The sequence below is a fragment of the Bordetella genomosp. 4 genome (assembly GCF_002261185.1).
In the GTDB taxonomy this organism is placed as follows: Bacteria; Pseudomonadota; Gammaproteobacteria; order Burkholderiales; family Burkholderiaceae_B; genus Bordetella_A.
In genome coordinates this window covers 974195-1085187 of sequence record NZ_NEVQ01000013.1, presented here as the reverse complement: position 1 = coordinate 1085187, position 110993 = coordinate 974195, and the positions used below count along the sequence as shown (strand labels likewise).

The 110993-nt window shown below is 58.8% G+C and carries 122 protein-coding genes and 1 pseudogene (2 of these 123 running past the window's edge); 79 read left to right on the top strand and 44 right to left on the bottom strand.

The window, feature by feature from the left end:
• Together CAL20_RS15305 and CAL20_RS25640 are read right to left on the bottom strand one after the other, a co-directional pair.
• Positions 1–682, bottom strand: partial view of an XRE family transcriptional regulator gene (locus CAL20_RS15305; protein WP_094838275.1) — the 5' portion only. The gene continues 2 nt to the left of window position 1, outside the view; only the first 682 of its 684 coding nucleotides appear in the window; its start codon is at positions 680–682; only part of the stop codon is in view: it crosses the left edge, with 1 base visible at position 1.
• 297 nt (positions 683–979) lie between these two features.
• A complete protein-coding gene (locus CAL20_RS25640; protein WP_179266678.1) occupies positions 980–1144 on the bottom strand; it encodes a hypothetical protein in 165 nt (54 codons plus the stop codon).
• 29 nt (positions 1145–1173) lie between these two features.
• On the opposite strand from CAL20_RS25640, the gene CAL20_RS15295 reads away from it, so the two are divergent.
• From CAL20_RS15295 to CAL20_RS15130, 33 genes are all read left to right on the top strand, one after another.
• Positions 1174–1488: a CII family transcriptional regulator gene (locus CAL20_RS15295; protein ID WP_094838273.1), complete on the top strand. Its 315-nt coding sequence runs from the start codon at positions 1174–1176 to the stop codon at positions 1486–1488.
• Positions 1470–1898: a recombination protein NinB gene (locus CAL20_RS15290; protein ID WP_256981519.1), complete on the top strand. Its 429-nt coding sequence runs from the start codon at positions 1470–1472 to the stop codon at positions 1896–1898. The genes CAL20_RS15295 and CAL20_RS15290 overlap by 19 nt, the downstream gene beginning before the upstream one ends.
• Positions 1898–2380: a hypothetical protein gene (locus CAL20_RS15285; protein WP_094838271.1), complete on the top strand. Its 483-nt coding sequence runs from the start codon at positions 1898–1900 to the stop codon at positions 2378–2380. Before CAL20_RS15290 ends, CAL20_RS15285 begins: the two co-directional genes overlap by 1 nt.
• Positions 2377–2517, top strand: a complete 141-nt coding sequence (locus CAL20_RS25635; RefSeq protein ID WP_179266677.1) for a hypothetical protein — start codon at positions 2377–2379, stop codon at positions 2515–2517. The genes CAL20_RS15285 and CAL20_RS25635 overlap by 4 nt, the downstream gene beginning before the upstream one ends.
• Positions 2517–3311 (top strand): hypothetical protein, encoded by a 795-nt coding sequence (locus tag CAL20_RS15280; RefSeq protein ID WP_094838270.1) that lies wholly within the window; start codon positions 2517–2519, stop codon positions 3309–3311. The genes CAL20_RS25635 and CAL20_RS15280 overlap by 1 nt, the downstream gene beginning before the upstream one ends.
• Entirely contained in the window at positions 3308–4693 is a 1386-nt protein-coding gene (gene dnaB, locus CAL20_RS15275) for a replicative DNA helicase (RefSeq protein WP_094838269.1), read from the top strand. The genes CAL20_RS15280 and dnaB overlap by 4 nt, the downstream gene beginning before the upstream one ends.
• 2 nt (positions 4694–4695) lie before the next feature.
• The gene (locus CAL20_RS15270; RefSeq protein ID WP_094838268.1) at positions 4696–5073 is read left to right on the top strand and encodes a RusA family crossover junction endodeoxyribonuclease; all 378 of its coding nucleotides are present in this window, start codon (positions 4696–4698) and stop codon (positions 5071–5073) included.
• Entirely contained in the window at positions 5070–5276 is a 207-nt protein-coding gene (locus tag CAL20_RS15265; protein ID WP_094838267.1) for a hypothetical protein, read from the top strand. The genes CAL20_RS15270 and CAL20_RS15265 overlap by 4 nt, the downstream gene beginning before the upstream one ends.
• Entirely contained in the window at positions 5273–5671 is a 399-nt protein-coding gene (locus CAL20_RS15260) for a hypothetical protein (protein ID WP_094838266.1), read from the top strand. The genes CAL20_RS15265 and CAL20_RS15260 overlap by 4 nt, the downstream gene beginning before the upstream one ends.
• A 201-nt stretch (positions 5672–5872) precedes the next feature.
• Positions 5873–6274 carry an HNH endonuclease gene (locus tag CAL20_RS15255; RefSeq protein WP_179266676.1) on the top strand — a complete coding sequence of 134 codons (402 nt, stop codon included), beginning with the start codon at positions 5873–5875 and terminating at the stop codon, positions 6272–6274.
• A 48-nt stretch (positions 6275–6322) separates the two neighbouring features.
• On the top strand, positions 6323–6739 hold the full coding sequence (locus CAL20_RS15250; RefSeq protein WP_256981517.1) for a hypothetical protein: 417 nt from the start codon (positions 6323–6325) through the stop codon (positions 6737–6739).
• Positions 6736–8244, top strand: coding sequence for a terminase large subunit (locus CAL20_RS15245; RefSeq protein ID WP_256981516.1), 1509 nt, complete (start codon positions 6736–6738; stop codon positions 8242–8244). The genes CAL20_RS15250 and CAL20_RS15245 overlap by 4 nt, the downstream gene beginning before the upstream one ends.
• Positions 8241–9473, top strand: coding sequence for a phage portal protein (locus CAL20_RS15240; RefSeq protein ID WP_094838262.1), 1233 nt, complete (start codon positions 8241–8243; stop codon positions 9471–9473). The genes CAL20_RS15245 and CAL20_RS15240 overlap by 4 nt, the downstream gene beginning before the upstream one ends.
• 4 nt (positions 9474–9477) lie before the next feature.
• Positions 9478–10347, top strand: a complete 870-nt coding sequence (locus tag CAL20_RS15235) for a head maturation protease, ClpP-related (RefSeq protein WP_094838261.1) — start codon at positions 9478–9480, stop codon at positions 10345–10347.
• A gap of 11 nt (positions 10348–10358) precedes the next feature.
• Positions 10359–11564 carry a phage major capsid protein gene (locus tag CAL20_RS15230; RefSeq protein ID WP_094838260.1) on the top strand — a complete coding sequence of 402 codons (1206 nt, stop codon included), beginning with the start codon at positions 10359–10361 and terminating at the stop codon, positions 11562–11564.
• Between the two features lie 1567 nt (positions 11565–13131).
• Positions 13132–13785 (top strand): class I SAM-dependent methyltransferase, encoded by a 654-nt coding sequence (locus tag CAL20_RS15210; protein ID WP_256981515.1) that lies wholly within the window; start codon positions 13132–13134, stop codon positions 13783–13785.
• Positions 13785–14129, top strand: coding sequence for a head-tail connector protein (locus CAL20_RS15205; protein WP_094838257.1), 345 nt, complete (start codon positions 13785–13787; stop codon positions 14127–14129). Before CAL20_RS15210 ends, CAL20_RS15205 begins: the two co-directional genes overlap by 1 nt.
• Positions 14129–14452: a phage head closure protein gene (locus CAL20_RS15200; RefSeq protein WP_094838256.1), complete on the top strand. Its 324-nt coding sequence runs from the start codon at positions 14129–14131 to the stop codon at positions 14450–14452. The genes CAL20_RS15205 and CAL20_RS15200 overlap by 1 nt, the downstream gene beginning before the upstream one ends.
• Positions 14452–14880, top strand: coding sequence for a hypothetical protein (locus CAL20_RS15195; protein WP_094838255.1), 429 nt, complete (start codon positions 14452–14454; stop codon positions 14878–14880). The genes CAL20_RS15200 and CAL20_RS15195 overlap by 1 nt, the downstream gene beginning before the upstream one ends.
• On the top strand, positions 14877–15293 hold the full coding sequence (locus CAL20_RS15190; protein ID WP_094838254.1) for a DUF3168 domain-containing protein: 417 nt from the start codon (positions 14877–14879) through the stop codon (positions 15291–15293). The genes CAL20_RS15195 and CAL20_RS15190 overlap by 4 nt, the downstream gene beginning before the upstream one ends.
• Positions 15294–15307: 14 nt before the next feature.
• Positions 15308–15727, top strand: coding sequence for a phage tail tube protein (locus tag CAL20_RS15185; protein ID WP_094838253.1), 420 nt, complete (start codon positions 15308–15310; stop codon positions 15725–15727).
• Positions 15727–16077 (top strand): GTA-gp10 family protein, encoded by a 351-nt coding sequence (locus CAL20_RS15180; RefSeq protein WP_094838252.1) that lies wholly within the window; start codon positions 15727–15729, stop codon positions 16075–16077. Before CAL20_RS15185 ends, CAL20_RS15180 begins: the two co-directional genes overlap by 1 nt.
• Positions 16074–16292: a phage tail assembly chaperone gene (locus CAL20_RS25885; RefSeq protein ID WP_143277076.1), complete on the top strand. Its 219-nt coding sequence runs from the start codon at positions 16074–16076 to the stop codon at positions 16290–16292. The genes CAL20_RS15180 and CAL20_RS25885 overlap by 4 nt, the downstream gene beginning before the upstream one ends.
• Positions 16270–19071 (top strand): tape measure protein, encoded by a 2802-nt coding sequence (locus tag CAL20_RS15175; RefSeq protein ID WP_094838251.1) that lies wholly within the window; start codon positions 16270–16272, stop codon positions 19069–19071. Before CAL20_RS25885 ends, CAL20_RS15175 begins: the two co-directional genes overlap by 23 nt.
• Positions 19068–19880, top strand: a complete 813-nt coding sequence (locus CAL20_RS15170; RefSeq protein ID WP_094838250.1) for a discoidin domain-containing protein — start codon at positions 19068–19070, stop codon at positions 19878–19880. Before CAL20_RS15175 ends, CAL20_RS15170 begins: the two co-directional genes overlap by 4 nt.
• Positions 19877–21640, top strand: coding sequence for a hypothetical protein (locus CAL20_RS15165; RefSeq protein WP_094838249.1), 1764 nt, complete (start codon positions 19877–19879; stop codon positions 21638–21640). The genes CAL20_RS15170 and CAL20_RS15165 overlap by 4 nt, the downstream gene beginning before the upstream one ends.
• A 3-nt stretch (positions 21641–21643) precedes the next feature.
• Positions 21644–22153 (top strand): hypothetical protein, encoded by a 510-nt coding sequence (locus tag CAL20_RS15160; protein WP_094838248.1) that lies wholly within the window; start codon positions 21644–21646, stop codon positions 22151–22153.
• 66 nt (positions 22154–22219) lie between these two features.
• The gene (locus tag CAL20_RS15155; RefSeq protein ID WP_094838247.1) at positions 22220–24070 is read left to right on the top strand and encodes an SGNH/GDSL hydrolase family protein; all 1851 of its coding nucleotides are present in this window, start codon (positions 22220–22222) and stop codon (positions 24068–24070) included.
• A gap of 3 nt (positions 24071–24073) precedes the next feature.
• Positions 24074–24841, top strand: a complete 768-nt coding sequence (locus CAL20_RS15150; protein ID WP_094838246.1) for a hypothetical protein — start codon at positions 24074–24076, stop codon at positions 24839–24841.
• Between the two features lie 76 nt (positions 24842–24917).
• The gene (locus CAL20_RS15145; RefSeq protein WP_179266674.1) at positions 24918–25433 is read left to right on the top strand and encodes a glycoside hydrolase family 19 protein; all 516 of its coding nucleotides are present in this window, start codon (positions 24918–24920) and stop codon (positions 25431–25433) included.
• Positions 25433–25882, top strand: coding sequence for a hypothetical protein (locus CAL20_RS15140; protein ID WP_094838244.1), 450 nt, complete (start codon positions 25433–25435; stop codon positions 25880–25882). Before CAL20_RS15145 ends, CAL20_RS15140 begins: the two co-directional genes overlap by 1 nt.
• Before the next feature lie 145 nt (positions 25883–26027).
• On the top strand, positions 26028–26309 hold the full coding sequence (locus CAL20_RS15135; protein WP_143277070.1) for a hypothetical protein: 282 nt from the start codon (positions 26028–26030) through the stop codon (positions 26307–26309).
• Positions 26306–26830, top strand: a complete 525-nt coding sequence (locus CAL20_RS15130) for a DUF2514 domain-containing protein (RefSeq protein WP_094838242.1) — start codon at positions 26306–26308, stop codon at positions 26828–26830. The genes CAL20_RS15135 and CAL20_RS15130 overlap by 4 nt, the downstream gene beginning before the upstream one ends.
• 46 nt (positions 26831–26876) lie before the next feature.
• Here the strand turns inward: CAL20_RS15130 and CAL20_RS15125 are convergent, their stop codons facing one another.
• The 5 genes from CAL20_RS15125 to CAL20_RS15105 all read right to left on the bottom strand — a co-directional run bounded on the left by CAL20_RS15125 (position 26877) and on the right by CAL20_RS15105 (position 29591).
• A complete protein-coding gene (locus CAL20_RS15125) occupies positions 26877–27212 on the bottom strand; it encodes a hypothetical protein (protein WP_094838241.1) in 336 nt (111 codons plus the stop codon).
• Positions 27213–27315: 103 nt separating this feature from the next.
• The gene (locus CAL20_RS15120; protein ID WP_094838240.1) at positions 27316–27627 is read right to left on the bottom strand and encodes a hypothetical protein; all 312 of its coding nucleotides are present in this window, start codon (positions 27625–27627) and stop codon (positions 27316–27318) included.
• Positions 27628–27658: 31 nt separating this feature from the next.
• On the bottom strand, positions 27659–28018 hold the full coding sequence (locus CAL20_RS15115; protein ID WP_094838239.1) for a hypothetical protein: 360 nt from the start codon (positions 28016–28018) through the stop codon (positions 27659–27661).
• A gap of 5 nt (positions 28019–28023) precedes the next feature.
• Positions 28024–28713 (bottom strand): SOS response-associated peptidase, encoded by a 690-nt coding sequence (locus CAL20_RS15110; RefSeq protein WP_094838238.1) that lies wholly within the window; start codon positions 28711–28713, stop codon positions 28024–28026.
• A gap of 326 nt (positions 28714–29039) precedes the next feature.
• Entirely contained in the window at positions 29040–29591 is a 552-nt protein-coding gene (locus CAL20_RS15105; protein ID WP_094821948.1) for a TIGR00645 family protein, read from the bottom strand.
• A 171-nt stretch (positions 29592–29762) separates the two neighbouring features.
• Here CAL20_RS15105 and CAL20_RS15100 point away from each other — a divergent pair, with 171 nt between their 5' ends.
• Both CAL20_RS15100 and CAL20_RS15095 read left to right on the top strand, forming a co-directional pair.
• Entirely contained in the window at positions 29763–30296 is a 534-nt protein-coding gene (locus CAL20_RS15100) for a PaaI family thioesterase (protein WP_094838237.1), read from the top strand.
• 91 nt (positions 30297–30387) lie between these two features.
• A complete protein-coding gene (locus CAL20_RS15095; protein WP_254924114.1) occupies positions 30388–30723 on the top strand; it encodes a hypothetical protein in 336 nt (111 codons plus the stop codon).
• A gap of 83 nt (positions 30724–30806) precedes the next feature.
• Here the strand turns inward: CAL20_RS15095 and CAL20_RS15090 are convergent, their stop codons facing one another.
• Positions 30807–31124: a DUF2513 domain-containing protein gene (locus tag CAL20_RS15090; protein ID WP_094821946.1), complete on the bottom strand. Its 318-nt coding sequence runs from the start codon at positions 31122–31124 to the stop codon at positions 30807–30809.
• A 213-nt stretch (positions 31125–31337) separates the two neighbouring features.
• Here CAL20_RS15090 and CAL20_RS15085 point away from each other — a divergent pair, with 213 nt between their 5' ends.
• The 7 genes from CAL20_RS15085 (at position 31338) to lon (ending at position 38874) form a co-directional block, all read left to right on the top strand.
• Positions 31338–31655, top strand: coding sequence for a hypothetical protein (locus CAL20_RS15085; protein ID WP_094838236.1), 318 nt, complete (start codon positions 31338–31340; stop codon positions 31653–31655).
• Between the two features lie 268 nt (positions 31656–31923).
• The gene (locus CAL20_RS15080) at positions 31924–32127 is read left to right on the top strand and encodes a cold-shock protein (protein ID WP_012249703.1); all 204 of its coding nucleotides are present in this window, start codon (positions 31924–31926) and stop codon (positions 32125–32127) included.
• Positions 32128–32416: 289 nt separating this feature from the next.
• Positions 32417–32623 (top strand): cold-shock protein, encoded by a 207-nt coding sequence (locus CAL20_RS15075; protein WP_094821944.1) that lies wholly within the window; start codon positions 32417–32419, stop codon positions 32621–32623.
• A 226-nt stretch (positions 32624–32849) separates the two neighbouring features.
• Positions 32850–34160 carry a trigger factor gene (gene tig / locus CAL20_RS15070; RefSeq protein WP_094821943.1) on the top strand — a complete coding sequence of 437 codons (1311 nt, stop codon included), beginning with the start codon at positions 32850–32852 and terminating at the stop codon, positions 34158–34160.
• Positions 34161–34162: 2 nt separating this feature from the next.
• A complete protein-coding gene (gene clpP, locus CAL20_RS15065; RefSeq protein ID WP_094821942.1) occupies positions 34163–34816 on the top strand; it encodes an ATP-dependent Clp endopeptidase proteolytic subunit ClpP in 654 nt (217 codons plus the stop codon).
• 103 nt (positions 34817–34919) lie between these two features.
• Entirely contained in the window at positions 34920–36218 is a 1299-nt protein-coding gene (gene clpX, locus CAL20_RS15060; RefSeq protein ID WP_094821941.1) for an ATP-dependent Clp protease ATP-binding subunit ClpX, read from the top strand.
• A gap of 199 nt (positions 36219–36417) precedes the next feature.
• Positions 36418–38874 carry an endopeptidase La gene (gene lon, locus CAL20_RS15055; RefSeq protein WP_094838235.1) on the top strand — a complete coding sequence of 819 codons (2457 nt, stop codon included), beginning with the start codon at positions 36418–36420 and terminating at the stop codon, positions 38872–38874.
• A 113-nt stretch (positions 38875–38987) separates the two neighbouring features.
• Here lon and lexA read toward each other — a convergent pair whose 3' ends face one another.
• Complete coding sequence (lexA, locus tag CAL20_RS15050) at positions 38988–39689, bottom strand: transcriptional repressor LexA (RefSeq protein WP_094821939.1); 702 nt, start codon at positions 39687–39689, stop codon at positions 38988–38990.
• A 186-nt stretch (positions 39690–39875) separates the two neighbouring features.
• Positions 39876–41078, bottom strand: coding sequence for an amino acid aminotransferase (locus CAL20_RS15045; protein ID WP_094821938.1), 1203 nt, complete (start codon positions 41076–41078; stop codon positions 39876–39878).
• 76 nt (positions 41079–41154) lie between these two features.
• Here CAL20_RS15045 and uvrB point away from each other — a divergent pair, with 76 nt between their 5' ends.
• The 10 genes from uvrB to iscX all read left to right on the top strand — a co-directional run bounded on the left by uvrB (position 41155) and on the right by iscX (position 49876).
• Positions 41155–43182: an excinuclease ABC subunit UvrB gene (gene uvrB, locus CAL20_RS15040; RefSeq protein ID WP_094821937.1), complete on the top strand. Its 2028-nt coding sequence runs from the start codon at positions 41155–41157 to the stop codon at positions 43180–43182.
• Between the two features lie 328 nt (positions 43183–43510).
• Complete coding sequence (locus CAL20_RS15035; protein WP_094821936.1) at positions 43511–44002, top strand: low molecular weight protein-tyrosine-phosphatase; 492 nt, start codon at positions 43511–43513, stop codon at positions 44000–44002.
• Between the two features lie 290 nt (positions 44003–44292).
• Positions 44293–44829, top strand: a complete 537-nt coding sequence (iscR, locus tag CAL20_RS15030) for a Fe-S cluster assembly transcriptional regulator IscR (RefSeq protein WP_094821935.1) — start codon at positions 44293–44295, stop codon at positions 44827–44829.
• A gap of 16 nt (positions 44830–44845) precedes the next feature.
• Positions 44846–46057, top strand: a complete 1212-nt coding sequence (locus tag CAL20_RS15025; RefSeq protein ID WP_094821934.1) for an IscS subfamily cysteine desulfurase — start codon at positions 44846–44848, stop codon at positions 46055–46057.
• 31 nt (positions 46058–46088) lie between these two features.
• Positions 46089–46514: a Fe-S cluster assembly scaffold IscU gene (gene iscU, locus CAL20_RS15020; protein WP_094821933.1), complete on the top strand. Its 426-nt coding sequence runs from the start codon at positions 46089–46091 to the stop codon at positions 46512–46514.
• Between the two features lie 3 nt (positions 46515–46517).
• On the top strand, positions 46518–46841 hold the full coding sequence (gene iscA, locus CAL20_RS15015) for an iron-sulfur cluster assembly protein IscA (RefSeq protein WP_094838234.1): 324 nt from the start codon (positions 46518–46520) through the stop codon (positions 46839–46841).
• 2 nt (positions 46842–46843) lie between these two features.
• On the top strand, positions 46844–47356 hold the full coding sequence (gene hscB / locus CAL20_RS15010) for a Fe-S protein assembly co-chaperone HscB (RefSeq protein ID WP_094838233.1): 513 nt from the start codon (positions 46844–46846) through the stop codon (positions 47354–47356).
• Between the two features lie 64 nt (positions 47357–47420).
• Complete coding sequence (hscA, locus tag CAL20_RS15005) at positions 47421–49337, top strand: Fe-S protein assembly chaperone HscA (protein ID WP_094838232.1); 1917 nt, start codon at positions 47421–47423, stop codon at positions 49335–49337.
• Positions 49338–49340: 3 nt separating this feature from the next.
• On the top strand, positions 49341–49682 hold the full coding sequence (fdx, locus tag CAL20_RS15000) for an ISC system 2Fe-2S type ferredoxin (protein ID WP_094821929.1): 342 nt from the start codon (positions 49341–49343) through the stop codon (positions 49680–49682).
• Complete coding sequence (iscX, locus tag CAL20_RS14995) at positions 49682–49876, top strand: Fe-S cluster assembly protein IscX (RefSeq protein ID WP_094821928.1); 195 nt, start codon at positions 49682–49684, stop codon at positions 49874–49876. The genes fdx and iscX overlap by 1 nt, the downstream gene beginning before the upstream one ends.
• Before the next feature lie 295 nt (positions 49877–50171).
• Here iscX and gudD read toward each other — a convergent pair whose 3' ends face one another.
• Both gudD and CAL20_RS14985 read right to left on the bottom strand, forming a co-directional pair.
• Positions 50172–51521: a glucarate dehydratase gene (gene gudD, locus CAL20_RS14990; protein ID WP_094838401.1), complete on the bottom strand. Its 1350-nt coding sequence runs from the start codon at positions 51519–51521 to the stop codon at positions 50172–50174.
• Between the two features lie 239 nt (positions 51522–51760).
• The gene (locus CAL20_RS14985) at positions 51761–52732 is read right to left on the bottom strand and encodes a Bug family tripartite tricarboxylate transporter substrate binding protein (protein ID WP_094821926.1); all 972 of its coding nucleotides are present in this window, start codon (positions 52730–52732) and stop codon (positions 51761–51763) included.
• Between the two features lie 208 nt (positions 52733–52940).
• On the opposite strand from CAL20_RS14985, the gene CAL20_RS14980 reads away from it, so the two are divergent.
• Complete coding sequence (locus CAL20_RS14980) at positions 52941–53969, top strand: LacI family DNA-binding transcriptional regulator (protein ID WP_094838231.1); 1029 nt, start codon at positions 52941–52943, stop codon at positions 53967–53969.
• 45 nt (positions 53970–54014) lie between these two features.
• Complete coding sequence (locus tag CAL20_RS14975; RefSeq protein ID WP_094821924.1) at positions 54015–54902, top strand: methylglyoxal synthase; 888 nt, start codon at positions 54015–54017, stop codon at positions 54900–54902.
• Positions 54903–54987: 85 nt separating this feature from the next.
• Here the strand turns inward: CAL20_RS14975 and CAL20_RS14970 are convergent, their stop codons facing one another.
• The 7 genes from CAL20_RS14970 to CAL20_RS14940 all read right to left on the bottom strand — a co-directional run bounded on the left by CAL20_RS14970 (position 54988) and on the right by CAL20_RS14940 (position 62525).
• On the bottom strand, positions 54988–55965 hold the full coding sequence (locus tag CAL20_RS14970) for a tripartite tricarboxylate transporter substrate binding protein (RefSeq protein WP_094821923.1): 978 nt from the start codon (positions 55963–55965) through the stop codon (positions 54988–54990).
• A 70-nt stretch (positions 55966–56035) separates the two neighbouring features.
• Positions 56036–56353 carry a hypothetical protein gene (locus tag CAL20_RS14965; protein ID WP_094838230.1) on the bottom strand — a complete coding sequence of 106 codons (318 nt, stop codon included), beginning with the start codon at positions 56351–56353 and terminating at the stop codon, positions 56036–56038.
• A gap of 15 nt (positions 56354–56368) precedes the next feature.
• Positions 56369–57892, bottom strand: coding sequence for a lysine--tRNA ligase (gene lysS, locus CAL20_RS14960; RefSeq protein WP_094821921.1), 1524 nt, complete (start codon positions 57890–57892; stop codon positions 56369–56371).
• Between the two features lie 5 nt (positions 57893–57897).
• Complete coding sequence (locus tag CAL20_RS14955) at positions 57898–58653, bottom strand: SDR family oxidoreductase (RefSeq protein WP_094838229.1); 756 nt, start codon at positions 58651–58653, stop codon at positions 57898–57900.
• Between the two features lie 57 nt (positions 58654–58710).
• Positions 58711–59815 (bottom strand): peptide chain release factor 2 gene (gene prfB / locus CAL20_RS14950; RefSeq protein WP_141217689.1). Its coding sequence is split into 2 segments (ribosomal slippage): positions 58711–59733 and positions 59735–59815, totalling 1104 coding nucleotides; the frame shifts between segments, so codons are not numbered across the junction.
• Positions 59816–59862: 47 nt separating this feature from the next.
• Positions 59863–61563 carry a single-stranded-DNA-specific exonuclease RecJ gene (gene recJ, locus CAL20_RS14945; RefSeq protein WP_094838228.1) on the bottom strand — a complete coding sequence of 567 codons (1701 nt, stop codon included), beginning with the start codon at positions 61561–61563 and terminating at the stop codon, positions 59863–59865.
• Positions 61545–62525, bottom strand: coding sequence for a hypothetical protein (locus CAL20_RS14940; RefSeq protein WP_094838227.1), 981 nt, complete (start codon positions 62523–62525; stop codon positions 61545–61547). The genes recJ and CAL20_RS14940 overlap by 19 nt, the downstream gene beginning before the upstream one ends.
• 195 nt (positions 62526–62720) lie before the next feature.
• Here CAL20_RS14940 and CAL20_RS14935 point away from each other — a divergent pair, with 195 nt between their 5' ends.
• The 5 genes from CAL20_RS14935 (at position 62721) to CAL20_RS14915 (ending at position 67375) form a co-directional block, all read left to right on the top strand.
• On the top strand, positions 62721–63953 hold the full coding sequence (locus CAL20_RS14935) for a lipoprotein-releasing ABC transporter permease subunit (protein ID WP_256981558.1): 1233 nt from the start codon (positions 62721–62723) through the stop codon (positions 63951–63953).
• Positions 63946–64653, top strand: coding sequence for an ABC transporter ATP-binding protein (locus tag CAL20_RS14930; RefSeq protein WP_094838225.1), 708 nt, complete (start codon positions 63946–63948; stop codon positions 64651–64653). The genes CAL20_RS14935 and CAL20_RS14930 overlap by 8 nt, the downstream gene beginning before the upstream one ends.
• Positions 64654–64677: 24 nt before the next feature.
• Positions 64678–65478, top strand: coding sequence for a TatD family hydrolase (locus CAL20_RS14925; protein WP_094838224.1), 801 nt, complete (start codon positions 64678–64680; stop codon positions 65476–65478).
• 226 nt (positions 65479–65704) lie between these two features.
• Positions 65705–67102 carry an MFS transporter gene (locus CAL20_RS14920; RefSeq protein ID WP_094821915.1) on the top strand — a complete coding sequence of 466 codons (1398 nt, stop codon included), beginning with the start codon at positions 65705–65707 and terminating at the stop codon, positions 67100–67102.
• Positions 67103–67144: 42 nt separating this feature from the next.
• Positions 67145–67375: a hypothetical protein gene (locus tag CAL20_RS14915; protein ID WP_094821914.1), complete on the top strand. Its 231-nt coding sequence runs from the start codon at positions 67145–67147 to the stop codon at positions 67373–67375.
• A 5-nt stretch (positions 67376–67380) separates the two neighbouring features.
• Here CAL20_RS14915 and CAL20_RS14910 read toward each other — a convergent pair whose 3' ends face one another.
• Complete coding sequence (locus tag CAL20_RS14910) at positions 67381–68085, bottom strand: TetR/AcrR family transcriptional regulator (protein WP_256981505.1); 705 nt, start codon at positions 68083–68085, stop codon at positions 67381–67383.
• A 272-nt stretch (positions 68086–68357) separates the two neighbouring features.
• On the opposite strand from CAL20_RS14910, the gene CAL20_RS14905 reads away from it, so the two are divergent.
• From CAL20_RS14905 to CAL20_RS14875, 7 genes are all read left to right on the top strand, one after another.
• Entirely contained in the window at positions 68358–69572 is a 1215-nt protein-coding gene (locus CAL20_RS14905) for an FAD-dependent monooxygenase (protein ID WP_094838223.1), read from the top strand.
• A gap of 14 nt (positions 69573–69586) precedes the next feature.
• Entirely contained in the window at positions 69587–70414 is an 828-nt protein-coding gene (locus CAL20_RS14900; RefSeq protein ID WP_094821911.1) for an alpha/beta fold hydrolase, read from the top strand.
• Positions 70415–70456: 42 nt separating this feature from the next.
• Entirely contained in the window at positions 70457–71494 is a 1038-nt protein-coding gene (locus CAL20_RS14895; RefSeq protein ID WP_094821910.1) for a 2,5-dihydroxypyridine 5,6-dioxygenase, read from the top strand.
• An 81-nt stretch (positions 71495–71575) separates the two neighbouring features.
• Positions 71576–72169 carry an N-carbamoylsarcosine amidohydrolase gene (locus tag CAL20_RS14890; protein WP_094822130.1) on the top strand — a complete coding sequence of 198 codons (594 nt, stop codon included), beginning with the start codon at positions 71576–71578 and terminating at the stop codon, positions 72167–72169.
• Between the two features lie 166 nt (positions 72170–72335).
• A complete protein-coding gene (locus tag CAL20_RS14885; RefSeq protein WP_094838222.1) occupies positions 72336–72953 on the top strand; it encodes a glutathione S-transferase family protein in 618 nt (205 codons plus the stop codon).
• Between the two features lie 25 nt (positions 72954–72978).
• Positions 72979–73593: a carboxymuconolactone decarboxylase family protein gene (locus CAL20_RS14880; RefSeq protein WP_094838221.1), complete on the top strand. Its 615-nt coding sequence runs from the start codon at positions 72979–72981 to the stop codon at positions 73591–73593.
• On the top strand, positions 73590–74492 hold the full coding sequence (locus CAL20_RS14875) for an amidohydrolase family protein (RefSeq protein WP_094821907.1): 903 nt from the start codon (positions 73590–73592) through the stop codon (positions 74490–74492). Before CAL20_RS14880 ends, CAL20_RS14875 begins: the two co-directional genes overlap by 4 nt.
• Here CAL20_RS14875 and CAL20_RS14870 read toward each other — a convergent pair.
• From CAL20_RS14870 to CAL20_RS14845, 6 genes are all read right to left on the bottom strand, one after another.
• Positions 74489–75478 (bottom strand): LysR family transcriptional regulator, encoded by a 990-nt coding sequence (locus tag CAL20_RS14870; RefSeq protein ID WP_094821906.1) that lies wholly within the window; start codon positions 75476–75478, stop codon positions 74489–74491. The two genes, CAL20_RS14875 and CAL20_RS14870, sit on opposite strands and share 4 nt — an antisense overlap.
• A gap of 96 nt (positions 75479–75574) precedes the next feature.
• Positions 75575–76552 (bottom strand): Bug family tripartite tricarboxylate transporter substrate binding protein, encoded by a 978-nt coding sequence (locus CAL20_RS14865; RefSeq protein WP_094821905.1) that lies wholly within the window; start codon positions 76550–76552, stop codon positions 75575–75577.
• Between the two features lie 33 nt (positions 76553–76585).
• Entirely contained in the window at positions 76586–78916 is a 2331-nt protein-coding gene (locus CAL20_RS14860) for an acyl-CoA dehydrogenase (RefSeq protein ID WP_094838220.1), read from the bottom strand.
• Positions 78913–80136, bottom strand: a complete 1224-nt coding sequence (locus CAL20_RS14855) for a CaiB/BaiF CoA transferase family protein (protein ID WP_094838400.1) — start codon at positions 80134–80136, stop codon at positions 78913–78915. Before CAL20_RS14855 ends, CAL20_RS14860 begins: the two co-directional genes overlap by 4 nt.
• A 95-nt stretch (positions 80137–80231) precedes the next feature.
• Complete coding sequence (locus tag CAL20_RS14850; protein ID WP_094838219.1) at positions 80232–81023, bottom strand: enoyl-CoA hydratase/isomerase family protein; 792 nt, start codon at positions 81021–81023, stop codon at positions 80232–80234.
• 26 nt (positions 81024–81049) lie between these two features.
• Positions 81050–82270, bottom strand: coding sequence for a CaiB/BaiF CoA transferase family protein (locus CAL20_RS14845; protein ID WP_094838218.1), 1221 nt, complete (start codon positions 82268–82270; stop codon positions 81050–81052).
• Between the two features lie 269 nt (positions 82271–82539).
• Between CAL20_RS14845 and CAL20_RS14840 the strand changes: the two genes are divergently transcribed.
• Complete coding sequence (locus CAL20_RS14840; protein WP_094838217.1) at positions 82540–83262, top strand: 2OG-Fe(II) oxygenase; 723 nt, start codon at positions 82540–82542, stop codon at positions 83260–83262.
• Here the strand turns inward: CAL20_RS14840 and CAL20_RS14835 are convergent.
• From CAL20_RS14835 to CAL20_RS14815, 5 genes are all read right to left on the bottom strand, one after another.
• Positions 83256–83819: a GNAT family N-acetyltransferase gene (locus tag CAL20_RS14835; RefSeq protein ID WP_094838216.1), complete on the bottom strand. Its 564-nt coding sequence runs from the start codon at positions 83817–83819 to the stop codon at positions 83256–83258. The two genes, CAL20_RS14840 and CAL20_RS14835, sit on opposite strands and share 7 nt — an antisense overlap.
• Positions 83816–84409, bottom strand: a complete 594-nt coding sequence (locus CAL20_RS14830; protein WP_094838399.1) for a helix-turn-helix domain-containing protein — start codon at positions 84407–84409, stop codon at positions 83816–83818. The genes CAL20_RS14835 and CAL20_RS14830 overlap by 4 nt, the downstream gene beginning before the upstream one ends.
• A gap of 190 nt (positions 84410–84599) precedes the next feature.
• Entirely contained in the window at positions 84600–86192 is a 1593-nt protein-coding gene (locus CAL20_RS14825) for an aldehyde dehydrogenase (NADP(+)) (protein ID WP_094838215.1), read from the bottom strand.
• Between the two features lie 110 nt (positions 86193–86302).
• A complete protein-coding gene (locus CAL20_RS14820; protein WP_254924110.1) occupies positions 86303–87634 on the bottom strand; it encodes an MFS transporter in 1332 nt (443 codons plus the stop codon).
• A gap of 110 nt (positions 87635–87744) precedes the next feature.
• The gene (locus CAL20_RS14815) at positions 87745–88881 is read right to left on the bottom strand and encodes an iron-containing alcohol dehydrogenase (RefSeq protein WP_094838214.1); all 1137 of its coding nucleotides are present in this window, start codon (positions 88879–88881) and stop codon (positions 87745–87747) included.
• A 142-nt stretch (positions 88882–89023) separates the two neighbouring features.
• Between CAL20_RS14815 and CAL20_RS14810 the strand changes: the two genes are divergently transcribed.
• Positions 89024–89926 carry a LysR family transcriptional regulator gene (locus tag CAL20_RS14810; protein WP_094838213.1) on the top strand — a complete coding sequence of 301 codons (903 nt, stop codon included), beginning with the start codon at positions 89024–89026 and terminating at the stop codon, positions 89924–89926.
• A 14-nt stretch (positions 89927–89940) separates the two neighbouring features.
• Here the strand turns inward: CAL20_RS14810 and CAL20_RS14805 are convergent, their stop codons facing one another.
• Together CAL20_RS14805 and CAL20_RS14800 are read right to left on the bottom strand one after the other, a co-directional pair.
• Positions 89941–90243 (bottom strand): addiction module antidote protein, encoded by a 303-nt coding sequence (locus CAL20_RS14805; RefSeq protein WP_094821895.1) that lies wholly within the window; start codon positions 90241–90243, stop codon positions 89941–89943.
• A gap of 71 nt (positions 90244–90314) precedes the next feature.
• Positions 90315–90548, bottom strand: a complete 234-nt coding sequence (locus tag CAL20_RS14800) for a type II toxin-antitoxin system RelE/ParE family toxin (protein ID WP_306431388.1) — start codon at positions 90546–90548, stop codon at positions 90315–90317.
• Between the two features lie 377 nt (positions 90549–90925).
• Between CAL20_RS14800 and CAL20_RS14795 the strand changes: the two genes are divergently transcribed.
• Positions 90926–93334, top strand: coding sequence for a DNA internalization-related competence protein ComEC/Rec2 (locus CAL20_RS14795; RefSeq protein WP_373558305.1), 2409 nt, complete (start codon positions 90926–90928; stop codon positions 93332–93334).
• A gap of 44 nt (positions 93335–93378) precedes the next feature.
• Here the strand turns inward: CAL20_RS14795 and CAL20_RS14790 are convergent, their stop codons facing one another.
• The 7 genes from CAL20_RS14790 to CAL20_RS14760 all read right to left on the bottom strand — a co-directional run bounded on the left by CAL20_RS14790 (position 93379) and on the right by CAL20_RS14760 (position 98692).
• Positions 93379–94173, bottom strand: a complete 795-nt coding sequence (locus tag CAL20_RS14790; protein ID WP_179266673.1) for an SDR family NAD(P)-dependent oxidoreductase — start codon at positions 94171–94173, stop codon at positions 93379–93381.
• 40 nt (positions 94174–94213) lie between these two features.
• The gene (locus CAL20_RS14785) at positions 94214–94720 is read right to left on the bottom strand and encodes a 2,4'-dihydroxyacetophenone dioxygenase family protein (RefSeq protein WP_094838211.1); all 507 of its coding nucleotides are present in this window, start codon (positions 94718–94720) and stop codon (positions 94214–94216) included.
• A 24-nt stretch (positions 94721–94744) separates the two neighbouring features.
• A complete protein-coding gene (locus CAL20_RS14780) occupies positions 94745–95767 on the bottom strand; it encodes a LacI family DNA-binding transcriptional regulator (RefSeq protein WP_094838210.1) in 1023 nt (340 codons plus the stop codon).
• Positions 95768–95828: 61 nt separating this feature from the next.
• Positions 95829–96359, bottom strand: coding sequence for a VOC family protein (locus CAL20_RS14775; protein ID WP_094821867.1), 531 nt, complete (start codon positions 96357–96359; stop codon positions 95829–95831).
• A 12-nt stretch (positions 96360–96371) separates the two neighbouring features.
• A complete protein-coding gene (locus CAL20_RS14770; protein WP_094821866.1) occupies positions 96372–97136 on the bottom strand; it encodes an SDR family NAD(P)-dependent oxidoreductase in 765 nt (254 codons plus the stop codon).
• 49 nt (positions 97137–97185) lie between these two features.
• Positions 97186–98142, bottom strand: a complete 957-nt coding sequence (locus CAL20_RS14765) for a Bug family tripartite tricarboxylate transporter substrate binding protein (RefSeq protein WP_094821865.1) — start codon at positions 98140–98142, stop codon at positions 97186–97188.
• 109 nt (positions 98143–98251) lie between these two features.
• A complete protein-coding gene (locus CAL20_RS14760; protein ID WP_094821864.1) occupies positions 98252–98692 on the bottom strand; it encodes an ester cyclase in 441 nt (146 codons plus the stop codon).
• A 223-nt stretch (positions 98693–98915) separates the two neighbouring features.
• Between CAL20_RS14760 and CAL20_RS14755 the strand changes: the two genes are divergently transcribed.
• Positions 98916–99854, top strand: coding sequence for an alpha/beta fold hydrolase (locus CAL20_RS14755; protein WP_094838209.1), 939 nt, complete (start codon positions 98916–98918; stop codon positions 99852–99854).
• A 74-nt stretch (positions 99855–99928) separates the two neighbouring features.
• Here CAL20_RS14755 and CAL20_RS14750 read toward each other — a convergent pair whose 3' ends face one another.
• Positions 99929–100624 carry an NUDIX hydrolase gene (locus CAL20_RS14750; protein ID WP_094821862.1) on the bottom strand — a complete coding sequence of 232 codons (696 nt, stop codon included), beginning with the start codon at positions 100622–100624 and terminating at the stop codon, positions 99929–99931.
• A gap of 153 nt (positions 100625–100777) precedes the next feature.
• On the opposite strand from CAL20_RS14750, the gene CAL20_RS14745 reads away from it, so the two are divergent.
• The 9 genes and pseudogenes from CAL20_RS14745 (at position 100778) to greB (ending at position 109284) form a co-directional block, all read left to right on the top strand.
• On the top strand, positions 100778–101635 hold the full coding sequence (locus tag CAL20_RS14745) for a hypothetical protein (protein WP_094838208.1): 858 nt from the start codon (positions 100778–100780) through the stop codon (positions 101633–101635).
• Between the two features lie 30 nt (positions 101636–101665).
• The gene (gene pncB / locus CAL20_RS14740; RefSeq protein WP_094821860.1) at positions 101666–102865 is read left to right on the top strand and encodes a nicotinate phosphoribosyltransferase; all 1200 of its coding nucleotides are present in this window, start codon (positions 101666–101668) and stop codon (positions 102863–102865) included.
• 26 nt (positions 102866–102891) lie between these two features.
• Entirely contained in the window at positions 102892–104613 is a 1722-nt protein-coding gene (locus tag CAL20_RS14735; RefSeq protein ID WP_094838207.1) for an NAD+ synthase, read from the top strand.
• An 86-nt stretch (positions 104614–104699) separates the two neighbouring features.
• On the top strand, positions 104700–105722 hold the full coding sequence (locus CAL20_RS14730; RefSeq protein WP_094821858.1) for an NUDIX domain-containing protein: 1023 nt from the start codon (positions 104700–104702) through the stop codon (positions 105720–105722).
• A 232-nt stretch (positions 105723–105954) separates the two neighbouring features.
• Positions 105955–106347 carry a PH domain-containing protein gene (locus CAL20_RS14725; protein ID WP_094838206.1) on the top strand — a complete coding sequence of 131 codons (393 nt, stop codon included), beginning with the start codon at positions 105955–105957 and terminating at the stop codon, positions 106345–106347.
• Between the two features lie 169 nt (positions 106348–106516).
• Positions 106517–106969, top strand: a complete 453-nt coding sequence (locus CAL20_RS14720; protein ID WP_094838205.1) for a GNAT family N-acetyltransferase — start codon at positions 106517–106519, stop codon at positions 106967–106969.
• Positions 106970–107067: 98 nt separating this feature from the next.
• Positions 107068–107813: pseudogene (locus CAL20_RS14715) on the top strand (metallophosphoesterase family protein).
• A 58-nt stretch (positions 107814–107871) separates the two neighbouring features.
• Positions 107872–108717 (top strand): 3',5'-nucleoside bisphosphate phosphatase, encoded by an 846-nt coding sequence (locus CAL20_RS14710; protein ID WP_094838397.1) that lies wholly within the window; start codon positions 107872–107874, stop codon positions 108715–108717.
• A 6-nt stretch (positions 108718–108723) separates the two neighbouring features.
• A complete protein-coding gene (gene greB / locus CAL20_RS14705) occupies positions 108724–109284 on the top strand; it encodes a transcription elongation factor GreB (RefSeq protein WP_094821856.1) in 561 nt (186 codons plus the stop codon).
• Here the strand turns inward: greB and CAL20_RS14700 are convergent.
• The 3 genes from CAL20_RS14700 to CAL20_RS14685 all read right to left on the bottom strand — a co-directional run.
• Complete coding sequence (locus tag CAL20_RS14700) at positions 109274–109606, bottom strand: helix-turn-helix domain-containing protein (RefSeq protein WP_094821855.1); 333 nt, start codon at positions 109604–109606, stop codon at positions 109274–109276. The two genes, greB and CAL20_RS14700, sit on opposite strands and share 11 nt — an antisense overlap.
• Positions 109603–109947 carry a type II toxin-antitoxin system RelE/ParE family toxin gene (locus tag CAL20_RS14695; RefSeq protein WP_094821854.1) on the bottom strand — a complete coding sequence of 115 codons (345 nt, stop codon included), beginning with the start codon at positions 109945–109947 and terminating at the stop codon, positions 109603–109605. The genes CAL20_RS14700 and CAL20_RS14695 overlap by 4 nt, the downstream gene beginning before the upstream one ends.
• A 293-nt stretch (positions 109948–110240) precedes the next feature.
• Positions 110241–110993 carry the 3' portion of a DctP family TRAP transporter solute-binding subunit gene (locus CAL20_RS14685; RefSeq protein WP_094838203.1) on the bottom strand. 276 nt of this gene lie beyond the right edge of the window, so only the last 753 of its 1029 coding nucleotides appear in the window; its start codon lies off the right edge, out of view; it ends in the stop codon at positions 110241–110243.

Below are 110993 nucleotides of genomic sequence, written 5' to 3'. Positions count from 1 at the left end.
AGAAATCCTCGCTGCGCCAGACCTTCAGAACACGCCCGAACACCTCGAAATCCATAGACTCATCAATCACCCAGTCCCGATAGGCTGAGTTTTCAGAAATAGCTATCAAGCCTTTGCCGGGCACGCGCTGCAGACGCTTGATAAAGCCCTCGCTACCCACCCGGAAAAAGTAAATCGCATCGAATTCCACGGCCTTGACGCTGGCATCAATAATCAGCGGATCGCCTGGGTTAAACAAGGGGCGCATGGAATCCCCAAAACCGGTAACGATGCACAAACTATTTGTGGCCGCAAAGCCACGGACGTTCTTTTCCAGCCATTCCCTACTGACGTGCCAACTCTCAATTACGCCCGGCTGATCTTTCAGCTCTATCCCGGTCACGCCCATCCTCCCGCCAGTGTCATACCGGCCGATGGTAACGGAGGATTTCGACGGTTCAGAAGATGGGGTTAATTCGTCGTCCCGACCGACTGCATACATAGGCCCGTCCCCATTGGAGAGCCATTCGGGTCGCACACCAAGCGCTTTCGCAATATCGACTAGTCGGCCCGAGCCGTTATTTCGGCCATTCTCGATGCTGGCTATAGTTGATTGGCCGGCGCCAATGCGCTTAGCCAGCCCAGCTTGTGACAGCTTGGACTCGGCCCTGGCGCGTTTCATACGGGATGCTAATTCGCTCATATCGCAATTGTGATTGATGTTTCGATCGCAATGGCGCTTGCATAATAAGCGCAATTGCGATTAAATTAGGCCCATGAACTGGGCAAACCTAATTTCCGACATGCAAACCTGGGGCTGGACCCAGGCACGAATCGCCGCCGCTCTGGGGGGTAAGCCTCAGTCGTGGGTAGCCGACATTCTCAAAGGTCGATATCGAGATCTGAAGTGGTCGGACGGACAGCGATTGATTCGTCTCCATAAACGTGAGTCTCGAAAGCGCTCCGATATCGAACTCTCCCAACAAGAGGTGGCGTGATGTCAATGCAGCACCCGATCGTCAGCGTCCGGGGTTTCGTATCGCAGACGGTCCGCCTCATCACACAGGCGGCGCATCAATTCCATCACGGTTTCCTGCGTAGGCGACTCAAAGGCCCGCAGGGCCAAGTCCTGGGCTTCAGTCAGAAGCTTTTCCGTTTCAGTCACGTTCTTTAATTCCTAAATCGAGTTCAGAAATGAGTACGCAAGCAGTATCTGCTGATCAGATTGAAATCACACGCAAGATCGGCGCACGCCTTTATGCCGAGATCTTGCAGCGCCTTGCAGAGGTAACGCAGGAGCGTGCGGCCGATTTCATGGGCTCATCGGCGAGCACTGTGAGTCGGATGAAAGAGGACGTGGAGAAGGTCTGCCAGTTGCTGGCAGCGATCGATCTGCAGCTAGCTCCCAGTGACGCGGTAGTCGTGGATCAACGCGAGCAGCAAGCCATTGAAAGCTTAGCGTTCAAGTATCTGCAGGCTCGCCAGGAAACTTGGAAGAGGAAAAGCTGATGGACAAACAGGTTTTCCAATTGGTCAGCCCTCAGGTGCGCAGAAATGCCGCATATGCCTGCGCGAATGCGCCCGACGGGTACCGGGTTGAGATCAGGCCCCGCACTCGCACGCTGGCGCAAAACGACTTTCTCTGGTCGATCCTGACCGATATCAGCAAGCAGGTCGAGTTCGTCGTTAATGGCGCCCTGGTCAAAGTATCCGCAGAGGAAGTCAAAGACATTCTCACCGCCGGCCTGCGTCGCGAGACGCGCATGGCGCTGGGAATCGACGGCGGCATGGTTTTGCTCGGCCAGCGCACCAGCAAGATGACCGTGCGCGAAATGACGGATCTGATCGACCTCGCGCACGCATTCGGAAACGAGCGCGGCGTCGAGTGGTCGCCGACCAGCTTGGGAGGGGCCATCTAATGTGGAATAGCTCACTCGTTCGCAAAGTCTTCATAAAGCGCGCGAAGGCCGATCGCTCGAAAGGCCTGGGGCACAAGGTAGAGGCTGCATTGAATCTTGCGCGCCCAGCGGAGCGTAAGCCTGAAAGCGTGTTCCGCAGCCGTCAGCACCGCATGAACGTCGCGGCGCTGAATTGCGTCTGCTGCGGCCGCTCGAAGCGTTCCCAGGCTGCACATTTGAATTTGTTGGCTGCGGGCAAAGGCCTGGGCTTAAAAGCCTCCGATGCGCTGCTGGTTCCGCTGTGCTGTGACGAACTAGGGCGCCGTGGGTGCCACCACCAATTAGACCAGGGCGCTGCGTACGACAAAGCCACATCAGCCGCTTATCAAATCCAGTGGCTCCAAGAAACCCGCGATCAGTTGCGCGCGCGCCGGCAATGGCCAGAAGAGGCCGAGTCTGACATGCAGCGCCTGCTGGGTGCGTACTTGCGGAGGCAGGCATGACGAACCAAGAGAAAGCCTATCAAGACGCCATGAAAGAGGCGCGTAAGTTGTCCACGTTAAAGCGGCGTAGCGCTATGGCGCCGCACGTGCATGCATGGGCCGAAGCGCTCAAGCGGATGCTGGCAGGAGATCGGTGATGGCGCGCATCAGAACCATTAAGCCGGATTTCTGGACGGACGAAAAGCTCACTGAGTGCTCACTGAGTGCTCGGTTGATGTTCATCGGAATGCTGAACTTTGCAGATGACAACGGCAATCTGGCCGCTTCAGCTAAGAAGCTGAAGATGCAGATATTCCCGGCTGACAACATCGATTGCCAACCCTTACTTGATGAGTTGATTGCTCATGGAGTAGTCATTGAGTACTCAGTGAATGGAGATAAGTTCCTAAATATAAAGGGTTTTAAGAAGCACCAGATCATCAACCGACCATCGAAGTCGGCCATTCCTGAGCCCGCTTTCAATGAGGACTCAGTGAACACTCATGGAGTTGTCACTGACGGAAAGGAAGGGAATGGAATAGGAAAGGAAGAACCACCCCCCAACCCCCCGCCGGGGGGTGAAGAGCCCGTTGAGCCTTCGGCTAACAAACCCAAGCGGGAACGCAAGGCGCGTTGCACCCTGAAAACCTTCATCGACCAATGCCGAACGGCTGGCGAGACGGCTATCAGCGGCTACAAGCCCTTGCTGGAGTACGTGGACGGTACTGGCCTGCCGATGGATTTCGTGCAACTGGCGTGGGAGGTTTTCAAGTCTGAGCACTTGGCCGGCGGCGCGAACGATCGGCGTCTGCAGGCCGATTGGCGAAGGCATTTCCTTAACTACGTGACCAAGGGGTATTACCGGCTTTGGTACGCAAACGCTGAAGGCCATTTCAGTCTGACGACTGTCGGCATTCAGGCCAAGAAAATTCATTCGAAGGAGGCGGCATGACCACGGCGCCGATTTCCGTCAGTTCTGTGAGTGCGGAACAGTCCGTCATCGGGGCATTGATGCTGGATAACGGGGCATGGGACCGCCTTGATGGCGCGCTTGCTCCCAACGATTTTTACCGCCACGATCATCGGCTGATCTTCGGCGCTATGTCGAGGCTGTTCAACGAAGGCAAACCCGTCGATGTGCTGACCGTTCTGGACAGCTTGTCATCGGCTGGCGAGGTCAACGAGGCAGGCGGACTGGAGTACCTGAATTCCATCGCCACCAGCGTGCCGAGCAGTGCCAACGTCAAGCGATACGCTGAGATTGTTCACGCCCACCGCGTGCGTCGTGACGTTCAGGCACTGGGCAATGAGATATCCGCGATGGCAGCCGAGGGCATGGATCCAGCTGAACTGGTCGAGAAAGTCACCAGCATGGCTATGGCCTTGGCTGATCAGCGCCAAGCAGGCCGCGATCCGCAGCCGATTGGCGAGCTGTTGACGGACGTTCTGAACGCGCTGGAATCCCGAGTGGATCAAAAGGGTGGCGTATCAGGCATCTCGACAGGTTTTGCTGACATGGATCAGAAAACCAGCGGATTGCAAAGTGGCGACCTGATCATCATCGCCGGACGCCCGTCGATGGGCAAGACCACGTTTGCCGTAAATATCGCGGAAAACGTTGCGGTCGCTGGTGGTGTTTCGTTGGTGATCAGTCTGGAAATGTCCGCCGCGCAACTTGCTGAACGCACGGTGGCCCGCTTTGGCGAGATTGACACTCAACGCATGAGAACAGGCCGACTCAGCCAGGACGACTACACCAAGCTGACGGGAGCACTGGGGCGGCTACAGGACCAGAGACTCATCATTGCCGACGACCCAAGCCTGTCGAGCGCATCCCGCATTCGTCTGGCAGCGAGAAAGATCAAGCAACGCCAGGGACGACTAGATCTGATCGTTATCGACTACCTGCAGCTCATGGCTGGGGATGGCTCGAACCGCAACGAGGAATTGGGCGGCATAACCCGGGCCCTGAAACTGGTTGCACGCGAAATCGGTTGCCCGATCATCCTGCTGTCTCAGCTTTCGCGCAAAGTCGAAGAGCGGCTGAACAAGCGCCCGATCATGAGTGATCTGCGGGAATCTGGCGCGATCGAGCAGGACGCCGACGTGATCCTGATGGCATACCGCGACGACTACTACAACGAGGACAGCCCACTCAAAGGCTACGCCGAGATCCTGATTCGCAAACAACGCATGGGCCCGTTGGGCGAGGTGACGTTGGTATTCGAGGGGCAGCACTCACGATTCCTTGATGCCGATCCGCACTCATTGGCTGCGGCTCGGAATCTGGCGGCCAGCCAGCCCAAGAAGAAATTCAGCATGTTGAGGGACTGACGATGACCGTTATAGAACTCCCATTCCCGCCCAGCGTAAACAGCTACTGGCGCAGCCCCAACAGCGGGAAATTGGCCGGCCGCACCTTGATCAGCGAGAAAGGGCGCGTGTACCGCGCTGACGTGCTAGAGGTCGCTGCCCGGTATCGAGTCCCGATGATCCGAGGGAGGGTCGCCGTAACAATCGATGCATTCATGCCAGACCGCCGCCGTCGAGACTTGGACAACATGCTCAAGGCATTGCTTGACGGCCTGGTGCACGCCCGAGTCATTGAGGACGACAGCCTCATAGACAAGCTATCGATCGAGCGTTGCGGTATGGCGCCCAAGGGGTTTGTCAGGGTGTTTATCAACCCGATCAGAAATCAGGAGGCGTCATGACAGCCGAGCTATGCAAGTGGGAGCTTAAAGACCCGCTGACGATCCTGATCAGCCGCGAGCAGGCCGCCATCAAGCGCAGTTGTGCCGGCTGCTCCAACGCGAAACCAGTGCTCACGCCATTCGGGGAAACGGTAACCCGGTGCCTGAAGGGCCGGCCGTATGGAAAGAAATGTAGTCAGTTTGTGGGAGGTGTGGCCAAGTGAAGTCGAATATCGAGGTATTGCTGGGAGAGTGGGGCGCGTGGAAGCGGGGGGAGAACCGTTCCAGCCTCGGCTATCCTGGTCAGTCAGCCTTTCAACGCATGCGAGTCGACGGGCAGCGGCGTGCCGACCCGTATGCGCTGATGGTCGATGACGACTTGCGCAAGGTGGATGAGCACATAGCCAGACTGTTCCCCGAGGCGCATGTCGTGGTGGTGGCGCATTACGTGTGGCCGGGCCCGGTCAAAACAAAGCTAGACCGGGTGAAGGCGACGCGCACGCGCTACTACGACCTGCTGGAAATGGCGCATAAGCAGCTGTCGCACTGGATGGGGGAGCGATATCAAATCCCGTGTGTTGTTCCGGCCGAATTTATTTTGTCCGGACACCTTGTATGACTGTCCGGACTGAATCAGAATAAATCCCGTAGGCTGTGTAGTTGCGTCTGTGGTCTTACTTTCCGGTCTCGCCCCGCTTTGAGCATTGCTCGGCGGGGCGTTCTTTTTGGTGGGCCGTTATGCCCTGCGAACAATGCCAGCGCCGACGCGAGCAAGCGGTAGCCTGGCTGAGGAAGCTGCAGCAGGCTGCAAGGGAGCGTCGTGACAGAGCAAGAGCCCCACGATCGGCTGAGAGGAAGAAGGCTTCAGCAGGCAAGACTGAGGATATGGGCACACGACCCACGTTGCGCCAGGTGCAGGAATCTGACTGAGTACCCAAGCGGATTCGAATTGGATCACATTGCCCCAGTCCACAAGGGCGGCGGCAACGAGGACGAGAACCTGCAGGTGCTGTGCCATGCCTGCCATGAGGTCAAGACAGCAGAGGACCTGGGTAGGCGGTATCGATGCCGCATCGGGCTCGACGGTTGGCCGCTCGATTCCGGAGAAAATCCGGGAGGGGGCGGGTCAAAAGTTGAGCGATGGGGGCCCGAAAACCGCGCGGGGGGCTTTCTTTTCATAAACGTGGATAAAAAAGCTGAAAACGATTCAGCGAAAAGTTAGCGAAGGACACAGGGAATGGGCACTCGGGGCCGTAAGTCGACAGCGGAAATGACTGTCGTTGCCCAAGTTGCGCCTGTTGCCAGCTCCGACCGTCTGCCGGCGCCGGTGCATCTGACGGATGCGGAGCGCGCGGTATGGCTGGAGGTCGTCAACGATCAGCCGGCCTCAGCCTTCACTCCGACACATGGCCCACTTCTGGAGCAGTACTGCCGTCATATCGTGCAGTCCCGGATCTTGGCCGAAGAAATCATGAACTTTGACCGCGCCTGGCTGGCGGATGACGACGGCCTGAAGCGGTATGACCGGCTGCTGGCGATGCAAGAGCGGGAAGGGCGAGCGGCGTCGTCGCTGGCTACCAGGCTGCGCATCACCCGGCAGGCGGTGGATCACCCGACTACCGCGGGACGGGCGAACGCTCGTCAGGCGCGGGCAAGGAAGCCGTGGGAAGCGCCGATCGACGTTTGACGCGTGGCGACCGCAACATCCAGTGGATCGAGCAGTACTGCCGCATCCCTGAGGGGAAGCTGGTAGGTAAGCCGGTCAAACTGACGAAGCACCAGCGGAAGTGGATCAAACAGATCTACGACACGCCGACCCGGATGTTCATTCTGAGCATGGCTCGGAAGAACGCGAAGACGGCGCTGTCGGCCTTCCTGCTATTGCTCCACCTGTGCGGTCCGGAGGCGAAACCGAACAGCCAGCTTTACAGCGCAGCGCAGTCGCGGGAGCAGGCGGCGATCCTGTTCGCTCTGGCGGCGAAGGTAGTTCGAATGTCGCCGGACCTGTCGCAGTACGTGGTTATCCGCGACACGGCCAAGCAACTGTTCTGCCCCGAAATGGGGACGCTGTACCGGGCGCTGTCGGCTGAGGCTAGTACGGCCTACGGCCTGAGCCCGGTACTGACGATCCACGATGAGCTGGGCCAGGTACGCGGGCCCAGGTTCGAACTGTACGAGGCGCTGGAAACAGCAAGTGCGGCTCAGGAGTCGCCGCTGTCGATCGTGATCAGCACGCAGGCGCCGACAGATGCGGACCTGCTGAGCCTGCTGATCGACGATGCATTGACCGGCGCTGACCCGAGGCAGAAGGTGGTGCTGCACTCGGCACCGCTCGATCTGGATCCGTTCTCGGAAGAGGCGATCCGGGCGGCTAACCCGCACTACGACGACTTCATGAATAAGGAGGAGGTCAGGCGCCAGGCAGCCGATGCCAAGCGCCTACCGAGCCGGGAGGCGTCTTACCGGAACCTGATCCTGAATCAGCGGGTAGAGGCAAGCAATCCGTTCATCGCCAGGGCGATCTGGCAGGAGAACGGGGCGCAGCCCGAGCCTTGCCGAGGACAAACGGTTTACGGCGGGCTGGACTTATCGAGCGTGTCTGACTTGACGGCTCTGGTTCTGGTGTCGGAGGCCGGTGACGTTTACCCGACCTTCTGGCTGCCGGAGGAAGGACTGGAAGAGAAGTCCAGGAATGACCGGGTGCCGTATGACGTGTGGGCTGGTGACGGTCTACTGCTTACGACGCCCGGGCGGGCAATCGAGTACGAGTTCATTGCCCATCACCTACGCGAGGTGTTCGATACCTACGACGTTCGGGCGCTTGCCTTTGATCGCTACAACATGCGGTTTCTCAGGCCCTGGCTCGAGCGCGTCGGGTTTGACGAAGAAGAGCTGGAGCGGTTCGTGGAGTTCGGTCAGGGCTTTGTGTCCATGAGCCCGGCGCTGCGCGAGCTGGAAAGCAAGCTGCTGGCGAAGAAGCTGCGCCACGGCAATCACCCGGTACTGACGATGTGCGCGGCCAATGCGGTGGCGGTGTCGGACCCAGCCGGAAACAGGAAATTCACGAAATCGAAGGTGTCAGGCCGCATTGACGGCATGGTGGCGCTCGCCATGGCGGTGGGCGCCATGCCAGTCGACGTTGAGGCCGAGGACGACTTCACCGACTTTCTCAGGGATCCCATCATCGTATGAAAACCAAGACAAAGCCCGGTCGCATCAGGGCCGCGCTGTTGGACTGGCTTGGGGTGCCCATAGGCCTGACTGACGCTGACTTCTGGTCGCAATTCGGGGTCTCCGCTGCCGGGCAGCAGGTCAACGAGAAGACTGCCCTGCAGCTATCTACGGTATGGGCATGTACACGCCTGATATCGGAGACGATATCCACGCTGCCGCTCGGCTTGTACATGCGGTCGGGGGCTGGTCGCGTGAGTGCCGATGGGCACCCAATCTATACGATCATCCATTCCCGGCCAAACTCGGATTCGACCGCAGCTGTGTTTTGGGAGGCGGTGATAGCCTCAATGCTGCTGCGCGGGAATGGCTTCGCGGAGAAGAAGTACATCGGCAATCGGCTGGTGGCTCTGGAGTTTCTAGTTCCAGGCCGGCTGACAGTTTCTCGTGACATCAAGGGGAATAGGCGGTTTCGCTACACGGAGCGCGACGGCGAACAGAGGGAGATCCCCGAGAGCCGAATCTTTCGAATCCCAGGCTTCACTCTGGATGGTGACTGGGGTGTAAGCGTCATCGAATACGGGTCGAGCGTTTTCGGATCCGCCCTGGCTGCTTCGTCGGCTGCGAATAGCACCTTCGAAAAGGGCCTGGCGCCGACCGTGGCGTTCACCGTCGACCGGGTGCTCAAGCCGGAGCAACGGGACGACTTCCGGAAATCGATCGAGCTCATCAGCGGGGCGATCAATGCAGGCAAGTCGCCGGTCCTTGAGGGCGGAATTGACGCCAAGACGATTGGCATCAACCCGAAGGATGCCCAGCTGATCGAGTCCCGGCAGTTTGGCGTGGAGGAACTCTGCCGTTGGTTCAGGGTTCCGCCTCACATGGTCGGGCACACGAGCAACTCGACCAGCTGGGGAACTGGCATTGAGCAGCAGATGATCGGCTTTCTGACGTTCACGCTGCGCCCCTGGCTGACTCGCATAGAGCAGGCCATCAACAAGGATCTGCTCGCCCCGTACGACCAGACCCGCTACTACGCTGAATTCAGCGTTGAGGGGCTTCTACGCGCGGATAGTGCGGCTCGGGCTCAGTACGAATCCACGATGGTCAACAACGGGATCATGACGCGCGATGAAGTGCGTCGTCTCGAAAACCTGCCGCCGATGGGTGGCAACGCTGATGTCCTGACCGTTCAGACGGCACTCGTGCCCATCAATCAACTGGGCGTGACCCAATCCCAGGAAGGGTAAGCATATGTCTTTGAAAACTTTGCCGACTGCTCCGTCGGGAAGCCCCTGCGCGGGCGTGGCGGGCCAGCTGCTGCCCCGGGCGTTGGACCGCTGGAACACCGGCATCCAAGCGGCAGCGGACGGCGACGATCGCAGCATCAGCGTTTTTGACGTCATAGGCACAGACTGGTGGACCGGGGAAGGCGTGACGGCCAAGCGGATTGCCGGGGCATTGCGCAGCATTGGCGCGGGTCCGGTGACGGTGAACATCAATTCGCCGGGCGGCGACATGTTCGAGGGCATGGCCATCTACAACCTGCTTCGCGAACACGACGGCGAGGTGACGGTGAAGGTACTTGGCCTTGCGGCCTCGGCTGCGTCTGTCATCGCTATGGCGGGGGACACAGTGCAGATTGCACGCGCCGGGTTCCTGATGATCCACAACTGCTGGGTTATGGCTGTTGGGAATCGCCACGACCTGCAGGCCACCGCTGACACGTTGGCGCCGTTTGACGCGGCGATGGCGGACATCTATGCCGCGCGGACCGGGCGACCGGTGGTTGAGATGCAGAAGCTGATGGACGCCGAATCCTGGATAGGCGGCAGCGCAGCAATTGACGGTGGGTTCGCTGACGAGCTTCTGCCGTCCGATCAAGTATCCCAAGGTGAAGCCAAAGCGAGCGCTGCTGCCGTGCGCAGGCTGGAGGCGGCTCTGCGCAGCTCGGGCATGCCCCGTAGCGAGGCGCAGCGCCTGATCTACGAATTTAAGTCCAGCCTGAGGGATTCGGCTGGCAGCGGTGGGCGCGATTCCACCGAACACGGCCTGAGCGATTCAGCCGTAGTTGCATCGGTGGGGCCCATGCCCCGAACAAAGTTCGAAGTTCCACGGATATAGGAGTAATTGCGATGAGCGCAATTGAACAGGAATACAAGCAGGTCCAAGCAGATCTCAAGCAGGTTGGCGACGACCTGAAGCGTTACGCCGAGCAGTCGCAGCAAGAGATCAAGGCCCACGCCAAGCTCTCCGAAGAAACCAAGGCCTCTGTCGACAAACTGCTGGTGCAGCAAGGCGAACTGCAAGCTCGCCTGCAAGCTGCGGAGCAGCTGATCGTCAAGATGGAAGGCGGCGGCGGAGCGGGTCGGCCCAAGTCGATGGGCGAAGAGTTCATCGCAGCTGACGGCTTCGATGCGTTCGCGGCCAAGGCTGCCGGTGGCGCCAAGGGCAGCTTCTCTGTCCCGGTGAAGGCCGCGGTCACCAGCCTGGACACCTCGGCAGGTGAACTGATTCAGCCTACCCGCGTTGGCCTGATCCAACCGGTTCAGCAGCGTCTGTTCATCCGTGACTTGCTGTCGTGGGGTCGCACGACTTCCAACAGCATTGAGTACGTCCGGGAGTCCGGCTTTACCAACAACGCGGACGTCGTTTCGGAAAACCCGGCCAACCCGAAGCCGGAGTCGGATCTGAGGTTTGAGCTGGACACTGACCCGGTTGCCACGATCGCTCACTGGGTGCGCGCCTCGCGTCAAGTCCTGTCGGACGCTGCCATGCTGGCCAGCTATATCGACGGACGCCTGCGCTATGGCCTGAAGCTGAAGGAAGAAGCGCAGCTTCTGAAGGGCTCGGGCGTTGGCCTGAACCTGAACGGCATCTATACGCAGGCGACGACTTACGTCAACCCGGGCGTGACGGTTCAAGCGGAAACCGCGATTGACCGCCTCCGCCTGGCTCTGCTGCAGGTGACTCTGGCCGAATTCGACGCCGACGGCATCGTGCTCAGCCCGATCGATTGGGCGGCGATCGAGCTGACCAAGACCACGGACAACGCCTATCTGTTCGCCACCCCCACCGGCTTGGCCACCCCTGGGCTGTGGGGTCGGCCGGTCGTTCCGACCAAGGCGATGGATGCCGGCGACTTCCTGGTCGGCGCCTTCCAGCAGGGCGCGCAGGGCTGGGACCGCGAAGACGTTTCGGTGACGGTTTCGACCGAAGACCGTGACAACTTCGTCAAGAACATGGTCACCATCTTGTGCGAGGAGCGTGTGGGCTTGTCGGTGTACCGTCCCGAGTCGTTCGTCAAGGGCGACTTCGACGGTCTGCCGGTTTCGGCTTAAGGCGTGGGCGGGGCTTCGGCCCCGCCTCTATCGGAGATCCTGAATGGTGATGGTGACTGCGCGGTCGTCTTTCATGCACGGCGGGGTAAGGCGCCCCGGAGACGAGTTTGACGTCAGCGATGTACAGGCTAAGGAGCTTGTGCGGCGTGGGCTTGCCAAACTCACGGAAGGCGATGTCCCTCCGCAGGCCGCTGGCATACCGTTGTCTGCATCGCCAGTGGCCCAAGTCTCACCGCAGACGATTGCGCAGCCGTCAAAGCGTGGCGGAAGGCGGAAAAAGGCCGCGGAGTAATCGTAACGAACACCACGTTCCGGATGGCTCCATGGGCGGACGTCTTGTACGCCATGGACAAGGTGTGGTGGGAGAGTTACGGAAAAGAGGCGGAGCAGGTTTTCTCCGGGGAGAGATGGGCCCCGATTCGCTATCCAGGCGTGCGGCGTGAGATTTTCAACCGGGGGAAAAACTCTGGAGTGGGAGCGATTGCCCTGGCAGCGCATTGGGGCGCCAGGCAGATCATCCTTCTCGGGTACGACTGCCAGCTCACTGGTGGCCGAGCCCATTGGCATGAGGACCATCCCAAAGGGCTGGGCAATGCCGGTGGCGTGAAAGACTGGCCTGCGCAGTTCACGCAACTCGCCTCGCGTCTTAGGGACGTGGCGATCGTGAACTGCACGAGGGTTACCGCTCTGACTTGCTTCGACCGAATTACCTTGAAGGAGGCTTTGAGCGAACAGCGGTCAGCGGTTCGGCCACGTTCGTCGAAAGGCACGGTAATTGTCGACGGAATGCATGGATTGGGGGATTCGATCTACCAACGGGCATTTCTGAAGAACATGCCGGGTGCCTATGTGGTCACTCCCTGGCCGGAACTGTACTCGGATCTCGACCTTCATCTGGTCAAGCCGAACACGAAGCTAAGGACGCAAGCCAAGAACGCTGAGCGCTCGCGGGCCCGCTGGGTGAGCCCTCCCGCAGGGGCCAGGAGAGTTCGGGTTGCATATGGGCCACGCGAACTGGCGATTGGCTCGATTCTGGATGCGATGCGACGGCAGTCGGGGGTTCGCCCAGGGGCCTTCGATCTGCCCCAGTTCGGATCGCCGCTGCGGCCAGGAAAGCCCACGGCGATTGTTAGGCCGGTGACCGAGCGGGCCGAGTGGCACAACCCGGCCAGGAACCCCGACCCGCAGTATGTGCACGCGGCAGTCGATGAGTTGAAGCGGCGCGGGTACTACGTCGTGTCGGTCGCTGACCTGGAGCCCGGCAAGGAATGGCTTGTCGGCCCGGCGCCGAAGGCGGATCTGGTACTGCACCGAGGGCAGTGGGATGTGTCCCAACTGTTGGGGGCCATCCAAGCGGCAGACGTCGTAGTTGGGGGAGTGGGTTGGATCGTGCCCGCATGTATCGCGGCTGGAACGCCCCTCTATGTGATTCACGGTGGGCAGGGCGGCCATAACCATCGATCCAGGCTAACAGCGCCATGGATGGATCTATCGAAGGTGGGCTGGGCGGAGCCAAAGAAGATGTGCATGTGCACCAACATGCTCCACCACTGCAACAAGGAAATTCATGGATTTGACGAAGGTTTCCGCGCCTGGCTGGATGGACAAGGCCTTTTCGGAACAGGCAAGCACCGGCCTGGTTTGGCTACCCGAGTACGGGATGGGTTACTACCCGGTGAAGCCGGAGGACATGCCCTACGACACGGAGTACTTCGCCAAGTACCGCCAGAACGCTGACACCGAGATAGGCCGTGCGCTGACTCAGGCCCGGGTGGATCTGGTATCCCGGCATTACGAGGGACCCCTGCTCGATGTGGGCATCGGCTGTGGGCAGTTTGTGGAGGCACGGAGCCAGACGTACGGATACGACGTCAACCCGGCCGGGGTGCAATGGCTGCGCGAGCGAGGCTGGTACCAGGATCTGTATGCCGGCACGTGCGCAGCGCTGTCCTTTTGGGACAGCTTGGAACACATCCAGGACCCGGGCGCGGCGGTGCAGCAGGCGCGGGAATGGGTCTTCGTGTCCCTACCGATATTTGAAGGTGCGGATCACTGCCTGCGGAGCAAGCACTTCCGCAAGAACGAACACATTTGGTACTGGACCCATGACGGCATCATCCGATGGATGGCAGCCCAGGGGTTCGCGTGCGTCGAAAGCAACACGGTCGAAACAGAGATTGGGCGCGAGGGCATAGGCTCCTACGCCTTCCGGAGGCAGTAATGGCGCTGGTGACATTGGAGCAGGCGCGGTTGCATCTGCGCGTGGACGAGACAGAGGAAGACAGCCTCATCGCGCTTTGGATCAACGCCGCGGAGCTGTCGGCGCAATCTTTCCTCGGTCGGAATGTGTACGCGGATCAGGCCGAACTCGATGCCGCAGTGAATGCCGGTACGGCAGGCGACGATCCGATGGTGGTCAATGACCTGATCCGCGCGGCAATCCTGCTGACGGTTGGGCACCTGTACGCCAACCGTGAGGACGTGGCAGCCGGCGTGTCGTTTGCCAAGATTCCGGTTGGCGCCGAGTACCTGCTGATGCCCCACCGCGTGAAGATGGGTGTGTGATGCGAGCGGGCCCCATGAACTCCAGAATTGCGATTCAGGAGGAAATCACGACGCCTGACGGCGGCGGCGGATTCGTCAAGACCTGGCAGACGGTCTTTTCCGTTTGGGCGCATTGGAAGCACCAGAGCATGTACGAACGCCTGCAGGCCATGCAGTTGCAATCCGGGGTGGTCCACCGGCTGGTAGTTCGGTATCGGGACGACATCACGCCCAAGCATCGGATTCTGTACAAGGGCAACGCCTATCAGATCCGGGCGGTTGTCAACGTCAACGAGCTCAACGACAAGATGGAGCTCCAGGTCGAGGAAGGAGTGCCGACGTAATGGCTACTCGACGCGCTGGCACGCTTGGCATACAGGCCACGCTCAAACAGATCCGGAGCTTTGAGCAGTCAATGAACGCCGAGATCGCCGATGTGGTTAGCGAGACGGCCGATGCGGTACTGGATAGTGCGCAGCGATCCATGCGGAATACGTCGAACGGCCAGATAAAAGGTGGCCGACCGGTTTCTCAGCCAGGTGAAGCGCCGAACGTGGATAGTGGCGAGCTCGTAAATAGCCTTGGCGTGGATTATCGGGGAACGGTCGCAGACGTGTACACGAATGATTTCAAGGCAGCGTGGCTTGAGTTCGGAATCCAGCAGATGCCAGCCCGGCCATTTTTGGGGCCGGCTTTGCAGCGGAACCGATTCGAGTTCTTCAAGAAGCTGCGTGGGATTGTCGAGATCGCCCGGAAGAGGTCAGGCCAATGAATCAGTGGGAAGTTCAAGTCGCGATCTACCAGCGGCTTACTACTGACGCGCCCGTTGTCTCGCTTGTCGGTACCCGAGTGTATGACGATGTTCCGCAGAACACCGTGTTTCCCTACATCGTGATTGGTGAGGCATCGGCAGTCGAGTGGAGCCAGGATTGTGGGCTGGGCGCGGACACGGATGTTGTTATCCACGTGTGGGACAGACCCTCGCAGGCCGGCGGGCCCCAGGGTCGCAAGCGAACGAAACAGATTTTGCAGGCGGTTTATGAATCCCTGCACCGATACAACCTGCCGATAGACGACACGTATTGCGTAGATCTGCAGGCGACATTTCAAGAAACCTTTCTTGACCCCGACGGCATCACTCGCCACGGCGTTATCCGGTTCCGTCTCCTTACCACCTACTCTTAACGGAGTTTTGCACCATGGCTGACTTGAATGCTATTGCTGGTCGCGACGTCGCCTTTTACGTGGGGACCGATGATTCTGGCCCTCGAATCTGCGCGCGTACCAAAACCATTACCATCGCTGGCGAACCCATCGACATTACGCAGGACTGCGACGGCGCGTTCCGCACGCTGCTGAATACTCCTGCCACTCGCTCGATCGACATGTCTGTCGAAGGCATCATGCGCCAAGACGACTGGGCGTTGATCGCGTTTGACCCAGCATCCAACAATTTCCTGGAGCAGTACGCGCTCGTGATCCCCGGCCTTGGGACCATTACAGGCGACTTTTTCCTGGGCAACTTCGAGGTTGGCGCTGAGTATCAAGACGCTGTGACTTTCTCGGCGACGGTCCAGTCCTCCGGCGCCTGGGTGTTCACTCCTGAGGCCTCCGCATAATGGCCGCGATCTTTCAGGAAGTCGCCATTGGATGGAAGGGCAAGCAATACACGATCAAGCCGACGCTTGCCCTGCTGAATCGCGTGGAGCAGAAGGTATCGCTTTCGGCTCTGGCTCATAGCCTGGGGACCGGAGCGCCGAAGTTGACGCATATCGCATCGGCCATTGCTGTCTTTCTCCAGGCTGCCGGGGTGGCTGCGACCGAAGATGACGTATACGTCGAACTTATCCACGGCGATCAGAATGCAGTCACAAGCATGGCGCATGCCATTGTGATGGCGGCATTCCCGGAGAACCCTAATAAGGGAAACGCGGAAAGCCCCAAGACGCGAGCAGTGAAGAAGAAATAAAAGACGTTGATTGGGGCGTCCTGTATGACCTGGCCGTATGCAACTGGGGCCTTGCCCCAAGCGAGGTCTGGGATATGACGCCGACGGAATGGTGGCGTATCTACGAGATCAAGCGGCCTCGGGACAAAGAGCGGGATTACGCGGGGTCATTGACCCAGGATGATGTTGACCGCCTTGAAAGGATGATGAAGAATGGCAACAAGCGCAACCGGTAGCCAGATCGGCGGTGTGTTTGTCCGGGTCGGGGCGGACACTACTGGCCTGAATCGCGGCCTGCGTGAGGCCACTGCGCGCATTAACGATTTTGATCGTCAAGCGCAAATGGCTACGCGCAGCATTGCTTCGCTCGGCGCGCGCTTCGCCGCTGCATTTTCGGCGGTCAAGATTATCGACATTGCCGATAACTGGGGGCAGGTAGCCAGCCGGATCAAGCAGGCCACGAATAGCCAGGAAGAGTACAACCTGGTGCAAAGTCGTCTGGTGCAGTCGGCCAATAGCACTTATCGGTCTTTGCAGGAGTCGCAAGAGCTATTCATCCAGACATCCCAGTCAATCCGCAGCCTCGGGTATTCCCTGGAGCAGTCGATTGATCTGACGGATAGCTTCTCGGCGTTGCTGGTGACAAATGCCGCCAGCGCGGATCGGGGACGCGCGGCCATTGACGCTTACTCCAAGGCTATTCAGACCGGTCGGGTAGATTCTCAGACGTGGCAGACGATCCTGTCCGCCATGCCTACGATAATTGACGCTATTTCGAAGTCGTCCGGGAAGTCTGCAGAAGAGATCCGAAAGCTGGGCATCGAGGGCAAACTCGCCCTGAACGAGATCAATACCGCCCTGCTGGAAACCCTCGATGACAACATGCGCAAAGTGGGTGAGATGCCTACCACTGTGCGTGATGCCTTGCAGAGGGTATCGAACAACTTCCAAAACCTGATCGGAATACAAAATGAGGCTAGCGGCGCAACTGCTGCGCTAGTTAGCGGGATTGATTTCCTGGCCGATCATATCGAGACGCTGGCGAAAATCGCTGGCGGTGTGGCTGTTACCGCACTAGCTGCTTACATTGGAAGAATGGGCGCGTCTACCGTAGCGACGGTGGCGGCATATCAAGCCAAACGCGTAGCAACAGCAGAGGAAATAAGGCTGTCTCAGGCTCAGCTAGTGCAGGCTCGGGCAACGATGGCGCAGATTGCGGCGACAAACGCTGCGGACGTATCTACCCGCAAGCTGACGGCTGCGAAGATCGCGCTTGAGCTTGCGGAGAAGCGTGTCACAGCCGCGCAGGCAGCACAGGTTACCGTTGGACGTTCTTTGGCGGCATTGTTTGGCGGCCCGGCAGGATTTATTACGCTCGCCGCGGTTGCGGCTACGTCCTTGATCGCGTTCGGGCGTGGTGGAGATCAGGCAAAGCAGAGTATCGAGGCGCTGACCGAAAGGGTTGACGCGTTCAATAGTGAAGCCAGCAAGCTAACCCAGAACCAAGCGCGTCAAGCGATGCTGGATCTTCAGTCGCCTCTGGATGAGGCAAAGTCGCGCGTACAACTTCTTGAGGACAATATAGCGGGCCTGAGTCAGGAAATGAAACGAATCCCCCCGGGGTCGCCGCTGCTCGCTGAGTTCGAACAGGCATTGATCCGTGCTAGAGGGGATTTAGACACTGCATCGTCTGCCGTGGAAAGACTAACAGGAAGGATGAGCGAACTCAAGGCAGTGGCTTCTGCGGCAGGAGCGGCTACTGCTGGAGCGGCCGCGTCATTATCTGCCGAGTTCCTTAAACAGGAAGCGATCATTAAAAAACAGATCGCGCTTATGGGGGTGTCCGGCCAAGCAGCATCTTTACGCTATGACCTAGAGCATGGCGAGCTTTCCAAGCTAACGGATGCAGAGCGGGAAAAACTGAAGGTTCAGATAGACGCTCTAGATGTTGCTGAGAAGCGATATGAGCAACAGAAAAAAGCCGCTGCTCAAGGAAAGAAGGACGAGGCTAGCGGAAAGCGAGATGCCGAGAAAGAAAAGACCCGAATAGAGAAACTTAAAGAAGAACTCAAGCAAATACAGAAGTATGCCGGCGAAGGAACGCAAGTGGAGGTGGCCGAGGCGCTAGAGCGCCAAACCAAGTTGGCTGAAATATTTAAGAATGGACAAGTTGATCGAGGAGAGTATTACAGCCTGTTAGAGCAACTGGCCAACAAACATGCTGAAAACATGGCGAAGATTGCCGAAGCAGATGCTCAACAAGATCTGGATCGAAATCAGAAACTATACGAGGGGCGGCTGATTGGCTACCAGGACTATCTGAGCAATCAGATGAGAATTTCCGCTGAGCAGCAGGCCGCCTTAACGGAGATTGAGATACAGGGGTACGTAGAACGGCTGGCGGCAATAGATGAACTCTATGGGGACAGGCAGGATACGGAGGATGAGCGCCGGATCGCCGAGCTCCGCCTGGCAGAGGAGCACCAGGAACGCCTAACTGACATTGACGCGGCCGCTGCTGCGGCTCGGATCAAGATCGCCGAGCAGGAGCGAGCGAAACGAGTTTCCGTCATGGATGGAATGCTCGGAAATCTGGCGTCTCTCATGGACAGCGGGAACAAGAAGATGTTCCAGATCGGCAAGATTGCGGCTATCTCTCGGGCAGTTCTATCTGGTTATGAAGCGGTGACGCAGGCATATCGAGTGGGGACAGAGATTGGTGGCCCCCCGCTGGGCGCTGCCTTTGCTGCCACTGCTGCCGCTGCTACCGCAGCACAGATTGCCTCAATCAAGAACACCCAGTATGGCGGGGGCGGGTCGCCGTCGTCGGGATACTCCAAGCCATCCGACGCGACCGCCAGCGGACCTCAGCCAGCGGGGGCACAACAGCAAGCGCAGTCCCCGGCGGTAACGATCAACATTGGCGATGGCCTGTATTCTGGCAAGGCCGTGCGCGATCTGATCAGCGCGATTAACGAAGCTGTGGGCGACGGCGCCCGACTGAGGGTAGCATGAGCGTAATTGTCGTAAGCCCGAGCCTGGTAGAGCAGGGCGACCATGCGGATGGACGCGGATACCCTCTGAACCATGCGAGGATTGGCTGGCAGACCATCACGCGGGACGCGATCCTGAACGTCAGTAGCGAGACGCCGGGATTTCCTGGGGCAGCGCTGTCTAACCCGATGACGTACGAGCGGTGGCGACCGGCATCCGTGCCCGCTTGGGCAGGTTGGGATGCGGGAGCACCGGTTGAGATTGACTATATCGGCATCGCAAGTCATACCCTAGGGTCGTCTGGCGCCACTATCGTCATTGAGTACAGCGACGACAACGCCACGTGGGTGACACTGGAGACGGTCGAGCCCGCTGATGACAAGGCCATGATGTTGCTGTTCGCACCAGTGACAGCGCGGTATTGGGTTATTCGAGTCTATAACTCAGTGGCATCTATCGGCGTGGTTTACCTGGGCCGCGTTCTGGAAATGCAGCGCGGCCTATATGGCGGACACTCGCCTGGAACTTTGTCTCGCCAGACGGAAATCTTGCCGAACAAGAGCGAAGGTGGGCAGTTCCTGGGTCGGTCAATTATTCGTGAGGGCTACGCGACTTCCTATAGTTGGAAAAACCTTACTGCCGCTTGGTACCGGCAGTGGTTCGATCCATTCGTAGAGTCAGCTCGGAAGTACCCGTTCTTCATTGCGTGGTATCCGCTGAAGTTTCCGCAGGAGGTGCTGTACGCCTGGTGCAATGACGATATTCAGCCATCCAACCAGGGGCAGCGCGATCTGATGTCAGTCGGTTTTTCGGTCGAGGCGATCGCATGAACGAGACGACAGTAGGCCGGGAACTGCAAACCGTTATCGAGATCGAGCAGGACTTCTGTGAGCATCGTTATGGCGTTTCGCCTTGCGCTGCGGCGCTGGGCGTCACCGGCGACCGGAAGTGCTTCAATACGCGCACGACGTGCCAGGACCCCGCGAACTATTCGCCGCAGCCACTGGTGCTACGGTTCTGCAAGCCTGGCGAGAGATTGCCGGATGTCTATTGCATCCCCAGCGTACAGTCGGTTTCGACTGCCCCTACGGAAATCAACCCCGGGGGAGGGAGTCAGAACAGCGGCCCGCTAGGGAAACGGGCATCGGTCCGAGTATCGTTCAACGATCACCCGCACTCCGACAACCTGGTAGACCCCTACGTTTCAGATCGTGGGTACAACCCGCTGGAACGAGGCACGTTCTGGTCGAAATGGCTGGCGAGGAATCCGTACTACAACAATCGCGTGCTGCGCGTGCGCGAGGGCTACGCTGGCCAGGCCCTGGGCGACATGGTTACCAGGACATACCTGATCGACAAGATCGACGGCCCCGACTCTCGTGGGCGTGTGCAGGTTACCGCCAAGGATGTGCTGAAGCTCGCGGATAACGACAAGGCACAGGCGCCACGCCCAAGCGAAGGGAGCCTGCTTGTTGATTATGAGCAAGAGGGGGCCATTAGTGAGTTGCGGGTAACGGGCGCCGCTGCGTCCGAGTATCCGGCTCCCGGAACCGTGCGCATCAACGACGAGTTGATGACCTATACGGGGGTGGTAACGGTCAGTGATACGGAGATCCAACTGACCGGGATCACGCGGGCAACTGACGGCAGCAGCCCGGACAGCCACGAGGCGGGTGACCGGGTGCAGATATGTTTGCGATACGTGAATATCCGAGTCGATGACTTGGCATATGAATGGCTCACCGAATATGGCGACGTTCCGACGGAGTGGATCAATAAGGCGGAGTGGGCCGACGAGGCGGCGCTGTGGCTTCAGCAGTTCGATTTGACAGGCCTGATTACTGAGCCGACGGGTATCACTGACCTGCTGTCGGAGATCACAGAGCAATGTCTGTTTTTCATCTGGTGGGACGAGCGGCAGCAAAAGATTAAGCTTGAGGCCATCAAGCCTCCAGTGTTTCAGGTTGTTCCCAAGATCAACGACAACGCCAACATCATCGCAGACAGCGCAACCGTCACCCAAGATCCGAAAGGTCGGGTTTCGCAGGTCTGGGTGTACTGGGGGCAACGCGACCCAACCGAGGACCTGGAGAAGGAATCCAACTACCGGCGGCTGAGAGTTCGGGCAGACCTGGAAGCCGAGGGGGTACAGCAGTACGGCGAGCAAAAGATCCGCAAGATCTACTCGCGCTGGCTTCACAGCGATGCCCAGGCGGTCAATGTGACAGCGCGTCTACTCAGTCGGTACCGGAACAATCCGCGTTACATCACGATCAGCGTGGATGCCAAAGATCGCGCGATGTGGACGGGCGACGTGGTGGATATTCTGCACCGAGGCGTCGTCGATGACACCGGCGCCCCGCTAGAGACTCGCTATCAGATTCTCAGCGCCGAGGAAACCACACCTGGACATGAGGCGGAGTACCAGCTCGAGGTGTTCGAGTATTCGATCAATTACCGCATTGGCCTCTGGATGGAGTCCGATGCACCCACCTATGAAAATGCGACGGATGAGCAGAAGTTCACCGGCGCATGGTGGGCCGATGAAAATGGCCGGGTCGATGGCGATCCTGGTTTTAACTGGACCTAAAACATGGCATGGACTGCTATCCCGGACTCGGTTCTTGAGCCCGGTAAACCGATACGCGCCGTCGATGGGCTGGCGCTGCGTGACAATCCGATTGCGATTGCCAATGGGGACGCGGGCGCGCCGCGAATTCAGAATCCTGCATATGGCGATACGTCAATTTCATTCGATAAATTATTTACGGGGGCTGCGACCAGATTCGGCTCTGATGCTTTCAACCTGACTTACGGCGAATCCTCGGGGACGAGCTTCTCGGCGGTATCTATTGATGTGCCGGGCACCTATATGGCCGTAGTGATGGGGCAGTGGTCGGGTGTTGGCGTCGCTGGTCGCTGGGTGCGGCTTTACCACGGCTCGAATGTATTGATTGAAGGAGACCAGGTGGCGGATAGGCAACTATGGACGCTGGCCCCTGTCTCTGCGGGAAACAACGATTTCCGAATCGAATTTGAACGGCCTTCTGGCGGAGTCATCACCATGCCAGGGTCATTTATCGTTTTTGCCCCCATCAGATAACCCGCCTAGAGCGGGTTTCTTTTTGCTTATTGCCACCTTCGGGTGGCTTTTTTATTGGGTGAACCAATGCTAATTCGTTGGCAAAAGACCATTGTTGATCGCCAGGGGAATGTTCAACCTGGTGCTGTGCTGACTATTCGCCGTGAGTCCGATCAGGCGCTGGTGACTATCTATCGTGATCGAGACGGTACGAATCCATATCCAACGGGCACTGTCACGGCCGATGAGAATGGGTATGCGTACTTCTATGCTTTGGCGGACGCCTATCGCATCACGTCCTTGAAACCCGCAATTGATTGGCGCGATGAAGGGCTCACAACGGCAATCATTGATTTTGCCGGAAAAACCTACCTCAGCTACGACAGCCCATCAGATAAACGGATGGTGGACGACACCTCGCAGCCGGTTGGCACGCTTGGGCGGGTGACAAATGACGCCGACCCAGAGAAGAACGGCGACTGGGTAATGACGGCGGCCGGATGGGAATGGGCGGAGGTGCAGCCGGCTAAACAGGCTGACGTGGCTGAGCTCCAAGGCGGTCTGGGATTTGAAACCATGGAGCCAGCCTCGGTAGCGGTCGCGCTTTACGACAACGAACGGGTAGCGGTATGGCTGGATGCGGGCAGATTGGATGCGATGGGCCTTGGCCCGCGTTTGTCTGTAGCCGCCAAAGCGCTGTCAAGGACGGCGATCAGTGAGAGCATTGGAACGAGCAGCATCGCCGCTCTCGCGAGCTATGCAAATGAGCGGGTCCCTGTTTGGCTAGACGGCGGACTTTTGGACGCTATGGGGTTCGGCCCGCGGCTCACGCAAGCTATCCAGGCTACGGCTGGAAACGATTCGGCCTCGTCAGTTCCGACTTTTTTGGATCGGGATTTGCCTTTGCGCACAGATGGTTCATCGTTGCGCCGCTGGCTGGCCAAGCTTGGGCTCGTCAAAGCGGGCGTGGGTCAGGCCCGCATCCTTCTGACGGGCGACAGTTGGACGGAGCATCTGACCATAACCCAGGCGCTGGCTGCTGTACTGCACGCGGAGTTTGGCCGAGCGGGGACCGGTTGGCTGTCTTTCGATCCTCAATACTATCTTGATGGCGTCACCGGCTCGCGTACGGGCGGCACACTTTTCGACGCAACAAACGACCCACAGCCAGGCCCTCCTATGGGGTGCGGTCCAGACGGGTTCGCCTTGTATTGGACGACGGCCGGCGATGCGATCACGTTTGGCAACCTCGTGCACGGAGACACGTTCACCGTGTTCTTCGGCGCGCAAACCGGCTCATTCCGATGGCGCGTTGACGGAGGCGCGTGGACGACGGTGACGCCAAACCCAGCTGGTGCTGCGGTTCAGTCGACTGTGATTGCGCTTGCAACGGGATCGGCCCATACGGTGCAGATGGAATGGGTGTCTGGCACGGTGGCGCTATTCGGTCAACTGCTGCGCGATAGCACGGCGGTCGGCGTCGAGGTGCTGAAGGTCGGGCAGGGCGGAGCGACCGGCTACGACTTTATGACATTCGCTGATTGGGTGCAGCCTTTTGCGGCGGCGCTCGATGTAGACGTCACAGTGCAGATTCTCGGCACGAACGATTTCCGCCGGACGCGGGCGAGCATCGAAAGCTTTAAAGCTGCGCACGAGATGCTTATCGATGCCTACCGTTCAGCGAACGCAGACTGCGGGTCCGTAGTAGCCGTTCCCATGAAGTCGAATGGCTCCACCGTGATCCCGCTCATCCGCTACCGCGACGCAGCCTGGGAGACGGCGAAGGCTCGGCAAGTGGAGTTCATCAATGGCTTTGACGCCTGGGATAGCTTCAGCATCGAGAACTCGCGGGGTCAGTGGGCAGATGGTGCTCATGTCAGCGAAGGCGGAGCACATCGCTTCGTGCGTCAACAAATTCTTCCTACACTTGGAGTGTGAGTTATGGCTTATCTGAAACTTGGCGTCGATGCCCCTTCGTTGAATTTCCCCTGGCTGGGCGACTTCAGCGCCCCTGAGCTTTCCTACACGACGGGGCTGGTGGGTCTGTATGTGCTTGGGACCAGTGACTCGATGTCGAGCCGAAATTTCGTGAACCCTAATCTACCACTGCTTGTTGTCGGTTCTCCCGACTATTCGACCGATGGGGCTGGCGTGGGTCCAGAAGCTTATTTCGATACGCAGTTGCCCAGCACCGCCGACATGACCATTCTTGCCGTCGCGCAAAAGCTGGATGGTGGCGGCGCAGCAGTGGTGTCGAATCTTTCCTCTGCTGAGCAGGCGGGCACCCCTTTTTCAAGAGGCGACTCAGTCTCTGTCGGAATTTCAGGGTCGAGTCTTTACACGCAGTTATTTCGAGATCGAAACGGCGCAGATGCTGCGCCATCGGGCGGTCCTACGGTCACCCGGAATCTCCCCGGCGGCTGGGCGATCATTGGGGCTGCGTTCAAGGCTGAAGACAATTCAGGGGCGGCGGTTCTAGGACAGGGCGGTGCAAACGCAAGCAGTAATTATCCGGCCCTCGGTGAAGTTCGGACTAGTTTCTCCGCCAATTTGCGAATCGGGGCCACGCATAGCGGCAGTCTGAGCGGCGAGTGTCGCGTTCGGATGGTGGCTATCTACAACACCGTTCCCCCAAGTGGTGCGCTGGGGGCCCTTGTCAATAGTGTCCGCACGGGGTTTGGCCCGAGCGTCGGACTGAATGACCTGTAACAACGAAGAGCCCGCTTCGGCGGGCTTTTTTACGTCTGGAGTTTTGATGCGCGAGTCTGATTTTGCAAAAGCGGCCATGCTCTCGCCTACTATGGCCGCCAAGTGGTATGACGCAATAGAGCGATCAATGATGGAGTTCGCGATCGTCTCGCCTCTGCGTGCCGCGATGTATATCGCCACCATCGGGCACGAGTCGGCGGGTTTCGTGCATACGCACGAGATCTGGGGGCCGACGCCGGCACAGTTGCGTTACGAGGGTAGGGCAGACCTCGGCAATAGTCAGCCCGGCGACGGTTCAAGGTATCGAGGGCGCGGCCTGATCCAGATTACCGGCAGGGCCAATTACCAGGCGGTTTCTGACGGCTTGGGCGTGGATTATGTCAATCATCCCGAATGGCTAGAGCGACCAGTCGACGCAGCCCGATGTAGTGGCTGGTGGTGGAAAAACAATGGCTGCAACGAGATCGCCGATACCGGCGATTTTTTACGGCTGTCGATCCGCGTCAATGGCAAGAACAAAAACGGGCTGCCCAATGGGTGGGAGGACCGGCAACGCAGGTTTGAGGCGGCTCGCGCTGCGCTGGGGGGCTGATGGACGGCGGAATTGATGTTGTTAGTGGGTGGGCCCAGGGCAATGCTCTAGTCAACGCGCTCGGGCTGACTGGCGGTTCTGCCGTCATAGTCTGCGTCGCGATCTGGCTGGTACGCGGAGTCATGCGGCGTGATCGTGTGGCAGAGGCTTCGGCCGGTGGAGCAGTGTACTCAATCGAGCAGATACAGCAACTGGTGGAAAGTCTTAAGGCAATCATTAGCGATCAAAAGACATTTATAGGTGACCTTCTTCAGCGGCTAGACGAGGCTTATGCGGAACGCAATCGAGCATTAAGCGAAGACGGCGCCAAGCAAGCTCGAATCGATATGCTGCTGCAGCAAATTAGCGTGGCAGAAGCGCGCATACAGACCTTGCAGTCTCGCATCGCTACCTTGGAATCTCTCAAGAAGGAGACACTAGATGGAACCGCATCCGGACAAACAAATTGATTGCCGCCGCTGGGCGTGGCTAGTTTGCCTAATGATTGGCCTGGTGGCAGCGGGAGGGCTACTAGCAGGCTGGTCGCTGGCCAAACTCCGTTCCGACGACAGGGAGGCTCAGGTTGTGGCATCGACCCAGTCGGAGATTCAGCGGATGCAGGATATAAACCATCAACTGATGCTGATCATTGAGCAGCGACTGCCCCCATTGGTGGCAAAGACTGACGCTGCCGTTCAGGCCGCGCAAGAGGCGGTTTCCAAGGCTGAAGGCGCTTCCAAAACTGCCGCGGGGGCTGGCGCGACGGCTCGTCAGGCAGCAACTACCGCGAAGTCCGCAGCCAATAAGGCGAGCGAGGCTGTAGCAGACGTGAAAGAAGCGGTCACGCCTCAGCCTGTCGAGCCCAAAGATCCTCCTGACTGGTTGGGTGGATCATGATCGAGAAGGCAATTAAGGCGCTGGCGGGTTGGAAGGGCTATGCCGCCGTTGCTGTGGTCGCTGCGATCTTGGTAGGGCCGTGCGCGTGGGTCATTCAGGGTTGGCGGTACGAAGCGCGGATCGCAAATATAGAGGCGGCACACGCCCAAACCATGAACGACCAGGCGCAAGCCACCGTTGCAGCCGTCGAGGCCGCGCGAACCGAAGAAAGGCGGCGCACTGCCGCCGTGGAGAAAGCCCGTGATGAAGCGCAAGAGAAAGCCCGTGTTGCGGCGGCTGATGCTGACCGTGTGCACACTGAGCTTGGCAGGCTGCGCAAGCACGCAAACACGTTGGCTAGAGCCGCAGTCGCCCGCGATCCCGTCGCTGCCGACGGAGGCCCGGCAGGGACCAACGCCGTCGATCTGCTTGCCTACATGCTCAGCCGCGTTAGCGACCGAGCTGCAGAACTTGCAAAAGTTGCAGACCGTGCCCGAATAGCGGGCATGATGTGTGAGAGGGCGTACGATGCAGTCAGATAATTTATGTGATTTGATGGATTTTCAGTTCTAAAAACCCGTAATTTCTTTACATGTTATCCGGCATGTCATTGATTACGTAATTGCAATGTGCGCATAGAGCGTCGTCTCTGCCGTAGCGAATAGCATCGGCCACTAGATGCATCTCTATTTCATTCTCGCAATCTGGGTTTGCGCAATTAATGACCAAATTTGGTTGGATATATTTGTCAAACACGCTCTTTTGGTCTGTTGAGAGCTCTTGAAAATCTCCGGTGCTCGCCAGCTTTTTTGCGATACCTTCGCTCGCACGTTGCAGCCCTCCCTCCTCAACAAGAGCCTTCATTAAGTCCTGCAGTTCTTCCTTGTTTTCCTGCTGGTTGACCCAATTTTTGGTAAAGGACATGATTTTTCCCCTTGGTCGATAATAGATGCTTAGTAGCTGAAAATATGTTGCATGGTCAATTTAGGGGAAACGCCAAAGTTGCCTGCTTATCTATCGTTGGAGTCTAAGAGTCCTCGGGCAACTGATCGAGAGGCCGCCACTCGGCCAATTTCCACCGCTCTTCAAAACCCTCGGCAGTAATGACGCCGGCACTCACATTGCCGAGCGCCTGTAGCTCAAGTAAATCGGCCGGCGCTGTCTGGACCCATCGTTTGACGATGAATTCAGCGGAAGGCGTGTCCAGATGCTCGACAAGGTCTGACGCTACATTGGCTAGATGGAGCAGACCGACAACGCGGTCGCTAAGTATTGCTGCTATAGCCCATTCATTGCCGTCGCGGGTGTCCTGTAGGTATTCGGGGATAGGGTAGATCATGGTAATCACATGTTACCCCGTATGGGCCGGGCTATTTGACCGGCTTAGGCTTGTAATACTTGGTCCCCGGAATGTGGGATTTTGCCCGTTCGTCCTCGTCGTCTTCCCGGACGAACGGCTCTTTATCTAGCTGCCGGAGGTGCGTTTCCGCGCAAACGATTGCCATGGAGTTCGGATCATTAATCCACATCCGGTAGACATAGTGAGTCTGGCGCGCGTGAGCCCGCAGCCGCGATACCTCCCGCAGCAGCTTCATAATGTCTGGATCGCCTAGGCGGCGCTGCATGATTTCGCTTAACTCGTCGCGAGTCATGGGGGGATATTTCGATTCTGGCATGGCTGAAAACACTGTAGCTTCATCCAGTATATTCCAGCCAGAAATCAGGTCCATGTCCCCTAATTTTCGCCCTCGATAGCCGGTACGGGCTCGATCGCGTCTGGCAGTTCATACTTCGAGCTGCCGACCTCTAGCCGCACCGGGTGCCACGTGAAGGCGGTTTCGGGCAGGCCCGCGGCCAGCAAGGCCTTGGCCTCGTCAACCGGCAGATCAGGGGCGATCCACTGGCGCGCTAAATCGGCAGGCAGCGCGATTGGGCGTCGATCGTGGACGTCCACCATCCCGCCCCGGGAATCGTTCGTTGCGATGGCGAACCCATGAGCCTTGTCCAGTTCGTCACCGGGACGCCAAGCCGTCAGGGCTGCGAAGAATAACGGGCCATCGCCGTGGATGTAGTAGGGCTGTTTGGGCGGCTTCGGGTCGTCTGTGAGCGGTTTCCACTCGTACCAACCATCGGCGGGAACGAGGATGCGGCCCCGGCCAATCAACATCTTCCACGGCCAACCATTCTTTTGGATCGTCTCGAGCTTGGCATTGACCATGAAATGCTTGGAGTTGTGCGGCTGGTAACCCCAGGGCAGGCGCATCATTTGCTCAGCCCCGTCCAGGCAATGGATCGTGAGCGGACGAGTCCCAGGCGCCACGTTATAGCGAGGCCCGACCGGATCATCGAATATCCTTCCCAGGTTGGTAAAGATGCGCTCGACGTAATCCTGCGGGCCAGACTTTTGGACGATGCGACCGCACATAATTTTCTCTCCCTGAAATGAGGGCAACGCGCCCCATTAAAGCCCCACATACCGCTGAAAGCCGCGCCAAGCCTAGGAGTTGTTGTCCCCCCCTTCGCACCACGATTATGTACGACTCGGTTGGCCTTGTGCTGACTTTCTGATGATCCCCCTGGCATTCCGGTGTCTTTGGGGGATTTTCTTTTGGTGCGCTTTATGCGCCGGGCCGCGCGCCTTTTATTGCGACATCCTCCTGCCGGCCCAGGCAGCCCAAAAGAGAAACCCGCCGGGGCTGTGTTTTCCACAGCCCCGGCGGGTTTTTGCTGCCGATACTTGGCAGTGCTGGCTCAATGCTCCTTGACCGGCGCCGCCAGTAGCTTATCGACATAGGCAATCCCGACTGCCGACAAAATAAACGTCACATGAATGATGGTCTGCCACATCACACCGGTCTCGGTGAAACGCGAGTTGGGCGAGCCGATATTGCCTGCCTCGATAAAGGTGCGCAGCAGATGGATAGACGAAATCCCGATGATGGCCATGGCCAGCTTGACCTTCAGCACGCTGGCATTGACGTGGCTCAACCACTCCGGGCTGTCCGGGTGGCCTTCCAGGCGCAGCCTGGACACAAAGGTCTCATAGCCGCCCACGATGACCATGACCAGCAGGTTGGAAATCATCACCACATCGATCAGTCCCAGCACGATCAGCATGATCTCCATTTCCCCAAAGCTGGAGGCATGCGAGACCAGATGCCACAGCTCTTTGAGAAAGAGCATCACATAGACGCCCTGGGCAATGATCAAGCCCAGATAAAGCGGGAGTTGCAGCCAGCGCGAGCTGAAAATCAATGCCGCCAGAGGGGCCAGTGGACGGGAGGTACGATCAGACGAATTCATGGTGTTTCAGGAATCTGTAAGAAAACAGGCAGGGAGCGATTCTACCAAGCGCGGGCGTCGATAGTGTGATCGTCGTGTGCGAAATGCTACTTCGGGACCAAGCGCCGTCGGGCAGGCGTCCAGGTCGATTAAGCTCTCGCATATCTACGATGCTGATGACGAGGAGTGCCGATGGACATAGAACAACAAGTCGCCCAATGGGAAGCCGAAGAGCAAGCCGTGCGCGCGCGTCTGATGCCCGCAGACAGCCGACCGTCCACGGCCATCGCCGGCAAGACTGGGATGGAGCTGTTGCAAGCGATTTTTGCCGGGGAATTGCCTCCTGCGCCCATCGGTGCGACGCTGGATTTCGTGCCCGTCCATATCGAGCCGGGAGTTGCCGTATTCCAGGGTCGGCCCCAACGCAAACATTACAACCCGCTGGGCAGCGTGCACGGCGGCTGGTTTGCCACGCTGCTCGATTCCGCGGTCGGCTGCGCCGTTCATTCGATGTTGCCTGCGGGCAAGGGCTACACCACGCTGGAGCTCAAGGTCAACATGGTGCGGGCCTTAAGCGACCGCGTTCCTCTGGTGCGTGCAGAGGGCAAAGTCATCCACGCCGGGCGCCAAGTGGCGACAGCAGAGGGCCGGCTCGTCGGCCCCGATGGCAAGCTGTACGCCCATGCCACGACGACGTGTTTGATCTTTGATCAGCCTGCCGCCTAGCGTCCTGCCATGCGCGTCATGGGCGGTTGTGGGGGGCTAACTGGGCTACGCGTCGGTGTGTGACGCGCAGCCCAATTCATTTGTAACGCCCATGCTATTCTGGCCGCTACCTATTGTTCACAAGCGAGTCACCATCGTGCAGTCGTACGAATCCATTTTTTGGGGAATGGCGGTTGTGGTGTCGTTGGCGCTGGCTGGCGGAGCGCTGATGGGACGATTCGCCCGCGTCACGCAAAGTCTAGCGGGCGTGGGTGCCCAGTCCCTCGTTGTGCTGGCTGTCGTAGCGTATTTGGCGGCCGATGCCGGGGCAGGGGACATGGTGGCGCTGCTGGCCATCGCTGCCTCCATGTTTTCGTTAGTGATCGGTGCTGCAGCGGCTTTGCTGGCCCGTCGTGTATTGCGCGAACGACGGGCCGGTGTAGATTGATTTGGAGCCGGGCTGATCCAGTCATGCACGAGCGGGGCATGGGCTCGTGCAAATCGTGTCGGTTTGATTAATACCGGACGCTGTCAATTTTCGTCGTCGTCCTCATCATCATAGTCGTCCTCGTCTTCATCCTCATCGTCTTCTTCCTGCTCCAGCGCATCGTGACCCTTCCAGGTCAGTCGCCAGTAGGTTTCCGCATCACTGTCATCGGTGGCAGGCACCAGTGTGATCAAACCTGCATCCGACAAAATATCCAGATGGTGCGCAATCAATGGGGCGGGGGGCGCATCCGGCATGCTTGCTTGCACAGCAGCCTCGATGTCCTCTTGCGATAGCGCTGCCGTATCCGCGTCACGCAGCTCGCCCAGAATGGTCACGACCAGATCGAAATCACGTTGCATAGTCTCAGGTCCTTTTAGTTGTTGAGTACTGTCAAACCCTGTGGGCGACAACAAAGCCAAGTATGGGGCGACGGCAGCTCAGAAAAAACAGATTCAGCCAAAGATTAGGGTAAATCCGAACCCCATATAACGGTCGATTATGACTACATAGTTCACTCCAGGCTGGTATAGTCGCGTCCCTTGCGTACCAAAGCATGAAGGAGGGGCACGCACATGGACATAATCAGCACACAGACCGCCGAAATTTCAGGCGGCGTCGCGCTGGAGACCACCATAGACGGCGAGCGCATCAGCACTTACGTCGTCACGGGGGTGTCCGACCTGGAGGCCATCGCCGATATCGTGCCTCACGAAAAAGTCGATGCAGGCGCGGAAATTCACGTGACTGTGGTCGACGAAATCGACACGGCGCAAGATCAAATCGACCAAGTGCTCGACAACCTCAATCCCGGCGACGTAGCCGTCTTCCTGTGCGCAGACGAAGACGCCTATAACGCCGCACTCGATTTGTTGGGACTTCCGGTCGACTGATTTCAGATTCTGCGCACGACCCGTTCCTGCGCAAATAGTTCCGAAAATACGGCCTTGCAGTTGCGCTTTGTTGCATTATTGGTACGTATTTTTGAGGATTATGTTGACTTGTCAGGGGAACCTAACGATAGTGACGGCACACGATCTCAAGCGTTGTGATTTTCGATCAGTGCAGTGCCTTTCCGGCCGGCGTTATTGTTCTACTGTCCCCTTCTTGATTGATTCGTGACTCCCGGGCATTTTGCCCACAACATTTAGGAAATACAGTATGGAAACCGGCGTTGTTAAGTGGTTCAACTCGGAAAAAGGCTACGGCTTCATCACCCCGGAAGCGGGTGGCAAAGATCTGTTCGCGCACTTCTCGGAAATCCAAGCCAACGGCTTCAAGTCCCTGGAAGAAAACCAGCGCGTCAGCTTCGTGACAGCTAATGGTCCCAAGGGGCCGCAAGCAACGAAGATTCAAGTTCTGTAATCAGATCTTGATGAACAAAAGCCCCTTCCGGGGCTTTTTTATTGCGCATGCTCGATTTGTAACGATCATGGCCTTTGCGACGGTAGCAATTCAGCAACGATTAGTCGGTTTTGTTGTGTCAATTTGCAAAGTTTGACGTTCTGCAAGACGCCACATACACTGGGCAAGCGAGATTTTCAAGCGACGCGGTCGTTATTCCTGTCGCCGTCATGGTACCCAGTTAGTTGCCACTCCTTGATCATCTGGCGCTCCCGCGAGCAATCGCTACTAGAAGGTGAAGGACACAGTCATGGCAACAGGTATCGTCAAGTGGTTCAACTCGGAAAAGGGCTACGGTTTCATTACGCCCGATGATGGCAGCAAAGATCTTTTCGCCCACTACTCGGAAATTCGCAGCGACGGTTACAAATCTCTGCAGGAAAATCAACGCGTGACGTTCGAGGTGGGCCAGGGACCCAAGGGCCCCAGCGCCAAGAACATCAAAGTCACGGCCTGATCTGGCCGCACCAGGCGTTTTTCAGCCTGTTTGCGCTCCTGGCGGCAGCCGCTGTCAGGAGCGTTTTGCTTGGGCCCGTAAACTCTGCGTTTTCCTTACCGAAAACGCGTCCGGGTCAGGGCTTTCCCGAGGCAAAACCCCTCCTTTGGCAGAGGTCTTGAACTTTCCGGTAAAATCACCTGTTAACCCGTTTGTTCACACTTCACTTATTTCTCGGATAATTTTGATGCAGCCTGTGGTTGAAACCCTCTCTGGTCTGGAACGCCGCGTAGATCTGTCGGTTTCCGTGGCCGACGTCGAAAAGGAAGTCCAGGCGCAATTGAAGCGCGTAGCCCGTACGGCCAAAGTGCCCGGGTTCCGTCCTGGCAAGGCTCCTCTGTCCATGCTCGAACGCAGCCATGGCCCCGGCATCCGCTACGACGTGATCAATGGCCAGGTCGGCCGTGCTTTCGAACAAGCCATCGACGGCGCCAAGCTCCGTGTGGCCGGTGCACCCACGCTCGAGCCCAAGACCGAAGGCGTGGCCGATGACACGCTGGCCTTTACGGCCACCTTCGAGGTGTATCCCGAAGTCGCCGTGCCTGATCTGTCTGCGCTCGCCGTTACCCGTTACGACACCGCCGTTTCTGACGCCGAAGTCCAGCAAACCCTCGACGTGCTGCGCAAGCAACGCGCTACCTACGAGGCTCGCGAAGGCCGCGCCGCCGCAGACGGTGACCGCGTCACGCTCGATTTCGCCGGCACCATCGACGGCGTCCCCTTCGAAGGCGGCAAAGCCGAAGACTTCCCCTTCGTGTTGGGCCAAGGCCGCATGCTGCCTGAATTCGAGGCGGCTGCCAAAGGCCTCAAAGCCGGCGAAACCAAGGTGTTCCCGCTGAGCTTCCCCGAAGACTACCAAGGCAAAGAAGTCGCCGGCAAAACGGCTGAGTTCACCATCACCGTCAAAGAAGTCGCCGAAGGCGTTCTGCCCGAGGTCGATGGCGAGTTCGCCAAGGCCCTCGGCCAAGCCGAAGGCGACGTCGAAAAACTCAAGGCCGACATCCGCACCAACATCGAGCGCGAAGTCAAAGCCCGTTCGCAAGGCCGCACCAAGGCCAGCGTCATGGACGCTCTGGTCGAGGCCAGCAAATTCGACGTGCCCAAAGCGCTGGTCGACAGCGATGTGCAAAGCCGCGTCCAAGCTGCCCGCGAAGAGCTCAAGCAACGCGGCATCCCCAACGCCGAGTCCGTGCCGATCCCGGCCGAAGCCTTCACGACCGAATCCGAGCGTCGCGTGCGCCTGGGCCTGCTGGTTTCCGAACTGGTCAAACAAGCCCAATTGCAAGCCAAGCCCGAACAAGTCCGTGCTCGCATCGAAGAGTTCGCGCAAAACTATGAACAGCCTGCTCAGGTTGTCAGCTACTACCTGACCGACCGCCAGCGCCGCGCTGAAATCGAAGCCATCGTGCTCGAAGACAACGTTGTGCAGCACGTGCTCGAAAAAGCCAAGGTCACGGAAGAGCAGGTACCTTTCGATCAGTTGATGGGGATGGCGTAAGCATGCAGCGGTTTACCGATTTCTATGCGGCAATGCATGGCGGGGCTTCGGTCACGCCGACTGGCCTGGGTTACATTCCCATGGTCATCGAGCAGTCCGGGCGCGGCGAGCGCGCCTATGACATCTACTCGCGCCTGCTGCGCGAGCGTTTGATCTTTCTGGTCGGCCCGGTCAATGACAACACGGCCAACCTGATCGTGGCGCAATTGCTGTTCCTGGAATCGGAAAACCCCGATAAGGACATCTCGTTGTACATCAATTCGCCTGGCGGATCGGTGTATGCCGGGATGGCCATTTTCGATACCATGCAGTTCGTCAAACCTGACGTTTCGACGTTGTGCACGGGCCTGGCCGCCAGCATGGGTGCATTCTTGCTGGCAGCGGGCAAAAAGGGCAAGCGTTTCACTTTGCCCAATTCGCGTATCATGATTCACCAGCCCTCCGGCGGTGCGCAGGGCCAGGCCTCTGATATCCAGATCCAGGCCCGGGAAATTCTCGACCTGCGTGAACGCCTGAACCGCATTCTGGCCGACAATACCGGCCAGCCCGTCGACCGTATTGCCGTAGACACAGAGCGTGACAACTTCATGTCGGCCGAAGATGCGGTATCGTATGGTTTGGTGGACAAGGTTCTCGCATCCCGTTCCGAGGGCTAGGCTCGCGAAACACCGGGCCTAAGCAGTGCCGTGACGTCCAAGTAAGCGTTGAATGCGCCGGCCTTGACCGGCGGCGCATTTTCACCAGAGATACGAAACACATATGCCTGATAAAAAGGGACCGGCCGACGCAAAAGTGCTGCACTGCTCGTTCTGCAACAAGAGCCAGCACGAAGTCCGCAAGCTGATTGCAGGGCCATCGGTGTTCATTTGCGATGAGTGTATTGACCTCTGCAATGACATCATCCGCGAGGAAGCGCAAGCTTCTGCGCGTGCCGCTATACGGTCTGAGCTGCCTACGCCGACCGAAATCAAGACCTTTCTCGACCAATACGTCATCGGCCAGACGCTGCCCAAGCGCATGCTGGCCGTGTCGGTGTACAACCACTACAAACGCATTCGCCACGGCGAAATCAAAGGCGACGAGGTCGAGCTCTCCAAGAGCAACATCATGCTCATCGGGCCGACCGGCTCGGGCAAGACGCTCCTGGCCCAGACCTTGGCCCGCATGCTGAATGTCCCGTTTGTGATGGCCGACGCCACCACTCTGACCGAAGCCGGTTACGTGGGTGAAGACGTCGAAAACATCATCCAAAAGCTGCTGCAGAACTGCAACTACGAGGTCGACAAGGCTCAGCGCGCCATCATCTATATCGACGAAATCGACAAGATCTCGCGCAAGTCCGATAACCCTTCCATCACCCGCGACGTTTCGGGCGAAGGCGTACAGCAGGCACTGCTCAAGCTCATCGAGGGCACCGTCGCCTCCGTGCCGCCGCAGGGTGGCCGCAAACATCCCAACCAGGATTTCGTCCAGGTTGATACCACCAACATTCTGTTCATCGTGGGTGGCGCGTTCGACGGCCTGGAAAAAATCATCCGCGACCGTACCGAAAAGTCCGGCATCGGCTTCTCCGCCTCCGTCAAGGCAAAATCCGAGCGGGGTGTGGGTGAGCTGTTCAGCGAAGTCGAGCCCGAGGATCTGATCAAGTTTGGTCTGATTCCTGAACTGGTGGGCCGTCTGCCCGTCGTGGCGACCCTGGACGAACTCGACGAGGCAGCACTCGTGCAGATCCTGACCGAGCCCAAGAACTCGCTGATCAAGCAGTTCCAAAAGCTCTTCGCCATGGAGGGCGCCGAGCTCGACGTGCGTCCGGGCGCACTCAAGGCCATTGCCCGCAAAGCGCTCAAGCGCAAAACCGGTGCTCGCGGCCTGCGTTCCATCATCGAAGGCGCCTTGCTCGACACCATGTATGACTTGCCGTCTCAGGGCAACGTCAGCCGCGTGGTTCTGGATGAAAACGTCATCGATGGCGACGGCAAGCCCTTGCTGATTTATGCCGAGGAGACGGCGACATCCGACAAACCGGCTCAGCCGCAGGTGCGAGGCGCTGCTGCCTGAATCATTGCGTCGTCAAAAAAAGCAAAATCCAGCAAAAAAGCCCGTTTTGTAACGGGTTTTTTTGCATTTAGGGGGTTATGCGGACGACGGCGGCTTGAATTTTCGGCTATTGTTCCCATATCAGACGTAACGGATTCGGATCACCAAGTCTGCTTGGACTCCGATCTACATTACGCCGAGTCAAATCAAGGAATCCTATATGTCTGCCAGTCAGACCCTGCCATCCGAACCCATCGACCTGCCGCTGCTGCCTCTGCGCGACGTGGTGGTGTTCCCGCACATGGTTATTCCGCTGTTTGTGGGCCGTCCCCGTTCGATCAAGGCGCTCGAAGTCGCCATGGAATCGGGCAAAAGCATCATGCTGGTGGCGCAGAAATCCGCCGGCAAAGACGATCCCACGCCCGAAGACGTGTACGAAATCGGTTGCGTGGCCAGCATTCTGCAGATGCTGAAATTGCCCGACGGCACCGTCAAGGTACTGGTCGAGGGCACCCAGCGTGCGCGTATCGATACGATCGACGACGCTGAAACGCATTTCGTGTGCCAGGTCACCCCCGTCGAGCTCGATCCCGCGCAAAGCTCCGAGACCGAGGCCCTGCGCCGCGCGATCGTGGCTCAGTTCGAACAGTACGTCAAACTCAACAAAAAGATCCCGCCCGAGATTCTGACTTCGCTGGCCGGGATCGACGATGCCGGCCGTCTGGCCGACACCATCGCCGCACATCTGCCGCTCAAGCTCGAGCAAAAGCAGACAATGCTCGAAATCCTCGGCACTTCCGAGCGCCTCGAGGGTCTGCTGACGCAATTGGAAACGGAAATCGACATCCTTCAGGTCGAAAAGCGTATCCGCGGCCGCGTCAAAAAGCAGATGGAAAAGAGCCAGCGCGACTACTACCTGAACGAGCAAGTCAAAGCCATTCAGAAAGAGCTGGGCGAGGGCGAAGAAGGCGCCGACATCGAAGAGCTCGAAAAGAAAATCATTGCGGCGCATATGCCCAAAGATGCGCGCAAGAAGGCCGATGCCGAGCTCAAAAAGCTCAAGCTCATGTCGCCCATGTCGGCCGAAGCCACCGTGGTGCGCAACTACATCGATACGCTCATCAATCTTCCCTGGAAGAAAAAGAGCAAGATCAACAACTCCATCAGCAACGCCGAGAAAGTCCTCGACGACGATCACTATGGCTTGGAAAAGGTCAAAGAGCGCATCGTCGAGTATCTGGCCGTGCAACAGCGTGTCGACAAGGTCAAGGCCCCGATTCTCTGCCTGGTAGGCCCCCCGGGTGTCGGTAAAACCTCGCTGGGACAATCCATTGCGCGTGCCACGAACCGCAAGTTCGTGCGCATGGCCTTGGGCGGCGTGCGCGATGAGGCCGAGATCCGCGGCCATCGCCGCACCTACATCGGTTCGATGCCCGGCAAGATCGTGCAGAACATGAGCAAGGTCGGTGTCCGTAACCCCTTGTTCCTGCTGGACGAGATCGACAAGCTCGGCATGGATTTCCGTGGCGATCCCGCCTCGGCATTGCTCGAGGTGCTCGACCCGGAACAGAACCACACGTTCCAGGATCACTACATCGAAGTCGACTTTGATCTGTCCGACGTCATGTTCGTGGCCACCAGCAACACGCTGAACATCCCGCCCGCCTTGCTCGATCGTATGGAAGTCATTCGTCTCTCGGGCTACACCGAAGACGAAAAAATCCATATCGCCCGCGACCATCTGCTGCCCAAGCTGATGAAGAACAACGGCGTCAAGGAATCCGAGTTGGTGGTCGACGATTCAGCGCTGCGAGACATCGTGCGTTACTACACTCGCGAGGCCGGTGTCCGTGCGCTGGAACGCGAAGTCGGCAAGATCTGCCGCAAGGTCGTGAAAGAATACTTGGCTCAGGCCGACAAGGCCAAGGTCGAGGGCAAGTCTGCCTCACAAGCCGAACCCGTCAAAGTCGATGCCGACAACCTCAGCAAATACCTGGGCGTGCGTCGTTATACCTTTGGCATGGCAGAAAAGGAAAACCAGATCGGCCAAGTGACTGGTCTGGCCTGGACCGAGGTAGGCGGCGATTTGCTCACGATCGAAGTCGCCGATATGCCGGGTAAAGGCGTGATTCAGCGTACCGGTTCGCTGGGCGACGTGATGAAAGAGTCGGTAGAAGCCGCCCGTACCGTCGTGCGTTCGCGTGCGCGCCGCTTGGGTTTTGCCGACAGCGTGTTCGAAAAGCACGACATGCACGTTCACGTGCCCGAAGGCGCGACGCCCAAGGACGGCCCATCGGCGGGTATCGCCATCACCACTGCCATGGTCTCGGCCTTGTCACGTATCCCGGTGCGTGCTGATGTCGCCATGACGGGTGAAATCACTCTGCGTGGCGAGGTCTTGCCGATCGGCGGCCTGAAGGAAAAACTCCTGGCGGCTCACCGTGGCGGCATCAAGACTGTGCTGATCCCCGAGGAAAACGTCAAGGACTTGGCCGATATCCCGGACAACGTCAAAAACCACCTCGAGATCGTACCGGTGCGTTGGATTGACAAGGTGCTAGAGCTGGCGCTCGAACGCCAGCCCGAGCCTCTGTCAGAGGAAGAGGTCGTCAAAGAACCCTTGGTCGCCAAGGCAGCGGAAAACGCCGCACCAGGTGACCCCGTGTTCAAGCATTAAGCCTTAAGTAGTTCGTGCCATACCGACGATATGGCACAAAGGCCCCCGGATTCATTACAAGTCGTGTATGAGTCCGGGGGCCTTTTGCTAACGGCGGCGCGTACGGCCGTTGGTTAATGCAGCGCCTGCGTGCGGATCAGGCCGACAGCAATGCCCTCAAGTGCAAAGTCCAGCGTGCCATCCACCACGATGGGCGAGAAATCTGGATTTTCCGGCAGCAGTTCGATGTGTCCCTGGCGATGCTGCAGGCGTTTTACCGTAACGTCGTCGCCCAGGCGGGCCACGACGATCTGGCCATTGCGCGCTTCGCTGGCTCGCTTGACAGCGAGTAGATCGCCTTCGAGGATTCCTGCGTCGCGCATGCTCATGCCGCGTACCTTCAGCAGGTAGTCGGGCGTCTGGGCAAATAGGCCGGGGTCCACGCCGACCTCGCGTTCGACATGCTCGGCGGCCAGGATGGGGCTGCCTGCCGCCACGCGGCCTACCAGCGGCAGCAACAGCCGGCTCATCGCTTCCGCGGCGAATCCAGCAAGATTCGATGGCGTTGCGGCGCCGCTAGACGGCGCGGTGTGAGCATGAGAAGAGGCAGCGGGATCAATCGACTCTATCAGGCGAATGCCGCGCGACGCGCCGGCCGTCAACTCGATGGCCCCCTTGCGCGCGAGCGCCTTGAGATGGTCCTCCGCGGCATTGGGAGAACGAAACCCCAACGCCCGGGCGATTTCGGCACGAGTAGGAGGGAAGCCGGTGCGTGCCACCGTTTGCCGGATATGGTTCAGGATTTCCTGTTGGCGCTCGGTGAGTTTGGTAGCCATGGCAATGATCCGCTGCGGACTGTATGAATATACAGCTGGATTTTGGACGAGCCTGTATAAAAAAGCAAGTCATGTGGCGACGAATAGGACTTTGAGAACAATGGTATCGACACGTTCACACCAAAAGAAAAAGGACCCGTTCTTGCGTCCGGGTCCTTCTTTGTCAGGCGTGAAAGGGTTTGCGATTTATTTGATGACCGCCGCGATCGCCTTGGCCACCGTATCGATATTGCGGCTGTTGAGCGCAGCGACGCAGATGCGGCCGCTGGACACGGCATAGATGCCGTGCTCTTCGCGCAGGGTGTCGACTTGCGCCGAGGTCAGGCCCGAATACGAGAACATGCCGCGCTGTTGGCGTACGAAGCTGAAATCCTGCGAGGCACCTGCAGCCTTGATTTTATCGACCAGTTGTTCGCGCATCAGGCGGATACGGTCACGCATGCCGGCAAGTTCCTGTTCCCACAGCGTGTACAGCTCGGGCGTATTCAACACCGACGACACCACCGTGCCGCCGTGCGTGGGCGGGTTGGAGTAGTTGGTGCGGATCACGCGCTTGAGCTGGCTCAGGACGCGTTTGGCTTCGTCCTGGTTGCCTGCGACCACAGTCAGGGCGCCGACGCGCTCGCCATACAGCGAGAACGATTTCGAGAACGACGAGCTGATCAGCATCGTCAGGCCCAGATCGGCAAACAGACGCACGACGGCAGCATCCTCTTGTAGACCGGCGCCAAAGCCTTGGTAGGCGATGTCCAGGAACGGCACCAGGTTGCGCGACTTGACGACCTGGGCGATCTGTTGCCACTGCTCGGCCGTCGGATCAACACCAGTCGGATTGTGGCAGCAAGCGTGCAACACGACGATGGTTTGTTCAGGAGCGGCCTGTAGCGAGGCCAACATGCCCTGAAAATCCAGGCCGTGCGTCGCGGCGTCGTAATAGGCATAGGTGTCGACCGGGAAACCGGCGCGCTCGAACAGGGCGCGGTGGTTTTCCCAGCTGGGGTTGCTGATCAGCACTTTGGATTGCGGCAGCAACTGACGCAGGAAATCTGCGCCGATTTTCAACGCTCCCGTGCCGCCCAGTGCCTGGGTGGTCAACACGCGGCCTTCGGCGGCCAGCGTGGAATCAGCACCCAGCAACAGCGTTTGAGCGCCCTTGTTGTAGCCGGCGATGCCCTCGATAGGCAGGTAGCCGCGTGCGGCAGCGGCTTCTATGCGCGCAATTTCGGCCTTGCGCACAGCAGCCAGCAGGGGAATGCGACCGTCGTCATCGTAGTACACGCCCACGCCCAGATTGACTTTACCGGGGCGGGTATCAGCGTTGTATTGTTCGTTCAGACCCAGGATGGGGTCGCGCGGCGCAAGTTCGACGGAATCGAAAAGAGAGCTCATGAGGATTCGCTAAGGGTAGATAGACGCGGAAGGCACTGCTGTGGATAATGAGGGGTTTACCCTCAGACAGTCTAGCATGACAGCTCCTGGATTCGTCGATTTCCCCGACAGCCCCTTCCATTTGTATCAGCCGTATCCGCCCGCAGGCGACCAGCCGGGCGCGATCGAAGGGCTGAGCGAGGGCATTCGAGATGGTTTGATGTGCCAGACCTTGCTGGGTGTGACAGGCTCGGGCAAGACCTACACCATGGCTAACATCATCGCCCGGCTCGGCCGGCCCGCGTTGGTGTTGGCGCCAAACAAGACCCTGGCAGCCCAGCTGTACGCCGAAATGCGCGAGTTCTTTCCCAAGAACGCCGTCGAGTATTTCGTGTCGTACTACGACTACTATCAGCCCGAGGCCTACGTGCCCACGCGCGATCTGTTCATTGAAAAGGATTCGTCCATCAACGAGCATATCGAGCAGATGCGTCTGTCCGCGACCAAGAGCCTGCTCGAGCGGCGCGACACGGTGATCGTGGGCACCGTCTCGTGTATCTACGGTATCGGTAATCCCGGTGATTACCACGCGATGGTGTTGATTTTGCGTTCCGGCGACCGCATTTCCCGGCGCGAAATCCTGGCCCGCCTGGTCGCCATGCAGTACACGCGCAACGATGCAGATTTCACGCGTGGCACATTTCGTGTGCGCGGTGAGACGATCGATATTTTTCCGGCAGAAAGCCCGGAATTGGCGTTGCGCCTGACGCTATTCGATGACGAGATCGAGTCGCTGGAATTGTTCGATCCACTGACCGGCCGGGTCCGTCAAAAGGTCCCGCGTTTTACGGTTTATCCTGGTTCGCACTATGTCACGCCGCGTGATACCGTGCTGCGTGCCATCGAGACAATCAAAGAAGAACTGCGCGAGCGCCTGAAATTCTTGACTGCCGAGGGCAAGCTCGTCGAGGCGCAGCGGCTCGAGCAACGTACGCGATTCGACCTGGAAATGCTGCAAGAGCTCGGGTTTTGCAAGGGTATCGAAAACTATTCCCGCCATTTGTCGGGGGCTGCAGCCGGCGAACCGCCGCCTACGCTGATCGATTATCTGCCCTCGGATGCCTTGATGTTCATCGACGAAAGCCACGTCACGATAGGGCAGTTGGGCGGGATGTATCGGGGCGACCGAGCGCGCAAAGAGACCCTCGTGCAATACGGTTTCAGACTGCCCTCAGCCCTGGATAACCGGCCGTTGAAACTGGAGGAGTTCGAGGCCCGTATGCGTCAGTGTGTGTTCGTTTCGGCGACGCCTGCGGCCTATGAGCAAGAACATGCCGACAATGTGGTCGAACAGGTCGTGCGGCCCACAGGTTTGGTGGACCCTCAGGTAGAGGTACGGCCGGCGCGAACTCAGGTCGACGATTTGCTCGGCGAAATCAAGATGCGCGTAGCCGCGCAAGAGCGCGTCCTGGTCACCACTTTGACCAAGCGTATGGCCGAAGACCTCACGGACTACCTGTCCGAGCATGGTATCCGCGTCCGCTATTTGCACTCCGATATCGATACGGTCGAACGGGTCGAGATCATTCGTGATCTGCGGCTCGGCACCTTTGATGTGCTGGTAGGGATCAACTTGCTGCGCGAGGGCCTGGACATCCCCGAGGTGTCTCTGGTCGCCATTCTCGATGCCGACAAAGAGGGTTTTCTGCGCTCGGAGCGCAGCTTGATCCAGACGATCGGGCGGGCGGCGCGAAATCTCAACGGGCATGCCATTTTGTACGCTGACCAGATCACCGCCTCCATGCGGCGAGCCATGGACGAAACGGAGCGCCGCCGCAACAAGCAGCTGAAATTCAATGCGGACAATGGCATCACGGCGCGCGGCGTAAACAAGGCGGTTCGTGAGCTCATCGATGGCATCGTGGCCCCGGTTCGTCACGATACGCTGGAGGCGGCCATCGGGCCCGAGGTCCTGACCGACGAAAAGGCGGTAGCCAAGGAAATCCGCCGCCTCGAAAAGCTCATGACAGACCATGCCCGCAACTTGGAGTTCGAGCAAGCTGCTGCCGCGCGAGACGCCCTCAATGCGCTCAAGCAACGCGTGTTGCTGGATGGCGCTGCCTAGCTCGGCGGGACGGGACAACGGCCCGCGCCTGGCCCAAAAGGGTGGGTGAGAACTCAGGCCATTGGCGGGAAACGGCATGGCAGCCGGCGGCCGGGCAATGACGTCTGCGGCGTATCAACCAGCGGCGGTTACATGCCGCTGCTGCGCTGCGGTCAATTCGATGGGTTTGTTACAGGCAATGGCCCAAATAGCTGATGTGTTACTTGTAATTATCGTTATATGTCACTGACTTTCAACGGAAAAATTACAGTAACACTAAAGGCTGGGGCAGTTGCGCAATTGCAAAAAAAACTTGCTATATTCCGGGTTTTCCCGCAGACTTACACCCATGATGACCAAGGTACTTTTCGTTTGCATGGGTAACATCTGCCGCTCCCCGAGCGCAGAGGGCGTTTTTCGCCATTTGGTGAGCGATGCCGGTTTGGGGGACGTGGTGCGTGTGGATTCCGCTGGTACGCATGCCTATCACATTGGCGAGGCGCCTGACGCCCGCGCCCAGGCGGCCGCTCGCAAGCGCGGCTACGAGATCAACCATTGCGAGGCCCGCCAGGTGACGGCGGACGACTTCCGCGAATTTGACCTCATTTTGGCCATGGATTGGGACAACCTTTCCGCGCTGCAACAGCAATGCCCAAAAATTTATCAGCACAAGCTGATGTTGTTGATGCGCTTTGCCAACGAATTCGAAGAAGCCACAGTGCCTGATCCGTACTATGGCGGTCTCGATGGCTTCGGCAAGGTCCTGGATTACCTCGAGGATGCCTGTCAGGGCGTATTGGAGCTGGTCCGCAAGCGGGCTACCCAATACCAGGCAGCCTAATTACTGGCTATGGCATAAGCTGGCTCGGCCAGCCCAAAAACCGCGCTTTGGCGCGGTTTTTTATGGTGGATGCGTGTTGGAGTTCAGGGTGCGGGGCGCGCGAGTTTGCGGGGGTGATGTGCAGGCATGGTCGGCGGCCACGTTCCGGATTGCACCGTCCTCGCCTGGCTTATATGCATATTCCTGAAGATGACTTAGCAATTTAGTCGGGAATTTGCTATACTTGACGCAATTACTCAGGTATTGGTTGCCCGGTGATGGGCGCCAGCACGTTTCCACAGGAATCCACCATGCGGCTCACTACAAAGGGGCGTTTCGCGGTTACCGCGATGATCGACCTGGCCATGCGGCAGCACAGCGGTCCGGTAACGCTCGCGGCGATCAGTCAGCGCCAGAATATCTCGCTTTCTTATCTCGAACAGCTCTTCGGCAAACTGCGCCGGCACGAGCTGGTCGACAGCGTGCGCGGCCCGGGCGGCGGGTATTCGCTGGCCCGCCTGGCGCGCAACGTCACAGTTGCCGACATCATTTTTGCGGTAGACGAGCCGCTGGACGCCACCAGTTGTGGCGGCAAGCACGACTGCACCAGCGGTCGAGACGGCAAATCCGGCAAGTGCATGACGCACGAGCTCTGGACCACGCTGAACCGCAAAATGGTCGATTACCTAGATTCCGTTTCCCTGCAAGATCTGGTCGATCAGCAACGGCTGCGCCAATTGCAGGAGGCCTCCAAGGCGGCACAAGGGTGTTCCACCGTACGGATGGAGCGAAGCGCGGGTGAGCCCGCGTCTGCTGTGTCCGCCGTAGCCGCCGACGCCACCGTATAAGCAGGAGTAGCACTTCATGACCACTCGCCCAATTTATCTCGATTACTCTGCCACCACGCCGGTTGACCCGCGCGTGGTCGACAAAATGGTGCCTTGGCTGTATGACAACTTTGGCAACCCCGCATCGCGCAGCCACGCTTTCGGCTGGGAGGCCGAAGAGGCCGTAGAAAACGCCCGCAACGAAGTCGCCAAGCTCGTCAACGCTGATCCCCGCGAGATCATCTGGACATCGGGCGCTACCGAGTCCGATAACCTGGCTATCAAGGGCGCAGCCAATTTCTACGCCGAGCGCGGCAAGCACATCATTACGGTCAAGACCGAGCACAAGGCGGTGCTGGACACCTGTCGGGAGCTGGAGCGCCAAGGCTTCGAGGTTACCTACCTCGATGTGCGTGATGACGGTCTGCTGGATCTGGACGTTTTCAAGGCAGCGCTTCGTCCCGACACCATTCTGGTTTCGGTGATGATGGTCAACAACGAAATCGGCGTGATCCAGGATATCGAGACGCTCGGCGAAATCTGCCGCGAAAAGGGCATTATTTTCCACGTGGATGCGGCGCAGGCTACCGGCAAGGTCGAGATCGATCTGCAAAAGCTGAAAGTCGATCTGATGGCGTTTTCTGCACACAAGACCTACGGTCCCAAGGGCATCGGTGCCTTGTATGTACGCCGCAAGCCGCGCGTGCGTATCGAGGCCCAAATGCACGGCGGCGGTCACGAGCGCGGTTTCCGGTCGGGCACCTTGGCCACGCATCAGATTGTCGGTATGGGCGAAGCATTCCGCCTGGCGCGCGAGGAAATGGGCACCGAAAACGAACGCATCCGCATGCTGCGTGATCGTTTGTGGGCGGGTTTGTCGCAGATCGAGGAAACCTATCTGAACGGCAGCATGGAACACCGCGTTCCGCACAATCTGAACGTCAGCTTCAACTATGTCGAGGGCGAGTCGCTGATCATGGCGATCAAGGAACTGGCCGTCTCGAGCGGTTCGGCCTGCACCTCGGCCAGCCTGGAGCCGTCCTACGTGCTGCGCGCGCTTGGCCGCAATGACGAGCTGGCGCACAGCTCCATTCGTTTTACGCTGGGCCGCTTTACCACCGAACAAGAAGTCGACTTCACGATCGAGCTCATCAAGAGCCGCGTGGGCAAATTGCGCGATATGTCGCCGCTGTGGGAAATGGCCCAGGAAGGCATTGACCTGAATAGCGTGCAGTGGGCCGCCCACTAAGGCGCCACGCGACACATACAGGAGAAACATCATGGCATACAGCACCAAAGTTCTGGATCACTACGAAAATCCCCGCAATGTGGGTTCGTTTGAAAAGGGTGACGATTCGGTCGGCACCGGTATGGTCGGCGCGCCGGCTTGCGGCGACGTGATGAAGCTGCAAATCAAGGTGAACGACGCGGGCATCATCGAAGACGCACGCTTCAAGACCTACGGCTGTGGTTCGGCCATTGCATCGAGCTCGCTCGTGACCGAGTGGGTCAAGGGTAAATCGCTCGATGAGGCCCTGAACATCCGCAATACCCAGATCGCGGAAGAGCTGGCTTTGCCTCCCGTGAAGATCCACTGTTCGATCCTGGCCGAAGACGCCATCAAGGCTGCCGTCCAGGACTACAAAGACAAACACGCTGCTGTGCCTGCGCAATCCGAGGCGGCGGCAGTTGCGACGGCGGACTGAACGATGGCTGTAACCTTGACTCAACAGGCAGCCTTGCATGTCGGGCGCTACCTGCAAAAGCGTGGCAAGGGCGTCGGCCTGCGCCTGGGCGTGCGTACTACGGGATGTTCGGGCATGGCTTACAAGCTCGAATATGTCGATGATCCCGCAGCCGAAGACCTGGTCTTCGAGAGCTTTGGCGTCAAGGTGTTCGTCGATCCCAAGAGCCTGTCGTATCTGGATGGCACCGAGCTCGACTATGCGCGCGAGGGTCTGAACGAGGGCTTCAAGTTCAGCAATCCCAACGAAAAGGCGACCTGCGGCTGCGGCGAGTCGTTCACGGTGTAGTCTTGGCCGCGGACAATCACTTCAGCTTGTTTGGTTTGCCCGCGCGATTCAATATCGACGCGCAGGCGCTCGAAAGCGCTTGGCGCACGGTGGCCGCGCAGGTGCATCCTGATCGTTTTGCGACGGCCAGTCCGGCCGAGCGCCGCGTCGCGATGCAATGGGCCGCGCGTGCCAACGAGGCCTATCGGCAATTGCGGGACCCGCTATTGCGGGCGCGTTATTTGTGCGAGCAGGCAGGCGTCGATCTGCAAACCGAAAGCAATACGTCGATGGACGTGTCGTTTTTGATGCAGCAGATGCAGTGGCGCGAAATGCTGGACGACGCGCGCAACGATCCGGATGCTTACGCAGCGCTCGAGGCCGAGTTGACTCAGGCTCGCCAGCAGATGCAAGACACCCTCACGACATTGCTCGACGAGCGCCAGGACTACGCCGCCGCGGGTAGCAAGGTACGAGAGTGGATGTTCGTCGAGAAACTGGCGCAAGAACTCGCCGCCGTGCAGGTGACCCACTAGCGGTCATTGTGTCAGCGCTACGCGGCTTGCGCCGCTTTTTCGCTTTTCGATTCGAAGCATAATCATGGCCTTATTGCAGATTTCCGAGCCCGGCGAATCGCCGGCGCCACACCAACGCAAGCTGGCAGTGGGCATAGACCTGGGGACGACAAACTCTCTGGTCGCCGCTGTGCGCAGCAGCGCCTCAGAGGTTCTGCGCGATGCCGATGGCCAGGCTTTGCTGCCGTCCGCCGTGCGTTATTTTGCCGATGGCAAGGTCAATATTGGCCGGCAAGCGTTGGCGCAGCAGGCCGCAGATCCTTTGAACACCATTGTGTCGGTCAAGCGCTTCATGGGGCGCTCGCTCGATGAGGCGGTGGCCAGCGGGGCGCCGTACGAGTTTGTTGACGCGCCGGGCATGGTGCGGCTGCGCACTGTGCAGGGCGATTTGAGCCCGGTCGAGATATCCGCGCAGATATTGGCTACGTTGCGCCAACGCGCCGAAGACGTTTTGGGCGATGACCTGGTCGGTGCGGTGATTACGGTGCCCGCGTATTTTGACGATGCGCAGCGTCAGGCGACGCGCGACGCGGCGCGCCTGGCGGGTCTGAATGTTTTGCGCCTGTTGAATGAGCCTACCGCCGCGGCGATTGCTTATGGCCTGGATCAGGCTGCCGAAGGCACTTACGCGGTGTATGACCTGGGCGGAGGCACATTTGATGTTTCCATCCTGCGTTTGACCAAAGGGGTATTCGAAGTCGTTGCTACCGGTGGCGATACCGCATTGGGCGGTGACGATTTCGATTGGCTCATCGGCGAGTATGCCTATGCAGCGTTGGCGGATGAGGGCGCTGCGGGAGCCGTGTCCAACGCATCCCATGATGATCAATCGTCGCTCAGGTCGTTAGCCCCTGCCGATCGTCGTGCTTTGCTCGTTGCCGCACGTGCAGCGCGCGAGGCTTTGTCTGACGCCGACAGCGCGGTACTGAATGTGGTGTTGCAAGACGGCCGCACGCTGAACGTCACATTGAGCCGTGCGAAGTTTGAAGAGTTGGCCCAGCCGCTGGTGCGCCGTACATTGGATCGCGCCCGCGCGGCATTGCGTGATGCGGGTTTGACTGTGTCCGATGTCAAAGGCGTCGTGATGGTAGGCGGGGCCACTCGTATGCCGGTGATCCGCCAAGCAGTAGCTGATTTGTTCGGAACGCAACCTCTGGTCGATCTGGATCCCGACCAGGTGGTGGCCCTGGGCGCGGCGTTGCAGGCTAATTTACTGGCTGGCAATCGCATGCCTGGTGAGGATTGGTTGCTATTGGATGTGACGCCCTTGTCGCTGGGGCTGGAGACCATGGGTGGGCTGGTCGAGCGCATTATTCCGCGCAACAGCACGATCCCTGTGGCGCGTGCCCAGGAATTCACCACGTTCAAAGATGGCCAGGGCGCCATGAGCGTGCATGTGGTGCAGGGCGAGCGTGAGCTAGTGTCCGATTGCCGTTCGCTGGCTCGTTTTGAGTTGCGCGGTATACCGCCCATGGTGGCAGGCGCGGCGCGGATTCGCGTGACGTTTCAGGTCGACGCCGATGGTTTGTTGAGTGTGACGGCGCGCGAGCAAAGCACCGGCGTCGAGGCCTCTGTGTCGGTCAAGCCCTCGTACGGCCTGTCGGATGACGAGATCACCCGCATGCTCGCCGATAGCGTGGCGCAGGCCGACAGCGATGCGCGAGCCCGCATGCTGCGCGAGCAGCAGGTCGAGGCGCGCCAACTCGTTGAATCCGTGCAGGCCGCGCTGGCCGCCGATGGAGACTTGCTGGATGCGGCGGAACGACAGTTGGTGGACGAGCGCGTCGCGGCTGCAGCCGCTGCGCAAGACGCCGACGATGTAGACACCGTACGCGCCGCTGTGCAAGCTCTGTCCGATGCCACAGAAGAATTCGCTGCCCGCCGCATGGATCGTGGTATCCGTGCGGCGCTGGCTGGCCGTAAACTAGATGAACTCGCCTGACGTATGCCTAAACTGACCGTATTGCCTCACCCGGAATTGTGCCCCGATGGTGCCGTCATCGAAGACGCACCCAAGGGCCAGTCCATTTGCCGTGTCCTGCTCAACAATCACATTGATATCGAGCATGCATGCGAATTGTCGTGTGCCTGCACGACCTGTCACGTGATTGTGCGCGAAGGTTTTTCCTCGTTGGAGGATGCGTCGGATAGCGAAGAAGACATGCTGGACAAGGCCTGGGGATTGAGCTCGACCTCTCGTCTGTCGTGCCAGGCGATTGTCGAAGACGCCGACCTGACGGTCGAGATTCCCAAATACACGATCAATCACGCGAAAGAGGCACACTGATGAAGTGGGTAGATACATACGATATCGCCGCCGCTTTGGTGGATACGCATCCGGACGTCGATCCCAACACCGTGCGTTTTACGCAGCTGCGTGAATGGGTCATTGCCTTGCCGGGCTTCGATGATGATCCGAACCGCAGCGGGGAAAAAATCCTCGAGGCGATTCAAATGGCCTGGATCGAAGAGGCGGATTGATTTTCCGCGCGGCGTGCGAGGTCACGTCAAAGAATGAAACCCCGGCACTGGGACATGAGCTCAGTGGCCGGGGTTTTTTGTTGCCGGGCCGCCCCAAAACAAAAACGCCCCGTTGGGGGCAGCAAGCCGGAGACGCAGCGTGGGGGCCTTTTTGAGGAGCACGGCGGAGCGTGGGGCCCGCCGTTGCTGGGCTGCCTAAAGCTCAGACCCAGCTGCAGCACAGCTTTTGCTGGCTGCGCTGTGTCTGACGATTTCGAGTACTTTGTCAGCAGCGAGCCGGCCGCATGCAGGGGTATCAACGCACCAGGCACGGCAGTTTGTTATTGAATTTCCAGTTCGGCACGAGATACTGCATTGCCATGGCGTCGTCGCGTGCACCCAGGCCGTGCTGCAGATAGAGTTGATGGGCGCGCTCGATGGCGTCCATGTCCAGCTCGATACCCAGCCCACCGGTCTGCGGCAGCTCGATGTAGCCGTGCTTGATCTGCAGGGGATTGCGCGTCAGGTGTTGGCCGTCTTGCCAGATCCAGTGTGTGTCGATCGCCGTGACGCGTCCTGGGGCGGCTGCTCCCACATGGGTGAACATCGCCAGTGAGATGTCGAAATGGTTGTTCGAATGCGAGCCCCAGGTCAGGCCAAAGGCCTGGCATGTCTGCGCGACGCGTACCGAGCCCTGCAGCGTCCAGAAATGCGGATCGGCCAGCGGGATATCAACGGATTGCAGTGAAAGCGCATGCGCCATTTCACGCCAGTCGGTGGCAATCATGTTGGTGGCGGTGGGCAGGCCTGTGGCGCGGCGGAATTCGGCCATGACTTCACGGCCGGAGAATACGCCCTCGGCGCCGCAGGGATCTTCTGCGTACGCCATCACCCCATGCAGGTCTCGGCACAGGCGGATCGCGTCTTGCAGCAGCCAGCCGCCGTTGGGATCCAGCGTGATGCGCGCTTTCGGAAAGCGTTCGTGCAGGGCGCGGATGGCTTCGACTTCCTCTTCGCCGCGCAGCACGCCGCCTTTGAGCTTGAAGTCCTCAAAGCCATAGCGGTGGTAGGATGCCTCGGCGAGTTTGACGATGGCCTCGGGCGTCAGGGCTTTTTCATGACGCAGGCGCAGCCAGTCATCCGCGGACTCGGGCTCGCTGTGATAGGGCAGGGACGTGGCGTTGCGGTCGCCGACGTAAAACAGGTAGCCCAGCATTTGCACTGACGTGCGTTGTACGCCTTCGCCCAGCAAGGCGGCCAGCGGGACTTGCAAATGTTGGCCCAGCAGGTCTAGCAGCGCGGATTCTGCCGCCGTCACGGCGTGAATCGCGACGCGTAAATCAAAGGTTTGTTGCCCACGCCCCGCGCTGTCTCGATTGGCGAAAGCCTGGCGCATTTTATTCAACGTACGGTTGTAGTCGCCGATGGCGCTGCCGACGATGATGTCGCGTGCGTCTTCCAGCGTTTCGCGGATCTTTTCTCCACCAGGAACTTCGCCCGCGCCCGTGTTGCCCGCGCTGTCGGTCAGAATGATCAGATTGCGCGTGAAATATGGGGCGTGTGCGCCGCTCAGATTGAGCAGCATCGAGTCCTGGCCCGCCACGGGAACGACACGCATGTGAGTGATGACGGGAGTTTGGCGAGAGGGAGTAGCAGTGGTCGACATGGTGATTTCTTTAAACAAAGCCTGCTGCGGGAAACGGGATGGCAGAAAATAACGGCGGGCGATAATCGGAGTGCCTAGTGCGACGGCGTTGCAGATGCTGGTGTGCCCGGGATCGGGGTATTGCAGACGACTAGCTGAACAGACCGAATGGCGCATTTAACTGAGCAGCGGGATTGATAGATCGCTACGTGCGGGACAGGCCCGGGCAGCGATCTATTTTCACCGCGGCCGAAGGTGACTTACTGCACGGTAATGTTGCCGGTTTCGATCACGGTTTGCCAGCGTTTGCTTTCGTCTTGCTGGAATTTCGTAAAGGCTTCTGGAGAGTTAGCAACGACTTCCAAGCCTACGTCGGTAAAGGGTTTGCTGACGGCTGGATCCTTGATGGCAGTGGAAAGTGCCGTCGAGAGCTTGTCGCGGATATCCGCGGGCAGGTTCTTGGGGGCAACAATGCCTTGCCAGGCGTAGACTTCAACACCAGGGACGTTTGCTTCGGAAAGCGTGGGCACGTTCTGCAACACGGGCGAGCGCTTGTTGCCGGTGATGGCGATGGCTTTGAGCTTGCCCGATTGGATGTGCGGCAGTACTGCATTCACGTTCTGGAATGACATATCTACCTGGCTGCCGAGCAGATCGGAGATGGCTGGCGCACCGCCCTTGTAGGGAATATGCAGGCCTTTAGTGCCGGTTTTCTGCCAGAACAGCTCTGCCGTGAGATGATCGGAGGAGCCTGAGCCGGAGGTCGCAAAGCTGATCTCGCCCGGCTTGGACTTCAGCAGCGCGAGCACGTCTTGTATCGAGTTGATGCTAGGCGCGAGTTTCGGGCTGACGACCAGGACGTTCGGCGTTTGCACAGCGACGGTCAGGTAGGTGAAGTCCTTTGCCGGATCGTAGCTCAGGCCCTTCATCAGATGGGGAGCGACGACCAAGGGAGCGAGCGAGGTCACCATCAGGGTGTAGCCGTCAGGCGTGGCGCGGGCGACTTGAGAGGCGCCGATAGTGCCGGTGGCTCCCGCTTTATTTTCCACGACAAAGGATTGCTTGAGCTGTTCGCCCAGTTTGTTGGCAACTGCGCGGGCGACGGAATCCGTCGCGCCGCCGGGCGGGAAGGGGACAACCATGGTGACGGGTTTGTCGGGCCAGGCTTGTGCGGCGCCGGCCGCCAGCATCAGAGTCAAGCCTGTGAACCATTTACGTGCACGTTGGTGCATGTGTCTCTCCTGTCAATTTTATATGGATGGCAACGTTACCATAATTGATGGCAACGTTATCATATGGTTTGGTAACGTTGTCATTTAGGTTTTATAGAATACGGATATCTGCTTTGCACGGCATATCCGTACAAACCCTAGGTGTCCTGGTTCCCCTTTCGGTGAGCTAGCGGTTAGGCTTGTTGGCCTTGTCATTCGTAAATTGAACATGTCATCAGATAAACCCAATCTTTCCCGCTCCAGCGAACGCGCCAGTGTGACCGTTCGCGACGTGGCTCGGGCTGCCGGGGTGGCGATGATCACGGTCTCGCGCGCGATCAACACACCCCAAGCGGTGTCGCCGCAGACATTGGAAAAGGTCAATGCGGCGATCCAGGCGTTGGGTTATGTGCCGAATTTGATGGCGGGCAGCCTGAGGTTGTCCCGCAGTCATCTGGTGACGGTGCTAGTACCCACGATTGCGGGTTCGTTGTTCAGCGGAATGATTACCGCGTTGACGCGATCGCTGGGGGCCAAGGGGTATCAACTGATCGTGGGACAGAGCGGTTATGACATGCCCAGCGAAGATGCCTTATTGCGCGCCATCATCGGCCGGCGGCCGGATGGCATTGTGCTGACGGGGGTGATGCATTCTGAGCAAGGGCGGCAATTGCTCAAGGCCTCGGGCATTCCGATCGTCGAGACGTGGGATGCGACGCCTACGCCGATCGATATGTTGTTGAGCCTGTCGCACGAAGCGATTGGCGCCGCCGTCAGCCGGTATCTACACGAGCGCGGCAAAATGCGTCAGGCGGTGCTCGCCGGCGATGATGAGCGTGCGCGATTACGTGCGCAGAGTTTTGTGCGCACGGCGATGGCGCTCGGATTGCCTGAGCCGAAAGTGATTCATATGCCTGCGCCGACGACGCACGCGCAGGGCAGGGATGGGTTGCGTCAATTGCAGGCTATGCAAAAAGATATCGATGCGGTGTTTTGCTCCTCTGACCTGATGGCCGCCGGTGTGCTGACAGAGGCCGTCGTGCAAGGGTTGAGCGTACCGGATGATTTGGCCGTCGTGGGTTTTGGCGACATGGATTTCGCTGCGTCGATGTCGCCGTCGATCACGTCAGTGCACGTCGACGGCGCGGCGATAGGCGAGCAGGCCGCCGAGATGATTGATGCCCGCGCCAACGGCCTTTGGCCTGCGCAGCAAGTCGTCGAAATCGGCTTTCACATCGTTGCACGCGAAAGCACGTAATATGGCTTAAGATTTCTCTTCTACCTACCTTATTTTGCTAGCAATATGACCGTGCCTCATCTTCGCTTCGGCCTGGCGGCCAACCGGCTTCATCATGAGACGCCTGACGCGGCGTTATTTACTTGGTTGCGTGCGTCGGGAGCCACTATTCGCGAGATGGGGATCGAACTACACACGGTGGGCCGCACGCATGATGCCATTGTGCGCGAGGGCATGTTGCAAGGCTATCGGGGGTTGATCCGCTATCCCTATGGCCGCGAAGGCGGTTTGATGAAACTCGTCGCTCGCGTGACCGAAGGGCGAGATGGGCAGGCGCCATTTGACGGCGCGATTTATCTTATCGATCCGGTCGATCCTTCCTCTATTTTTCCCGAGGCGCTGGCGTTAAAGCGTCAATGCATCACGCACGGGCGGCCGTTCATTTCGACGTTGGCTGGCGCCATTGAATGGATCGAGGTCGAGCGCGTGTTGGCGGATTTGCCGCCGGATCCCGCCTTGTCGCGATTGTTCAATTTCGAAGGGCAGACTTTGGCATTGATTGCGCACGATGCGTTGAAAGACGAGATGGTGGCGTTCGCCGACGAGCACTTTGAGGTGTTGTCGCAGTATGCGCGACGCGTGGCGACGGGGACAACGGGCGGCCGCTTGAATGACTTGGCATGGTCGCGAGGCTGGCCCAAGGACACGCCCTGGGTGACGCGTTACCTCAGCGGCCCGCTCGGCGGCGATGCGCAGATCGCCGAGCTGGTGCTGGAGCATCAATGCCAGCGCGTGATCTTCTTCGAAGACCCGCACGTGGCACGACAGCACGAGGCCGACATCCAATTGCTGGAGCGTGCCGTACGTGTGGTGACGGAAAGCGCAACGTGCGCGACCTCGCCCTCTGTCGCGCGACGTTGGGCAGAGGCGGTGCGTAAGCGGCAGGACATATAAGGCTCTGCGTTACCGGCCCTGCCAGTACTTAGGCAGCGCCGCTTATGCATGCATCTGGCCGGATTTACCGGCAGGGCCGGTTGCGCTATTCGACTTTGAGTCCGGCCTGCTTGACCAGATCTGCGAACTGGTGGACTTCATTGTTGATCCGTTGGCCGAGTGCTTCTGGTGTGCTGGCATCAGGTTCGATACCCTGATTCAACAACTGTTTTTGCACGTCTGGGTCATTGACGACGGCGACGAGTTCCTGGTTCAAGCGCTGAACGATTTCCGTTGGGGTTCCTGCAGGGGCAACGAGTCCCATCCACGTCCCTACATCAAACCCGTCCAATCCGCTTTCCTGCAAAGTCGGCACATCAGGCAAGGCGCTGGATCGTTTGGCTGTAGTAACTGCCAAGGCTCGCGTTTTGCCGGCTCGTATGTGCGGCAGGGCAGATGGCACCGTATCGAACATCACCTGCACTTGATTAGACAGCAAGCCCGTGACGGCGGGAGCGCTGCCGGCGTAAGGAACATGCGTGAGCTGCGCACCCGTGCGCAGCTTGAACATTTCCCCGATCAGATGATGTGCCGATCCAGGGCCGGCCGAGCCATAGTTAAAGCGCTCCGGCTCCGCCTTGGTCAGCGTGACGAGTTCGGCGATGTTTTTGGCCGGCAGGGTGCTGTTTACCACGACCAGGTTCGGCACCATGGCAATGGTGCCGATCGGTGCGAAGCTTTTATCGATGCGGTAATTCAAGGTCGGGATGACGGCCTGGGCGATAGTGTGATGAGCCGACGCCGCCAATAAGGTATAGCCGTCCGGGGAGGCGCGGGCGACGTTGTCAGCGCCTACGGTTGCGGACGCTCCCGGTTTGTTTTCGACTACAACGGTTTGTCCCAATCGTGTGGACAGGCGCGGGCCGATCAAGCGGATCAGCACATCGGTAGAGCCTCCCGGCGGAAATGGCACAACGATCTTGATGGGCCTGTCGGGATAGTTTGCTGTATCCGCCGCTGTCGCAGGCGAGGCGATGAAGACAGACGATACGCCGATCGCCAGTACGCTCAAAACGCGCTGCATGGATGTGGTCTCCTCACATTAGTTGGGATTTGTTTTATTGGAAAAAAGCGCGGACTAGCCGCGCTTCGGATCAGCGTGGCCGCTTGGTCCATGCGGCCAGCGCGCAAGCAATGGCGAGGACGAACAGCACGCCGCCAATACGCAGCAGGCCGGTGCCATTGAGTACTTCGCCGCCGCCAGTGATGATGCCGGCTAATCCGCCGAGCCAGAGCAGCAGGCAGAAAAGCGCGAGAATGAATAACAGAGTGGCTGCACTGGCGAACAAGTTCAGAGCCAGCCGGCTGCCGCGTGTGGGTGCAGCCGATACAGTAGAGACGCGGCGCTTGGGCAGCACCACGTACATGACGAGGACGATGAAGACCGCGATGATCAGTATTTTGACGAGCATGGCGGTCAGGTCCTATCAGTCTTCGCGTCGCAGGTGAGGGAACAGCAGCACATCACGGATCGTGGGGCTGTCGGTCAACAGCATGATCAGGCGGTCGATGCCGATGCCGCAGCCACCCGTCGGAGGCATGCCGTATTCCAGCGCGCGGATGTAATCGGCGTCGTAGTACATGGCCTCTTCGTCGCCGGCGTCCTTGGCTTCGACCTGGGAACGGAAGCGTTCGGCCTGGTCTTCGGGGTCGTTCAATTCCGAGAAGCCATTGGCGATTTCACGGCCAGTCATGAACAACTCGAAGCGCTCGGTGATGCCGGGGCGCGTGTCAGAGGCGCGGGCCAGTGGCGAGACCTCGACCGGGTAGTCGATGATGTAGGTCGGACTCCACAGTTTGGCTTCGGCCGTTTCTTCGAAGAGCGCGAGTTGCAATGCGCCGAGGCCGGCGCGTGCAAGCACGGGGCCCGCAACATCGGCGCCCAGGCGCTTGAGTTCGCCACGGACGAAATCGATGTCATCCAGTTGGGCCTGCGTGTAATCAGGCGCGTACTTGAGGATGGCTTCGCAGATGGTCAGGCGGTCAAAGGGCTTGGACAGGTCCAGCTCGCGTTCCTGATAAGTGAGCACGGCACTGCCGGTGGCGGCGATGGCAGCCTGGCGGATGACGTGTTCGGTGAAGTCCATCAGCCAGCGGTAGTCCGCATAGGCCGCGTAGAACTCCATCATCGTGAATTCGGGATTGTGACGCGGGCTGACGCCCTCGTTACGGAAATTGCGATTGATTTCGAAGACGCGCTCGAAGCCGCCGACGATCAGGCGCTTGAGGTACAGCTCGGGCGCGATGCGCAGGTACATTTCCATGTCCAGCGCATTGTGATGCGTCACGAAAGGCTTGGCCGCGGCACCGCCGGGGATGGGGTGCAGCATGGGCGTTTCGACCTCGAGAAATCCCGCGTCCAGCATGACCTGGCGAATGCTGCCAATGGCCTTGCTGCGCGCCTCGAAGGTGCGGCGCGTGCCTTCGGTCATGATCAGATCGACGTAGCGCTGACGGTAACGCAGTTCCTGGTCGGCAACGCCGTGGAATTTGTCCGGCAGGGGGCGCAGCGATTTCGACAACAAGCGTGCCGACGTCGCGTGCACCGAGAGTTCGCCCTTGTTGGTTTTGAAGACCGACCCTTCGATGGCGATGATGTCACCGATGTCCCATTGCTTGAACGCCGCATAGACGTCCTCGCCCAGCGTGCCCCGCTCCAGGTAGATCTGAATGCGGCCGGTGCTGTCCTGGACAGTGGCAAAGCTGGCCTTGCCCATGACGCGTTTGAGCATCATGCGGCCGGCGACTTTGACTTGCACGCCAGCGTCGGCCAAGGCTTGTTGTTCTTGTTCGCCGTATTGGCGGTGCAAGTCGGCCGCACGTGCGTCCGGGACGAAATCGTTGGGATAGGCGACGCCGGTTTCGCGGAGTTTGGCCAGTTTGGCGCGCCGCTCGGCGATCAAGCGGTTTTCATCTTGGGCGGACGGGGCGGCGGGCGTATGGTCGGTCATGGTGATTACTGGTAATTGCGGATATCGTCGATTTCAGTTGTGCCGAAATCGTCACGGTCTAGATAGGCCAGGATGCGGGGGGCGACGTCGGCGGGCGAGGCCAATTTGCCGGTGGCGTGGAATTCCTGGAATTTGGCCAGCGCCGGAAAGTCGGCGGGGTCGCTGGCACGGATGGTTTCTTGCATGCCGGTGTCGACGATGCCGGGAGCCAAGGCGACGGTGCGTACGCCGTTGCCGCCTTGTTCCTGTTTGAGCACACGGGTATACATGTCGAGGGCAGCTTTGGTGGCGCAATACACGCCCCATCCTGCGTTGGGATTGCGGCCCGCGCCTGACGAGATATTCAAGACGCGGCGATCGGCTTGCAGGCCTTGCACGGCGTCGATAAACCGGGCCGTCAACAGGATCACGGCGGATACGTTCAGCGTAAAGGCCGTATTGATGGCGGCCCCGTCAGTCAATGCCCCCACGGCCGCGACGGGCTCGACGGTGCCGGCATTGTTGATCAGCAGATAGCGTTTGGCATCGCGGGGCAGGGCGGCGCAGACGCGTTCGGCGGTTTGCTCGGCGGCCTGCAGGTCGGACAGATCGACCTGGATTTGTTCGAGCTCGACGCCCTGAGCCTGCGCCAAGGCAGCCAGCTGCGGGTCGGCGCGGCGCGCCAGGGTGATCAGCCGCGTACCCGGGCGAATCAGGCCGCGAGCCAAGCCTGCGCCAATACCGCGCGAGGCGCCAGTCAGGATTGCAATCGTATCGGTCATGCGCTTGCCCTCTTCAGGAGTAAGGCTTGCACCGGGATACGGTGCAAGCCAGTTGGATCACACGCCTTGCTTCAGGCTGGCCTGAATGAATGGATCCAGGTCGCCGTCCAGAACTTTCTGTGTGTTGGAAATTTCCACATTGGTGCGCAAATCCTTGATGCGGCTCTGGTCGAGCACGTACGAACGGATCTGATGTCCCCAACCCACATCGGTCTTGGAGTCTTCGAGCTTTTGTTGTTCCGCCATGCGGTTGCGCATTTCCAGCTCGTAGAGCTTGGATTTCAACATCTGCATGGCTTCAGCACGGTTACGATGCTGTGAACGGTCGTTCTGGCATTGCACCACGATCCCGGTAGGCATGTGGGTCAAACGCACCGCCGAGTCGGTCTTGTTGATGTGCTGGCCGCCCGCGCCGCTGGCACGGTAGGTATCCACGCGCAAGTCGGCCGGATTGACCTCGATTTCAAACGAGTCGTCGACCTCGGGATAGACGAACACACTGGCAAACGAGGTATGACGGCCGCCGGACGAGTCGAAGGGGCTCTTGCGCACCAGGCGGTGCACGCCGGTTTCGGTGCGCAAAAAGCCGAATGCGTACTCGCCTTCGAATTTGATGGTGGCGGATTTGATCCCGGCGACTTCGCCTTCGGATTCTTCGAGCACCTCGGCCTTGAAGCCTTTGCGTTCGGCGTATTTCAGATATTGCCGCAGCAGCATCGAGGCCCAGTCCTGGGCTTCCGTACCGCCGGCGCCGGCCTGGATATCCAGGAAGCAGTTCATCGGATCGGCAGGGTTCGAGAACATGCGGCGGAACTCGAGGCCCTCGAGTTTTTCCTGGAAACCGTCGGCGTCGCCCTCGATGGACTCCAGCGTGGCGTCGTCATCATCGGCAGCAGCCAGTTCGAAAAGCTCCTGCGCGTCGGCGATGCCGCTGTGCAGTGCGCTCAGCGTTTCGACGACGTCTTCGAGGGATTTTTTCTCGCGCCCCAGATCCTGGGCGTGTTTGGGGTCATTCCAGACCGCGGGGTCTTCGAGTTCTGCGTTGACGACCTGCAGGCGTTCGGCCTTCAGATCGTAGTCAAAGATACCCCCGTAACGCCAGCTCGCGCTCTGCGTAGTCGGAGAGGCGGGCGGCGAGTTGGTTCTGACGTTCGGCTTCCATGGTGAATCCTGATAGCGATTAAGCGAAACCCGACATTTTAGCGTGGATTACTCCGCATGCTCGACGACGAGCTGGGCGGATACGACGCCATTCCAGACGTTGGGTTCGAGACGGTATGCCACCTGGACGTATTCCGGCAGCGATTGGTCGTGGCCGAACCAGATGGCGTCAAAACGCTGATGGCCGCGTTCCAGAGACAGTTTCAGGTGCTTTTCGCCTACCAGGCGCTGATTGCGGACAATGAATTCGTCCAGGAACAGGGGGGCGGCAAAGCCTGCGCCCCAGACTTGCTGTTGCAGCAAGTTGGCCACCTCGGCATTGGCATAGCCGGATTCGAGCGACCCGTCGGTTTCCAGCAGGGGTTCAAAATGATTGCGCCCAGTGAGTTCCTGGACCGCCGCGTCAAATGCCGGGGCAAAAGCCGGAAAATCCTGGCGGCCCAACGTCAGGCCCGCCGCCATGGCGTGGCCGCCGAATTTGCGGATCAGTCCCGGATGGCGTTTGGACACCAGATCCAGGACGTCGCGCAGGTGCACGTCCGGAATTGACCGGCCGGAACCCCGGATTTCGTCGTCGTCGGCAGGCGCAAAGGCCAGAGTAGGGCGCCAGAATTTTTCTTTCAGGCGTGAGGCAACCAGCCCTACCACCCCCTGATGCCAGCCTGGATCAAACACGCAAACCGTTGCGCCCGGGGCGGCTCCTGCGTTTTCCATGGCGGCCAGGGCCTGTTCGCGCATTTCCGCTTCGATGCCGCGGCGTTCGCGGTTGATCTGGTCGAGTTGGCGCGCCATGTCCAGCGCCTGCGCCTCGTCATCGGTGGTCAGGCAGGCGATGCCCAGACTCATGTCCGCCAGTCGCCCAGCCGCGTTGATACGAGGACCTATGGCGAATCCCAGGTCAAAGCCGCTGGCATTGCGCGGCTCGCGCGAAGCGACGGCAAAGAGGGCGCGCAAACCGGGCTGCATCCGTCCCGCACGCATACGCTGCAGGCCCTGGGTGACCAGCAGGCGATTGTTGTTGTCCAGCTTGACCACGTCGGCCACGGTGCCCAAGGCAACCAGATCGGACAATGCATCCAGGCGCGGGCCGCCGTCGGCCGGGTAAACCCCGCGCCTGCGCATCTCGGCACGGACGGCCAGCATCACGTAGAAGATTACGCCCACCCCTGCGAGGTTTTTAGAGGGAAAGCCGCAGCCCGGCTGATTGGGGTTGACGAGGGCCAAAGCGTCGGGCAGCGTGTCGCCGGGCAGGTGGTGGTCCGTGACGACTACGCCAATACCCGCCGCGTTCGCCGCGGCGACGCCGTCCACGCTGGCGATCCCGTTGTCTACGGTAATAATCAGGTCCGGCTTGCCGTTGCGGTGAGCGCAGGCCAAATCGACCACGGCAGGCGACAGGCCATAGCCGGTTTCAAAACGATTGGGTACTAGGAAATCGACATTTGCCCCAAAGGCGCGCAGCGCCCGTAACCCGACGGCGCAGGCGGTGGCCCCGTCACAGTCATAATCGGCGACGATCAGCAGCCGTTTCCCTGCCGAGATCGCGTCGGCCAGAATGCGGGCGGCGTGATCCACGTGGGTCAGGCCTCCCGGAGGAATCAGCGCAGGCCATGCCATGCGGGTCTGGTCGGGGTGAGTCACCCCACGCGCTGCCCACAGCCTGGCTAATAAAGGATGAATGCCCGCAGCCTCCAGCGACAGTCGGGCATCGTGATTGGTCGAGCGGACAGTTAGACGGGGCGAGACCACCAGGAATTCCAGTTCTTTTTGGGCGCGGGCAGCCAGGCGAGCAGGCGGTTGCGCGGTTGCAGGGTAAGTGTGGCGCGCCGGTCGGCGCCCAGCAATATGAGTTGTGCCGGCTGCGCAGGCAGGCCGGAGACGCCGCTGAGCGGCTGGAGATGATGCTTGTCCAGATGGGTCAGAGCGTCAAGCCAAGTGGCCCAGTCTTCGGTGCGATGGGCGGCATCCAGCTCCGTGAGGAGATGCGTTTGGCCCGCAGACGGGGTGGAATCATCTCTCGTGACCGAACCCGTCGAAGCTTTTTCCCAGCGCCGTGCGCCACCGTACAGCCACAGTGCATTGACGGGTGGCAAACCTCGTTCGGCCCGGGCCTCGTTGGCCGGATGCTCGTGCCAGGCCATTTGTATCTCATTGAGCAGGCGCCGCCAGGGCCGCATGGCGGCATCCTGGCTCCACCAGTCGCGCAATGGTTGGCCGGCGACGGCGGCCGGGCTGCCCGTGCGGGGTTCCAGACCCGCGGGCAGCGTCAAGCGCCAGCGCTGCGGTGTCAGGACCGTGACGCCGAAGCCCGCAGCCTCAATGCTGGGCTGCGCCGTGGCCAACAGGGTCTGGGCCTCGTCCGCCCGAATATCCATCAGGCCTGGGTCCAGCAAAACGGCTTGATCCGTGCCTAGAGACAGATGCGCCAAATCGGCCAGCCATACCGGGTGGTCGTCCTTGATGGCATTGCCTGCCAAAAACGGGCCCAGCCCCGCCCCGTACGGCGTCCCGGTGGCGGGCCGATAGCCGGCTTGCTCGAGCTGCCAAGCCTCATACGGCGTGCAGCCTTGCGCGCGGACATCAAAGCCGTTCACCTCGGCGGCAGCAGCTTGCAGCCAGCCGTGCAGGACAGGCGCGCGCTGCGGCAGCAAGCGCGCCAGCTCGGCGGCAACAGGTAAAGAGGGCAGAGCGCCCGGAATTACGATCAGCATGGCGACGATTGTAGTCGCTGCCCGTCCATGGGCATGTCGAGCCGATTTCCATCTACATATTTCCGAATGTTGTTTCCTGGAACATCTGGGAACTGCCTCAGCCTTCGCCGCTCAAACTCACCTCCCAGTTAATGCCATAATGCACGCGTGCTGAAAATACCCTACGAACTATGGATCGGCGCCCGCTATGCGGGGATGGCCCGACTCCGCAAACGCCGTGGCCGCCGCGACGGCTTCATCTCCTTCCATTCCGCCACGTCCATGGTGGGCATTGCGCTGGGCGTCGCCGCCTTGATCATTGTCTTGTCTGTGATGAACGGTTTTCAGAAGGACGTGCGTGACCGCATGTTGTCGGTACTGCCTCATATTGAGTTGTACGTCCCGGGTGCGTCATCCGAACGCGTCATCGAGCAATGGCAACGGTTCGCCAGTGTCGCCGAACGCAACCCCGAGGTCCAAGGCGCCGCCCCGTTTGTGGCTGCGCAGGGCATGGTGGTGCGCGGTCAGGCGCTGCGTGGCGTACAAGTGCGCGGCATCGATCCGGAGCGCGAGGGTAGCGTGTCGGAGCTGCCCGAGCAGATGGTCACTGGCAAATTGACTGACCTGAAACCCGGGGGCTTTGGTGCCATTCTGGGCAGCGACCTCGCCAACATGATGGGGGTCAAGGTTGGCGATACGCTCATGATGCTGGCGCCGCAGGGCTCTATCAGTCCGGCGGGATTTGCGCCGCGTATGCGCCAGTTCACCGTGGCCGGCATTTTTTCATCCGGCCATTACGAGTACGACTCCAGCCTGGTATTCGTCGACAAGGACGATGCCGCCAAAATGTTCCGTGAGAGCGGTACGGGGGGAGTACGCCTGCGCGTCAAGGATATGCAACGAGCCCCGCAGGTGGCGCTCGACCTTTCCAAAACCCTGCCGCCGTATGTGATGGCAGCCGACTGGTCGCATAATAATCGCACCTGGTTCGCCGCCGTACAAACCGAAAAACGCATGATGTTCCTGATCCTGGTGATCATTGTCGCAGTGGCGGCATTTAACCTGTTGTCCTCGCTGATCATGGTGGTCAAGGATAAGCAGTCCGACATAGCTATCTTGCGCACCTTGGGTGCCAAACCGGGCGTGATCGCGCGTATTTTTCTGGTTCAGGGGATGTTGATAGGCGTGGTTGGAACTCTTATGGGAGTAGTGTCCGGCCTGCTGATTGCCTACAACGTAGGTGCCATCGTGTCCTTTATCGAGGGCCTTCTGGGCGTTCATTTCCTGCCACGCGAGATCTATTTCATCAGCGGGATGCCTTCGGATCCGCAATTGCAAGACGTTGTCATCATTGCCGCGACATCATTCGTATTGTCGCTTCTGGCCACCTTGTATCCCAGTTGGCGTGCCTCGCGTCTGCAACCTGCACAGGTGCTGCGCCATGACTGATATCAATGTGACGATCTCCAATGGCGCGCCTGCCTTGCAAGCCAGCCACTTGAGCAAGGTCTATGACGAAGGTCCGGCCCGTATTCAGGTGTTGGACAATGTCAGCTTGAGTGTAGTGCGAGGCGAGATGGTTGCGATTGTCGGGGCTTCAGGTTCAGGCAAGAGCACATTGCTGCATATCCTGGGGCTGTTGGACGTCCCCAGCACTGGCGAAGTGACCGTCGATGGTATCTCGGCGACGGGGCTGTCTGAGGGGGAAAAGAGCGCTTTGCGTAATCGCAGCCTGGGCTTCGTTTACCAGTTTCATCATTTGTTGTCGGAGTTTTCCGCTCTGGACAACGTTGCGATGCCGCTGATTGTGCGCCGGGAAAGCCGCGACACAGCTCGCGAGGCGGCTCGCAAAGTACTATCTCTGGTCGGTTTGGCCGAGCGAGAAGGCCATTTCCCGGGGCAATTGTCCGGCGGCGAACGCCAGCGCGTCGCACTGGCCCGGGCATTGGTCACGCGGCCCGCGTGCGTGTTGGCAGATGAGCCAACGGGCAACCTGGATCGGACAACCGCCCATAAAATGTTCGAGTTGCTGACTCAGGTAAATCGCGAGTCAGGTACTGCATTTGTTATCGTGACGCATGACATCGAATTGGCTGCACGCGCGGATCGGCAATTGCTGATGGAGCGCGGGCAATTGGTTTCGGGGTAACCCACTCATCGGCACGAGGCTGCCATGTTGATCGACACGCACTGTCATCTCGACGCCTCCGAATTCGATCCTGACAGGGTGCAGGTGGCTGAGACGGCATGGGCGGCCGACGTGCGCAGGATCGTGATTCCGGCGGTCGAGGTCGCAAATTTCGCAACGGTACGAGACTTGGCTGCGCAGATCCAGGGTGGTGCGTATGCGTTGGGTATCCATCCGCTTTACGTTAGCCGTGCCCAGGACACCGATCTGGATACCTTGCGCCAAGCCGTGATCAGCGCATTGGATGATCCCCGTTTCGTGGCGATAGGCGAGATCGGATTGGATTTTTTCGTCCAGGACATCGCATCTGGCAAGCCGCGCGAACGCCAGGAGTATTTCTACGATGCGCAGTTGGCCTTGGCAGCGGAGTTCGATCTGCCCGTGTTGTTGCACGTACGCCGGTCGCAAGACATTGTGCTGAAATACCTGCGCCGCCGCACGGATGTGCGCGGCGGTATCGCACACGCCTTTAACGGCAGTGCTCAACAGGCGCATGCCTTTGTCGACCATGGCTTTGCCTTGGGGTTGGGCGGCGCAATGACTTACCCTCGCGCCCTGCAGATCCGCCGTCACGCTGCGGATGTTGGACTGGAACATCTGGTCCTGGAAACCGATGCGCCGGATATTCCTCCTGCCTGGTTGTATGCGCCGAATCGGCGCAATTCCCCCGATCAATTGCCGCGTATTGCTCAAGTCCTCGCCGAGCTGCGAGGGCAGAGCGTCTGCGACATTGCCGAGGCGACGACAGCCACCGCGCAGCGCGTACTGCCACGCCTGGCGCGTTAGTCGATCAGACCGCCGACGGTGCTTCTGCCGTCCGGTTCCTGCGCCTTTATCTCATCTCTCACGTTGTCTGAATCACTCACATCAGTGTTTTCCCTGAAGGCGATAATTAATTATATGTACATATAATTAATTCACTGGCGCACCTTGCGCGGTGCAGGCCTTCTTTGGCGATGGCCGATTAACGACAACTCTGTTGGCTCAACCCGACAGAACAAGGGAGAAAGCGATGTCAAGATCCGCACTGGTTATCCCTGCGGGAAATGCTGTACCTGATGATGTAGAGCGTTCTTCGGCGGGCCGTGGTGGCACGGTCGTCGTCGAATCCTTTATCGATTCACAACCGGTCTCCCGTACTCAATGGGCGACTGTGCTGCTTTGTTTTCTGGTGGTCCTGGCCGATGGGTTTGATACGGCGGCAATCGGCTATATCGCGCCATCGTTGACAGAACTATGGCAAATATCCAAAGCGGACCTTGCTCCCGTCCTGAGCGCATCGCTGGTCGGGGTCGCCATCGGGGCATTGCTGGCCGGGCCTCTCGGCGATCGTGCGGGCCGCAAATCCGTCGTCATTGGCGCCGCCGTGTTTTTTGGCGTAACGACCCTGGCTACGGCGTTCGTCAACACGCTTACCGCTTTAGCCGTGCTGCGATTCATCACCGGCATAGGGTTAGGGGCCGCGATTCCGAATTGCGTCACACTCGTCGCGGAGTATGCGCCACAACGATATCGCTCACTGCTGGTCAACGCGACCTACTGCGGATTTCCGGTGGGTGCTGCAGTCGGCGGTTTCGCGTCGATTTGGCTGATCCCGAATTTCGGCTGGCATAGCGTGTTGGTGGTGGGTGGAGTGGTTCCTCTCATCCTCGCTGTTCTGGTTGCCGCTTTGGTGCCCGAGTCCGTACGTTATTTGGTTTCCCGAGGAGCGCCGGTGCAGCGCGTCAAGGCGATCTTGAACCGGCTGGGCGACCTGGGGACGGGGCCCGTAGAGCGCTTCGTATTGGCTGAGGCGGCAGCGCCCAAGTCCAATTCGGCACTGAGCACCATCCTGTCGTCCAACTATCTCGTTGGCACGATCATGTTGTGGATCGTGTATTTCATGGGCTTGGTGGTGTTCTATCTGCTGACGAGTTGGATGCCTTTGCTCATGAGCGATGCGGGTTTCACCCCCGCCAATGCCGCATTGCTGACCGCGTTGTTTCCGTTGGGCGGTGGCATTGGAACGATTTTTTCCGGCTGGCTGATGGACCGGATGAATCCCCATAAAGTCGTGGCATCGGGTTACTTGCTGACCGCGATTTTCATCTATTTGGTTGGCCAGCAGATGGGCGATATCGGGCTGCTCGCCGTGTTGATATTTATCGCGGGTACTGCAATGAATGGCGCGCAGTCGTCCATGCCTGCGATCGCAGCGGCTTTTTATCCGACGGATGCTCGCGCCACCGGGGTTGCTTTCATGTATGGCGTGGGCCGGATGGGCGGCATTGCTGGCGTATTTCTCGGGGGCGTGTTTACGTCCATGAAATTAGGTTTGCCGGCGGTATTTACCCTTTTGGCGGTTCCTTCGCTGATCGCGGCTTTGGCCTTGCTGGTGAAATGGCGAGTCCATCGCCACACCGTTCTGTAAACGCATTCGCCACAGTGCGTTGTTTAATCTAGGAGTTTATTCATGGCACAAGAGTTTGAAACCCTGCTGGGCACCGTGCATGGCCTGGTGGCCTCAGTGAGCGCGATTGCCGCGACATTGCCAGATGCGGCATCGGCTGATGCCGCCGAGGCGTTGCAGGCGATGACAGCAGATATTCCGGCGTCGGTCGGTCCAACCGCGACGCAGGCGATGCAAAGCGTCGTGGCTCAGGTGATAGACGCTTTGCAGACGCCGCTGCGCCAGGACGCCTGAGCGGGTTACGGCTTGGGTGTGTTAGTACGCGACGCTTTCTTGGCAGGCGCCCGCTTTTTGGGCGCCTGTTTTGCGAGAGGCGTATCCCGCGCTGTACGTGTCGGCGCTTGCAATCCGCCCAAAATAAAGTTCAACAGTTGATTGAACGTCTCACGATCGTCATCCGGGTTGCATATGCCTTTGCTCAATATTTCCAGACGATGAGCGTCTGAGAATGCGTAGAGATAGGCTCCCACCATCAGCGTTGCCCGCCAATAGATATCCTTGGCGGGCAGATTCGGCAGTGCGGCCTGCAGAGCCTGGATATAGGCTTGCATGGACTCGTCATACGCTTGGCTGCGCAGCGGGTAGGAAATCTCCGGCGGTTCAGTGTGCAAGCGGGCGTGCAAGCGAATAAACGCTTTGCCACCAGTGGATTTGCGCAACTCGAGCATGGGTTCCAAAAACGTGCGGATGACTTGTTCCAGCGTGATCTGCTTGGACGTCTGGCGCAGTTCGGCCAGCAGTCGCATGCGCTCCGATGAAATAAATAATGCGCGTCTCAGAAAGACCTGTTCGAACAGCTGTTGCTTCGTGCCGAAATAGTAGGTGATCAGCGCCTGGGTGACGCCGGTCGCGGTCGAAATTTCTCGCAGAGATGTGCCCGCATAGCCACGGTCAGCGAAATCTATCTCTGCGGTATCCAGGATCTGTTCGCGCACGTTGCTCATGCCCGCTGGCCTGCCCAATCCTTTACGAGGTTTGGTGGCGTTTGCTTTTGCAGAGGGTGGTTGCGTGAGTGTGGTCATAGATGTTCAGTGGCGTCTACGTCAGAAGCCGGTCGGGGCCACGAAATGGACAAGGGCTCATTCTACGACGCCCGCAGATGAGGGGATACCCGATCGTCTCACGACGCTTTAAGGGATGGTTTTATTGAAAATTAATTATATGGTCGTATAATTAATTAAATCGGTAGACAGGATAAACCTTCAAGGAGGAAGTGATGAGTCGAAAGCTGCGTGTCGGCGTAATAGGTGGCGGGATCGGTGGTGTTGCCCTGACGGGCGCTCTCTTGAAACAGGGGCTCGACGTTCAGGTGTTCGAGCGTGCGACAGCCTTTGGCGAGGTGGGGGCGGGCATACAAGTCACACCGAATGCCGTCAAAGCGATCCGGGCATTGGGCTTGATGTCCGAGTTGGAGAAAGTGGCTTTTCGCCCCAACGCCATTGTTGGCCGCAATTGGAAAACCGCAAAAGAGAACTTTCGCACGCCGCTGCGCGAAGAATGCCCCAAACTATATGGGGCACCGTTTTTCCACGTACACCGCGCGGATCTGCATCAAATACTGACGTCGCTCGTTCCTGATTCCGTTGCGCACTTGGGCGTTGCCTGCACCGGCGTGGAGCAGGACGAGCATTCTGCCAGGGCGACATTCAGCGATGGGACGACATTCGAAGGGGACGTCATCATTGGGGCGGATGGTGTGCGTTCGCTGGTGCGTGATCGGCTATTTGGCGCGGAAGCTCCGCGTTTTACCGGCAACATGTGTTTTCGCACGGTCGTGCCGTTTGATGAGATGCCCGAGTTTGTCAGTCCGGACTCGTCATTCTGGCTGGGTCCCAAAGCGCATGTCGTGACGTATTACGTCCGTGGCGGGGCTGCCGTCAACGTGGTCGCAGTGGTCGAAACCGACTCATGGGTGGAAGAATCCTGGAATGCCGCCAGCAGTCGAGAGGAGTTGCTCGCCGCCTTTGAGGGCTGGCATCCCAATCTCATCCGTCTATTCGAGCGTGCCGAGTCGGTGTTCAAGTGGGGACTATTCGATCGAGATCCAATGGAGACCTGGACTCGAGGCCGGATTGCATTGCTGGGCGATGCCGCGCATCCCATGCTGCCGTTTCTATCTCAGGGGGCTGCTATGGCGATCGAGGACGGTTATGTCCTGGCGCAGGCGCTAGGCGCGCATGGCGCCGACGTTGGCACGGCATTGCGCGATTATGAGAAAGAGCGCCTGCCGCGTACGTCGCGCGTGCAGATCGAGTCCCGTGAACGTGGCCGCACCTATCATCTACCCAATGCCTTTGCGCAATATAAACGCGACCTGGTCTACAAATTCCGCTCGTATCTCGACCCGCAATCGTCGGGTATCCAGGCGAACTGGGTTTACGCCTATTCGGCACCCGATTTCGTGGCCTCGAACGCGGTTGTGGCGGCCTGAAGGGGATGTCGGCAATGAGTACTTTTCAATACGGGGCGCAGGTACACGCTAACGGCATTCGCCAACACTATTTGCGCTATGGCGGAGCCAAACGCAATAACAACGGACGCTTGCCTGTCATCATCGTTCCCGGGATCACCAGCCCCGCTGTAACCTGGGGATTTGTGGGTGAGCGGTTCGGCGCGCATCTGGATACCTATATTCTGGATGTGCGAGGCAGGGGATTGACCGAAGCTGGGCCAGATCTCGATTACAGCGTGGATGCACAGGCGGCCGACGTTGTCGCCTTTGCTCAGGCGTTGGGGCTGTCGCGTTATTGCCTGGTGGGCCACTCCATGGGAGCCCGTATCGGTGCGCGTGCGGCGGCATTGGCGGGTCCAAATATGGATCGCCTGGTACTGGTAGATCCACCTGTCTCAGGACCAGGACGGCGGCCGTATCCCGCGCAATTGCCGTGGTATGTCGACTCGATTGCGCTGGCACGCCACGGCATGGACCTGGAGGGTATGCGCGCGTTCTGCCCGACATGGACCGATGAACAATTGCATTTGCGTGCGCAGTGGCTGCATACCTGCAACACAGCCGCAGTGGTTCGCAGTTTTGAGGACTTCCATACGGAAGACTTTCACCAGGACCTGTCGCGCGTGACCGTGCCTACGTTGTTAATCGCGGCCGAGCGCGGCGATGTGGTCCGGGATGAGGACGTCAAGGAAATCGAAACTTTGGTCCCCGATTTGCGTTTCGTGCGAGTCGCCAACGCGGGACACATGATTCCGTGGGACAACGAAGAAGGGTTCTATGAGGCGTTCGGCGATTTTCTGGGTACACCCTTGACGGCCTGAGACCTTCTATCAATCGATCCGTATTTTTCAAGGAGTTGATTCATGTCCGTCAGCGACTATGACCTCTTGCGTGCCTGGAAACAGGTACTGACTTTGTCCCGGCTGGAGCCTGGACAGACTGTGACTATTCTGACCAGCGCGGCGACGAACGAACAGAACCTGCGCGTAGCACTGCTCGCCGTCCAGTCCATGGGCGCAATCGTCAACCGCCTCGACCTGCCGTCGATCAACGCCGAAAAAGCCCATAGCCGCGACGCGCTGGCGTATCTGGGCACGACGCCGTTGACGGGCAACCGCGCCGCTATCGCAGCGCTGAAGGCCAGCGATCTAGTGTTGGATTTGATGACGTTGCTGTTCTCTGCCGAGCAGCATGAGATCCTGGCATCGGGAACCAAGATCCTGCTGGCGGTAGAGCCGCCGGAAATTCTGGTGCGCGCGCTGCCCAGTGAGGTTGACCGGACACGCGTCAAAGCCGCCGCCGCAAAAATAGAACAGGCCAAGATGATGCATGTCGTCTCCGATGCAGGCACCGATCTCTACTGCCCCATCGGCGAGTTTCCGGCCATTCCGGAGTATGGCTTTGTTGACGAGCCCGGGCGCTGGGATCATTGGCCCAGTGGCTTTGCGCTGACTTTTCCTGATGAAGGGAAAGCATACGGCACCATTGTGATCGATCAGGGTGACATCCTGCTGCCGCAGAAATCCTATGTGAATGCGCCCATTCGCATCACCGTCGAAAACGGGTTCGCCACGCGTATCGAGGGTGGCACGGATGCCGACTTGCTGAACGACTACATGAGCGCTTTTCAGGATCCCGAAGCATTCGCCATCTCGCATATCGGCTGGGGGCTGCAGCCGAAGGCGCGTTGGTCCACGTTGGCGTTATATGGCCGCGAAGCCACGATAGGCATGGATGCGCGGGCGTACGAAGGAAATTTCCTGTTTTCTTTAGGGCCGAACAATGAGGCAGGCGGGTCACGTACTACTGCTTGCCATATCGATGTTCCGCTCAGGCGGTGCACGGTCGACCTCGATGGAGAGGTCGTAGTGCGCCGTGGCGTCGTTCTGGATAAGGAGTAAATCGTGTCGTCACCGAACCCCCATGCCACCGGAAACGCGGCCGATCAGGCCACCTACGCTCGTCAGGGATTTGGCACGGCGATGAGTCTGAAGGCCCCGTACGGCTTATTGATTGTCGATTTCGTCAATAGCTTCGCCGACCCCGCGATATTCGGAGGGGGAAATATCCCCGCGGCCATTGCGCAAACAACGCGGCTGCTGGCCGAGGCGCGCCAACGTCACTGGCCGATTGCGCATAGCCGAATCGTATTTGCCGACGACGACGCAGATCACAACATTTTCACGTTGAAAGTCCCCGGCATGTTGACCTTGAAGGAGACTGGTCATGCCAGTGCAATCGTGCCGGAGTTGGCTCCGATAGCGGGCGAGCTGGTGGTGCGTAAAACAGTGCCTTCCGCGTTCTTTGGAACGGGGCTGTCGGCCTGGCTGTCGCAGCGGGGCGTACAGACCCTGATGGTTGCCGGTGCTGTCACCAGCGGATGCGTGCGAGCCAGTGTGGTGGACGCAATGTCTTACGGGTTTCGCCCGGTTGTTCTGTCGGACTGCGTGGGTGACCGCGCGATAGGCCCTCACGAGGCCAATCTGTTCGACATGGCGCAGAAGTACGCGATGGTGATGTCGCGGGACGAGGCGTTATCCCTGTCCAATGCGGCTGTCGGCGTCGCGGTCCGCTAATCCGTCGAGAGACCGGCCCTGCGCATTGTGCAATTCTTTCAGGCGCAGGGGCAGACAGAGCTAGGTCGACAGTCATTCTCGTAACGTGCATAGCTGATTTGCCGTTCCCGGCATAGCCTGTCCCCGGAATGTCTCCTACCATAGCGGATACTTTCAGGAGGGTCGAATGAAACTGCATTGGTCGCCGCGTTCGCCGTTTGTACGCAAGGTCATGATCGTGCTGTACGAAGCCGGCATGGAACATCAAGTGACATGCGTACGCACGCCTGTCGCGATGGACAAGCCCAATCTGGATCTGATACCTGATAATCCGCTGATCAAGCTGCCGACATTGGTGCTGGATGATGGCACGGCCATTTACGACTCGCGTGTGATTTGCGGATATCTGGATGGCGTGGCGGGTGCGGGTCTGTTGCCCGCTGAACCCCAGGCCCGCCTGACTGCAGAGCGCCGTCAGGCATTGGGCGATGGTTTTCTCGATGCATTGTTGCTGTTCCGTCAGGAACGCAATAAGCCTCATGAGCGCCAGACCCCCGCATGGTTGAGCGCGTTCGATCTGAAGGTGAAAGCCGTATTGACTGCATTGGAAAAAGAGGCTCCCGCTCTGGAGACAACCTCTTTTGATTTAGGGCTGATCTCGATAGGCTGCGCGCTGTCGTACATGGACTATCGATTCGCCGATCTGCCGTGGCGCGACGGCCATCCGGCGCTGGCGGCATGGCATCGCCGTTTCAGCGAACGGCCTTCGGTGATCCGCAGCCGGCCAGACGACGCTGCAGCATGAGCGCCAGCATAGCGAGGAGAATTCTGTGAGCCGTATTCCATTTCCCACTCCTGAGACGATGAACGAGGCGCAGCGCAGCGTCTATGAGCGCATCGTGTCCGGGCCCCGTGGCCGATTGGTGGGCCCGCTGCGCGCAGCCTTGCACAACCCAGAGTTGGCGGAACGCTGGCAGGCCTTCGGCGCCTTGTTGCGATTCGGCACCAGCCTGCCGCCGCACGTGAGCGAATTGGCGATCATCGTCACCGCAAGGCGTTGGAACAGCCAGATCGAGTGGCATATTCATGCGCAGGCTGCGCTGGACGCCGGGATCGATGCCCGTGTCCTGGATGCCATTCGCGAACGGCGCGTACCGGAATTCGCAACCGCCGCCGACGAGATCGTCTATGAATACGCGAGGCAGCTGCAGGAAACCAGTCGCGTGGACTCGGCGCTGCACGCGAAGGCCGTTGCACAATGGGGTGTCGCGGGCGTGGTCGAATTGACCGCCGTCATCGGCTACTACACACTGGTATCGATGACTTTGAACGCGCATGAGATCCCCATGCCCGACGAGGCGCCGGAGCCATTGGATGTGCCGACTGCATCTGGCCGACCGAGCCTGAGCACGTTGCCTCCTATCGTGCACCAGGATAAGCCATGACGATCGAATCGCAGGCGATCTCGTACGTACCCGAAACCATCGAAATCCCTCGTATGCCTGGCCGGCCGCGCCATGAGTTGCCGGCGCTGGCGTGCGATACGCATTGCCATGTGTTTGGGCCGTATGACCGGTTTCCATTGCAGCATGCGTCATCGTATGCAGCGCCCGATGCGCCCGCCGAGCGTTATCTGACGATGTTGGACACATTGGGCGCGCAGCGCGGCGTGCTGGTTCAGCCAGCGCCTTACGGAACAAATCCCGCGGCATTGCTGGATGCCCTCGCGCGAGGACGGGGGCGTCTGCGAGGGGCCGCTGTAGCGGATGCCAGTGTCAGCGATGCGGAACTCCAGAATATGGCCGATGCGGGCGTGCGGGCATTGCGCTTTGTCGAGGCGAGAGACCCGGCGGGCCGGTTGTTTCCCGGCAGCGTGGGTTTCGAACAGGTGGCGGCACTGGCGCCGCGCATGAGGCAGTTCGGTCTGCATGCGCAGCTGTGGGGCCCCAGCGATGTCTATGCGCAGCATCTCCCGTCGCTGGTCAGGCTGGGCTTGCCGCTGGTGATCGACCATATGGGCAGCCTGGCGCCCGCGCGTGGATACGCCGACGCGGTGTTCCAACTGCTGCGGGCACAGTTGGCCGAGGGGACGATCTGGATGAAATTGAGCGTGTGCCGGGTCGGGACCGCGCCTGATTATGCCGACGTGAAACCGCTGCATGATGCTTTTGTGGCGGCGAATCCAGATCAAGTCGTATGGGGATCTGATTGGCCCTATGTGCGCATGGGCGAGAACGCTCCGGCTGCGGATGCCTTGATTGATCTGGCGTGGGACTGGCTGGGAACCGACGCGTTGCGTCAGAAAGTATGGGTGGACAATCCGGCGCGCCTGTACGGGTTTTAGGCAGGTCCCGGTGGTACGTCCGCCTGTGGGCTAGCGTGCCAAATACCCTCATCGCCGATTTCTCGTACCAAGGCCTCGATTTGATCGGCGACCTCCTTGACCGTGCGTCCGGGGCCTTTGCTGCGAGCATAAGCCATGGAAATAATCCTTCCCATGGTCGGATTGCGCAGCGCGGCGACGCTGAGCCGTCCCTCGTGCACCTCCTGCCATACCGCGTGTAGCGGCAGGACCGTGTACATCTTCTCGTGTTCCACGATGGATTTCATCAAGGGCAGAGAATCGGCCTCGATCAGCGGTGAAATAGTGATCTTGCGTGCCCGCGCCAGACCATCCAGGGTATTTCGCAAGCCATTCGGCGCGCCCGGCAAGATGAACGGCAGACCGTCCAGCGCATCGAAATCGATCTCACCGGATTGCGTGAGCGGATCATTCGCGGCGCCAATCAAATACGAGTCTACATAGGCCAGCGCTGTTTCTCCGGGCGGGCATTTTTCCGCATAACGATACAAAATCGCGATATCTACCCGGCTATCGGTGAGCCATTCTTCGATCTGCCCACTGGAACCCTCGAATATTCTCAGATGGACTTTAGGAAATTGTTTACGCAAACGTGAGAACAACCTGCGTATCATCGGATGCGCGGTCGATGGCAGCAGGCCCAGCCTGACCTCGCCTGCGGGTTCGCGAGCCTGGCCGTTGACCTCGAGTTCCAGGCGTTCGGCATCATCGAGCAGCGTTCGCACCAGCGGAAAGAGCCGTTGCCCGACCTCCGACAGATGCACGCCGCGGCCGGTACGATTGAACAGGCGCGCATTGCACTCGCGCTCGAGCGCGTTGATACGGCGGCTCAGCACGGACTGGTCTTGATCGAGATGCAAGGCGGCCCGCGTGATGCTGCCTAATTCCGCGATGGCGATGAAAGCGCGCCATTTATGCAGGTCGGCAGTCAGGTCCAGGCTGGGGCTAGTGGCTTTGACAGAGGGCATGGTCGTTCGCAGAGCAGGAGGGCGATCACACTATACGGCAGCCTCCGGCGGGGTGCAGCCGCAATCGTGTGCGCCCTCATTATCGGGACAGTCTCCTTACTGCAGTCCCAATTTTCCTCGGCGGATGACGTCCCCCCATTTCTTTGACTCGGCTTCCATGAGCGAGCGATATTCGTCCGGCGTAGTGGCTGCCGGTACGGCGCCCTGATCGATCATCTTGCGGTGCAACTCTGGGTCGGCAAGTGATTCGGCAATCGCCGACGCCATTTTGTTCACAATGTCCGGGGGAGTGCCGGTCGGAGCAATGACACCATAGTTCGATTCGACCTGCACGCCGGGAAATCCCAGCTCCTTGGTCGTAGGTATATCGGGCAGACCCTCAAAGCGTTCTGCACTGCCGACCGCGAGAGCGCGTAATTTGCCGGCCTTGATGAACCCCAACACTGCCGAAGCATCGCCGAGGAACAATTGCACCTCATTGGACAGCAATGCCGTGACGGCTGGCGCGGCGCCCTTGTAGGGAATATGTGCGATGTCGATGCCTGTCTGTTGCTTCAGCAACTCGACCCCTAAATGCGGTGTGGTCACATTACCCGCTGAACCGTAATTGTATTTACCGGGATGCTGCTTCGCTGCATCGACAAAGGCAGGCAAGGTGGTGTCCGGTAATGCGGGATTGACCACGAACACCATGGGAATACGCGCAACCAGCGACACGTACTGGATCTTGGACACATCGTAGGGCACCTTCATCACGTGCGGTAATCCCGATATCGCTCCTGGAACACCGAAACCAAATGTCGATCCGTCCGGTGTGGCGCGGACCGTGGCGTCCACGCCGATGGTGCCCGAAGCGCCCGCCTTGTTTTCTACAACAATGGTTTGGCCCAGTTTTTTGCCCAGGGTAGGAGCCAGTATCCGTGCCAGACTATCGACCGAACCGCCAGGCGGGTAGGGAACGATCAGGCGTATCGGTTGATTGGGCCAGGATTGAGCCGCCTGTGCGGCGATAGGGTGGGCCGTACCGAGTGCGACGGTAAAGGCAGCGGCCAGGATGGCGCGAGTGTTTTTCAAGAATGTCTCCTTGTGGCGCGATGGTTGCGCAAGTCATGCCACGTCCAAACTCAGAACCTGTTTGGCGTAGATATTGCGTTGTATTTCGTTGGTGCCGCTGAAAATGGTGGCTGCCATGGCGTTGATATACGGCGCCAACGCGTACACCTTTCCATGTGCTTCTTCGATCGCCGCACCGCCATACTCTTCGGTGGCTTGAATCAACAGCGCGCCCAGACGCTCGTGCGTTTCAGTTGCCCAGATTTTCAATAGCGATAGCTCGGGCGGCAACGGCTGGCCCGCCCGCACCATGTCGGCAAAGACCTCGTACATCGCGGTCAAGTCAGCCGCATCCATACGCAGTTCTGCCAAGCGATCGCAAAACGCGGGGTCCGTCAGCAAGCCTCGCTGGCGCGCAAGCTGGAATATCTGCTGCAACGTGTGATTCGCATGCTTGGGGCTGCCGCTGAACAGGCGTTCAAAACCGAGCAGGGCCTTGGCGATGGTCCAGCCGGCGTTGAGCTCGCCCACCAGATTGCTGCGTGGGACACGGACTTGGTCAAAGAACACCTCACAGAATTCCTCGTGGCCTGCCAATGTCCGGATCGGACGGCGAGTGACACCCGGGGTGCGCAGGTCGACCAGCAGGAAACTGATGCCCGCCTGTTTTTTGACAGTCTTGTCGGTGCGCACCAACATGAACATATGCGTGGCATCCTGCGCCAGCGTGGACCAGGTTTTCTGTCCCGTGACGATCAGCTCGTCGCCGTCAATGACTGCCTCGCAACGGACCGCCGCCAGGTCTGATCCCGCGTTCGGCTCTGAATATCCCTGAGCCCAGACATCTGCGCCAGACAGGATGCCGGGCAGAAACCGGTCGCGCTGTGCTTGCGTGCCGTAGCGAAACAGAATGGGCCCGAGCATGACCAGGCCTTGATCCGGAGCGCGTGCCACGCCGTAGCGTTCGGCTTCCTCGATGTAGGCGATCAGCCGTGACGGAGACAAAGCCATGCCGCCGTGTTCCAGCGGCCAGGACGGTGCGATCCAGCCTTGGCGGGAAAGCGTGAAATACCAGTCTTTGATTTCGCTCCAATGCAGCCGGCGCGCCACATGGCGCAAGTGCGATGGGTAATAGCGCCGGAAAAAACGCTGAAGCATGGCGCGAAACTCCTCCTCCGGCATGGTGTTCCAGTCGGCATGACGGGGAAATGCCTCCTCCGTGATCGGGACCTCTCGATCTTCTTCGTCCGTTTGCGAGGGAATAGGCGTCAGCGCTTGAAACCGCTGCCGATGCGCCGTAGCGTTGCCCAGCCACGAGGCCAGATGCAACGCGTTGTTGAAATACAGACTGACGTCACATTCGTCGGTGTATCCGATGGCGCCATGCAATTGCACCGCTTGACGTCCGGCTTCCAGTCCGGCTTTGGCGGCGCGCGCTTTTACGCGACTGGCGATGGCTCGGACAGCAGCGCGATCTCCGTGCTCGAGGCTATTCAGCGCATTCAACAAACTCTTTGCCGCCAACTCGACTTGCAGCGTGGTATCGACGAGCCGGTGTTGCAGGGCTTGAAACGAGGACAGCGGTTTGCCAAACTGCTGGCGTGTATTCAGATAGGCGACTGTGTCCGCCAATACCTGACGAGCCGCGCCTATCAATTCGGCAGATTGCATGAGACGGCTCAGATCCAGTGCCGTATCAATTGCGTCTGCCACGCTGTGCCGGGCAATCAATGCCTCAGGCGGTATCGCGACGGACTCCAGTATCAGGTGGCAGGCCCGGCTGCCGTCTGCACGTCTATAAGAACGGACGTGCACGCCGGGTGTACGGGCTGCAACATAAAACAAGGCGAGCCCTTGCTCGCCGTCGGCGGACACGAGCCAGCCGTCAACATCATCGCCCGGAATGACATGGCGTTTTTCGCCATTGAGCACATAGGTGTTTTCGAGCCAAGTGACATTGACGCCGAACGCACCGGCAGCTTCTTCGGTCTCCAGCTGGCCGTCCGTTTCCTGCCATGCGAGTGCGACGATACGCTCACCGGCGCAGATATCCTGCAGCAGAGATTCACGGGACTGCGCGCCCTCCGGGGCGGCCAGGCGCGACAGGACAGCAGCAGGCAATATGGCAGCGCCGATCAGGGGCTCAGGCAGTTGGGCTCGGCCGGCTTCCTCCATCACGGCTGCCATGGCATGCCAGTCTAAACCCAGTCCTCCATGTTGTTCGGACACTGTCAACCCCAGCCAGCCGACATCCGCGATGGCACGCCAGTAGTCTCGGTCAAGCGGCGCATTCAGGCGTTTGCGCTTCTTTTGATCCTGCCGTTGCAGAAAGTCTCGCGCACTATCGCGGATTTCTTCGATCAGAGAAGGGTCGGGGCCAGTCATACGATGCCGTCCTGTTGTAGTTGCGCGATCTCTTGTGCGGTGAGTCCCAATTCATCGGCCAGGACTTCGACCGTATGTTGTCCCAGTAAGGGAGGCGGCAGCTGAGGTGTTACCGGTGTGCTTGAAAAATGGATAGGGTTGCGAATGAAAGGCATGGTCCCGAGGCTGGGATGCGGCATCTGTCCCAGTACCTGTCTATGTTTGACCTGAGGGTCTTCGAATACTTGATTCATTGTGTAGATCGGTCCGCAAGGTACCTTCGCCTGTTCCAGTGCAATGATCCAATCGCCGACTTTTCTTGTGAGCATTGCTGGTTCTATCAGGGTGGACAGTTCGGCTTGTGCTGCGGCGCGTTTGGGGTTGGTGACAAAGCGCGGATCGTGGGCCAGGTCAGGCAGGCCGATTACGCTACAGAAACTCTGGAACTGGGTATCGTTGCCCACAGCGACCATGAGATGTCCGTCTGCGCAGGCAAAGGCTCTGAATGGCGCGGTGATCTGGGACGACGATCCCGTACGCTTGGGTAATTGGCCGGTTGCCAGATAGTTCATGCCGATATGGGACATGGCCGCGATCTGGGCGTCCAGCAATGCCAGGTCGATATGCTGCCCACGGCCGGAATGCTGGTCGCGATGGTGCAGGGCGGCCAGCATGGCACACACGGCATAGAACCCCGCAGTCAGGTCGGATACCGAATATCCGGCCTTGACGGGGCCAGCGCCCGGTTCGCCGTCGGGGACGCCGGTCACGCTCATCAAGCCGCTCATCGATTGAAAGATCGGGTCGTAGCCTGGCATATGGCTATAGGGGCCGTCCTGTCCGAATCCCGTGATCGAGCAATAGATGAGACGCGGATTCAGTTCCGATAACGCCGCATAATCCAAGCCATAACGGCGCAAGTCGCCGGCCTTGAAGTTTTCTATCAAAATGTCCGCCTTCTGCGCCAGGCGGCGAATCAAGTCTTGACCTTGCGGACGCGAAATATCGATGGTCAGGGACTGTTTGCCGCGGTTCATGGCCACAAATGACGATGTTTCACTGCTGGGTTTGCCATCGGGGTCAGGCATCTTGTAGCCCTGATGCCGCACGTCGTCGCCGCGGCCCGGGCGCTCGACCTTGATGACATGCGCCCCGAAATCCGCCAGCATCTGCGCTGCCCAGGGACCGGAAAACACACGGCTCAGATCCAATACCTTTACGCCGTCGAGCGCTCCTGACATGAATGTCTCCTTGATTGTTGGAATCGTGCTGGGCAGGCCCATGCGCAGGCCTTGCCTCGTCACCGTGCACGCTCTTTGCGAGCGAATCGGATGACCTATCGCCCTTTGAAAACCGGCGGCCGTTTTTCCAGAAACGCGCGCCGCGCTTCTTGTGCGTCGTCCGTCTTTGCGATGGCGGCCGTCATATCTTGTTCATACCGATAGCCATCGCGCAGGCTCATTTCCTCGATGGCATTGAGGGTTTGCTTCGCCAGCACCGAGGCGAGCGGGCTCTTGGAGGCGAGCTCGCGCGCCAATGTCATGGCCTCGTCCATCAGCGTTTCCGGTGGCACGGCAGCCTCGACAATGCCCAATCGATATAGCTCGTTCCCATCGACTCGCAGTCCCGTCAACATCATGCGGCGCAGCCGCGAGTGGCTGAACAAGCGCATGCCGTGACGGCCGCCGCCCAACAGCCCGACATTGATTTCCGGCAGGCCTACCGTGGCCGTCGTCGCGGCAATCAGGATGTCGCAAGAAGCCACGATCGCCAGGCCCGCACCCAGAGCCGGGCCATTGATCGCTGCGATGACCGGTTTGGCGCATTCCCGGATGGCGTGAAAGCACTCTCTTGTCCTGCGCGAATGCTGAGGCAGATCACCCGGTCCTTTGATCGTCGCGGCACGGTTCTTCAGATCGGCGCCAGCGCAGAACGTCTTGCCTTGTCCCGATAGCACGACCGCTCTGACCTCAGGCGTTTCGGAGATGCGGTCCAGTACCCACGACAGCTCATTCATCATCTCTGTCGAGAGCGCATTGACGGGCGGATTGGCCAGCAGAATCACGGCGACACCGTCGTCCAGCGTGACATCGAGGGCGGTATAAGGACCTTGCAAAGCGGGGGGCATAGTCAAAGCTGTCTCCTTGTAATGAATCAGATAATTTTTCGCGCGCGCAGGTCCTGGATGCGCTCGGCACTCATTCCCAGCTCATTAAGAATCTCGTCCGTGTGTTCGCCCAATAGCGGCGGGGCACGATCCACACGCAAATCCGAATGGCCAAAACGCAGGGGGTTCATGACCTGGGGGACCGAGCCCGAGACGGGATGGGGCAGATAGCGCAGCATGGCGCGATGCTGCACTTGCGGGTCTTCGAAGACCTCGGCAACGTTGTTGATGGAGCCAGCAGGCACGCCTGCCTGCTTGAGTCTGTCCAGCCAATATGCCCGTGGCCGGCTTGCAAAGACGGCATCCAGTATCGGATCCAGGCTTTCCAGGTTTTTGACACGCTGGCTATTGGTCGCATAGCGGGCGTCCTGGGCCAACTCGGGCTTTCCAATGACATCGCATAAGGTGACAAATTGCGCGTCGTTGCCGACCACAATGATGATGTCGCCGTCGGCGCAACTGAACGTGCGCTGTGGCTGAATATTGGGGTGAGCGGTGCCGGTGCGCTTGGGGATGCGGTGACCCAATAGAAAGTTCATTGCCTGGTTGGCCAGCAGGCCTACCTGCACATCCAGCATCGAGACATCGACGTATTCGCCTTGGCCGGTCTGGGTGCGGCGCAGCAATGCCGCCACAATGCCTAGTGCCGCGTAAACGCCGGTACTGAGATCCACAATAGGAACGCCGACTTTTTGCGGCCCGCCACCGGGCTTATCATCCCGTTCGCCGGTCACGCTCATCAAGCCACCCATGGCCTGGATGAGAAAGTCATAGGCAGGCTCCGCCGCGCGTGGGCCGGTCTGCCCAAAGCCCGTGACAGAGCAGTAAATGAGCCGCGGATTGATAGCAGACAGTGCGGCATAGTCCAGGCCCAGGCGCGCCAGCGTCCCGACCTTGTAGTTCTCCAGCACCACATCGGCGTCGCGGCATAGCGTTTTGACGAGCTCTTGCCCCTCTGGAGTCTGCAGATCCAGCGTCATGGAGCGTTTGCCGCGATTGGTCGCAATGAAATAAGCCCCATCGCTCGTGTCCTCGCCCACGCCGTTCTTCAGAAAAGGCGGCCCCCAGGATCGGGTATCGTCTCCGCGCCCGGGCCGTTCCACCTTGATGACGTCTGCGCCCAGATCAGCCAGAATCTGGCTGGCCCAGGGACCTGCCAACACACGACTGAGATCCAGCACCTTGATATTCGACAACAGCGCAGGCAAGACCCTCTCCTTGATTCCAGTAACGTGTTGCCAGTCTAGGAATTCCGGGTACGAGAAGGCAGGGGCGCGATAGACAAAGCTGTTATGTGGTTCGCGTCAAGGTGGGGCGATGGTGAGCATCGGAGCGATAGCGGAAGGCGTCGGGACACGGCCAGCAGTTGCATGCGTATCACGCGTCGTTGATCGGAATAATTCGACCGCAAAGAGCGGGGTGTCGTACATGAGGCTGGGTTTTAAACTGGTCTCATGCTTTTGGTCCACGGAGAGGGATACCGTTGAAAACCACCGCCAAACGCGAACGATATGTCTCGACCTGCAATTGGACGGACATCGAACATTCGCTTGATACTCATGGGAATGCATTACTGCACGGGCTATTGAACGCCGAGCAATGCGAAGCCCTCGCCGCGCTTTACGCCAAAGACGACGCGTACCGCTCCCGCGTCATCATGGCGCGCCACGGGTTTGGGCGGGGGGAGTACAAGTACTTCGCTTATCCATTGCCGCCGCTGATAGACCAACTGCGTCACGAGCTGTATCGCGGCCTGGCCCCGATCGCCAATCGCTGGAATCAGCAACTAGGGATCGATGTGCAATATCCCGACGAGCTGGATGCCTTCTTGCAGCGGTGCCACGACGCTGGCCAAATCCGGCCGACGCCACTGATGCTGCATTACACCGATGGCGATTACAACTGCCTGCATCGGGACCTGTACGGCGAACATGTTTTTCCGCTGCAGGCGACCATCTTGTTGTCTAAGCCTGGCGAGGATTTCACGGGCGGGGAGTTTGTGATGACCGGCCTGTCGGCGAGAAGCCAGCGCGTAGAGGTGGTGCCGCTACAACAAGGCGATGCGGTGGTTTTTACCGTGAATCAACGGCCCGAAATTGGCAAACACGGCTTCCGCAAGGCCGCTATGCGGCATGGCGTCAGCCGGTTGCGAAGCGGAGAGCGATACACGGCGGGATTGATTTTTCACGACGCTCAGTGAGACAGTATGCCTACTGTTCGGGGTTTCGTTTCCAGTAATTTGTAGTAGTAAGTCGTCCCGCTCAAGGTCCCATCGGGCATCAATGCATAGTCGGGCACGCTACCCACGCGTTGCCAACCTGCTCGCGTATACACGCGTTCCGCGTCCCCGCCTGTCGTAGTATCCAGCGCCAGCACGGTCTTGCCCTCATGCCGGGCGATCTGTTCAATCTCGGCCATCAAGAGCGCGGCAATGCCTTGGCGGCGTGCGCGGCGGTGGACCAGCATTTTTGCGATGTCGGCGCGGTGTGGTTGATTCTCTGGCTGGTCCATGATGAGCTGCACCGTGCCGACGGCCTGCCCCTGCTCGTCTTCAGCAACGAGCAGCACCCGTTCACCGCGTGCGACGCTATCGGTCACGTTTTGCCAAAATCGTATCGCCTTGTCGCGCGAGAGCGGCAGCATGAAGCTGACCGAGGCACCACCTTCTACGCAATCTATCAGAATGTCGGCCAAGCCTGGTATGCGGGCTTCGGCGTCATGGCCATCGACTCGGCGTATCTTGATTCCGCTGTTCATGATTGTTTCCGTGGTTTATTAAACGCCAATCGAGCCAGTGCCACGAGATAACGCGCAGGCTTGTTGGTGGGGTTGTGATAGACAATAGGGCTGTCCAGACGCATGGCAAGACAGTCGCCGCGTTTCAGCCGCCATTGTTCAGCACCCACCGAGATATCCATGGTGCCTTCGATCAGCCAGACTTGCTGATAGATATCGCTATCGGGAATAGCGGTATCGTAGGCGACGCGCTGCTTGGCCGGAAACTCGACTTCCACGAGCTGGATGGGCGAAGGAAACGAGGGCGATAGGTTGCGACGTATGTAGCCCGAGGATGGATCGGCCCACGAATGTTGTTCGTCGGCACGCGATACCGGTGAGGGGGCAGCTTCGCTTTGAGGCGTGCCAGGCTCGAACAACGAGGCCAGCGGCACATTCAGCGCCATTGCGAGTTTGTCGAGTACGGTGGCAGTGGGACTGCTTTGTGCCCGCTCTATCAGGGAGATAGCAGAGCGGCTCACCGTACTGCGTTCCGCTAAATCATCGAGAGACCACCCCTGGGCATCGCGCAGTTCGCGCAAGCGCCGGGCGATCAGGCTGTTGACGTCCAGAGATGAGTTGGTCATTTCTATAATATTGGAAATTAATTTCTAATATTCTAGAAATGTGAACCGAGCCGTGTCAACATTTGATCGGCGCTTGTGGTGATATTGATATGCGGCCGCGCGGCAGCAGCTTGTAGCGTTGCAAGGCGGCAATAGGGCGGCCTGCCACGCGCCGCCATATTGCCGCCGGATGACGCTAGAGCACTTCCCGCGTCATCTCTCCATCGACGAGACGCCAGAGAGACAGTTCGTTGCTGTCTTGCACGGCTTGCGGACGCAGCGTGTCCGGCAGGTCTTGATAGCAGACCGGTCGCAGGAATCGATCAATGGCGCTGGCGCCGACGGAGGTATACATCGCATTGGACGTGGCGGGGAAGGGACCGCCATGTACCATGGCATGGCACACTTCTACGCCTGTCGGGAATCCATTGGCGAGGATGCGCCCGCATTTGCGTTCCAGCACGGGCAGCAGGGTACGGGCGATCTCGTGATCGGCGTCGTCCAGCAGCAGCGTCGCGGTAAGTTGACCTTCGAGTCGATTGGCGACTTGCAGCAGTTCCGCGATATCTTTGGCCTTGATCACGATAGAGGCTGGGCCGAACATTTCGGCTTGCAGCGTTTCGCTTTGCAGCAACCGTTGAGCGTCGGTGACATAGAGCTGCGCTTGTGCCGCGTTGGGTTGCGCGTCAGCTGCGACGCCACTCGCTACGCGTTCGACCCCGGAAACGGCCTCGACCTGTGTACGGGCGGACTCATAGGCAGCGTGAATGCCCGGTGTGAGCATGGTCTGTGCTGCCTTGGCACTGAGCGCCTGGCTGGCCGCGTTGATGAAGTTCTGCAGTTCTGGGCTGTCGATGGCGAGCACGAGACCTGGATTGGTGCAGAACTGCCCCGCGCCCATTGCGAGCGAGTCGACGAACCCCTGAGCCAGCGCCTGCGACCGAGCCGCCAATGCGTGCGGCAACACGAATACCGGGTTGATGCTGCTCATCTCTGCATAAACCGGGATCGGTTCTTTACGGTTGTTGGCGACGTGCAAGAGCGCCAGGCCGCCTTGGCGCGAGCCGGTGAAACCTACTGCCTTGATTTCGGGATGTGCCACGAGAGCTTCGCCGATGTCGCGTCCCGCTCCGATCAACAGCGAGAACACGCCCTCTGGCATCCCTTGTTGTTTCGCTGCCTTCTGGACAGCGCGGCCCACCATCTCGGACGTGCCCAGGTGCGCGCTGTGGGCCTTGACGATCACTGGAGCGCCGGCCGCCAACGCCGAGGCGGTGTCGCCTCCTGCGACAGAGAAAGCCAGGGGGAAGTTGCTGGCGCCGAACACGGCAACGGGGCCCAGCGGAATCTTGGCCAGGCGTATGTCCGCGCGAGGCATAGGCTGGCGCTCGGGTTGAGCCGGGTCAATCGTGGCGTGTAAAAACAGGCCTGCCCGCACGACGTTTGCAAACATTCGCAGTTGTCCTGTCGTCCGAGCGCGTTCGCCGGTCAGGCGAGCGATGGGCAGACCGCTCTCGGCATGAGCGCGCTCGATCAGCGCATCGCCCAGCGCCATGATTTCATCGGCGATCGCGTCCAGGAATGCAGCGCGGCGCTCCAATGGCAGGTAGCGGTAGACATCAAACGCACTTGCCGCCAGCGAAGCGGCCCGATCGACATCCGCACGGGTGCCGAGGCCAAATTCGGGCGTAGCAATCGCGGTGTTCAGGGCAGGATTGAAAGCCAGTTGATTGCCGGCGCTGCCGCGTACGCAAGCATAGCCAATAAGCATTTCTCCAGTGATTTGCACGTGAGAGCTCCTGATGGGAAAAGAGGGGTTTATCGAGACAGCACCGTACGCCCTCGGATGTGCGGTGCCTTAAAAGAAAGGGGCGACGAGCCGCCCGGTGCAAGTTCGGGTCAGTCGTCCAATGGCTGTCCGCTACGATCCCGCGCCACCGCGACCGCTGCGATGGACACCAAGGCGCAGGCGACAAGAAAGACAACAACAGGTACATAGCTGCCGCTGTAGTAGGCGATCAGCGCTGTGGCGATCAAAGGCATAGGCCCACCGACCAGTGCGGCGCCGATCTGGTAACCGAGCGACATGCCGGTATAGCGAATCGACGGTGGGAAGGCTTCAGCGAGCAGAGTTCCTATCATGGCGCCGTAGCTGGCCCAGATGATGCCCAGCCCTACGCCCACGGCGATCGAGGCGGCGAACACGGATTTCTGATCTAGCAGCCAGAAGAACGGGAAAATCCACAAAATGAAAGCGATACTGCCGCCGATGAAGACCTTTTTGCGGCCGATCTTGTCAGAGAGATGGCCAAAAAACAGCATGAAAGGAAAGGCGACCAGTGCACAGACCAGCACAATGCTCAGGATGGTAGAGCGCTCAAAGCCGTGATCCATCATGTACGAGATGGTAAATGTCGCATAGAGGAAGAATGTCGATGTTTCAACGACCTTCGCGCCAATGGCGATCAGGACTTCGCGCCAATGGTGTTGTATCGTTTCTTTGAGTGGAATACGCGCGCTGCTGCGCGTCGCCTGGATTTTCTTGAACGAGGGCGTCTCGCCGACGGCATTGCGAATCCACATGCCGATGACGACCAATACGATCGAGCCTACGAACGGAATGCGCCAGCCCCACGAGAGAAAAGCCTCCTCGCTCATGCTCGCGCTCAATAGTGATGTAATGATGTTGCCCAGCGCCAGGCCCAACACCGCGCCCGTCTGCGGAACTGCGCCATAAAAGCCGCGTTTCTGGCGCGGCGAGTATTCCACGGCCAATAACACGCCGCCGCCCCATTCGCCGCCGAGAGCGAGACCTTGCAGCAGGCGCAGGATGATCAGCAGGATCGGAGCGAGCAGACCGATTTGCGCGTAATTGGGCAGCAGGCCCATGAACACGGTAGACAGGCCCATCATCGAGAGCGTCATCGCCAGCGTTTTTTTGCGGCCGATGCGATCGCCGATATGCGAGAAAATGACGCCGCCCAGCGGCCGGATCAAGAACGCCAACGCAAAGGTGGCCAGCGACATCATTTGGCTCACCAGCGCATTGTCGCTGGGGAAAAACTGCTTGGCAAAGATGATGGACGACATGGTTCCGTACAGGAAATAGTCGTACCACTCGATCGTGCTGCCCACTGCGCTGCCGATGAGCGCGCGCTTGCGCTCGATCGCCGGGACCATGGTTTCTTTTTGGGTTGCTTTGCTCAGTTCGTCAATGGAAATACTGCTCACGTCTCCACCTGTATCAGTCGGTATTTTCAGAATTGGGTACACATGTCTGCCCATTCACCGGCAAGCGAGGGCGGCAGGCATGTGTTGTAGCGGGAATATCGCAAGGGCATTTACATCGATTGCCGCAGCATTTCGACGTAATCGGCAACTGTGGCCTCACGTGGGTTAGTGCGATGGCTGTGATCGGCCAGCGCGCCTTTTACGATGCGGTCGAACAAGTCTTCGGTTACCCCGAGCTGCGACAGTCCGGTAGGCAGTTGCAAGGCGCGGGATTTGGTGATGAGTGCTTCTTCGATAGAGACCGATGCCGGCAGCTGCAGGATGTGCGCGAGACGCGCGATCTTGTCCTCGCGCACGACCGATTCGGCTCCGCGATTGAATCGGATCACGGCCGGCAGCAAAATCGCGTTGAGCGTGCCGTGGTGCAGCTTGGGGTTGATGCCGCCCAGCGAGTGGCTCAGACTGTGCACGCATCCCAGGCCCTTTTGAAAGGCCAGAGCGCCTTGCAGCGACGCGCTCATCATATTGGTCCGAGCCTCGAGATTGCCGGGGTCGCGGAATGCGGTCTCGATGTGACGCCACCCACGCCACAGACCATCCAGTGCAATACCGTCGGCAGGCGGGTTGAAGGACGGAGCGAGAAAAGTCTCGATGCAGTGCGCGATGGCATCCATGCCAGTCGCTGCGGTCAGGGTCGCAGGCAGGCCCAGGGTCAACTCAGGATCGCAGATAGCGACTTTTGGAATCACATGCGGGGACAAGATACCTACCTTGCGGCCATCGTCCAAGATAATGATGGCGCCGCGTCCCACCTCGCTGCCAGTGCCCGCCGTCGTTGGCACGGCAACAACAGGCAGCGTCGCCGCGGTGATGCTCTGGGCGCCGCCTTCGATGAGCGCGAAATGGCGCAGCGGGCCGTCATGCCGCGCGGCCACGGCGACCGCCTTGGCCAGATCGATCGACGATCCGCCGCCTACAGCGATGACGCCGTTGCCCTCTGCATGCTTGAGGGCTTCGACACCGGCCCGGACTGCTGATTCCGAGGGGTTGGGAGGCGTGTCGTTGAATATCGCGAATTGTTGGTGTCCGAGCGCCGCGGCGACCTTGTCGACGATGCCGGCAGCCTGCACGCCCTTGTCGGTGACGATCAAAGGTCTAGTAATACCCAGCTTGTCGCAGGCCTCCTTCAGTTCACCGAGCGCGCCGGCACCGAAGCGAATTTCGGTCACGTAGTTGATCAGAGCCATTTTTTTCTCATCCTCTCCAAATGTTTTGCTGGTGTCGAAAATGAGAAGTCTATGAACTCGACGATGTCCGGTACACTGACAGCTTTCTATACCGATATAACTTTCATTCATGTCAGATGGTGTTCTCAGCTTGAATTCGTTGATGTCCCGGTTGCATGCGAAACAGCTGCGGTTGCTTATTGCCATCGAGGAAAGCGGCTCCCTGCTCGGTGCTGCGAACAAAGTCGGGTTGACGCAACCTGGCGCTAGTAAAGCGTTGCGCGAGCTCGAGGCGACCTTGGCGGTCGAGTTGTTCGAACGCACCAACCGAGGGTTAATACCTACCGAGGCGGGGCGCTGTGCGTTGCGATTTGCCCGGCTGATCCAGTCCGACATCAATAACCTGCGGTTTGAGCTGGACGCCATCGCCAGCGGCGCGGGCGGACATCTCGCCATCGGCACGATCATGGGGGCTGTGCCCCTTTTATCCGATGCGGTTTCCAATCTGCTGATGCAGCAGCCGCATATGTCGGTAGAGATCGTGGAGGACACCAGCGAGACATTGCTCGGCCTGATTGAGCGCGGCCGCCTGGACGCAGCGATCTGCCGTTCGTCGGTCAGCCGCAACCCCGAGGCATACGAGTCTCTATTTGTGAAAGACGAGTCGTTATCCGTGATCGCCAACGTGCGCCACCCTGCCATGGGCGCCGACGCAGTAGAGTTGCGCGAGTTACAGGACAGCCGCTGGGTGGTTTATCGCGCACATATGCCGATGCGCCGTTTGCTGGAGCGCGAATTCCATGAGGCCCGGCTCAATTTTCCGTTGCACCTGATCGAGACGACCTCGGCGCTCACCACCGTGACCATGCTGGGCCGCAATACCGATCTTGTTGCGTTGGTGTCCGATGATGTGGCCAGCTATTTTTGTCATAACGGCCTGGTGGGGGCGCTAGCCCTCACGCTGAAGTCACGTAGCGAGCCGTACGAGCTGGTGTCCAGAAAGGGCGCTCCCAGGAGTTCGGTACTGGCGTTATTGATCGAGTCGCTGAGGCAGGTTTGTGGTTGAGACGATTTAGTTTTTTACGCCCGTCTATGTTTTTGGGAACGAGCGGCTGCAGTCAGTGACACTCCTAACGCTTTCATGACGCGACGCAGTGTGTAGTAGCTTGGGTTCGCGCCGGGCGCTAACACACGATACAGATTTGTGCGAGCCAAGCCTGTCTCTTTTGCAATGGAGCCGATTCCTCTGGCACGAGCGACATCACCGAGCGCCTGAAGAAAAGCGTCTGGATCATCTTCTTGTGCAGCAGCGGCTAGATAGTGCGCGATCGTTTCATCGTCGGTGAGATAGGTGGCCGGGTCAAATTCACGTAGCTTAATCATTGGAGGTTCCTTTCTTAATTGCAGCCCATAATTGTTTGGCCGCTGCGATGTCACGACGCTGGCTTTTTTTGTCACCCCCCACATAGCAGGATATAAACCACTTTTTCTCGCCTACCGAAATACACGCGATAGCCGGCCCCTTCGTCAACCCGCATTTCGCTGATGCCTTCGCCTACAGGGGCTACGTCACCAAAATTTCCTGTTCTGGCCCTGACCAGTCTGCGCATGATTTGTGTCTTTGCTCTGACGTCTCGCAGTGTGGCAAGCCATTCAGAAAAAACGTCAGTCTCTTCGAATCTCAACATCTCTGATTGTCGCTTAAAAAGGACAATTGGTAAAATGAACAGTCAAGACTCCAACTGAATTCCGAGCAATCTATTCTGGAATATCTGGATTTGGCGGAAAGTCGGACCGATTACTTGGTCCGTCGATTTCGAGGCCTCCGTTAGAAAAACGGTTTCCGTACCGAAGACTTCGGCGTTTTCGTAATATTCCCTCCAACCTGCGGCTTTTACGCACGGACATTTCCATTCACTGCTTCACCAACGATTTGGTTCAACTCCTATGCTTTGTGATTTGGGAGTCGGACATTACTGGTCGTTTGCTGTTGTTGGGGATTGTCGCCGGGGCGGGTTGGGTGCAGCGTTTGCCGGCATTGCCGCAGCAGCGATGGGCGGCGCCGATGGTAATGGCGTCGGCCGTTGTTGTGGTGATACTGTGGTCCGTTGCATGGCTGGGTTTTCCAAGAGGGGCCGGGGCCGTGTCAGCCCCGCGATTGGGATTGCTTTGGCGCTTGGCTCGTTTTGGCATCGCATCAATGTTGGGTCTATGCGTCGGCGCAGCCTCCGCCCTGTGGCAAGCTCAACTCCGCTTGGACGATGCGTTGGCCTGGGCTCATCATGACGTGGTCAGCCGCTTGATTGTGCGGATCACTGATTTGCCGCAGGGTGATGGAAAGCATTACCGGTTCATGGCGGATGTTGATGAACCTCGTCTCGAAGGCATCCCGTCGCGTATTGCTGTGAGTTGGCATGCACAGTCTGGTGCCCCATTGCCAGCGTTGAAGCCCGGCCAGATCTGGCGCATGGCGTTGGTGTTGCGTCAACCTCATGGTGCGCGCAATCCTCATGGTTACGATGCCGAGGGGCGCTTGTTCGCGATGGGTATTCGCGCGACGGCGACGGTGCGCGGCGTGCCACGCTTGTTGGGCGACGAGCCTTGGCATAGTCCCGGCATCCTGATCGAACGCGTCCGTCATTGGATGCGGGATGGCATGCGAGAGGCGTTGGGGACGCGTCGTTATGCACCGGTACTGATCGCCTTGGCTATGGGGGATCAAGCCGCCGTCGAGCATGTGGATTGGCAGATATTCAACCGTGCAGGCATTACGCATCTGGTATCGATCAGCGGCATGCATGTCACCCTGATCGCGGCCGTGGGTGGGGTGGCGACGGCATTTTTATGGCGGCGGGCGCGTTGGCGAACCGTGCGGGTGGCCGAGTATTTGCCAGCGCAGGTCGTAGGCGCAGCCGCTGCGTTGTGGGTCGCGTTGTTGTATTGCCTATTGGCTGGGTGGGGCGTGCCCGCACGCCGTACCTTTTTCATGCTGGCGGTGGTGGCCCTGGCTGCCATGGTGCGCTTGCCTTTGTCGCCGTCGCGGATTCTGGCGCTGGCAGGTGCTGTGGTGTCGCTATTGGATCCCTGGTCGGTGCTGGCGCCAGGGTTCTGGTTGTCGTTTGGCGCTGTGGCGATCTTGTTGCGGATAGGCACATCAATGGATTCGGGCGGGCGGCGCGAGCGTCCCAATTGGAGGGGGCGGTTGCGCGCGATCCTCGTCGAGTTCGGCTGGGTACAGTCGGCGATCACGTTGGGTCTGGTGCCATTGTTGGCCTATCTGATGCAACAGGTGTCTTTGGCGTCGCCTTTGGTCAATGTGTATGCCATTCCTATCGTGAGCTTTCTGGTGACGCCACTGGCGTTGGCGTGTGCTCTGTTGAGCACCATTCCAGGATTGCAGTGGTTGGCTCATGGGGCCGGCGTTCTCGGGCATGCGATTTTTGATGCCATGATGGTGCCGGTGAAGTGGATGAGCGCCTCGAACTGGGCCGTCCTGGATGTGGCCGCGGCACCATGGCCCTGGATGGCACTGGCATTGTTTGGCGTCGCATGGGCCGTGCAGCCATATGGCTTGCCTTTGCGTACGGCCGCATGGCTGTTGATGTTGCCGATGTTGTGCTGGCGGCCGGAACGGCCTGCGCCTGGATACTGGACGTTGACGGCGCTGGATGTAGGGCAGGGTAGCGCCATCGTGATCGAGACGGCGACGCAGGTGTGGCTGTTCGATACTGGGCCGATGACTCGGCAGGGGAATGATGCCGGGGAACGCGTTGTCGTGCCATTTTTGCGTGCCTGGGGATATCGGGCGCTAAACGGACTTGTGGTGTCTCACGCGGATATGGATCATGCCGGTGGCGTGCGTAGCGTGTTGTCCTCGTTGGTTGTGGACCAATCCTTTAGCTCGTTTGATTTATCGGCGTTGATACGCAAGCAGGGTGCAGGCAGAACGGCATCGGCGCTTTTCACCGAGGTGCGAATGCCTCAATCCATGCAGCGGTGTCAGGCTGGACAAGCATGGACCGTAGATGGCGTGCAGTTTCGCTTTTTGCATCCGGATGCCGCGATAAAAACCGATGGCCCGGGCAATGCACGCAGTTGCGTGCTGATGATCCAAGGCAAGGCGCATACCGCATTGCTGCCGGGCGATATCGGCGTCGCGCAAGAGCGTCGTCTGGTACATGGCCTGCCGCGCGTGGATGTCGTCATGGCGCCGCATCACGGCTCAGCGACATCCTCTGGCGAGGCGTTGGTGTGGGCGGCCGATGCAACGCACGTGATTGCGCAGGTCGGGTATATGAACCGGTTCGGGCATCCTGCAGCCACAGTGCAAGCGCGTTGGCGCGAGGCAGGGGCGACTTTCTGGCGTACTGATCACCACGGTGCCACTGTGGCGATTTCCGACCCGGAACAAGGACTGCGCATCGAGGCGCAGGCGCATATATCGCGTAGATATTGGCATCGGGAACCACAGTAGACGGTGGTGCGCTTGCGTGCTACGCGGTCCATGCGCTTGATGCCTCACAAACTCGACCCACCGTCCACCACTAAAAGTGTCCCCGTGACGTAGGCGGCTTCGTCAGAGGCCAGGAATAACGCAGCATTTGCGATGTCCCAAGGTGTTCCTTGGCGGCCCATGGGGCATCGCGAATCCCGGAATTCATGGCCTTTGGCGGCCTCTGCCTCGCTGGCATAGAGCGCGTCAGCGTGCGGCGTGCGTATCATGCCAGGAACGATGCAATTACAGCGGATCTGTTCATTGGCATATTGCCGGGCAATGACGCGCGTCATGTGGTTGAGCCCGGCTTTCGCCGTGCTATACGACAAAAACTGCATTGGGCTCCATTTCAAGCTTGCAGTTGACGAGACATTGATAATGGCGCCTCCTCCGCGCATACGCATATGCGGTACAACGGCGCGGGACATGGCCATCGTGCCGCGCAGATTGACGGCCATGACCTGATCCCATTCTTCGTCTTTGACAGCGAGCAGATCGCCCTGGATCTCTATTCCTACATTATTGTGCAGAACGTCGATGCCGCCGTGGAGGCCGGCGATATTCCTTATGACCTCGTCGATCTGCGGGGTGTCGGTGACGTCGAGTGCCAGCGCAACAGCGTCGCCGCCTTCTGCACGAATCATGTCTGCCGTTTCTTGAGCGGCATCCAGTGATCTGTCCGTACAGATCACTTTGGCGCCTTCTCGAGCGAATCGTATGGCACAGGCAGCGCCGTTGCCCACTTGATCAGTCGCGGTAAAGGATTTCTTCAGCGTTCCTGCGCCTGACACCAGGGCGATCTTGCCTGCTAGTCTCATTTTTTTCTCAACGTGTTTGGGACTGCGGGATGCACACTTATTAATCGCGCGTAAATTCAGCGCCGCCTTTGGGTCTGATGTAGCGGGGGATAGGCAGGCCGGCTTTTTCTGCGGCAGCGAGGATGGAGTCTTCAATCGCGCCGGCATCCCGGATATTGGCGAACTCGTTATCGACGAAATTGATATTGGCACCGAACACCACCATGAAGCCCTCTGCGGGCTCTGTTGCGTCTTCGGGCACAGCGAACGTGTGCACGGAGCCACCGGGCTCGTAGAGATAGCTTCCCGCCGTCTGCGGATCATTTGGATACTCGAGGTAGTTCCATTGACCCTTCGTGGTAAAGAAATGAACCACGCCAGTATGGAAATGCGTGGGCAGCCGAGTGCCTGGAGCGAACTTGCCATAGAGCACCCAGACGCCGTTTTCCCGGTCCAGAAACAGCGGAGTGATGGACGAACCGGGCGCGGCACCTGGCAGCTCGACGCCGTCTGCAATATTGACGCTCAGCAGACGATCCTGATGGGTGATGGTGTTGGGTAATGCCATGACTGCTCCTTGGTGAAAAATGAATCAACTAGGCGGTGCGGCGGGGGCGCACGATTCGCGCAGTATCAGTTGCGTTTTGATGGCAATGCGATCGCTGGAGGCAGTGGGCAACTGCCGGTCCAGATGCTTGAGAACTAGCTGTGCGGCGCAGGTCCCCATGACTTCCAGATCCCAGCTCAGCGATGTGATGGTGGGGCTGAAAAGTTGAGACAGGTCGGTGTCCCCGATGCTGATGACGCTGACGTCTTGCGGAACTGAGTACCCGGTATGGCGGATAGCCTGGAGGACCCCTGAGAGAATCCGCGTGCCGAGACAGAGGAATGCGGTGGGACGCTCGGCCTGCGACAGCAGCGACATCGCCTCGGCAAAGGCGAACTGCATGGCAGAGCGCTCGGCTCGAATCAAGGCCGGATCGGAAGTCAGGCCCCGGGCCTCGAACGCCTTGCGGAATCCCGCAATCCGTTCTTTACCGGTTCGGAGTTCTGTACCTGGCGTCAGCAAGGCGATCCGGGTGTGTCCCAGATTCAATAAATACTGCGTGGCCTGAAAGGCTCCGGCATTATGGTCGACCAGAACGCCGACCGAGCCAGCTGCAAAATCACGATCCAGAGCGACGACGGGCAGATCCTGAGTCAGTTTTTCAATGAGCTCGGCGGACTCTTTTTCGCACGGTCCCATGATCAAGGCATCGACACGCCTGCCGCGGAAAATCTCGATCAGGGATTCTTCCCGTTTGCGTTCATTGTGCGTGCTGGCCACCAGCAAAGAATACCCCTCTGCCTGCAAGGCAGCCTCGGCGGCGGTGATGATCCTCGCATACAGAGGGTTGGCCAAATCGGACACGAGCAAACCAATGACGCCAGATGAGCGGGTGCGCAGGCTGCGTGCGACGACGTCCGGCTTGTAGTCCAGCTCACGCGCGGCTTGGTTGACCGCGGCGATGGCGGCGTCGCTCACGCGGCCTGTACGATTAAGCGCGCGTGAGGCCGTGCCGAGGGAAACGCCAGCTTTCTTCGCAACATCGCGGATAGTGATACGGTCTTTCATGTTCGCATTTGCCCGTGCCAAAATTGGCTAACATACACCGTCTTCAGGCTCGTGACATACCTTATGACCGTCGGCGAATGGGGGCCGAGCCATCCCAGCCTTCGCTTGCTTTCCTGATCTCATCGAAATATTCGCCTTTGCCGCCTTTCATCTCAGAGATCTCGATCATGCCGCTGGGCAGGTCCGGGTGAACGAAATAGGCGAAACGGCCTCTCGTGCCCATTTGTCCGCCATGGCCCTCCACGTAGCCGTGCTGCAGCAGCCTGGCAGTAAAGGCGTCAAACTCATTCAGCGTCCAGTACGCGATGTGCTGCGCGCATTCGCCTGCCTGCTTTAGCGAGTCCATATACAGTGAAGGTGCGTCGTCACGTTGCTGGATGAGTTCGATTTGCAGGTCGCCGGAGTTTGCCAGTGCGATGGACAGCCGGGGCGGTTGAGAGGTTTTGCCGTAGTATCGAAACTCCGTCGTCCCGACTTCTTCTTTGTAGAACCAGGGGCCAACACCGAGCACATCCGACCAATGTTTCATGGCTTTTTCGATGTCTCGCACCACGTAGCCGACCTGGCGTGCGCCTTTGAAGAAAATACTCATATCGATCGCTCATCAATTCATGTGGGCGCCGCCGTTGATATCCAACGTCGTGCCGGTGACATAACTGCTCAGGTCGCTCGCCAGGAACAGGCAACCTCCAGCGATTTCGTGGGGGCGTCCGGCTCGCTGTAACGGCCAATGCTGGGCGGCCTGGTCTTTGCTCTCGTCGGATCGGCCCGTACGGGAAAAGTCCGTCGTAATAAGCCCTGGAGCGATTGCATTGGCGCGGATGTTGTGGGCACCGAGCTCTCTAGCCATGGCTCTTGTCAGCCCTTGCACACCAGCTTTGGCAGCGCAATAGTGTGCGCCGCCAAAGACGCCGCCGCCATTCTGTGCGGATAGCGAGGAGATGCTGATAATGCTGCCAGCGGATCTCTCGATCATGAATGGAACGGTAGCTTTGCTGAGGTTGAAGACACCTTTCAGATTGACGCGGACGAGGCGGTCAAAGTCGTCATCAGCGATGTCTTGGAAGACGGCTTTTTGTGTGATGGCAGCATTATTCACCAGGATGTCGATTCGGCTGGCCGACCATGTGCGGACACTATCGACCGCTCGTGCGCACTGTTCAGGATCGCCAACGTCGCACGTCAATGGCAATAGACTGGACTCATTTCCCCCCAGGTCGTGCGCGCTTTCCCTGATCGCGTCTTCATTCAGATCGAGTATGGCAACCCGCGCGCCGTGTTCCAGGAACAAGCGTGCGGTGGCTTTCCCAATTCCTTTGGGATGCGAGGCGCCGGAGATAATCGCGACACGGCCTTGGAGCAGTTTCATAAGCGTTGGGTAACGAGAACTAGGGGGGGAGGAGAGATGGTTCGCCGGCTTATTGCGGTTTGATCCCGGCCTCTTTGGCAACGGCACGCCAGGCCTCTATGTCTGCCGCATTGGCTTTTTCGTGTTTGGGCCCGGATATATAGTTCGCGGTGATCCCCAGGCCAAGCAGTTTCTGGACAACGTCGGGTTCTTGCAGAACTTTTTCCAATGTCGAGGAGAGCCGCTGGACGACGGGGGCAGGGGTGCCGGCGGGGACATACATTGCCCAGTTCAAATCGCGGTCGAAATCAATCCCCTGTTCCTTGTAGCTGGGTACGTCCGGTGTGCTCGGGGATCGCTTGGTACAGACTGCCAATGCTTTTACTTTGTGCTGCGTGACCATGGGCGTGGCTGTGGCCATGTCGACAAAGCCCAGATCTATATGCCCGCCTATCACGTCGGTCATGACTTGCGTGGTCCCTTTATAGGGCACATGCGTGAGTTTGACATTGCCTTTCTGCGCCATGACCTCACCGCAGAAATGGCCTGTCGAGCCGACTCCCCAACTGGCATATTGCACGGGTTCTTTCCTGGAGTCCGCGAGCTTGCGCAGCTCGGCAACATTGTTGGCGGGGAAGTTGTTGTTGGCGACGACGATGATCGCCGAGTTTCCGATTGCGCCTAATGAGGTAAAGCTCTTGATGGGGTCATAAGGCAGATTCTGGTAGACCAATGGGGAAAGCACATGTGTGGTCATTCCACCGATGGTGATGGTGTAGCCGTCAGGCGCGGATCTGGCCACGGCGGCGATCCCGATGGTGCCGCCTGCTCCGGGCTTGTTTTCAACAATGACGGGCTGCTTGAGTTCGGCAGCGAATCGCTCGGCGAGAATGCGCCCTAGCGTATCTCCGCCTCCACCGGCGGAGAACGGCAAGAGCATGCGAATCGGACGATCGGGGTATTCGGCATGTACGGCGCCGGATATGAGCAAGCCCGCCATCATTGCAGCGGTAAATAGTTTCTGCATTTTTTGTCTCCTGAGAGGTCGTTTTTTCCCTGCGCTCGTTGAGGCCGGTTTATGTCATGCTCGATAGGCGATAAGCGACGCCGCCTCCTTTGACAGCGCCGTATGAGCTTTACAGCAACCCTAGCGAACGCAATTTTGCGTTCTGACAGCTATAGGGACGTTCGCAAATGATTCTGTCGGAGTTGGGAGCAAATTCAAATGTGGCCGCCATGCGTACGCGAAAGGTGCGTCCCGTTGGTTCATATGTTTTGCCGTCTACGGAGAAGGGGCCTTTGTGGGTTCCCGTGAGCCAGAACTCAACCAGGACCGTGTCTGTTCCCTCTGCCGCGGCAACCGCGATGATCTCGTTTTTCAAATCTGGAAAGGCGGCGCGCGACGAATGAAAGTAGCCCATCACCTGGTCGACGCCATCAAACGTTGCGCCGCTTGAGTGCATTTCATAGCGGGGGTGCTCGAAGGTGTCGATGACCTTATCCCATTCCTGTACGCATTCGAGCGCCATGTGATCGATCACGGTTTGTACTCGTGCCGCCTGAAGTTCCTGATTCATTGTCCGCCTTTCGCTGATATTGTGGAAACGTTTCTACAAATTATCATGGCGTTTTTAGCAGTATTTAATTAGGGATAACCATAATTTTGCGGAAACGATTTTATTATCGCGACTCAGATGTGGGGCGGTGATGAAGGAGGATGGAAGTGAGGGGTATGACAGAAGGCCAACGGTCTATCTGCGATAAGATCTCTGCTCCCCCCCAACACGGTCAGGAGCCCCCATGCTGGAACCCAGATTCGATTACGTCACCTGCGCCAGTCCCGCGGGATTGCACCGCATGGCTTATACCGAATGGGGGGATCCCGATAACGATCGCGTTTTGCTCTGCGTACATGGATTGACCCGTACGGGCCGGGACTTTGATTCCCTGGCCCGGCGAATGGCGGGCGACTTCCGGGTGGTCTGCCCGGACGTGGTGGGGCGAGGCCGTTCTGACTGGCTGCCCACGCCGGCGCTCTATAGCGTGCCGCAGTATGTTTCCGACATGGTGACTTTGGTTGCACGACTGCGGCCCGCCTCGTTGTCGTGGGTGGGGACGTCGATGGGGGGCTTGATCGGGTTGGGCTTGGCCGGCATTGCCACCTTTGCCCGCATGATGCATGCTGTGCAGCCTCGTCCCGAGGCGTGGCCGGCCGATCAGGATATCCGCTTTGATCGGATGGTGTTAAACGATGTGGGGCCGAGGTTGAGCCCCGAGGCCTTGGGCCGCATCGGTCAATATGTCGGCCAGCCTGTCGAGTTCGAGTCTTTCGATCAGGCGGTACGCGCGGTGCGAGAGGTGTCGGCGACGTTTGGGCCGCATACAGATGCGCAATGGGAAGACCTCACGCGCAATGTCTACGTCCAGCGTGGCGATAAATGGGTCAAACACTATGATCTGAATCTGGCAGTGCCTCTGGCGTCGCAGGCCGCTGAGGCGTATTCCACGGGAGAACAGATCTTGTGGAATGCCTATGATTCGCTGGATTGTCCCATCCTGATCGTGCGAGGTGCGGAATCGGATTTGTTGAGCGAGGTGACTGCCCACGAGATGTTGGCACGCAACGCCCGAGCTAGTCTGGTCACTGTCGCGGGCGTTGGACATGCGCCGACGCTCATGGATGATGCGCAGATCGATCCTGTGGCGAGTTTTCTACGCGGAGAGCCGATCTCGTCGTGATGGCAGGTGTGCCGACGCATACTTAAGCAGGCGCGACGTGAGAGTCAAGCTGCGGATCAAAGCGGTACGAGGGATTATTTGGGCAGCAGCGACGGCTCCAGCGTCGCGAGTACATCATCGCGCCTGGCGCGATACAAGCGCGCAGGCCGGTGTCCCTCTGTTTTTGTCCGGCCAGTTTCCTCCAGCGCGTTCATTTCCTGGATCCGGCGGATGAATCCACGGGGTTCCAGCGGGCCCCCCAGCAGCTGTTCATATACCCCCCGCAATTCCGAAATCGTGAACTCAGGCGGCATCAGATGAATGGGCAGCGCGGAATAACTGGTCTTGGATTGCACACGCTCGACGGCGGCACGCAGAATCGCGGAATGGTCAAAGGGCAGGGTGCGCTTTCCGACCTCGTTGACGGGCTCCCACTGGAATTTATCGTTGCCTTCAGGCGCGATGTGCGGCGCCACCAGTGCGTAATAGACGATGGAGGCCGACCAGCCGCGCGGATCGCGTGCGGCGCCGGTGAACGTGGCGAGCTGCTCGAGATAGGGGCTTTGTACGCCGGCCTTTTCCTGCAGCACGCGCGTCGCCGTACGTTGCGCATCATGATCGACCTGGGGACGCACAAATCCCCCGGGCAGGGCCCATGCATCAAAAAAGGGCTCTTGCGGATTGTCACGCCGAACCAGGCCGACCTGGAGCCGGCGATCGAGCAGCGTCAACAGTACGACATCGACGGTCAGGATCGGAGTAGGGTGTGAGGTGGGAGAGATATTGCTCATAGCCAGACCAGAATCGGATGTCAGGATATTAACGGCGAAAACGCAGTATGTCACATATATCTACATAAATAGGCGTGTATAACTTAAGGCAAATATGCCGTAAGTGTGTATAATCTGATCAAACCAGCCGAGATGCCTTTGTGGAGAACCATCATGAGCCAGCACATTCACCTCTTGATCATCGATCCTCAGAACGACTTCTGCGATTTGCCGGTTGATGTTCGACCGCAGGTGGGGGCAATGATGACGTCGCCAGCTTTGCCGGTTTCTGGCGGGCACCAGGATATGAAACGGTTGGCCGATTTTGTGACCCGGATGGGGCCGCGTCTGCGCGACATTGCGATTACGCTGGATTCCCACCCCCATGTCGCGATCGAGCGCACGACGTTCTGGAAAGACCGTGATGGACAGTCCGTTGCGCCTTTTACGCTGATTTCGGCGGATAGCGTCGAGGCGGGGGACTTCGTGCCGGCCAGTCACGCGGATCTGGTGTTGCGGCAATTGCGCGCATTGGAGCGTGCCGGACGCTATCAGTTGGTGGTGTGGCCGGTGCATTGCGTGACGGGCACGTGGGGGCACAATATCCACGCCGATGTGGCCGATGCATTGGCTGACTGGGAGTCGCTGTCTCACAGTACGCCGCACAAGGTATTGAAGGGTGAATATCCCTGGAGCGAACATTACGGTGCATTCGAGGCAGAGGTTCCCCTTGCTGATGTGCCATCGACTCAGTTCAATATGCCGCTGGCTCGACGGGTCACCGAGGATGTCGATCTGCTCTTGGTGGCAGGCCTGGCATCCAGTCACTGTGTGGCGGCGAGCGTCGATCAATTATTGGGCGCGTTGCCGCGGCTGCCGCTCAAGTCGGGCTTTCAAATGGTGCTGCTGACCGACTGCATGAGTCCCGTCGGTGGCTTCGAGGCGCAGGCGGAACAGTTCTTGCAGCGCGCGGGTGCCGCAGGTGTTCAGCTGCAGACCTCCCAGCAAATATTTGATGCGTACAGGCTCTGATATTCCAGCAACTCATTAAAGAGAATCACGATGTCTCAATATTTTCGTCCCGTCATTCAATCGTTGTTGGAAACCGATCTGTACAAGTTCTCGATGCTGCAGGCATTGCTGCACAAGTACCCGACCAATACCGCGCAATACCGGTTCGTGTGCCGCAACAAACCGGCCTTTCCGTTGGCCGAGCTGGCCGATGAGGTAAACCGGCAACTGGATTATTTGTGCACCTTGCGTTTTTCTCCGGATGAATTGAAATACCTGGCCACGCGCAGCTATTTCAAGCCGGACTTTATCGAGTATTTGCGCATGTTTCAGTTGCACCGCCCGTTTATCGAGGCGCGCGCTGACGGCGATCAACTCTCGATCATCGCTCACGGGCCGCAGGTGCATGTCATGTTGTTCGAGATTTACGTGCTGGCGATTGTGAACGAACTGTACTTCCGTCGATTGGAAATCGAGGATCTGTCGGAAGGGCGTTCACGGCTGCGCAATAAGGTGACGCAATTGCGAGACGCCTTGGCTGACCTGCAGCTGCGTCATCCTTTTGAGTTTTTTGATTTTGGTCTGCGTCGCCGTTTCAGCGGTGCCTGGCAAGAAGAGGTCGTGGCGACTTTGGCTGCCGAATTGCCGGCCTATTTTCGTGGTACGTCCAACGTATATTTGGCCAAGAAATTCGATCTGGTGCCCATTGGTACGATGGCGCACGAGTATTTGCAGACGTTTCAGGCGGTCGGTGTGCAACTGCGTTTGTCGCAAAAGGCTGCTCTGGAGGCCTGGGTACAGGAATATCGTGGCGACCTGGGTATCGCGCTGACGGATGTGATCGGCATGGATGCGTTCCTGGCGGATTTCGATCTGTATTTCGCCAAGCTGTTCGATGGCCTGCGTCATGACTCGGGCGACCCTGTAGTATGGGGGGAAAAGGCTTTGGCACACTACAAATCGCTGCGTATCGATGCCCATACCAAGCGCCTGACGTTTTCCGATGGGCTGGATGTGCCAAAGATGTTGTCGCTGTATGCGCATTTTGGCGATCGCTGCCAATTGGGTTTCGGGATCGGCACGAACTTGACGAATGACGTGGGGGCGACGCCTTTGAATATCGTCATGAAGCTGGTGAGTTGCAATGATCAGCCAGTGGCCAAATTGGCGGACTCGCCCGGGAAAACGCTGTGCGACGATGAAACATTCCTGGCGTATCTGCGTCAGGTGTTTAACCGCACGGCGGATTGAGCCGACTCCTTTATAGAGGCCGAACTATGCAAAACCCATTTTCGATCACCATAGGCCAGATCAATCCCACGGTCGGGGACATGGACGGCAACATCGCCATGATGTTGGCGGTCGCTCAACAGGCGCAGCAAACTGGCGCGGACATGGTGGTGTTCCCGGAGCTCGCGTTGACGGGCTACACCCCAGGCGATCTGTTGGACGATCCGCTTTTTGAGCGCCGCCGCGCGGCGGCGCAGGCAAAACTCTATGAGACCAGCCGTCAGACACCGGATGTGTATTGGGTCGTTGGTCTGCCAATACGGCGAGAGGGTACGTCTGGAAAGCCTTTTTATAACGGCCTTCAGGTGCTGTTGAACGGCGAAGTCGTACATACGCAGTACAAGCAGCTATTGCCTACCTATGGGGTGTTCGATGAGCAACGTCACTTCGCACCTGGGCCGGATACCGCAAAAATCCTGCGTGTTAGAGGCGCGACGATCGGCTTTCTGATTTGCGAGGATGCCTGGAACGATGAGGCTCAGGATTATTCGGTGAATCCTTTCCTGCGCTTGGCGGATGCGGCGCCGGACCTGGTGATTTCTATCAACGCCAGCCCCAGCAGCAAGGGCAAGCGCCAGGTTCGCCATCAGTTGTTTTCCAAGGCGTGCGCGCGTCACAAATTACCGGTGTTGTACGTGGCCCAGGTGGGTGGACATGATCAGCTGGTGTTTGACGGGGCGTCGTTTGCGGTGGATGCGGCTGGGACTGTGGTGTTCGAGGCCAAGCGGTTCGAGGTCGATTCGCCCACGCTGTGTTTTGATTTGAACAGCCAGACATTCTTTGGCGAGCAGGGACAAACGCTACAGCCGGTGCCGCGCGATGGCTTGCCCGTGTTGGAGTTCTATCGCGAGCAGATCGTGTTGGGCCTGCGCGACTATGCGCGCCGCTGCGGCTTCAGCAAAGTCCTGGTGGGCTGCTCTGGAGGCATAGACTCGGCGCTGACGATAGCGTTGGCGGTGGAGGCCCTCGGGCCTGAAAACGTGATCGCCATCACTATGCCGTCGGTCTATTCGAGCGAGGGCAGTGTGTCTGACTCGGTGGCGTTGTGCCGCAATCTGGGTGTGACGCTGCATGAGATTCCCATACGGGACATCGTGTCGCAGTTTTCGGCCTCGATAGAAAACAGTACGGTGGGCGAGGCGGCGAGCGGCTTGGCGCTGGAGAATCTGCAGGCGCGTGTTCGGGGAACGTTGCTGATGACGTATTCCAACCAGTATGGCCCGTTGTTGCTCACGACCGGCAACAAGTCGGAGCTGTCGGTCGGGTATTGCACACTGTATGGTGACACCAACGGTGGTTTGGGGCTGATCGGTGACCTCTACAAGACCGAGGTTTTTGCCCTGTCGTGGCATATCAACAAGACAGCGGGCCGGGAACTGATTCCGCAGAGCATCATCGAGAAGGCGCCCTCGGCGGAGTTGGCGCCCGATCAAAAGGATACGGATTCGCTGCCGCCGTATGAGGTGCTGGATGAGATTCTGAAAGTCTTGATCGAAGGCTCGTTGCTTGATGCCGAGGATCTGGCGATCGCGCAGAATACGGTCGATGCGTTGACGCAGACGGAGACAGGACGGCAGACGCTGGACAAGGTGCAGCGGCTCATCGCGCGTAGTGAATACAAACGCCGCCAGGCCCCCCCTATCATTCGGGTGCGTGCTCGTGCGTTTGGCACGGGCAGGCAGGTACCTATCACGGCGCGGCAATATTGAAAGGACTCGGTGCTGGCGTCCGTTCATCCCATTTCATAAGTGAAACGGGATGATGGCGGACATTGTCTAGAAAACCAGGAATTGTGATGTCTTCGACTTTTCGTTACCCCGTCACCGTTGTCATCGGCCGCTGGCAGTTGCCGCACTTGGCGCATAAAGCGCTGATCGAGCACGCGTTTGCCGCTGGCGAACGCGTGATGATCGTGATTGGCTCTTCATTTCGCTCACGCAATGATAAAAATCCATTTCGTGAATTCGAACGCCGCGCCATGCTGGAGAGCATGTTGACGCAGGCGCAACGCGCACGTGTGGAGTTTGTATTCGTTCGGGACTATTACGATGATCGGCGTTGGGCCGATGTCTTGCGAGAGGAGGTACGAGCGCGCGCTGCGGGTCAACGAGTCGGTTTGGTGGGCTTCAAAAAAGACGCGTCGGGCTATTACCTCGATCTGTTTCCCGATTGGGCGTATGAGGACGCAGGCAGCATCCAGCCGCTAGACGCGACGCGTTTGCGCGATGTCTATTTCGGAGAGGGCTCGTTGTCATCCAGCATTCAGGTCCTGGAACCCTATGTCGATCCAGGCGTGCTGGACTATTTGCGATCATGGGCAGCGTTGCCGGAATACGAGGTGCGACGCGCCGAGCACCAGGCGATCAAGCGGTACAAGGCAAAGTACACGGGGCCGTACTTTCTGACGGCCGATAGTGTGCTGCAGGTGAATGATCATGTGCTGCTGATCAAGCGTGGCGGTGAAATGGGCCATGGGCAATGGGCATTGCCGGGCGGCTTTGTTGATCCAGGAGAACAGTTCTATGACGCCGCGGTGCGCGAGCTGAACGAAGAGACGCGCTTTGCTGCATTACCTGGCGTGATGAGGGCGGCCCTGAAGAGCAGCGCCGTTTTTGATCACCCGGATCGCAGTCCTCGAGGACGCCTCATCACTCAGGCGTTTCACTTTCGCTTCAGTCGGGATGAGCTGCCGCAGGTACAAGGTGCCGACGATGCCAAGGAGGCTGTGTGGTGGCCCATTGAGGGGCTGTCCGAAATCGAAGCTGATCTATTCGAGGATCATGCTGTGATTCTGGATCATTTTTTTGGTTTTCGATGACTGTGCACTATAGCGTGCAATAGAAAGAACTATGATTGATTGGGTTTCAACAAAAGTTGAAGCTCCTCCTCGACCAGTGGTCAGCTGCAGAACAGGATCAGGTAATGAAGAGTGTACTTCTGATCATCGACGTCCAACGTGGTTTGTTCGATCCTGAACCACGTCCCCATGAGGCTAACGCTGTGCTTGAGCGCATCAATTCGAATAGAAGGTTGAGTAAGCGAGGTTTTCTATGAAAAAGTATCCCTCGAAAATTGACCTGTGGCTGATAGCTTTGTTGGCGGTGCTGACTGCGCTGCTTGCTTGGGGCGCATGGCATTCCGGGCATGTACTCGCTTTTGTGGTGATGATCCTTTGGCTCGCCATTCTCGCCCTGATGATTTTTCCTTGTTACTACGTTTTGACTGACAGTCATTTGTTGGTCCGTTCCGGCATGCGACAGAGGAAAATCCCCTATACCGATATCAAATCTGTCAGGCGCTCGCGGAGTTTTCTGGCTGGGCCGGCGTTGTCGCTACAGCGAGTGGAAATCCAGGTCGGGCCGTTCGACTCGATACTCGTATCGCCGTTGAACCGGGACAAGTTCATTGAAGATGTGCAGTGGCGTGTGTTTGGGCTGTCGTAGACTTTGAATGGCTTGTCGCGCCCAACGGGCGATGAGTTGAGCGTTCCGCTAAACGACGTTAGTTTGCGTACATCACTGATATTGGCGTAAAGCATGGCATTACGGCCGTCGTGATGCAGGTGCTCAGTTATGTTGGCGGCTCTCCCGATTTCAGCCATTACGTTTATATATGAATATCTCTCTCGAGTCGCCCAATCAACCCGGCGTATTGAAGCTCATTGAGGACTTGGACGCCTTTCAAATACCTCTTTATCCGGCAGAGAGTCATCACGGTGTTGACATCGCGACGCTGAGTCAACCGAACGTACTGTTTGCGGTTGTCCGGGACGAGAACAACATCCCCATTGCTTGTGGCGCGATTCTTCTTACCGCCAATTATGGGGAACTGAAGCGTTTTTATGCCGTTCCTTCTCATCGGGGTAAAGGGATCGCTCAGGAGCTTTTAAGTTTTCTGGAGGAGCAGGCGGGAATCAAAGGCTGCACGAACTTTGTATTGGAAACGGGCAATCTGCAGCCCGCGGCACTAGCGTTCTATGCTCGTTGCGGTTACGAGCGTTGTGAACCATTCGGGGAATATGTTGACGACCCAAACAGTATCTTTATGCACAAGATGGTACGCTGATTCTTAAGCGAAAACCGCGATACGTTTGCCCGGGCTCGATACGTTGTTGGTAATGAACTGAGCAGGCATATCTATTGCTGCCTTCCAACGAACTCACAATGAAGATTGCAGTCCTTTCTGACATCCACGGCAATATTTCCGCCTTGCAAGCTGTCCTGGAGGACATTGCACAGCAAGGAGTGGACTGTACGGTCAATCTGGGAGACATTCTTTCAGGACCGCTACATCCTGTTGAGACGGCTGATCTGCTGATGTCACTCGACCTGCCTACCATCCGTGGCAATCATGAGCGGCAACTGCTGACTCATCCGGTGGAGTCAATGGGGGCTTCTGATCGATTTGCCTATGAACGCCTGGGTAAGGCGCATTTGGACTGGATCAGGAGTTTGCCGCTCGATATGCAATTGGACGGCGACATATTGTTAGTGCACGGTTCGCCCGGCAATGATTTGCAGTACCTCATGGAGACGGTGGACGAGACAGGATTGCGGCCAGCCAGCGCAGACGAATAACAAGCCGTCTCGATGGGGTAAACCAATCGATTATTTTCTGCGGCCACACTCATATTCCGCGATCGGTACGTCTGCCCGATGGGCGGAGGGTAATCAACCCTGGTAGCGTTGGCCTTCAGGCTTATGATGATAGCCATCCGGTGCCACACGTCGTGCAGACTGGATCGCCCCAGGCGCGATATGCCATCGTCGAGCGCCAAGGTGCTGATTGGTCCGTCGAGGTGCGTAAAGTGCCCTACGACTATCAGGCTGCCGCGGACCTGGCTCGACGTAACGGCCGGCTGGACTGGGCAGTGGCTTTGCAAACGGGCACGCTGCCAGAATTAGGTTGAAATCTGCGGTATGAAAGCCGGCATTGCCAGCCCGCGAGAGGGCCGTACAATAGTCCTTATGTACACCGCCACCCTGAACATCGATCTGCACTGCCATTCCACTGTGTCCGACGGCATTTTGCCGCCGGCCGAGGTGGCTCGTCGTGCGCACGCCAATGGCGTGGATGTCTGGGCATTGACGGATCACGACGAGGTGGGCGGTATCGCGCAGGCCGGCGAGGCTGCGCGCGAACTCGGGATGCAGTTCATCACGGGTAGCGAGGTCTCCGTCACTTGGGCTGGGCAAACGGTCCATATTGTCGGCCTGGGATTTGACCCCGAAAATCCCGCGTTGCTCGAGGGCCTGCGTAATACGCGGTCTGGCCGCGCCGAGCGGGCGCGCCGCATGGGGCAGCGTTTGGCGGATATGGGGATGCCTGGGGCATACGAGGGAGCCATTCCCTTGGCCGGTAATCCGGACCTGGTCAGCCGCACCCACTTTGCCCGTTATTTGGTGCAAGCTGGGTATTGCCCGGATGTGCAGACTGTTTTCAACAAATACCTGGGCGACGATTGCCCGGGGCATGTTCCCATGCAATGGGCGACATTGCAGGATGCTGTGAGCTGGATCATTGGCGCAGGCGGACGTGCCGTCATTGCGCACCCCGGCCGTTATAAATATTCCTTGCTGCAGTTCAATGCGCTGTTCGACGAGTTTTTGCAGTTGGGCGGCGTCGGGATCGAGGTGGTGACGGGGAGCCACACCGCCGACGAGGCTCGTCACTACGCGGGCGTTGCTCGACGCTTTGGGTTTCTGGCCTCGCGGGGATCGGATTTCCATAGTCCGACAGAGAGCAAGGCGGATCTCGGTTCGCTGCCCCCATTACCCGATGATTTAAAGCCAGTCTGGCACGACTGGTTCTAGGTAAGAATGAACAAGGCTTTTGTTAAAGAGTCGGATCGCGACGACGACGAAGATTTGCCCGAGGTGCAGGCGCTGCCGGCAGGGACGCGCAATTACATGACGCCGGCGGGCTATGCCCGTTTGCGTGATGAGCTGGCTCACTTGATGAACGTCGAGCGCCCCTCGGTCGTGCAGGTCGTGTCGTGGGCCGCCTCGAATGGCGATCGTTCCGAGAACGGCGATTATCTATACGGCAAGAAACGCCTGCGCGAGATTGATCGCCGTATGCGTTTCTTGACCAAACGCTTGGACATTGCCGAGGTAGTCGATCCTGCTGCACAACCGAATCGCGACCAAGTTTTTTTCGGCGCGACCGTGACGTATTCGGACAAGGCGGGCGAAGATCACGTCGTCACGATTGTCGGCGTCGACGAGGCAGAGCCCCTGGCCGGGAAGATCAGCTGGATTTCCCCCGTGGCACGCGCGCTGATCAAGGCACGCGAAGGCGATACAGTTGTCTTACGCACGCCCGGTGGCGTGGAAGAGTTGGATATTCTCGAAGTGCAGTATCCGGCAATTAGCCAATAGCCAAGCGCACCGGCTTACCGATGCGACTGAGCATTTCGACTAGCGTATCGATGGTGAATTTTCCGGCTTTCTTATTCACGACGTCGGAGACGCGCGGTCGGGACACCATCAGTATTTCAGCAGCTTCCGCTTGTTTCAGACCATGCTCGCTAATCCATTTTGCAAGTTCCGACATTAGCTGTTCCTTTAATTGATACGTGTCATTGATCTGCTTTTGAGCCGCGGCGTGTAGACGCTTGGCTTCTTGAGCCGAGAAGCCTAGTTCAAGGAACAGATTGGAATTTGCTTTGGTCACATGGCGGATTTTGGTATCGATCTTCATGATTTTCCCTTCCGTGAACCGACAATAGCGCGATAGCGTTCTGTTGCTAATGTCTTGTCGTGTTTACTAGTGGTTTGCGTTTTCTTTTCAAAGCAATGCAATACATATACGGCTTCTTCGAATTTGGCGACGTAGATGATCCGATACGTTCCAGGGTGTACTCTAATCCTGATTTCTAGAGCGCCCTGGCCGATTCCATCGAACGGCTTCCAGTCATGAGGGAGCAGACCAGCTTGCACCAAACTCAACTGAAAGCCTGCGCATCGCCGGGCCTCAGTAGGGAACTGGATCAAATCGTTATACGAAGAACCAATCCAGCGTATTTCCTTCAGCTGTTTCATTAATAATGATTGTATAAAATTTTATACCAAAAAACGTTCTCCGTGTAGGTGAGCGCGCCGGAACGCAACATTCGTGCGTGAGCCAGAACATAGCGTGCACGTGTCGCCCCGTCTTGCGAAACGGGGTATTTGAGCCTATAGGAATAGTCTGTTTCTGATGCCCCGGTCGTGGCCGTGCAACATGTCAGCAAAAAAAAAAACGGACGCCGATCGGCGTCCGTCGTGGAAGCGGGCTCTGTTGGCCGTGCCTTCCGGTTGGCGGCCGTGGCCGCCATATCCCCTTGGGTTGCTGCTTATTTCTTGCGGGCGGCGATGGCTTTTTCGGCCATGTTGACCAGGTCTTCGCCGACACGTGATTTCCATTTGTCGTAGACCGGCTTGGTCACGGCGACAAATGCTTTGTGTTGTTCCTCCGTCAGCGATGTGACGGTTACGCCATGGCCTTCGATTTCCTTGAGTAACGATGGGTCTTCCGGGGTCACGCCTTTACGGGCGATCGCGATTTCTTTCTTGCCGGCTTCGATGGCAGCTTCGCGGACGATCTTGCGATCGGCTTCAGACCAGGATTCCCAGACTTCGCGATTGACGACAAACACCAGCGGATCGGCAACGTAATTCCACAACGTCAGGTATTTCTGGGCGACATCGTAGAGCTTTGCGCCGGTGTAAATCGATAGGGGATTCTCCTGACCATCTACTGCGCCGCTGGCCAGTGCAGGCTGCGCATCGGCCCAGCTCATTTGGGCGGGGTTGGCGCCCAGGGCGGTGAAGGTGTCGATGTAAAGCGGCGAGCCGACGACGCGCAGTTTCAGGCCCTTGAGATCCTCGGGCTTGGAGATGGCGTGGCGCGAGTTGCTCAACTGACGATAGCCGTTTTCACCCCAGGCCAGCGGAACGACGCCGGCTTTTTCAATGACCTTGAACAGCTCCGCGCCGACGTCGCCTTGTACCAGCGCGTCAATAGCGGCGTAGTCAGGCATCAGGAAGGGCAGCGAAAACAGATTGAGCTGTTTGACCTGCGGCGACCAGTTGATGGTCGAGCCGAC

What these genes read in the sequence shown, in the direction of transcription:
- CAL20_RS15200 (WP_094838256.1), top strand. Translation starts at nt 14,129, where the DNA reads ATGCGAGCGGGCCCCATGAACTCCAGAATTGCGATTCAGGAGGAAATC.
- CAL20_RS15180 (WP_094838252.1), top strand. Translation starts at nt 15,727, where the DNA reads ATGGCCGCGATCTTTCAGGAAGTCGCCATTGGATGGAAGGGCAAGCAA.
- CAL20_RS15160 (WP_094838248.1), top strand. Translation starts at nt 21,644, where the DNA reads ATGGCATGGACTGCTATCCCGGACTCGGTTCTTGAGCCCGGTAAACCG.
- CAL20_RS15045 (WP_094821938.1), bottom strand. Translation starts at nt 41,078, where the DNA reads ATGAGCTCTCTTTTCGATTCCGTCGAACTTGCGCCGCGCGACCCCATC.
- greB (WP_094821856.1), top strand. Translation starts at nt 108,724, where the DNA reads ATGAACAAGGCTTTTGTTAAAGAGTCGGATCGCGACGACGACGAAGAT.
- CAL20_RS15230 (WP_094838260.1), top strand. Translation starts at nt 10,359, where the DNA reads ATGAGCGCAATTGAACAGGAATACAAGCAGGTCCAAGCAGATCTCAAG.
- CAL20_RS14835 (WP_094838216.1), bottom strand. Translation starts at nt 83,819, where the DNA reads ATGAACAGCGGAATCAAGATACGCCGAGTCGATGGCCATGACGCCGAA.
- CAL20_RS14970 (WP_094821923.1), bottom strand. Translation starts at nt 55,965, where the DNA reads ATGCAGCGCGTTTTGAGCGTACTGGCGATCGGCGTATCGTCTGTCTTC.
- iscX (WP_094821928.1), top strand. Translation starts at nt 49,682, where the DNA reads ATGAAGTGGGTAGATACATACGATATCGCCGCCGCTTTGGTGGATACG.
- tig (WP_094821943.1), top strand. Translation starts at nt 32,850, where the DNA reads ATGCAGCCTGTGGTTGAAACCCTCTCTGGTCTGGAACGCCGCGTAGAT.
- CAL20_RS14785 (WP_094838211.1), bottom strand. Translation starts at nt 94,720, where the DNA reads ATGGCATTACCCAACACCATCACCCATCAGGATCGTCTGCTGAGCGTC.
- CAL20_RS15235 (WP_094838261.1), top strand. Translation starts at nt 9,478, where the DNA reads ATGTCTTTGAAAACTTTGCCGACTGCTCCGTCGGGAAGCCCCTGCGCG.
- CAL20_RS14695 (WP_094821854.1), bottom strand. Translation starts at nt 109,947, where the DNA reads ATGAAACAGCTGAAGGAAATACGCTGGATTGGTTCTTCGTATAACGAT.
- CAL20_RS14895 (WP_094821910.1), top strand. Translation starts at nt 70,457, where the DNA reads ATGTCCGTCAGCGACTATGACCTCTTGCGTGCCTGGAAACAGGTACTG.
- CAL20_RS14935 (WP_256981558.1), top strand. Translation starts at nt 62,721, where the DNA reads ATGGCCCGACTCCGCAAACGCCGTGGCCGCCGCGACGGCTTCATCTCC.
- CAL20_RS15165 (WP_094838249.1), top strand. Translation starts at nt 19,877, where the DNA reads ATGAACGAGACGACAGTAGGCCGGGAACTGCAAACCGTTATCGAGATC.
- uvrB (WP_094821937.1), top strand. Translation starts at nt 41,155, where the DNA reads ATGACAGCTCCTGGATTCGTCGATTTCCCCGACAGCCCCTTCCATTTG.
- CAL20_RS14885 (WP_094838222.1), top strand. Translation starts at nt 72,336, where the DNA reads ATGAAACTGCATTGGTCGCCGCGTTCGCCGTTTGTACGCAAGGTCATG.
- CAL20_RS15175 (WP_094838251.1), top strand. Translation starts at nt 16,270, where the DNA reads ATGGCAACAAGCGCAACCGGTAGCCAGATCGGCGGTGTGTTTGTCCGG.
- CAL20_RS14780 (WP_094838210.1), bottom strand. Translation starts at nt 95,767, where the DNA reads ATGAAAGACCGTATCACTATCCGCGATGTTGCGAAGAAAGCTGGCGTT.
- clpP (WP_094821942.1), top strand. Translation starts at nt 34,163, where the DNA reads ATGCAGCGGTTTACCGATTTCTATGCGGCAATGCATGGCGGGGCTTCG.
- CAL20_RS15080 (WP_012249703.1), top strand. Translation starts at nt 31,924, where the DNA reads ATGGAAACCGGCGTTGTTAAGTGGTTCAACTCGGAAAAAGGCTACGGC.
- CAL20_RS14860 (WP_094838220.1), bottom strand. Translation starts at nt 78,916, where the DNA reads ATGACTGGCCCCGACCCTTCTCTGATCGAAGAAATCCGCGATAGTGCG.
- clpX (WP_094821941.1), top strand. Translation starts at nt 34,920, where the DNA reads ATGCCTGATAAAAAGGGACCGGCCGACGCAAAAGTGCTGCACTGCTCG.
- CAL20_RS15155 (WP_094838247.1), top strand. Translation starts at nt 22,220, where the DNA reads ATGCTAATTCGTTGGCAAAAGACCATTGTTGATCGCCAGGGGAATGTT.
- CAL20_RS14725 (WP_094838206.1), top strand. Translation starts at nt 105,955, where the DNA reads ATGAAAAAGTATCCCTCGAAAATTGACCTGTGGCTGATAGCTTTGTTG.
- CAL20_RS14850 (WP_094838219.1), bottom strand. Translation starts at nt 81,023, where the DNA reads ATGCCCCCCGCTTTGCAAGGTCCTTATACCGCCCTCGATGTCACGCTG.
- CAL20_RS14890 (WP_094822130.1), top strand. Translation starts at nt 71,576, where the DNA reads ATGAGTCTGAAGGCCCCGTACGGCTTATTGATTGTCGATTTCGTCAAT.
- CAL20_RS15210 (WP_256981515.1), top strand. Translation starts at nt 13,132, where the DNA reads ATGGATTTGACGAAGGTTTCCGCGCCTGGCTGGATGGACAAGGCCTTT.
- CAL20_RS14875 (WP_094821907.1), top strand. Translation starts at nt 73,590, where the DNA reads ATGACGATCGAATCGCAGGCGATCTCGTACGTACCCGAAACCATCGAA.
- CAL20_RS14765 (WP_094821865.1), bottom strand. Translation starts at nt 98,142, where the DNA reads ATGCAGAAACTATTTACCGCTGCAATGATGGCGGGCTTGCTCATATCC.
- dnaB (WP_094838269.1), top strand. Translation starts at nt 3,308, where the DNA reads ATGACCACGGCGCCGATTTCCGTCAGTTCTGTGAGTGCGGAACAGTCC.
- CAL20_RS14900 (WP_094821911.1), top strand. Translation starts at nt 69,587, where the DNA reads ATGAGTACTTTTCAATACGGGGCGCAGGTACACGCTAACGGCATTCGC.
- lysS (WP_094821921.1), bottom strand. Translation starts at nt 57,892, where the DNA reads ATGACCGACCATACGCCCGCCGCCCCGTCCGCCCAAGATGAAAACCGC.
- CAL20_RS15100 (WP_094838237.1), top strand. Translation starts at nt 29,763, where the DNA reads ATGGACATAGAACAACAAGTCGCCCAATGGGAAGCCGAAGAGCAAGCC.
- CAL20_RS15075 (WP_094821944.1), top strand. Translation starts at nt 32,417, where the DNA reads ATGGCAACAGGTATCGTCAAGTGGTTCAACTCGGAAAAGGGCTACGGT.
- CAL20_RS14795 (WP_373558305.1), top strand. Translation starts at nt 90,926, where the DNA reads ATGGTAATGGCGTCGGCCGTTGTTGTGGTGATACTGTGGTCCGTTGCA.
- CAL20_RS14805 (WP_094821895.1), bottom strand. Translation starts at nt 90,243, where the DNA reads ATGATTAAGCTACGTGAATTTGACCCGGCCACCTATCTCACCGACGAT.
- CAL20_RS14870 (WP_094821906.1), bottom strand. Translation starts at nt 75,478, where the DNA reads ATGCCCTCTGTCAAAGCCACTAGCCCCAGCCTGGACCTGACTGCCGAC.
- CAL20_RS14760 (WP_094821864.1), bottom strand. Translation starts at nt 98,692, where the DNA reads ATGAATCAGGAACTTCAGGCGGCACGAGTACAAACCGTGATCGATCAC.
- CAL20_RS15240 (WP_094838262.1), top strand. Translation starts at nt 8,241, where the DNA reads ATGAAAACCAAGACAAAGCCCGGTCGCATCAGGGCCGCGCTGTTGGAC.
- CAL20_RS14920 (WP_094821915.1), top strand. Translation starts at nt 65,705, where the DNA reads ATGTCAAGATCCGCACTGGTTATCCCTGCGGGAAATGCTGTACCTGAT.
- CAL20_RS25635 (WP_179266677.1), top strand. Translation starts at nt 2,377, where the DNA reads ATGACGAACCAAGAGAAAGCCTATCAAGACGCCATGAAAGAGGCGCGT.
- CAL20_RS15280 (WP_094838270.1), top strand. Translation starts at nt 2,517, where the DNA reads ATGGCGCGCATCAGAACCATTAAGCCGGATTTCTGGACGGACGAAAAG.
- CAL20_RS15130 (WP_094838242.1), top strand. Translation starts at nt 26,306, where the DNA reads ATGATCGAGAAGGCAATTAAGGCGCTGGCGGGTTGGAAGGGCTATGCC.
- CAL20_RS14915 (WP_094821914.1), top strand. Translation starts at nt 67,145, where the DNA reads ATGGCACAAGAGTTTGAAACCCTGCTGGGCACCGTGCATGGCCTGGTG.
- iscA (WP_094838234.1), top strand. Translation starts at nt 46,518, where the DNA reads ATGGCTGTAACCTTGACTCAACAGGCAGCCTTGCATGTCGGGCGCTAC.
- CAL20_RS14905 (WP_094838223.1), top strand. Translation starts at nt 68,358, where the DNA reads ATGAGTCGAAAGCTGCGTGTCGGCGTAATAGGTGGCGGGATCGGTGGT.
- CAL20_RS14750 (WP_094821862.1), bottom strand. Translation starts at nt 100,624, where the DNA reads ATGAGCAATATCTCTCCCACCTCACACCCTACTCCGATCCTGACCGTC.
- CAL20_RS15295 (WP_094838273.1), top strand. Translation starts at nt 1,174, where the DNA reads ATGAGTACGCAAGCAGTATCTGCTGATCAGATTGAAATCACACGCAAG.
- CAL20_RS14700 (WP_094821855.1), bottom strand. Translation starts at nt 109,606, where the DNA reads ATGAAGATCGATACCAAAATCCGCCATGTGACCAAAGCAAATTCCAAT.
- CAL20_RS14955 (WP_094838229.1), bottom strand. Translation starts at nt 58,653, where the DNA reads ATGACCGATACGATTGCAATCCTGACTGGCGCCTCGCGCGGTATTGGC.
- fdx (WP_094821929.1), top strand. Translation starts at nt 49,341, where the DNA reads ATGCCTAAACTGACCGTATTGCCTCACCCGGAATTGTGCCCCGATGGT.
- CAL20_RS14790 (WP_179266673.1), bottom strand. Translation starts at nt 94,173, where the DNA reads ATGAGACTAGCAGGCAAGATCGCCCTGGTGTCAGGCGCAGGAACGCTG.
- CAL20_RS15270 (WP_094838268.1), top strand. Translation starts at nt 4,696, where the DNA reads ATGACCGTTATAGAACTCCCATTCCCGCCCAGCGTAAACAGCTACTGG.
- gudD (WP_094838401.1), bottom strand. Translation starts at nt 51,521, where the DNA reads ATGTCGACCACTGCTACTCCCTCTCGCCAAACTCCCGTCATCACTCAC.
- CAL20_RS15125 (WP_094838241.1), bottom strand. Translation starts at nt 27,212, where the DNA reads ATGTCCTTTACCAAAAATTGGGTCAACCAGCAGGAAAACAAGGAAGAA.
- CAL20_RS14930 (WP_094838225.1), top strand. Translation starts at nt 63,946, where the DNA reads ATGACTGATATCAATGTGACGATCTCCAATGGCGCGCCTGCCTTGCAA.
- pncB (WP_094821860.1), top strand. Translation starts at nt 101,666, where the DNA reads ATGTCTCAATATTTTCGTCCCGTCATTCAATCGTTGTTGGAAACCGAT.
- CAL20_RS15110 (WP_094838238.1), bottom strand. Translation starts at nt 28,713, where the DNA reads ATGTGCGGTCGCATCGTCCAAAAGTCTGGCCCGCAGGATTACGTCGAG.
- CAL20_RS14775 (WP_094821867.1), bottom strand. Translation starts at nt 96,359, where the DNA reads ATGAGTATTTTCTTCAAAGGCGCACGCCAGGTCGGCTACGTGGTGCGA.
- CAL20_RS15035 (WP_094821936.1), top strand. Translation starts at nt 43,511, where the DNA reads ATGATGACCAAGGTACTTTTCGTTTGCATGGGTAACATCTGCCGCTCC.
- CAL20_RS15135 (WP_143277070.1), top strand. Translation starts at nt 26,028, where the DNA reads ATGCAGGATATAAACCATCAACTGATGCTGATCATTGAGCAGCGACTG.
- CAL20_RS14720 (WP_094838205.1), top strand. Translation starts at nt 106,517, where the DNA reads ATGAATATCTCTCTCGAGTCGCCCAATCAACCCGGCGTATTGAAGCTC.
- CAL20_RS14940 (WP_094838227.1), bottom strand. Translation starts at nt 62,525, where the DNA reads ATGCTGATCGTAATTCCGGGCGCTCTGCCCTCTTTACCTGTTGCCGCC.
- CAL20_RS14910 (WP_256981505.1), bottom strand. Translation starts at nt 68,085, where the DNA reads ATGAGCAACGTGCGCGAACAGATCCTGGATACCGCAGAGATAGATTTC.
- CAL20_RS15115 (WP_094838239.1), bottom strand. Translation starts at nt 28,018, where the DNA reads ATGGACCTGATTTCTGGCTGGAATATACTGGATGAAGCTACAGTGTTT.
- CAL20_RS14810 (WP_094838213.1), top strand. Translation starts at nt 89,024, where the DNA reads ATGTCCCGGTTGCATGCGAAACAGCTGCGGTTGCTTATTGCCATCGAG.
- CAL20_RS15195 (WP_094838255.1), top strand. Translation starts at nt 14,452, where the DNA reads ATGGCTACTCGACGCGCTGGCACGCTTGGCATACAGGCCACGCTCAAA.
- CAL20_RS14710 (WP_094838397.1), top strand. Translation starts at nt 107,872, where the DNA reads ATGTACACCGCCACCCTGAACATCGATCTGCACTGCCATTCCACTGTG.
- CAL20_RS15285 (WP_094838271.1), top strand. Translation starts at nt 1,898, where the DNA reads ATGTGGAATAGCTCACTCGTTCGCAAAGTCTTCATAAAGCGCGCGAAG.
- CAL20_RS14755 (WP_094838209.1), top strand. Translation starts at nt 98,916, where the DNA reads ATGCTGGAACCCAGATTCGATTACGTCACCTGCGCCAGTCCCGCGGGA.
- hscA (WP_094838232.1), top strand. Translation starts at nt 47,421, where the DNA reads ATGGCCTTATTGCAGATTTCCGAGCCCGGCGAATCGCCGGCGCCACAC.
- CAL20_RS14730 (WP_094821858.1), top strand. Translation starts at nt 104,700, where the DNA reads ATGTCTTCGACTTTTCGTTACCCCGTCACCGTTGTCATCGGCCGCTGG.
- lon (WP_094838235.1), top strand. Translation starts at nt 36,418, where the DNA reads ATGTCTGCCAGTCAGACCCTGCCATCCGAACCCATCGACCTGCCGCTG.
- CAL20_RS15105 (WP_094821948.1), bottom strand. Translation starts at nt 29,591, where the DNA reads ATGAATTCGTCTGATCGTACCTCCCGTCCACTGGCCCCTCTGGCGGCA.
- CAL20_RS15265 (WP_094838267.1), top strand. Translation starts at nt 5,070, where the DNA reads ATGACAGCCGAGCTATGCAAGTGGGAGCTTAAAGACCCGCTGACGATC.
- CAL20_RS14800 (WP_306431388.1), bottom strand. Translation starts at nt 90,548, where the DNA reads ATGTTGAGATTCGAAGAGACTGACGTTTTTTCTGAATGGCTTGCCACA.
- CAL20_RS15170 (WP_094838250.1), top strand. Translation starts at nt 19,068, where the DNA reads ATGAGCGTAATTGTCGTAAGCCCGAGCCTGGTAGAGCAGGGCGACCAT.
- CAL20_RS14855 (WP_094838400.1), bottom strand. Translation starts at nt 80,136, where the DNA reads ATGTCAGGAGCGCTCGACGGCGTAAAGGTATTGGATCTGAGCCGTGTG.
- CAL20_RS15140 (WP_094838244.1), top strand. Translation starts at nt 25,433, where the DNA reads ATGGACGGCGGAATTGATGTTGTTAGTGGGTGGGCCCAGGGCAATGCT.
- CAL20_RS14815 (WP_094838214.1), bottom strand. Translation starts at nt 88,881, where the DNA reads ATGGCTCTGATCAACTACGTGACCGAAATTCGCTTCGGTGCCGGCGCG.
- CAL20_RS14975 (WP_094821924.1), top strand. Translation starts at nt 54,015, where the DNA reads ATGACCGTGCCTCATCTTCGCTTCGGCCTGGCGGCCAACCGGCTTCAT.
- CAL20_RS15190 (WP_094838254.1), top strand. Translation starts at nt 14,877, where the DNA reads ATGAATCAGTGGGAAGTTCAAGTCGCGATCTACCAGCGGCTTACTACT.
- CAL20_RS14980 (WP_094838231.1), top strand. Translation starts at nt 52,941, where the DNA reads ATGTCATCAGATAAACCCAATCTTTCCCGCTCCAGCGAACGCGCCAGT.
- CAL20_RS14735 (WP_094838207.1), top strand. Translation starts at nt 102,892, where the DNA reads ATGCAAAACCCATTTTCGATCACCATAGGCCAGATCAATCCCACGGTC.
- CAL20_RS15095 (WP_254924114.1), top strand. Translation starts at nt 30,388, where the DNA reads ATGCTATTCTGGCCGCTACCTATTGTTCACAAGCGAGTCACCATCGTG.
- iscU (WP_094821933.1), top strand. Translation starts at nt 46,089, where the DNA reads ATGGCATACAGCACCAAAGTTCTGGATCACTACGAAAATCCCCGCAAT.
- CAL20_RS14770 (WP_094821866.1), bottom strand. Translation starts at nt 97,136, where the DNA reads ATGAAACTGCTCCAAGGCCGTGTCGCGATTATCTCCGGCGCCTCGCAT.
- CAL20_RS15090 (WP_094821946.1), bottom strand. Translation starts at nt 31,124, where the DNA reads ATGCAACGTGATTTCGATCTGGTCGTGACCATTCTGGGCGAGCTGCGT.
- iscR (WP_094821935.1), top strand. Translation starts at nt 44,293, where the DNA reads ATGCGGCTCACTACAAAGGGGCGTTTCGCGGTTACCGCGATGATCGAC.
- CAL20_RS15025 (WP_094821934.1), top strand. Translation starts at nt 44,846, where the DNA reads ATGACCACTCGCCCAATTTATCTCGATTACTCTGCCACCACGCCGGTT.
- CAL20_RS14985 (WP_094821926.1), bottom strand. Translation starts at nt 52,732, where the DNA reads ATGCACCAACGTGCACGTAAATGGTTCACAGGCTTGACTCTGATGCTG.
- CAL20_RS14965 (WP_094838230.1), bottom strand. Translation starts at nt 56,353, where the DNA reads ATGCTCGTCAAAATACTGATCATCGCGGTCTTCATCGTCCTCGTCATG.
- CAL20_RS14745 (WP_094838208.1), top strand. Translation starts at nt 100,778, where the DNA reads ATGAGCCAGCACATTCACCTCTTGATCATCGATCCTCAGAACGACTTC.
- CAL20_RS15145 (WP_179266674.1), top strand. Translation starts at nt 24,918, where the DNA reads ATGCTCTCGCCTACTATGGCCGCCAAGTGGTATGACGCAATAGAGCGA.
- CAL20_RS15150 (WP_094838246.1), top strand. Translation starts at nt 24,074, where the DNA reads ATGGCTTATCTGAAACTTGGCGTCGATGCCCCTTCGTTGAATTTCCCC.
- CAL20_RS15250 (WP_256981517.1), top strand. Translation starts at nt 6,323, where the DNA reads ATGACTGTCGTTGCCCAAGTTGCGCCTGTTGCCAGCTCCGACCGTCTG.
- CAL20_RS15085 (WP_094838236.1), top strand. Translation starts at nt 31,338, where the DNA reads ATGGACATAATCAGCACACAGACCGCCGAAATTTCAGGCGGCGTCGCG.
- CAL20_RS15120 (WP_094838240.1), bottom strand. Translation starts at nt 27,627, where the DNA reads ATGATCTACCCTATCCCCGAATACCTACAGGACACCCGCGACGGCAAT.
- lexA (WP_094821939.1), bottom strand. Translation starts at nt 39,689, where the DNA reads ATGGCTACCAAACTCACCGAGCGCCAACAGGAAATCCTGAACCATATC.
- CAL20_RS15205 (WP_094838257.1), top strand. Translation starts at nt 13,785, where the DNA reads ATGGCGCTGGTGACATTGGAGCAGGCGCGGTTGCATCTGCGCGTGGAC.
- CAL20_RS15185 (WP_094838253.1), top strand. Translation starts at nt 15,308, where the DNA reads ATGGCTGACTTGAATGCTATTGCTGGTCGCGACGTCGCCTTTTACGTG.
- CAL20_RS14925 (WP_094838224.1), top strand. Translation starts at nt 64,678, where the DNA reads ATGTTGATCGACACGCACTGTCATCTCGACGCCTCCGAATTCGATCCT.